The following is a 115343-nucleotide window of genomic DNA, read 5'->3' as shown; positions in this document are numbered from 1 at the left end:
TGGAGTGGTGGCTTCACGGCCTACGTCACCCTGACCAACACCGGAACCACGGCGTGGCCGGACTGGACGCTGAAGTTCGCCTTCCCGGCCGGTCAGAAGGTCACCCAGGGCTGGTCGGCGACGTGGTCGCAGTCCGGCGCCGAAGTCACCGCCAAGGCGATGTCGTGGAACGCCTCGGTCGCGCCGGGCAAGTCCGTCTCGATCGGGTTCAACGGCAGCCACACGGGCAGCAACCCGGCCCCGTCGTCCTTCGCCGTGAACGGGAAGACCTGCAGCTGAGGAGGCCGTCCGGGCGTTCGATCGGCGAACTCCCGGACACTCCGCTAGCGTTTCCCCCGCGGGCAGGTGCGCCTCCTCCCCCTCGGCGCGCCTGCCCGCTTCTCCGTCCCGCCTCGCCCGTCAGCCGGCGAGCCCGCTCATGATGGCGTCGATGATGCCCTGGTGGGTCACGGTGGTCGAGTTCCGGTCGAACAGGCCCAGCCCGTACTGGCCGTTGTAGCCGTTGTCCCAGTAAATGGTGGCCGCGCCGTACTTCTTGGCCGTCGACACGACGGCACGCGCGAAGTCCGCGCGGTAGCGGTTGTTCGAGGAATCGAACGCGGACTTGTCGACGGAACCGTATTCGCCGACGACGGCCGGATAGCCCTTCGAGACGAACACGTCGCGCACTGCTTTCAGCTGGGCGTCGAGGTAGTCTTCCTGACCCCAGGTCGACTTTTTCGACGGGTTGGTGGAGTTGCGGCCCCACTGGGTGATGGTGCCGTTCTCCTCGCCGGCGAAGTCCCACGGGCTGTAGTAGTGCACGGAGATCATGATCCGTTTTTCGCTCGCCGGAACGGACGAGGACCGGAACTGGTCGGTCGGCAGCACGAAACCGTAGTTGCCGGTGGTGTAGTCGATGTTGGTGTTCCAGCCGGCGATGAGCAGCCAGCGTGAACCGTTGTTCCCGCCGGTCTTGCGCACGGTGTCCACGAAGATCTGGTTGTAGGCGTTGATGTTCGAGTAGCACGGCTGCGTCGGGGTGCCGTACTGGCCGTCGAACTCCTCGTTCATCGCCTCCATGACCAGGTGCTGGTCGTAGCCGGCGAACCGGGCCGCGACCTGCTGCCAGACCTTCTGGTACTTGGCCTTGATGGTGGCCTGGTCGCCGGAGTCGCAGATCAGCCAGGCGCCGTTGACGCTCTTGTAGCCGTCGCCGTGCATGTTGATCAGCACGTACAGGCCGCGCTTGTAGGCGTAGTCGACGACCTGCTGGATCCGGTTCAGCCAGGCCGTGTTGACCTGGTAGCCCGGCGCGGCGCCGATGTGGTTCAGGTAGGAAATCGGAATCCGGATGGTTTTGAACCCGGCGGCCTTGACTTTGTCGATGAGCGCTTGGGTGACGGCCGGCTGACCCCACGCCGTTTCACTGGGAACGCCGTTGCTGCTGGCTTCCAGCTGATTTCCCAGATTCCACCCGGCGCCCATGTCGGACACGATCTGCGCGGCATTCGCCTGCGTGGTGGCGGTGGCCGGGTGGACCCCGGAAACCGTCGCGGTGACGGCCAGTGCGGCGGCGAGGAAGACGGACCGGAGCTGCGCTGCTCTCGAAGTCATAATGGAAACCTCTCATGCCCATTGGTGGAGATATTCCAACATGATCGGTATCCGTCGTCAATGCTCCCGCCAATAAGGATCTTTCGCCTGGAGTTCGGTGATCGAAGGCGTCGAATAATCGAAAGAATCGACGATTTTCCGACGCGGGCCGGAGGGAAACCGGTTCGGTGGCCCGGCCCTGCGGGTTCCGGCCGGTGGCGCCTAAGCTGGGTGTGTCCGGTCGAGCAGAGGAGTGCGCGTGCAAGGAGTGGATCCCTCGGTGCCGCCCAGCGGCCCGGGTTGTGCGGACTGCGAGACCGCGGACCCGCAGGGCTGGTGGTTCCACCTCCGCCGCTGCGCGGAATGCGGGCACGTCGGGTGCTGTGATTCGTCGCCCGGGCAGCACGCCAGCGGTCACGCCGCCGCCAGCGGGCACCGGCTGGCGCGCAGCTTCGAGCCCGGCGAAGAGTGGTTCTGGGACTACGGCGAAGAAGTGCTGTACGAATCGGGCCCCGCGCTCGCCGGGCCCGAACACCGGCCGCTCACCCAGCCCGCGCCCGGGCCGGCCGGCCGCGTGCCCGCGGACTGGGCCCAGCACCTGCACCGGTGACCCGGGGGACGGCCCCGGTCGGCGTCACAGCCGGCGGAACCGCGCCTCCAGCAGCGCGAACACGCCGAACACCGCGATGCCCGCGGCCAGCGCCAGCAGCAGCGCCTGGCCGTACGGTTGCATGGCCAGCGTCTTCAGCGCCGGGTCCAAGCCGCCGGCCTTGGCGGGGTCGTAGCGGACCGCGGCCAGCACGAACATCGCCCCCACCGTCGCGTACAGGGCCCCCACCGCGCACCAGCCGATCTGGCCGAGCCGGGTGGTCGACCGCCGCAGCGTCCGGGACGCGCCGCCGAAGTCGAGGTCGCGGAGGAACTTCTTGCGCGCGCCGCGGTAGGCGAGCCACGCGGCGATCGCGATGACCAGAACGCCCGCCGCGATCACCGCGACTGCGCCCCCCGGCCGGCCCAGCACGCTCGCGACCACCGACCCCGCCTTGCCGGACGCGCCCAGCGCCGTCTTGCCCGCGCTGTAGGCGACGAGGCCGTACAGCACCACTTCGACGCCGCTGACCGTCCGCCGCACCCAGCGCCGCCGCGGGCCGGCGTTCCGGTGGCCGGTGATTGCCTCGGCGAGCTGCCACAGTGCCAGCACGCCCGTGCCGGCGGCGACCAGCCAGAGCAGCCCCGCGCCGCCCTCGGACGCGACGATCTGCAACGCGCCCGCCTTGTCGGCCCGTTCGTTGTCGCCGAGCGCCACCTGGACGGCCAGCCAGGCGACGATCAAGTGCACGGCCGCATAGCAGGTCAACCCGATCCGGGCAAGCAGGCTGAAAGCTCTCAGTTCGGGCATGAAGGTGAGTTTTGCTCACCTTGGCCGCTTTGGCCAGACTCATCCGGCCCTCGCTAGGGATCGGGCGGGCACCAGGTGTCCGAGGCGGCCCAGTCGGCGGCGCCGCAGAAGCCGTGCACGGACTTGTCCACCTCGCCGCCCGACACGCCCATCACCGCGACCGGCTTGTTCTGGGGCACGTTCCGGCCGATGTCGCCGCCGTAGTCGATGGTGCCGGTGACGCCTTCGAGGTACTTGTTGACCTGTTCGGCGCCCGGGCGCGACGTGTGGATGGCGGTGATCTCGCGCCAGATCGCCCCCGGCGTCACCGGGATCTCGGCCGCGGTCTCGCGCAGGTACGCCGCCGCGACGATCATCACCTGCGCGGCGTCGTAGGCCAGGGCGGCGTGGCCGTCGTACGAGCGGCCTTCCGGCGTCCGCTCGAACGGGAACAGCGTCTCGTCCAGCGTCGTGTAGAAGTCGAGCGCGGCACCGCTCGGCTGGGTGACCGGCGCGGTGGCGAACGAGAGGTAGTAGTAGGGCAGCGCGCGGTTGCGCCGGCGTTCGCCCTGGTCGGCGACGAACCGCGTGACGTCGTCGTCGCCGATCACCGTGGCCCGGCTGCCGCACTGCGCGGCGCTGCCGAGGAACTGGCCGAAGTCGGGCACGCCCCGGCCGGCGAAGAACGCCAGGCCGTCGTAGGAACAGGTGTCCCGTCCGGCCGCACCGGCGTTGCCCAGCAGCGTCTCGCCGTACCGCACGTGCGACGGCGGCCCGCCGAGGCCCCCGTCCGGGGTGAACGCCCGTGCTTCGGCCTGGAAACCCCTGTCGCGGAAGGACTTGAGCACGTCGTCACGCAGGTTGGTGCTGTACACGTCGGCGTCGTCGTCGGAGTAGTAGACGCGGACCGCGCGCGGGCCCGGCAGCCGGTCGGCGAATCCGGCCGCGACCGCGGCCTCACGCCGGTTCTGCGGCGTCACCTGGAAGTACATCGGGTTCAGGTCGGCCAGCGGGTCCGCGGACAGCGTCGAGGCGACCATCGGCAGCCCGGCGTTGGTCAGCGCGGCGATGGTCCGCTGCGTCGGCGTGCTGCTCATGTCCAGCCCGACCACGCCGACGATGCTGCTGTCCTGCTGGGCCTGCAGCCGCAGCTGGTTCGCCACCCGCACGCCTTCCCGCATGTTGCGGCCCGCGTTGGCGATGAGCAGCCGGACGATCGGGTCGGCCGAGCCGGGCGCGTTCAACTGCCGCAGCTGGGCGACCGCGACCCCTTCCAGCGATTCGCGTTCGGTGGTCAGCCCGTCCGCGAGGTTGTTGGACGACGTCAGCGCCTGCAGCACGACGAGCGTGATGTACGGGCGTTCCGGATGGGCTCCGTGCAGCTGCTCCGCGCGGTGGTTCTGGTCCAGCACGACCGCTTCGACCTGCCGGATCGTCGCGTCCGACGGCTGGAAGACGTCCTCGGAGCCGTCCGTGACCCCGACGCACTCGCTGCCGGTCCAGGTCAGCCAGAGGTTGCCGGAGCCGCAGTGCTCGGCGTAGGTGTCGTGGGCGCGGTAGGCGACGAACCCGGCGACCAGCGCGACGACCAAGACCGGCGCGCCGATCCGCGTCCACCGGCTCGCCCACCACGGCGGCCGCACCTGCCTGCGGAACCGGTAGTCGCTGCCCAGGGTCTGCAGCATCTGCCGGACCCGGGGTTCGTCGTCGTCGCCGGGCGGCCGGACGCCGATCGGCAGGTACCAGGCGGTCGGCCGGCGCTCCCGGCGGTCGCGTTCGAGCTGGTTCTGCCAGGCGACGTACGCGGCGCGCGCCTGCTCCGCCTGGAACTGCGGGCGGTGCGGCGTCGGCTCGGCGTCCGGCGGTGGCGCGGGACTGGCGCTGACGACCAGCAGCGGGTCGAACAGGCCGACCTGGTTGCGCACCGAGTTGACCAGTTCCAGCAGCCGGTAGCCGCCGTTGCCGACGCTCACCTCGTCGAGCAGCAGCACGGGGTAGGTCATCCGGCGCCGCCGCCACACCCGCCACGGCCGCAGCCGGTAGGCGCGCCGCAGGTCTTCGAGGAAGGCGTTCAGCAGCAGGCGGCAGACGTACTCGGGGGCCTCCTCCTGCCACTGTCCTTCGGTGAGCCGCCGGGCGAAGCGGACGAAGCTGCCCGACATCTCGGGGGCGAGGTGGGGCTGGCGCAGGAACCAGCGGTACCGCCCGGAGAGCAGGGGCACCCGCCCGGTGACGGCGATCCGGAAGGTCAGCAGGGTGAGCCCGCGCACGAGCAGCGAGAACACCTTCCAGATGCCCTGGTTTTCGGGCAGCTGCTTGACGGCGTCCTCGGCGGAGGAGCTGAACCGTTCGGCGAGGCTGATCCGCCGGATGGCCCGCCGCAGCACCCCGTCGGGATCCTCGCGGCCGTCGTAGTCCTGCAGCATGAGCCAGTAGACGAGGTCGAACAGCGGGAACGGCAGCCGGCTGGTGTGCGCGGTCGCGCTGTCCCCGAGTTCTTTCCGCGCCTCGCGCAGGATGTCCCGCACGACGGTGACGGAGTCGGCGGTCGCGGGCCCGGCTTCGTCCCGCCCTTCGTGCCCGGTGAGGTCCGGCCGCGCGTACCGGATGCTGCCCTGCGGTTTCGCGGTCTTGAGCCGCTCCGCGACGGCGGGCAGCACATCCCCGCTTTCCGGCGGCCGGACGAGGCACACCATGGGCAGGCCCCGCCGTTCGGACCGTTCGTCCTGGTAGTCACCCCAGTGGCATTGTTCGTCGAGTTTCCGCGGCCGGTCCCCACGCCGCGGCCGCAGGCAAAGCGCCCCGAGCAGTTTGACCAGCACATCGGCCCCGACAAATCCGAGCGGCTCAGTTCCCCCCATCGGAACAGAATGGCACATTGGCGATGGGACCGGTCCCGCAGATTTACCGTCACGGCCGTAACAAGGCGAAGGCGGCCGACGATCTCAGGTGAGCCGTTCGGTCCGCGGTGACCGGATACCGGAGTGAGGGGGGAGCAGGAGTGGCGCTGTTCGGTGGCCGGGAGAATGCGGATCCGGCTTTGCTGCAGCAGCAACTCGGCGCGGCGCACGCGACGATTGCGGAGTTGCGGGGATGGGTCACCCAGTTGCGCGGCGTGGAGACTCCTGCCCTCGAAGCAGACCTGCGGAACCTGCGTTCGGCCGTCGAGCGCACGAAGCAGGACAGCGCGGCACTGGATGCCTCGCTCGATCAACTGAAAGCCGAGGCCGCGGCGTGGCAGTCGAGGCTGGTGGAGACGCGAGAACTCGCACTGCTCCAGGAAGTCGGTGTCTACGAGTACGCCCACCCCCTGGATGACGCCGTCGCCTACAAGGACGAGCTGAAGAGGCTGCGCGAGCAGATCAAGGCCGAGGCGCGGGGCAACGCGGTTTCCTGTCAGGTCGACTGGGCCGTCAACGGTTCGGTGAAGGAGGGGCAGAAGCTCGGCCGCGACATGGCGAAGCTCATGCTGCGCGCCTACAACGCCGAGGCCGACAACGCGGTCCGCGTGGTCAAGCCTCACACTCGCGAGGCGGTGAAGAAGCGCCTGTCGACCACACGGGACACGATCGGCCGGCTGGGCGTGCTGATGCGGATCGCCGTTTCGGACGGCTATCACCGGCTTCGGCTCCGCGAGATCGACTTGACCGCGGATCATCTCGTGAAGGTCGAGGCCGAGCGAGAAGAAGCCCGCGCGGAACGCGAGCGTCTCCGCGAAGAAGCCAAGGTGATGAAGGAGATCGAGCGGGAACGTGCCCGCCTGGCCAAGGAGCGAGCGCACTACGCCACCGCGGTCGCCAAGCTCGAAGCGAAGGGTGACCTGGACGGCGTCGCGCAAGCGCGTGCGCAGCTGACGTCGATCGACGAGGCCATCGCCGGGGTCGAGCTGCGCGCGGCCAACATCCGGGTGGGACACGTGTACGTCATCTCCAACATCGGGGCGTTCGGCCCGAACGTGGTCAAGATCGGGATGACCCGGCGGCAGGAACCGCTCGACCGGGTCCGCGAGCTCGGGGACGCGTCCGTGCCGTTCCGGTTCGACGTCCACGCCCTGGTTTTCTCCGACGACGCGGTCTCTCTGGAAACCGAGCTGCACCGCCGGCTGAGCCACAAGCGCGTCAACCTGGTCAACATGCGGCGGGAATTCTTCTACGCCACGCCAGCCGAGGTGAAGGAGCAGCTGCTCGCCATCCGGAACGCCCACGTGGTCCAGTACACCGACACACCTGAAGCCGTCGAGTGGCGTGCGTCCGACCCGAGCCGGCGCGAGACCGGCGCGCCCGTGCTTTCGGGCGTGGCGGTGCACGCGGACGGCGACCTGTCCGACGACGGTGGTGAGTGAGCGGTGACCCGGTCCCCGATGGCCCCGGTGCGCTCGCCCGGGTGGTTCACCGACCCGCTCGACGAGCGGCTGATCCGCTACTGGGACGGGCGGTACTGGACGTTCCACACCGCCGACCGCCCGAAGGCCGCGGCCCCGAAGCCGGAGCCGGCCGAGGCGCCTCCTCCCGCTCTGCGGCCGGACATCGCCCAGGCGGTGAGCCGGGTGAGCGGACTGCTCGTCGGCTCGAGGAAGGAGGTCAACCTCCTGGCCGCCTTCCTCCGTCCCGAAGAGCGGGTCCTCGCACTGACCGGGGCGCAGGGAGAGGGCTTCGGGGTGCTCGCGTGCACCACGCAGCGGCTCCTGTTCCTGTTCGTCGGCATCGTGCGCAAGCAGGTCCTCGAGGTCGACTGGAACCAGGCCAAGGCCGCCGTCTACAACAGATCGACGAAGTTCCTCGCCGTGTACACGACCCGTCCGTCGAAGCGGGCGATTCCGGCCATGGCCGTCCGGGTGAACAACGTGTCGGACGCGCACGCGATCGTCAATGCGGCAGAAGCCGCGTCGGCGGCACCTCGGCTCGACATCGTCTGATCGCGTTCCCGTCGCCCGGGGCGGTTTCGGCGCGCGCGAAGTCGATCATTCCTTTAGGTTCCCCGCACATTGCATCAACGTGCGCCGAGGGGTGATCGTGGCCAGGGTCGTTCGCGCGGCCGGCACCGAGGATCCCGCCGCGTTCCGGCGCTCGATGTCCGCCCGGCGCGACCGCCGGCTGGCCGCCGATCTGGCCGCGCTCCGGCGGTACCGGCACGAGCTGCTGACGGTCGCCGTGACCGGGGCGAGCGGTCTGGTCGGGACGGTGCTGGCGGCGCTGCTCACCGCCGGGGGACACCAGGTCGTCCGGCTGGTGCGGCGGCCCGCCGATGGCCCCGGCGAGCGGACGTGGCACCCGGAGGCACCCGCCGCGGACCTGCTCGCCGGCGGCGTCCGCGGTCGGCTACTACGGGCCGGGCCGCGATGACGAGATACTGACCGGGAAAAGCGAGCGGGGGCAAGGGTTCTCGCCGAAGCCGTTGCGGAGTGGGAAGCGGCGACCGAACCGGCGTCGGCGGCGGGGCTCCGCGTGGTCCGGGGCCGCGCCGGAGCGGCTGCAGTACCCGCTGTTCGCCGCCGGGCTGGGCGGCCCGCTCGGCACGGGACGGCAGTGGATGCCGTGGATCGGCATCGACGACCTCGCCGACGCCCACCTGCACGCACTGACCAGGTCCGTCCTTAATGGACCGGTCAACGCGGTGAGCCCGGAGCCGGTGCGCAACGCCGAATACACGCGGACGCCGGGTGGCGTGCTCGACCGGCGGACGCTGCCGCCGGGACACCGTCGAGCGGTCCCCGGCGGTCCCCGGTGGTTTAGACCACCATGAAGCTCGCCGAGAGCGTGGCCGCCGAGCTGGTGCCGACGTAGACCTCGATCTTCCCCGGCTCCACGCGGAACCGGGCCGTGTTGTCGTAGAACCCGACGTCGTCCGGGGTGAGGGTGAACGACACCGTCGTCGACGCGCCCGCGGCCAGGGTCACCCTGCGGAAGCCGCGCAGCCGCCGCACCGGCTGGACGATGGTGGCGACCGGGTCGCGCAGGTAGAGCTGGACGACTTCGTCGCCGTCCCGGCCTCCGGTGTTGGTGACGGTGGCGCTCACCTCGATGCGGCCGCCGCGGGCTGGCAGGCTCGTCCCCGACAGCCGCAGGCCGTCGACGCGGAACGTGGTGTAGGACAGGCCGTGGCCGAACTCGTAGAGCGGCCCGCTCGGCAGGTCCAGGTACTTGGACGTGTACTTGCTGGCCGGGTCGGCGGGGCGCCCGGTGTTCTCGTGGTTGTAGTACACCGGGATCTGGCCCACCGCGCGCGGGAAGCTCACCGGCAGCTTGCCGCCCGGGTTCACCACGCCGAACAGGACGTCCGCGATCGCGTGGCCGCCCTGCACGCCCGGCGCCCACGCCTCGAGGATGGCGGGCGCGTTCTCGTGCAGGTACGGGATGGTGAGCGGACGGCCGTTGACGAGCACGACCACGAAGGGTTTCCCGGTCTCCTTGATCGCGGCGACCAGCTGCTGCTGCACGCCGGGGAGGTCGATGGTGCTGCGCGCCGCCGCTTCGCCGCTCATCGCGGCCGTTTCGCCGACCACCACGACCGTCACGTCGGCGGCGCGCGCCGCCTGCTGGGCGGCGGCGAATCCGCCGGTGTCGGTCCCGTCTGCTGTGCAGCCGGGGGTGTAGCTGACGGCGGCGCCCGGTACCGCGGCCTTGATCCCGTCGACCACGGTCACCGGCGGCGTCGTCCCGGCGCCGGTGCCCAGGCCCGCCCAGGTGCCGTTGAGGTCGTAAGTCGCCGCGCCGAGCGGCCCGACGACGGCGACCGAGCCGACCGTCTTCGCCAGCGGCAGCACCGGCCCGTCGTTCTTGAGCAGGACCATGCACCGCGCGGCCACCTGCCGCGACGCGGCCAGCGCGGCCGGCGAAGGCGCTTTCACCTCGGTCGCTTCGTCGACGTACGGGCGCTCGAACAGGCCGAGCCGGAACTTGACGAGCAGGATCCGGCGGACGGCGTCGTCGATCTGGTCCCGGGTGATCCGGCGTTCGGCCAGCAGCCGCTCGGCGAAGCGGGCGTAATTCGTGCTCACCATCTCCATGTCGACACCGGCCGGGAGCGCGGCCGCCGCCGCGTCCGCGCCGTCGCCGGCCAGGCCGTGCAGGATCAGTTCCTCGATGCCGGTGTAGTCGCTGACGACGAACCCGCGGAAGCCGTAGGCGCCCTTGAGGACGTCGTGCAGGACGTAGCCGTTGCCGTGCGCCGGTACACCGCTGATGGTGTTGAAGCTCGCCATGACGGTCGCGACGCCCGCTTCGACGCTGGCCTTGAACGGCGGCAGATAGAGGTTGTGCAACCGCTGCAGCGAGACGTCCACGGTGTTGTAGTCACGCCCGCCTTCGGCACCGCCGTAGGCGACGAAGTGCTTGGCGCAGGCGGCCACCCGGTCCGGCGCGGAGTAGTCGTCCCCCTGGTAGCCGCGCACCTTGGCGACGGCGAACCGCGCCGCGAGGTAGGGGTCCTCGCCGTAGCCTTCGGCGATCCGGCCCCACCGCGGTTCGTGGGTGACGTCCATCATCGGGGCGTAGGTCCAGTGGATGCCGCTGCGGCGGGCTTCCCCGGCCGAGACGGCGGCGTCGGTGCCCGCGACGGCGGGGTCGAAGCTCGCGCCCTGGGCGAGCGGGATCGGGAAGTTGGTGGTGTACCCGTGGATGACGTCGAGGCCGAAGACGAGCGGGATCCCGAGCCGGGTCCGCTCGACGGCGATGCGTTGCAGCGCATTGAGTTTCGCGGCGCCGACCACGGAGAAGACGCCGCCGAGCCGTCCGGCCGCCAGCGCGGCGCGGGCGGTGGTTTCGTCGCCGACGAGCTGGAGCTGCCCGATCTTCTCGGCGAGGGTCATCTTGCCGAGCAGCGCCTCGACCCGCCGATCGCGTTCGGGCCGTCCGGCGGGCGCGGCCGCGGCGGCGGACGGGCCGGTCAACCCGGCGGAGGCGACCCCGCCGGCCAGGCCGGCGAGCACCAGCCGCCGGTTCACCCCGCCGGTGGCCGAAGATCCGGGACGTTCCTGCTGCGACATGGCGGGGACCCTTTCGCGAGGCGAAGAAACCGGCGGCGAACTCCTCTGGTCGGTCAGGCCTGCACAGCCTAGCCCCGCCGCGGGGAGAACACAGGTCTCCGTCGTTCCGGACGACGTTCGCCGCACGGGCCACAATGGACGGCGTGGCGCCGCCGAATCGGCGCGCGAACCATTCCGGAATGGTTCCCGATCGGCCGTCCCGGTCCGGCGGACTGCTATGATCTTCATTCGCAGCTGTCGGCGCCAGGGAGGGGGCGCGGTGCGAAAAATTCTGCATTTTCGTGTGCTGGGCCCGCTCGAGCTGGTCGTCGACGGGGCTGTCGTCCCGGTCAACGCGACGAAGCAGCGCGTCCTGCTGGCCATGCTGCTCCTGTCCGCCAACAGCCTGGTCAGCGCCGACGACCTGGTCGACCAGCTCTGGGACCAGGACCCGCCGCGGGGCGCCCGCGCCACCCTGCAGACCTACGTGCAGCGGCTGCGCCGGGTGATCGGCGAGGCCGACCGGATCAGCACGCTGACCGGGGGGTACCGCATCCGGGTCGAACCGGGCGAATTGGACGTGGACCGATTCCGGGAGCTGGTCGAGCGGGCCCGGCAGACCGGGGAACCCGCGCGGCGGCTGGAAATTCTGCGCGAAGCGCTTTCGCAGTGGCGTGGGGACGCCCTCGCCGACACGCCGTCGGATCTGCTGCGGACAATCCACGCGCCCCGGCTGGAACACGAAAAACTGGCCGCGCAGGAAGCCTTGTTCGACGCCGGGCTGCAGCTCGGGCGGCACCGCGAACTCGTCACCGAGCTCCAGGCCGCCGCCGGCGCCGCGCCGCTGCGGGAGCGGCTGCACGGTCAGCTGATGCTCGCGTTGTACCGGTCCGGCCAGCAGGCCGAAGCCTTCTCGGTGTACAACCGGATCAAGGCGGCGCTCGCCGGCGAACTCGGCGTCGATCCCGGTGCCGAGCTGCAGCGGGTGTACGAGCAGATCCTGATGCGGGAGCCGGCCGCCGAGGCGCCGGCGGTGCCGGGCGGCGGCACAGAAACCGCCACCGAGCTGGTGCCCCACGAACTGCCGGCCGACGTCCCCGACTTCGTCGGGCGCGACGATCTGCTGGAGCGGATCGAAGGCGTGCTGGCGTCGGCGTCGACCGCTCCGGTCGTGGTGATCACCGGCCTGCCGGGCGCGGGCAAGACGGCGCTCGCGGTCAAGGTGGCCCACGACCTGCGTGGCCGGTTCCCCGACGGACAGCTCCACGTCGACCTGCGCGGCCACGCGGCGGCGCCGGCGCTGACCCCGACCGAGGTGCTGGCCCGCTTCGCCATCGCGCTGGGCGCGGCGACCCGGCGGCTGCCGTCCGGCCAGGAAGAACTCGTGGCGCTCTTCCGCACCCTGCTCCGCGGCCGGAAAGTGCTGTTCGTGCTGGACAACGCCGCCGGTCCGGGCCAGGTGCGTCCGTTGCTGCCGAACGCGCCGGGGTGCGGGGTGATCGTGACCAGCCGCAACGACCTGCGCGGGCTGGTGGCCCTGCAGAGCGCGGCGCTGTTCCAGGTCGGCATGCTCGCCGGCGAGCCGTCGCTGACCCTGTTGACCAGCATGATGGGGGCCGACCGGGTCCGCGCGGAGCCGGCCGCCGCGCGCGAGCTGGCCGACCTGTGCGGGTTCCTGCCCCTCGCCCTGCGGATCGCGGCCGCGAACGTGGTCAGCAGGCCCGGCTGCTCGCTGGCCGAGTACGTCGACGAGTTGCGGCGCGGGAACCGCCTGACCTCGCTGGAGATCGAAGGCGACGAGGAAGCCACCGTCCGCACGGCGTTCCGGTTGTCCTACACGACGCTGGACCCGGTCACCGCGCGGGTGTTCCGGCTACTGGGACTCGTGCCCGGGCCCGACTGCCCGCCCGAGGCCGTCGAAGCGCTGACCGGGCTGCCGGACGGCGCCGCCCGGCTCGAGCAGCTGACGGCGGCGAACCTGGTCATGCGCCACCGGGGAGCGCGGTACCGGCTGCACGACCTGCTGCGCGTGTTCGCCGTGGAGCGGTGCGCCGAGGACGACCAGCCGGCGGCGCGGGACGCGGCGATGAGCCGGCTGCTCACGTTCTACCTGCGGCACACCGAATCGGCGGCGGAGCTGCTGTACCCGACCTACCTCTGGCTTCCCCGGCCGGAGGAGCTCGCCAGGGCGGAGCCGGGGGTCTTCGACGGTCCCGGCGAGGCGATCGCGTGGATGGACGCCGAGTGCCTCAACGTGCTGGCCGCCGTGACCCGCGCGGCGGAGGGTGACCACAGCCGGTTCGCCTGGTACCTGTCCGAAGCCGTGCGGCCGTACCTGGTGACGAGCGGCCGCTACCGGGAAGAGGGCATGCGCGCGTTCGCCGCGGCGCTGGCCGCCGCGGTGGCGTGCGGCGACGTCGCCGCGGCCGCGGCCATCCACTCCTGCATGGGCTCGCTCAGCTTCCGCCACGGAGACACCCAGGCCGCGTCACGCCACTTCACCGAGGAGCTCGCGGCCCACCGCGAGGCCGGCCACTTCGAGGGACAGGCTCGCGCCCTCATCGCGCTGGGCAACCTGGACCGCGATGTCGGGAAGGTCGACGACGGCGCGGCCCGGATCCGGGAAGGCCTGGCCCTGGCCACGAACTCGGCGAACCTGCCCCTGCAACGGTTCGGCTGGCTCGGGCTGAGCTACGCCGAGCTGCTGCGCGGAGACCTCGACGAGGCCGAAGCGGCCGCGCGGCGGGTGATCTCCTTCCGCGACCTCCTGGGCGAGCGGGCCACAGAAGGCAACGCCCGGGGCATCCTCGGCGAGATCCTGCTGCTGCGCGGCCGCTGCGGCGAGGCCGTCGAGCAGTTCACCCGGTCGCTGGAACTGCTCCGCCGTGGTTCGGTCGGGCACTTCGAGGCCGACGTGCTCGGCCACCTTTCCCGGGCCAACCGGGAGATCGGGGACCTGGTGGCCGCGCGCCGCAACGCCCGGCGGGCGCTGGAGATCGCCCGCGGCAACGCCGCCAGGGAGGACGAAGCGGAAGCGCTGGCCGCCCTCGGTGCCGTGTGCGCGCTCAGCGGCGACCTGGAGGAAGCCGGTCAGCTGTACCGTTCGGCGCTGGGCCTGTGCCGTCAGATCGGCTACCGCAACGGGGAAATCTCCGCCCTCGCCGGACAGGCGGAGGTCAGCCGCGCGACCGGCGACGTCCGGCTCGCCGTTTCGCTCGCCCGGAGAGCCGTGTCCCTGTGCGAAGAGACCGGCTTGCAGATCCTGGGCATGCGGGCGAAAGCGGTGCTGGCGCAGGCGGAGCTCGACGACGGCGACCTCCCGGCGGCGGAGCGGCTGGCCGGGTCGTCCCTGGCCGATGCCCGGCAGTTCGGCGCTCAGCTCGACCAGGCCCGCGCGCTGCGCGTCCTCGCGTCGGCCCGGCAGGTCGCCGGCGACCCGGCCGGCGCCGCCGAGTACGGCCGGCTCGCCGTCGAATGCCTCAACGGAACCGGTCTGCCGGACACGTCCGCACTGCGCCGGTCACTGGCCGACGTCGGCGGTGGCTGACCGCGGCCCGGTGCCGGCCCGCCTCCAGGCGAACCCGATCACCGCGGAGGTCACCAGGCCGAGCACGCCGGCCGCGGCGATCACCGCCGAAGGCGGGAACACCTCGGCGAGCAGGCCGTAGACCAGGATCGCGATCCCCTGGACCAGGCGCAGCAGCGCGAACACCAGCCCGGTCATCTGGCCGCGCATGGCTTCCGGGGTGGACTGGACCACGCCGGTCGTGACGGGCACCCAGAAGCACGTGGCGGCGCCGTTGACGAACCAGATGATCGCGTCGGCGAGGAAGCCGGGGTGCCAGGCGCAGACGATGAACGGTGCGGCCGACGTCGCCGCGAGCACGCCGAGCAAGCGCATCCGGGTTTCCGGGCGCACCCACCGCGCCAGCGCCCACACCCCGATGACCATGCCCGCCGAGCCGATGCCCATCAGGGCGCCCGCGGCGGCTTCGGTGCTGCCCGACTCGATCGCGTAGGGCGCGACGAGCGCGGTCGCGACCATGCAGATGCCGGGGATGACGGCGAAGGACATCAGCGTGCGCAGCCGCCGGTCGGCGCGGACCAGCCGGGTCCCCGCGGCCAGCGAGCCCCACCAGCGGCCGGCCTGCGGGCTACCCGATCCGGGCGCCGGGCGGGCCCGGACGCCGGTGCGGATCAGCAGCGCGGAACCCACGAAGGTCGCCGCGTTGACGTAGAGCGCGGTGCTCATGCCGAGTTGCTGGACGACCGCACCCGCACCGGTGAAACCGACGCCGACGGCCAGGTTGGCCAGCATCGTGTTGGCCGAGGTGCCGACCACGTACCGGTCGCCGGTGAGCACCAGGGCCAGCGTGGCCGTCTGCGCGCTGCGGAACGGCGAATCCAGCAGGCGCACCGCGAGGAGCAGGAGCCACACCACCGCGAGCGGCAGGCCGGACGTGGCCATCACGGCCACCAGCACGGCCCGCAGCAGGTCGGCGGTGACCATGACGGTCCGGCGGCTGAACCGGTCGGCGAAGCCGGACAGCAGCGCACCCCCGACCAGGTCGGGGAGGAACGTCAGGGCGTAGGTGACCGCCATGAGCCCGGTCGACTGGCTCGACGCGTAGACGCCGATGGTCACCGCGCCCCTGGCCAGGAAGTCGCCGGCGGTCGACAGGCCGAACCCGCAGAAGATGGCCCGGAACTCCGAGTTGGCGAAGACTTCGCGGAATGTGGTCACCGTGGCTCCCGCCCGGGGTGGGGGTCTACTCGCGCTCCGACACCGGCCGAGGTTCGGCGTAGGAGAGGAAGCCCGGCGTCGCGGTGTTGCGCGCCCCCGTGCCGGCGTCGGCGGACGGGGCCGAGAGGTCGGCCGGCGTGGTGAATTCGGCGTACGCCGCGAACAGCTCTTCGGAGTGCATGGACGTTACCTTTCGAAGGTTCGAGGTGCTGGTTGGTGATCTTCACCCTGCACGGGTCCGCGGGTGCGGACAACCGGCCAACGGACGTGATCTGCTTCACAGTTGCGGCGAGTTCGCATTCCGGAAGACGCCGGTCACGTCGATGGTGCCCTCGGCCAGGGAACGCGCCAGCGCGGCTTCGCGGCCGCCCGGGGCGAGCAGGGCGTCGGCGATGACCCGCGACCGGTGTTCCCCGAAACTGAGCCCGCGGTGTCCCGGCCTCGGGTCGGCGGGGTCCCAGGCCACGGCCACGCCGTCCGCGATCCGGTGTGCGTAGGCCGAGACCGCCCCGCCGAGCCCCGGCAGGCCGGACAGTGCCCGCACGATCCCGGGCGCGGCCGGCCACGCGCGCCGGCCGAGGTAGACGACCAGGGCGTCCCGGCGGGGGAGGTGCCGGCTGATCTTCGCGCGGTAGGGGATCCCCCGCTCTTCGAGCAGGACCAGGGCCGAGCGCCACGCGGCGGTCGCCGTTTCCGGCTCGACGAGGTGCAGGTAGAGCCGGAGGACGTGGTCACCGGGCTCGACCCCGTGCCCCGGCGAGCCGTCGACGAGAAAGAACCCCGGGGCGAGGTGCGGGCGGGCGCAGTCGATCCCGACCGTGGTGACCGCGCCGGCCACCGGGGCGCCGGCCGCGGAAGCGGGCACGCGGACCCGGATGCCGTCGAGCTCGACGACGAGCTCGTCCGGGGGCGCGAGCGCGCACACGCGGCCGCGGGCGTGGGTGAGCCGGTGCGGCACCGCGGCGGCCAGCCGGTCACCGAAACCGGGCGGCTCCGGGGTGTCGGCGGCCGCCCCGGCGTGGAACGTGTCGTACAGCGCCGCCGCGAGCTTCGTGCGCAGTTCGGCCGGCCCGGCCGCCTGCACGACCTGCCCGGCGACGACGGCCCGGTTCGCCCGGACGTCGACTTCGACGTCACGCAGGGTGCCGAGCACGGCCGAGATCGATCCGCCGTCCGCGGGGAAAAGCGCGGTCATGCCGTCAGGCCCACGGTGTCGGCGAACCGGCCGGGGTCGAGCACCAGGGCCCGGCCGATGCCGAGGGCGGCACGCTCGACCGGCCGCAGCCGGGACTGCCCCTCGGCCGCCGCGAGCACGCGGTCGAACTGGTGCCAGCCGGCGAAGGCCGCGGCTCGACGGCCGAGCCCGTCGTCCGGCTCCCGGCGGACTTCCCGGTAGGCCCGCCAGAACGACCGGACCAGCGGACGCACCTCGGCGAAGCGGGCGGCGCCTCTGGCCACGACGGCCTCGTGATCGGCGTCCGCACCGGCGATGTCCCATGTGCTGCGGTACAGCCATTCCCCGGCGAAGGCACCGATGTCCCGGGCCGGGTCCGCCAGCCTCAGCTCGTCCCAGTCGACGAGCCGGACGTCGCCGCCGCCGAGCACGAACTGGTCGAGCCGCAGATCGCAGTGCGCCGGTGTGCGCAGGGCGTCCGGGACGGCGCACAGCCGCTTCAGGGCCGCGACCAGTGCTTCGTCGCCCTGCAGCAGCCGCCACAACTCGAGTTCGGCGGCGCACGCGTTGCGGTACACCGCCAACGGCAGCGCGTCCAGTTCACCCAGCGGCGGAAGCCGTGGAGCCGAGACGTCGAGCCAGTGCGGGGAAGGCGCATCGTGCAACTCCGCCACCAGCCGCCCCAGCCGGCCGGCGGTCGCTTCGTCGAAATCGCCGTCGTCGGCGAGCTGACGGCCGTCCCGCGCGGGCGTGACGAGTTCGTAGACCAGCAAACCGGATTCCGCGTCCCAGCCGAGGCAGCGCGGGCGCGGAACGGGCATCCAGTCCGCCGATTCCAGGGCGATCAGCCTGCGGAACCTGCGGTCCGCCTCCGGCGTGCCCGGCTCGATTTGCTTGACGAACACCGCGGTGCCGGAAACGGTGCTTCCGGACCGATTCCGGTGTCGTCCGCCGTGCGTTCGCGGGGCGGCCGTCAGTGCGCCGAGACCCAGTTCCGTGAGCAGCGAATCGACAATCTTCCGCTCCGCGCAGTGTGCTGCGGCTGAATCGATTTCTGCCATCGGGGGCCATGTTAACCTCGGCCCGGGGGCAATGACAGGGGAGTCAAGGTGCGGGAGACGCGCGTCGACGCTCACGGCGTTCCGGTGCTTTCCTATTTTCTGCGGGAGAACGCGGGGCGGCCGTGGGCGGACCGGGTGGAAGTCCTGGGGGCGGGTGCCGCGGACGTGGCCCTGCGCGAAATGTCCGGCTGGGCGGCGACCGGGCCGCGGGCGCTCGCCGACGAACTGGTGGCGCGCGGGGCACGGCTGATCCGCTCGACCCACCGCATGACCTGTGACCTGTCCGCGCTGCGGCAGCGGGGAGACTGGGCGACCCTGGCACCGCTGCCGCCGCTGGTGTTCGAGCCGTTCGCCCGGCACGTCGACGACCTGGTCCCGGCGTGGCGGGCCGCGTACCCGCCGGGGCACCCCGACTACCGGCACGAATACGAAGACGCCGTCGTGCTGCGGGACCGGTTCGCGGCCCTGGTGGACGGCACCGCGTACGGGCCGTTGTCGCCGCTGTCCGCCGTCCTCACCGACGGCGGAGCGGTGGTGGCCGGGCTGCTGCTCAACGACGTCCCGGGTGAGGTGCCCTGGGGTGGTCTCCTGATCACCGACTTGTTCCGGCACCCGGCGTACCCCCGGGCCGGGACGATCCTGCTCCGGCGCACGCTCGCGCGGGCGGCCGCGGCGGGGCTCGGCGTGGTCGGCCTGGTCGTCACCGACGGCAACCCGGCTCGCCGCCTCTACGAGCGGCACGGGTTCGAGGTCTTCGAGAGCCCGGTGACCGTCCGGATCCCCTGAAACCACGGCTGACCTGCGCAGACGTCCCGCGTCTGCGAAACGTCTGCCGCGTGCGCGAGGCTTTCGGCGTCCGAAGGGGGAGGAGGACGGCCGCCGCCCGGAAGCGTCCCGACGCCGACCGGCGGCGGCCGTCCTGGCCTGCTCCCCACCGGGACACAGGGGAGGGGATGGATGGTGGCGGACCTGCTCGCCGGACGAGCCGGGCTTTCCGAGTCGCCGGTGAAGGTGCCGATCGCCCGGCTGGTCGCTGCGGATTCCCCGCGCGTCCACGGCGAACAGGTGGACCACACCAGGATGCTCGCCGCGGTGGAAACGCCGCTGCCGCCGATCGTCGTCCACCGGCCGACGATGACGGTCATCGACGGGATCCACCGCCTGCGGGCGGCGGCGCTGCGCGGCGACGACACCGTCGACGTGCTGTTCTTCACCGGCGCGGACGCCGATGCCTTCGTCCTCGCCGTCGAGCTCAACCACGCCCACGGGCTGCCGCTGTCGACCGCCGACCGCAAGATCGCGGCCGCCCGGATCGTCGACTCGCACCCGACGTGGTCCGACCGGCGGATCGCGGCGGTCACCGGCCTGGCGGCCGGCACGGTCGCGACGATCCGCGCGTGTTCGACTGAGCGGATCGGGCAGTCGAACGTCCGGGTGGGCCGCGACGGCCGGATCCGGCCGGTCGACGGCGCCGAGGCGCGCCGGCGGGCCGCCGACCTGATGGCCGCCAACCCGGAGGCGTCGTTGCGCTCGATCGCCAAGGTGGCGCACATTTCGCCGTCGACGGCGAAGGACGTGCGGGCCAGGCTCGCCCGTGGCGAGTCACCGGTGACGCCACGGCAGCGCAGCCGGGACGTCGCGGCCGCGTCGGCGGTCGCCGGACCGCGCCCGGTCGCCGGCCCCGGCAAGGACAGTGTTCGCGACGCCAACGCCGCCGAATTCGTCGCGCTGCTCGCCAGCGATCCCTCCCTGCGGTTCAGCGAAGCCGGGCGGGTGCTGCTGCGGCTGATCGGGTGTGCCGCGATCGACAACGGCCAATGGGACGAAATGGTCCACCGGGTGCCCCTGCACCAACGGGAAAGGGTCGTCCGGCTGGCGCGTGAATGCGCATCCGCGTGGCGGGGTTTCGCGGAGCGGCTCGAACGACGGGACGACGAAAGCGCCGCGTCGGGCTGACTGGTGGCTGGGGAAACATCGTCGACCGGAACGGAATGCACGTGATCGACAACGGCAAGTCCAGCGTGGGCGAACGGCAGCGAACCGCCGCTCCGCAGCGCTATTCCGAAGAATTGCTGACCTTTTTGCGTTCGGGCTGGGCCGAGCGGTCCGAGCGCACGCCGGTGCCGATCGAGCAGTCAGCTTGCACGGCGAAACGACGGCAGGCGCTGTCCGCGGCCTTCCCCGGCGAGCGGCTGGTCATCCCGGCCGGAACGGCCAAAACCCGGGTGAACGACGTCAAGTTCGGCTTCCGGCCGTCGAGTGAGTACGTCTACCTCACCGGCGACCGGACCGAAGGCGCGGTGCTGGTCCTCGAGCCGACCCCGGCCGGTGGCCACGACGAGCGGCTCTACCTGCAGCCGGGCACGAGCCCGGACAGCCGGGAGTTCTGGGCGCCGGGCCACGGTGAGCTGGAGGGCGGCCGGCGCCGCTCACTGGCGGAAGCCGCGGGCGAACTCGGCGTCGCGACCGGGGACATCGGCCGGCTCGCCGCCGATCTGCGGGAAGCCGTGGCGGCCCGCCCGGAAGTGCCGAGCCGGATGCTGCGCGGGCACGACGTCGTGCCCGACGCACTGCTGGCCGAGCTCGAACCGGACCGGCTCGCAGCCCGCGAGGGCGGCGAACCGACCGCGGCCGAGGCGCGCGACCGCGAGCTGAAGGCGCACCTCGCCGGGGCCCGGCTGGTGAAGGACGCGTGGGAGATCGAGCAGGTGCGCCGGGCGTGCGCGTCGACCATGCGTGGTTTCGACGACGTCGTGGCCGAGCTGGACCAGGCGATCGCGGTCGGCGAGCGGTGGGTGGAGGGCACGTTCTGGCGCCGCGCCCGCGCGGACGGGAACGACGTCGGCTACAGCTCCGTCTGCGCGGCGGGTGCGCACGCGTGTTCCCTGCACTGGGTGCGCAACGACGGGCCGCTGCGACCCGGCGAGCTGCTGCTCCTGGACGCCGGTGTGGAGACCGACACCTTCTACACCGCGGACGTCACGCGGACCTTCCCGATCTCGGGCACGTTCACCGCGATCCAGCGGAAGGTCTACAACGCGGTCCACGACGCGCTGGAGGCCGCGATCGCGGCCGTCGAACCGGGCGCCCGGTTCCGCGCCTACCACGAGGCCGCCGAGCGCACCCTCGCCGAGCGGCTCGTGGCGTGGGGCCTGCTCGACGGACCGGTCGACCGCGTTCTCGAACGGGGCCTGAGCCGCCGGTACACGCTGCACGGCGCCGGGCACATGCTCGGCCTCGACGTCCACGACTGCTCGGGTGCCCCGCGCGCGGATTACGTCGACGGGGTGCTCGAACCGGGAATGGTGCTCACCGTCGAACCCGGGCTGTACTTCCAGCCCGGCGACTTGACCGTCCCGGCGGAATACCGCGGTATCGGTGTCCGGATCGAGGACGACGTCCTGGTCACCGAAGAAGGCAGCGAAAATCTGACGGCCGCGCTTCCGTGCGGTGCCGGAGAAGTCGAAAATTGGGTGCGTTCGCGGCGCCGGGGAAATTGACGGTCCGCTCCGGCCGAAAGTAAGATAATCACGCAATCACCGGTAAATCAGAGGAGGTTTCAGCGTGACCGAAGCACTGGAAATTTCGCGCAGCTCCGTGGGATCCGGAAGGGCGGTCGTGACCATCGACGCGCTCATCGGGCGGCTCAGCTACGACGAGGAGTTCGCGAAAAACCTGGCGACTTCCCCGCGTGAGACGCTGGAAGAGGCCGGTCTCTCCTTCGACAAGGAAGAGATCGACTTCATGATGCAGACGGATCCCCAGCGGTTCGACGCCGCCTGCGAGGCGCTGTTCAACCTCGTGGACGGCAATTTCCTCTACTCGATCACGATGCCGTCCTGCGACACCTGATCGAGGTTTTCCGGCGCCGCGGACAGCATTGATCCGCGGGCCGGGTAGGTCGCCTGGCGTTCCTCGCCGTGTTTTTCTCTTCCCCGCATTCGCCGACACGGCGAGGAATGCCGCGCGAATCCGGCACGACCGGGCCGAAGCCGAAGGAATCCCATGGCCAACGTTCTGCTCGTCAATCTCGGCAGTCTTCCCATGCCCGGGAACGACCCGATCTTCCCGATCGGGCTGCGGTGCATCCAGGATGCGCTGGACCGGGAAGGTCACCGGACCCGGCTGGTCGACTTCGTCGAAGACCCACCGGCACGCGAACACCTCTCGTGGGTCAAAGGGCCGTGGGACGTCATCGGCTTCACGATCCGGAACATCGACCCCATCGACCTGTCCTGCGACGGGCACGTGGCGCACTACGAGGCCTTCCTGGGGGAAGTGCGTGAGGTGCTCGGCTCCGACCGCCCCCTGCTGGTCGGCGGCGGGCCGGGCTACAGCCTGTTCGCGCCCCAGCTCACCAGCCGGCTGGGCTTCGACGTCGGCGTCGTCGGGCCCGGCGAGAGCGTCATGCTGGACATCGTCGCGGATCCGCACCGGTACACCGGCTCCGGGAGCACGATCTCGGGCGGCCGCTACCCGGGGTTCGTCCGCGACACGCTCGAACACCCGGTCCGGTTGATGCGGGCCTACGCCGCCCGCAACGGGTCCATCGGCCTGGAGACCAAGCGGAAGACCTGCTACCAGGGGTGCGTCTACTGCCCGTACGCCTACGTCAGCGGGGAGAACGCGGGAGATCTGAAGCCGATGGAGTCGATCGCGGCGGAGCTTCGGAAGGCCCACGAAAACGGAATCCGGGACGTGTTCTTCACCGACGGCATCTTCAACAGCGAACTCCGGTTCGCCAAGGACGTCGTCCGGACGGTGATCGGCGCGGACCTGCCCGGGCTGACCTGGTCGGCGTACTTCACCCCGAAGCCGTTCGACGACGAGTTCGCCGACCTCGTCTCGGTCAGCAACGCCGGCCCGGTGATCGTGTCGCCGGACAGCCTGGACGACCGCGTGATGCGCCTGCTGGGCAAGAGCTTCGACACCCGGCACGTCACCCGGTTCATCGAGCGGTGCCGGCGGCGCAAGATGAAGTTCAAGGTCAGTGTCGTGCTCGGCGGCCCGGGGGAGAACCGGGAGAGCGTGCGCAACACGGCCCGGTACCTCAACGAGCACCTGGAGTCCGACGAACTGACCTTGAACGTCGGCTACCGGATCCTGCCCGAGACCGCGATGGCCCGGCAGGTCGGCCTGAGCCCCGACGAGATCCTCGACCCCACGTTCTACCCGCTGGACCCGGAGATCTTCTCCTGGATCATCAGCGAGCTGGACAGCCGGTTCCTCGTCACGGCCCGGATGCTGAACCTGATCGGCGGCCGCACGGCCAGCCGGACGATGCACAAGATCCCGCTCGACCAGGCGGCCTTCGACCCGGCCGCCGTCGCGATCACGCGGCGCAGCCTGCCCCTGGTGGAAACCCGCAGCGGCCGGGGATCGCGCTGTGTCTGACGGCGATGGTGTGGTGCGCGTGCTGGGCCCGGCCGACGGCCCGGAGGTCCACCGGCTGGGTGGCGGGATGGGACTGACGCCGGCGCAGCTCGAGCGCGAACTGGGCGCTCCGGACTGCCGGTGGGTCGGTCTCGCCGACGCCGGCGGCGAGCTGTGCGCGGTGCACCGGAGCCTGCGCTGGGGGCCGTTCCTGTTCCTGAAAGGCGTCTACGTCAGCGAAGCGGTGCGGGGTTCGGGTGCTGCGGTACGGCTGGCGTTCGCCCTGCGTGACGCCGCCGGGCAGGCGGGCCTCGCCGGCATCGCGGCGTGGTTCGACTTCGGGATGCCCGAGCACTGGATCGCCGAGCTGGTCCGCATCCGCCCCCGGCCGCCGTCGATCTACCGGGTCGCGCTCGGCCTGGAGCCGGACGGCGACTCCGCACCGGCCCCCGCTCCGGCGCGGTTCCACGGGGAGCTCGAGGCACCCCGGCACCCGGAATCGGGCCGTCCCCTGACACCGGTCGTCGACCTGTTCGGCACGGCGGGCGGGCGGACGTTCCACTGGATGCTGGACGGGAGCCGGCTCATGGTGAGTGCGAGCTTCGGGACCGATCGCCACCAGCTTGCCGCCCTGGTCGAGGCCGTCGGCCCGGTGGCCAGGGCGACCGGAGCCGGTGAAGTGATGTTCCCGGCGGTGGCGTCCGACATCGTCGGTGCGCTGCAGCTGGCCGGGGCCCGCGCCCGCCGGTACAACCGGCTGCCGACCCGGTTCGGGGTGCGGCTCTTCGACGGCTCCGGGCAGCGCCATGCCGGCTGAGCTGCGGCCCCACGAGGCACGGACCCTGTGCGCCGAGGACCCGGCCGAGGCCGCGGCCCGCTTCGGCCGGATGGACGTCACGGCGGTGCGACGCCTCCTCGCCGGCCGCGATCGGTCTCCGCGGCCGGCACCCGGGACCCGCGAAGTCGTCCTGACCGACGCCGACGGCCGGACGACCGAAATGGCCGTGTACACCCCGCCAGGGCTGGACGGCGGCCAGGCGGGCGCCCTGGTCGTCCTGCACGGCGTCGGCGGCAGCGGCCCGGAACTGCTGCCGCGCTTCAAGGCGTTCGCCGGCCGGCTGAACATGGCGATCCTGTGCCCGACCGCCCAGCCGGTGCCGGACCGGTCGAACCGCCTGGATCTCGCCGGGCTGTTCGGCAGCCGGTTCGACGCACCGGCCTGGGACCTCGCCGGGCCGGGCTTTCCGCTCGCCGCGCTGCGGTGGGCCAGGACCACCCTCGACGTGCACCCGGATCGCTGCGTCCTGCTCGGCACCTCGATGGGCGGGCTGGCGGCCTGGAACCTGGGGATGCGGTACTGGGACCGCTTCTGCGCGGTCGTACCGGTCAACGGCGCGCTGTCGCTGTGGGAGGCCTTCGGCACGGACCACCGGAAGCGGGCGTTGCTGCGCAACCTCCTGCCGGTGCCGGCGTTCGTGGTGCACGGCGCCGCCGACACGCGGATCTCCCCGAGGTTCGACCGGGAATCCGTCGGCCACCTCCGGAGCCTGGACCACGAAGCGCTGCAGTACGTCGAGGTCGCCGGCGGCGGGCACGGTCTGGGCACGCTCGGGATCGAGCACGAAGACGCACCGCTCTTCCGGGCCCTGGTGTCCTTTCTGGACGGATGTCGCCGCCGCCTGCCGGTGTCGGCGATCACGCACCGGGCGCTCGAGGCCCGGCACGGCCGGGCCCACTGGGCCGGGGTCGACCGGCTGACGCCGCACGCCGTCGCGGAGGTCCGTGCGGTCCGGCTGTCCGCCAGTGCGATCAGCGTCCGTGTCTCGGGTGCCAGGCAGGTGAACCTGCACCTCCGCAGTGACCTGTTCGAGCCGGGCCGCATCGACGTGGAGGTCAACGGCACCCGGCACGTCGTCGACTTCCGGCCGGACCCGGCCCGGCTGGTCCGGTCCTACCACGACACCGCCGATCCGGCCCTGCTGGACGAGCAGGTCGAGGAACTGCCGGTGCCGGACGTCGCCGACCCGGAGGCCCCGGGCCGGCCGGAACACGCCCGGTACGCGGGGGAGGCCCGATGAGCTCCGGCCGCCGCCGGCTGGCGGAAGACCTCATGACCGGCGAAGCCCGGATCGACGGGCGGACGCTCGGAGACCACGGTGAACTCGTCGAGGCGACCCGGGAAGACCTCCGGAACGCCGGCGTCCGGGCGGGCAGCGTCGTCACCTTGACGGACCCGGAAGCTCCCGAGCTGATCGTCGGCCTCTTGGCGGCCTGGTCCCTCGACGCCGTCCCGTTCGTCACGCCGCGCCGCAGGAACCTGCCGCCCGGCGGCACCGGGCTGGAGCGGACCGCGCTGCTGATGCCGACCTCGGGGAGCACCGGGGAGCCGAAGGTCGCGCGGCGCGGGGTGGCCGGCGTGCGGGTGGAGGCCGAGGGCTACCGGGACTACCTCGGGCTGACGCCCGAGGATCGCGTGGCGGTGCCGGTACCGGTCACCCACTCCTACGGGCTCGGCGTGACGATCAGCGCGCTCCTGGCGGGCTGCGACGTCGTCACGACGCGGCCGACCGGCCTGCCCAGGGTGGCGGCGCTGATGGACTCCGGCGCGGTGTCGGTGGTCGCGTTGACCGCGCCGATCGCCCGGCTGCTGGTGCAGGTGAAACCGGCGGGTGACCGGACCGTGCGAGCCGCGCTGGTCGGTGCCGGAAGCGTGCCGGACGACCTGGACACCGCGTTCCTGGCGCGGTTCCGCCGTCCGCTGGACCGCGGTTACGGCTCGACGGAAACCGGCGGGACGTTCCTCGGCGCCCGGGGCATCGGGCGGCCGATCGCCGGGATCGGCGTGCGGAGCCCGGCCCCGGGTGGCCGCGGCGAGCTCGTGCTGGAGTTCGCGGTGCCGGTCGAAGGCGTGCTCGGCCAGGGCCCGGCGGACGTCTGGCACACCGGCGACGTCGTCGAACGCGACATCGACGGCTGCTGCCACTACGTCGGCCGCATCCGGCCGGCGCTGCGGGTGAACGGCCGGTACGTCGACGAGGACGACGTCGTGCCGGGCCTGCGCGCACTGTCCGGCGTCACCGACGTGCACCTGATCGTGGTGAACCGCGAGAAAACCCCCGAGGTGCAGGACTTCCACGCGGTCGTCGAAGCGGGGGAACGGCTCGACGAGCGTTCGGTGCGGGCCTACCTGGCCGGCCTTCGGCCCGGTGTACCCCGGCCGAGGATCACGCAATGCGGCCGGGTGCCGCGGAACGCGGTCGGCAAGGTCGATCGGGACGCCCTGATCGGCTTGATACGCAAGGAGGAATCATCGACAAGCGCGAGCGAAGCACCCGGGAACGCGAGTACGGCGCGGTGATCGCCGGCCTGCTCGTCAAGGTCACCGCGGACGCCGGTGGCGGACACCCGGCGATCGACGACGCCGCCCGGCACCAGGACCTGGCCGAACTCGGGCTCGGCTCGCTGGACTGGATCAAGCTGGCCGTGCTGGTGGCCAACGAGACCGGGCTCGAGCTGCCGGACGAGGCACTGACCGACGCGCGCCGCCGCACGATCGCCGGCTGGGCGGACGCCCTCGCTTCGGTCTCCGCACACCGCGGAGACCCGCTGGAACACCCCATCCCGAGCCGTGGAAAGGACGAGGCAAATGCTGGTTAGGCAAGGGGGTGACCGGTTCCTGGTCATCGACGACTTCCTGGACGACGAGACGCTCGGTGAAGTCCGCAAGCTCATGGCCCGCTCGACGGTCTCGCAGGTCGACAGCGTCATCTACCCGGACACGGACGGCTTCGCCTACCGGTCGAAGGGGACGGTGTTCGACGGAACGGCCGACGTCGACAGGGGTACCGGGCGGCCCAAGGCCTACGAACTGATCCGCCGGCGCGTCGCCGCGGAGCCGGAGATCTTCGGCGCGGTGGGCGAGGACTGGGACCGGATCGGGTTCACCTTCTGGCAGTACCCGGCCGGCAGCAGGCTCAGCTGGCACAACGACACCGGCGGCGGCCGCACCGGCGAGTTCATCCTCTTCCTGCACGAAACCTGGAAGACGTCGTGGGGCGGCGAGCTGATGATCCTCGACGAGGAACCTCCGCAGGACGGCGACGGCGACGGGGACTTCGTTTCCCGGATGGAGAAGCGGGTCCGGCGGTCGGCGGCCCACCCGACGGCCATCGTGCCCCTGCCGAACCGGCTCGTGCTGGTGAAGGCCGGAACGGTGCACCAGATCAACCGGGTGGACCCGACCGCGGACGGGCGGCGGTGCACGCTCACCGGTTTCGTGTCCAAGAAACCGCGGCAGAGCAGTTCCGAGGTGCGCAACGCGCTCCTGGAACTGGCCGGTGACACCGCCGGTTCGCGGACCTGACCGGCTCGTTCCCCGATCGAAGGTGTTGCGTGAGTTCGTTTCTTCGAGGGTTTTGGGTGCTGACCTGGCGCGAGGAGGTGCGGGGACCGCTCGAGACCCGCCTCGCCTGCGCGCTGGCCAGCCTGTACGTCGCCACCGGGTTGTCGTTCTCGGCCTTGGCCGTCTTCATGATCCGGCAGCAGCACCTGAGCCCGGCGGTGTACGGGCTGGGCGCGAGCGTCGCGGCCGTGCTGGGGCTCGTTGCCGGTCCGGCGATCGGCGCGCTGGCCGATCGGCGCGACGGGTTCGTGATCTACGCCGTCCTTTTGGGGGTGATGGCGATAGTGACCGCGGGGCTCGTCTTCGCGCCCCCGTTGGCGGGGCTGGGATTGTTCGCGGTGCTGGTGATGTGCGCCCGCGGCAGCGCGGCGGTCCTCGGCTCCCTGATCGGCACCGCGGTGGACCGCGACCGCAGGCTGCGGTTCCGCGCGATGACGCGGGCGATGAGCAACACCGCGATGATCCTGGGGCTCGGCATCGGAGCGATCGTGCTCGCCGTCGGTTCCCGCACGGCGTTCACGGTTTCCTTCTCGATCGAGGCGGTGCTCCTGGCGACGACCGGTGCCCTGGTCCTGCGTGCCCGGCGTCATGCCCGGCCAGGGGCTGCCGCGCCCGGGGACAGCGCCCCGGAAGAGGAGGCCGGCGAACCGCAGTCCGCGCGGGATCCGCGGGTGGTCTGGCTGATGGTCCTCAACTGCGTTTTCTCGCTGGCCGAGCCGATGCTGACCATCGCCCTGCCGCTGTGGGTCTCCACCCACATGCAGGTGCCGCTGTGGATCGTCTCGGTCGCGCTCGCCACGAACACGATCGGCGTCGTCGTGCTGCAGGTGCCGGTCGCCCGTTCGGTCACGACGGTCCGGCGCGCGGCTCACGCCGCCCGGGCCGGAGCGGTGCTGTTCGCGGTCGCGGCGGCGCTGTTCCCGCTCGCGGCGCTGGCGTCGCACCGGGCCGGCGTGGTGCCGGCCCTGACCGTCGTCGTCGCGCTGACGATCGCCCTCGTGTGCGGCGATGTCCTCTACTCGGTCGGCTCGACCGGGTTGCTGTACGAGCTCGTTCCGCAGGGTGCGTACGGGCGGGCGCAGGGGATCTTCGGGATGGGCTTCGACGTCGCCTACCTGGCGGCGCCCGCGCTCTTCGGCTGGATCGCGGCCGGCGGGGGCGGGTGGGGCTGGGCCCTGCTCGCCGTCCTCTTCGCGATCGCCGCGGTGCCCGTTCACCGGATCTCCGGGTCGGTGTCCGGGCGGGCCGCTCTCGGTGTCAAAGCAGTCAACGGTGAACGGGGAAAGGTGCCCGAAGATGCTTGATGTGCAGGATGTCTCGGAACTTCTGGCACTGCGCGGGCCGGAGCAGGAGGAGCTCTTCGCCCGGGCCCGGTTGAAGCGCACGGAGGTCTTCGGGGCCGAAGTCGTGGTCCGCGGCGTCACGGAGATCACCAACCAGTGCCGCGTCAACTGCGAGTTCTGCCCGATGCGGCGGGACAACACCCGGGCGAACACCGGGTTCCGGCTCGGCTCGGACGATCTGGTCGACGTCGCCGCGGCCATCAAGGCGAGCGGCATCGACGTCGTGTTCTTCCAGGGCGGCGAGGTCCCGCAGACCACGCGTGTCGTCGGCGAGGCGATTCCGCGCATCCGGGAGATGTACGGCGACGACGTCGAGATCCTGCTGAACCTCGGGAACAAGCGCCGCGACGAGTACGAGTACCTGCGGGAGCAGGGCGCCACCAGCTACATCCTCAAGTACGAGACCAGCGATCCGCGGCTGAACGAGGAAATGCGCCACGAGACGCTGGAATCGCGGTTGACCTGCCTGCAGGACCTGCTCGACCTCGGCTACCGCGTCGGGACCGGGTCGATCATCGGGTTGCCGGGACAGGACCTCCGCAGTGTGGCGCGGGACATCGTCTTCGCCCGCGACCTGGGTGTCCACATGTGCAGCGTGGCGCCGTTCGTCCCGGCACCGGACACCCCGCTCGCCGGCCACCCCGGCGGTGACGTGGAGCTGACGCTGAACGCGATCGCCGCTTCGCGGCTCGTGCAACCGGACTGGCTCATCCCGGCCGTGAGCGCGTTGTCCAAGCGAGCCGGTGAGGGGCAGCACCGGGGACTGATGGCCGGGGCGAACGTCATCACGATCAACTTCACGCCGGAAGAGCAGCGGGACCGCTACCTGATCTACGGCCGGGAGCGCTTCGTGGTGAAGCGCGACTACGCGACTCGGCTGATCACGCAGACGGGTCTCACCCCGCGCGGATCGGTGTTCCTGGGGCAGCCGGTGCCCGAAGCCGGTGATCGGGCTTGAAGGTGCCTCCCGTCTCGCGGTACGTCCGCACGGTGGACGACGTCCTGGACCTGATGGACCGGCTGTTCCCGGTCACGGAGGACCGGTGGACCCCGGCCGGGGGAGCCGGGTTCTGGGACGGGTACTACGCGGATCGCGACCGTCCGGTCCCGTTCTTCGTCAACAAGCCCGACGAGCACCTCGCCGGGTACCTGGACAGCGGCCGGCTCCGCCCGGGCCGCGTCCTGGACCTGGGATGCGGTCCCGGCCGCAACGCGATCTTCCTCGCTTCGCGCGGGTTCCGAGTGGACGCCGTCGACATGTCGCCCGACGCCATCGAGTGGGCGCGTGACCGCGCGGGCGAGGCCAGGGTGGAGATCGGCTTCCACTGCGGTGACGCGTTCGCGCTGACGCGCGCCGAGCTGACCGGTCCGTACGACGTGGTGGTGGACTCCGGGTTCTTCCACCACCTGCCACCGCACCGGCGGATCAGCTACGTCCAGCTGCTCGACCGGGTCCTGGCCGCCGGCGGGCATCTGGTGCTCGCCGCGTTCGCCGCGTGGGCGCCGGGCTCGGGCTCCCCGGTGCCGGACTCGGACCTGTACCGCGACGGCAAGCTCTACGGCGGTCTGGCCTACACACCGCAGGAACTGCGGTGGATCTTCTCCGAACTGACCGAAGTGGAGATCCGGCCGATGCGCGACCAGCCGGCCGACGCGCCTTGCTACGGCCGGCCGTTCCTGCTCACGGCGCTGCTGCGGCGGCCTTCCGGACCGGAGGCGTCCCATGAGGACTGAGCAGGTCCCGGTCAAGTGCCTGGTGTGGGACCTCGACAACACGCTGTGGCAAGGCACTTTGCTCGAAGCCCCCGACGTCGCGCTGACCGACGAGGTCCGGGCCGTGGTCACCGAGCTCGACTCCCGCGGCATCCTGCAGTCGGTGGCGAGCCGGAACGACCACGACCACGCCTGGGCGAGGCTGGAGGAGCTCGGTGTCGCCGAGTACTTCGTGGTGCCGCAGATCGGCTGGGGGCCGAAGTCGGCGTCGGTGCGGGCGATCGCCGACGAGCTCGGGTTCGCGGCCGGGACGATCGCGTTCATCGACGACCAGCCCGCCGAGCGCGCCGAAGTCGCCTACCACCATCCCGACGTGCGCTGCTACGACGCCGGCCTGCTGCCGGAGCTGACGAGCCGGCCGGAGTTCAGCCCGGCCGTGGTCACCGAGGACGCCCGGCAGCGCCGGGCGCGGTACCGGGCCGGCTTCCGGCGCACGGAGGCGCGTGCGTCGTTCGCGGGGTCGGACGAGGCATTCCTGCGTTCGCTCGACCTCGTGCTGGAGATCGAGCGCGGTGCCGAGAGCGACGTGTCGCGGGTCGAGGAGCTGACCCTGCGGACCAGCCGGATGAACGCGACGGGCGTGCACTACACCGGCGATGAGCTCCGGGCGCTGCTGGCGGATCCGGACCGCGAAGTCCTGGTGGTGGCCCTCCGGGACAGGTTCGGCTCGCACGGCGCGATCGGCGTGGTGCTGCTGGCCTACGGCAGCGCGGTGTGGCACCTGGAGCTGCTGGCGATCTCCTGCCGCGTGCTGTCGTGCGGCACGGGGGCGGCGATCCTCAACTGGCTGATCGACGCGGCGGCGAAGGCGGGCGTGCACCTGGCGGCGGATTTCCGCCGCACCGAACGGAACCGCGTGCTGGACATCGCGTACCGCTTCGCCGGCTTCACGGACAGTGGCTGCTCCTGCCTGGACGGCCTGGGTGGCGAACCCCGCCACCTGGTGCCGCAGCGACGTCCGCTCCCGGCCACGATGACGCTGGTGGCGCCCGAACTCAGGGGGTGACGCGCACGTCGACCGCGAGGTGCGCCGAGGACGACGTCCAGCGCAGCAGATCGTCGACGTGCACGGCGCCGAGTGCGCGCACGGCCTCGAGAGGTCGGAAGTGGACGGACGTCCCGGTGGTCCCGTCCCCGGCGATCGGGACGAGTTCGCTGGCGGGCAGCGCGTTTTCGTAGCGCTGCGACCAGGAGCCGTTGTCGCGCCGATTGGTGTGCACCAGCCACTCGCTCAAGGCGGCGACCACCGACATCCCCCGGCGCGGATGCCCGTCGGCCAGTGGTGCCGGGTCGGGTGCGTCGAAGAACCGCAGGTCTTTCGACACCATGACGGGTTTCTTGACCGGGCGGCCTCGAGCGTCGAAAACGGTGGCGGTGCCCCGGCCGTCGTCCGCAACCGAAACCGAACCATCGGCGTGCAGCGTGACCGAGCACCGCCCGCCCCCGTTCTCCTCGGCCTCTTCGTCGGCGTAGGCGAGGACTTCGAGGACCAAGTGCCCGACGCCGCCGGGAGCGAACAGGGCGGGGTGACGCCGGATGTGGTCGAGGTGGCCGGTGTCGACCTGGCTGGCCCAGTCGTGAGTGGTTCCTGGGCCCGGGATCCCGGTCTGGTCCATCGGGCCAGTATCGCAGACCGCCCCGGCGACGCGCCTTGCGAAAACGACTTCCCCGCCGGGCTAGCCTGAGGACATGCCGACGTACCGCGTCCTCGTCCGGGGCAAGTTCGACAAGCCCACGCAAGCCGTCCGCGAAAGGCTGTTGTCCAACGCGGGCTCGGCGGCGCTGTCCGAGATGGTGTTCAGCGAAACGGGATCCCTCACCTACAGCCCGCACTTGGGCGGCTTCAGCTTCCGCGTCGCGGTGGAGGTCCCCGCGGGCGAGGACGCCACCCAGCGGGCCCACGACCACGCCGAGCTGATGGCGATGGAGCTGCTCGACCGCGAGAGCTACCCGTACCGCGACCTCACGGTCAGCTCGACCTGCATGGACGACGTGAAGGTCAATCGCCGCTGAAAGCGCGCCGAATCGCATCGGCTGACGCCGACTTCCTCGGCCAGGTGCGCAAGCTCGCTGCGGTGGTTCCGTCGGCGCGAGCGGCCGGCGGAACCACCGATGATCCTGAGGCGCATCAACGCCCGGTCGCTCCCCGTGGTGCAGCCGGTACGTGCAGAGCGAATACCATCTCCGCTATGGCGGGAAATGCGGTGCAGCCGTGGCTCACAATTACCCTTGCTGTCCTGGCTGTGGTCGGCACGATCGGCGGCGCGTGGGGAGGTCAATGGATTGCTGCTCGTCGCGACGATCGCCGATGGGAGCGTGAGGCGGAACGCGAGGAGCTGCGATGGACGAGGGAAATTGAAGCCAGGCGTGCCGGCGAAGCTCATGATCTTCGCAAGCATTGGATTGATAAACGAGTCGAGGCGTGCTCTGAGCTTTTGACTGTACTAAAGGACTGGGATATGGCTTTCTTGAACTCTCTGCATGTTCAAGAAGGCTCCGGGTTCGGCGATCCGACTCAAGTTCCTTTCGACGAGTACGGATTTCATCGCCAAGCAATGGCTGGCTGGTTGACACTTGAACTGATAGGTTCAAAGGAAGCTATCAGTGCGGTCGGTTTTGCGGTTGCTGCTTTTGGTCGCTGTGGCAATGGTGATCATGATTCGTCGGAACAGGAAAGGGTGCGGACTGAGATGTTGAAAGGGAGGGATTTCACGGAAAAACTGCAACAAGCAATGCGACGGGATCTCGGTCTGACGAAAATCGACTAGTCTCGGGTTTCGCGCCCCGCCCGATCTGGGTATGAGCACGAGGACGGGCCGGCGTCTGCTTGACGCGAACTCCTGGACCCGCCGAGTCGGACCGGTGTTCATCCGACTTCGGCCCACAGCTTCAGTTGATGGGGCGGGCGGCGGCAAAAGTCACTTCGTGGGCCATTAATGAACTTTGTCGGTTTTCGGAATGACGACGCAGCCATTGCTCCGGTGTAGTTGACGTCACTCAAACGGGTGATGGTGGAGATCATCCCCCGGGTTAGGCTGCGTTCAGCGGCCCCGGGACTTCCGGCCGGTTGAGCGGGAACGGCCTCGTCGAGGTCGCTGGGGGAAGGGTTCAGGCCGTGTTCGGTGTGGGCGGACGCCTGTCGATTTTCGGAATTTCCGGTCGATTCGCCGTCTTGTTTCTGACTGTTCTTTCCCTGATCGCCGCCACCGTTTCGGCGGCCGGGGCGGCGCCGAAACCGGCAGTAGCCGCGCCGAAGCCCACCGCGCCGCAACCCGCCGACTTCGGGCCCCAGGCGGCGAAATCCGCCGATCTCGCCATCGACGGCCGGGGTGACGCGCAGGGCTACCACCTCGAGGTGGGCCGCGAGGCGGCCGGGTACGCCTGGCGCGAGATCGCGCTGATCCATCCGGCCGGGTTCGACGACGCCTCCTGGACCGGCTACCAGTGCTTGTCCGGCGACGGGAAGTTCGCCGCGCTGGCGATCCTGCCCGCGTCGGCCGTGAACACCCAGGCCGCACGCGACCACGGCGCCTTCGCCTACTCCGTCGACCTCGCCACCGGAGCCGTGCGCGCCCTGGCCGGTGGCGTCGGCCTGAAGTACTACTCGCCCGGGTGTGGCACCGGCGACGAAGCCGTGTTCACCGTCGCCGGAGAGCAGGGCACCCGGCTGCTGAGCGCGAACCTCGCCACCGGCAAGATCGACAGCTCGGTCACCGCGCCCGGTCAAGTCACCTCGGCTGTGCCGACCGCGGACGGCGTCGTGGGCGTCGCGGGCAACCGGCTGGTTTCGGTGCCCGCGAAGGGAAATCCGGCCACCATCGCCACTGTCCCCGGGGACGCGTACGACCTGCGTCCCGCCGCCGACGGTGGCGTGAGCTTCCTGCACACCAAGGCCGGGACGAAGACGGCCACCGCGGCGCACGTGCGGGCGGGTCAGGTGACCACACTCGGGACCGGTGACCTGAACCGCGTCCAGCTGTTCCAGGGCCGCGCCGGGCACGCCGTCCTCTCGGGCGCGCATCCCGCGGCCGCCGATGTCCTCGCGACGGCGGGCGTCACCAGCGTCAAGGACGACGGCCTCGCGCGGGGCGCCACGGCGTCGTCGCTCGACGGTGATGCCTTGCTGGGCCCCGACGCCGACGGCCGGAAGTCCGCCCCGGCGATGCTGGCGACCAAGACCGGCAAGGTCCTGGCGCCGGAGGTCCCGCCCGCCACGGTGAAGGCCGTCACCACCGTGCCGACGTACTCCGCCGCGCCCAAGGACGCCGCGCCCGCCCCGCGGGTCAGCCGCCTGAGCCCGAAGGCCGACGCGGCGCCGTCCGCCCAAGCCGCCCCGAACACGACCCAGGCGCAGTCGCCGAAGTGCGCGGTGCCGCCGCTGCAGGCGAACCGGCAGGTCATGCAGCCCAGCCCCGCGCAGGTGAACTGGGCCGTGCAGCTGGCGGAGCAGGGTTTGCTCACCGGCAGCGCGTACACCCGCCCGGCGAACTTCGCGAACATGGGACTCGTCGGGTACGCACCCAACAGCGACTTCCCGCTGATCTCGCTGGCACACCCCGCGGGCGGGTCGAGCACGGTGCCGCGGTCGATCTACGAGGGCATCATGGCCCAGGAGTCGAACTGGTCGCAGGCGTCGTGGCACGCCCCGGCCGGCACCGCGGGCGACCCGCTGATCGCCAGCTACTACGGCGCGGGCGGGGACATCGTCTCGATCAACTACGCCGCTTCGGACTGCGGCTACGGCATCGGCCAGGTCACCGACGGCATGCACATCGGCGACCACTCGCTCTCCGAGCACGGGCAGTGGAAGGTCGCGGTCGACTACCAGGAGAACATCGCCGCGGGCCTGCAGATCCTGGAGAGCACCTGGAACCAGCTGTACGCCGCCGGGATCACCGTCAACAACGCCGACCCGCGCTACCTGGAGAACTGGTACTTCGCGGCCTGGGCGTACAACTCGGGCCTCCAGCCGAACGCCGCCAACGGCAACACCACCGGCTGCACGCCCGGTCCGGCGTGCACCGGCCCGCACGGCACCTGGGGCCTGGGCTGGACCAACAACCCGGCCAACCTGGACTACCCGCCCAACCGCGACCCCTACCTGCAGGACACCTACGCCGACGCCGCGCACCCGGCGAGCTGGCCGTACCAGGAACGCGTGCTGGGCTGGACCGCGAGCCCGCTGATCCGCTACGGCAGCCAGGCCTACGCGAAGCCGACGTACAACGGCGGTCAGACCTGGGTGCAGCCCGCGCCGTTCACCACGATGTGCACGGCCGACAACCACTGCGACCCGAACACCACGAACCCGAACAACCCGGGCGCCAGCCACTGCCTGCTCGACGACTTCCAGTGCTGGTGGCACCAGCCGGTGACCTGGATCCCCAGCTGCAGCACGACGTGCGCGACCAGTCCGTACGCCGTCTCGGGCGGCTCGGAACCCGCGAACCCGACCAAGAACCCGCCGACGTGCAGCCAGGACTTCTCGAAGCTGCCCGCGGGCGCGATCATCGTCGACGACGAGCCGTCGCGGCTGAACCTGCAGGGCTGCGGCAGCGCGAACTGGTCGTCCAACGGCACGTTCACCTACACCTACGGCACGAATTCCGCCGGTGACCCGATCGGCGCGATCGACACCCACCAGCTCGGCACCGGTCTCGGCGGCCGCGTCCTGTTCACCCACACCGAAGACGGCTCGAACCGGGCGCTGATCAACACCGGCGTGTGGACGCCGAACCTGCCGTCCCTGCAGTACTACAAGGTCAAGCTGCACCTGCCCGGCCTCGGCGCGCAGGCGACCAACGTCGTCTACAACATCAACCCCGGCGGCGGGGTCTCGCCGTGGCGGATCCGCGTGAACCAGGCGTGGAACTCCGAGCAGTGGGTCACCATCGGCACGTTCGCCATGCAGAACGGCGGCAACGTCACCCTGAACAACAACGGCAGTTCCCAGGACCAGGGCGGCTCCGGCTATTCGGACTTCGACGTCGCCTTCGACGCCGTCGCGTTCGTCCCCATGGGCGGGACCCCCGGCCAGCCGATCGGGGGACCGCCGGGCATCCAGGACGCGCCGAGGGGCTCCAACCCGGCGTTCATCGCGTGCGGCTGCGCCCGCCGCACCGCGGGCGACCCGGTCGACACCTCGACGGGGTACTTCGGGCAGGAGTTCACCGACCTGGCCACCCCCGGCCGCGGCGCGGCGCTGAAGTTCACCCGCAGCTACGCCGAAAGCATCGCCGATCCCGCCGGCCCCAACAAGGCACTGGCCGCGGACGGCCCGCTCGGGTGGGGCTGGACCTTCTCCTACAACCTCGCGGCGGTGACCGACGGCGCCACCGGGAACGTGACGGTCCGGCAGGAGGACGGATCGGCGGTCACGTTCGTGAACAGCTCGGGCGCCTACGCCCCGGCCGCGCCCCGCTTCGACGCGAAGCTGGTCAAGAGCGGCTCGACCTACGTGTACACCCGGCGCGGGCAGCAGCTCTTCACCTTCGACGTCGCAAGTGGACACTTGACGGCGGAGACGGACCTGGCCGGGAGCAAGGCGTCACCGCCCTACCAGACGACGCTGGCCTACGACGCCGCCGGCCACCTGTCGACCGTCACCGACCCCGGCAACCGCACGTACACCCTGACCTGGACCGGTTCGCACATCACGGGCCTGGCCGACACAGCCGGCCGGCAGGTGAGCTACGGCTACGACGCCGACGGCAACCTGACCGATGTGTACGGCGTCGGTACCACCAGGACGCCGTCGCTGAAGGACGACGACCACTACCGGTACGGCTACGCGGCCGGCCACCTGCTCACCTCCATGCGCACGCCGGCGAACTTCGGCGGTCCGGCTTCCGCGGTCACGTCGATGGTGTACGACAGCTCGGAGCGCGTCCGCAGCCAGACCGATCCGGACGGCGCGACCACGGCCTTCACCTACGGACCGGACGGCGGTCTCGCCGCCGGCCAGACCCTGGTGACCGACCCGGCCGGGCACAAGACGCTGGAGACCTACCAGAACGGGTTGCTGGTCTCGGAAACCAAGGGTTACGGCACCGCCGACGCGGGCACGACGTCCTACACCTACGACCCGGTCACGCTCGGGGTGTCCACCAAGACCGACGCCGACGGCAACACCGAGACCTTCACCTACGACGACCACGGCAACCGGACGTCGGCCTCGAACGCGCTGGGCTTCACGACCAGCTACGCCTACGACGACAGCGGCAACCTGCTGGAGACCATCGACGCCACCGGCGTGGCGACGGTCAACCAGTACGACCAGCCGGGGCAGATCCCGGCCGGCGCGGCCGGGGTGCTCGACCTGACCTCGACCACGGTCACCCGGGCCAACAACGTGGTCGAGTCCACCACCGGCAACTTCGGCCCGGCCCCGGTGCGAACGACTTCCTACTCCTACGACGACCCCGCGCACCCGGGCGACCGGAGCAGGACGGTCGACCCCAGGGGCAAGACGACCACCGACGCCTTCGACGCGTTCGGCGACCGGACCAGCAGTACCGACCCGCTCGGGAACAAGACCCGCTACGGGTACGACACCGGTCGCGGGCTGACGACCTCCCTCCAGGATCCGCTGGGGAAGACGACCGCCTACGACCACGACCCGTGGGGCAACGTCGTGAAGACGACCGACCCGCTCGGCCACACCCATTCCGCGGTCTACGACGCCGACGGGCAGAAGACCGCCGAGACCGACGCGAACGGCCGCACGGTCACGACCACCTACGATCCCGCCGGCCGGGTCGTCAAGATCACCCAGGCGGACGGGACCACCCAGCTGACCGAGTACAACCCGGACGGGACGACCGCCGACACGGTCGACGGCAAGGGCGCGAAGACCACCTACGGCTATGACGGCCAGGGCCGGCAGAACTCCCGCACCGACGCCGACCAGCGCGTCACCACCGCCCAGCTGGACCCGGCGGGCCGGATCGTCACCAGCACCGACCCGGCCGGCCGGGTCACGACCTTCGGCCACGACGCCGCGGGCGAGACGACGTCGATCACCTACTCCGACACGTCGACCCCGAAGGCGACCTACGCCTACGACCCCGACGGCAGGCGGATCTCGCTGGCCGACGGGACCGGAACGTCGACCTGGACCTACGACACGTTCGGTGAGGTGGTCGCCCAGAAGCAGGGTTCGGGCGCGGTCGTCGGCTACGGGTACGACGAAAACGGCAACCGGACTTCGGTGACGTACCCCGGCCGGAGCACTCCGCTGACCCGGACCTTCGACGACGCGAGCCGGCTGGCCGCGGTGACCGACTGGAACGGGAACAAGACCGCGTTCGGCTACAACGCCGACAGCCACCTCCTCACCACGTCCTACCCGAACGGCACCACGATCACCAACACCTACGACGATTCGGGCTTCCTGTCCGGTACGTCGGCGGCCACCGGCACGGCCACGGTGCTGGCCGTCAGCTACGGCAGGGACGCGGAGAACCAGCTGTCCTCGCAGACCGCCGGCGGTGTCGCCCAGAGCTACGGGTACACCTCGCGGGAACAGCTCGCCTCCGCGACCGCCGGCGGTTCGGCGACGGCGTTCGGCTACGACGCGGCGAACAACCCCACCACCGTGGCGACCGCGACGCAGGCGTTCGACCCCGCCGGTCAGCTGTGCTGGACGCTGCCCTCGGGCCCGGCACCGAGCGGCCAGGACTGCGCCACGGTGCCGAGTGGTGCGACGACCTACGCGTCGGACGCGCTGGGCCAGCGGATCAAGGCGACTCCGGCCGCCGGAACCGCTTCGACCTACGGCTACGACCAGGCCGGCAGGCTCGTTTCGGCCACCGGCCCCGGAGGTTCCGCGAGCTACGTCTACGACGGCAGCGGGCAACGGGTCGCCAAGACCGTCGGCGGGGTCACGTCGGCCTTCGTGTGGGACGTCAGCACGCCGGCGAACGTGCTCTCCGACAGCGCCAACACCTACGTCTACGGGCCGGACGGCCTGCCGATCGAACAGATCGGCACCGGGGGCACCACCTGGTTCGTGCACGACCAGATCGGCTCGACGCTGGCGCTGCTCGACTCTTCGGGTGCGGTCGCCGGCGGCTACACCTACACGCCGTTCGGCCGGGCCACCCACACGGGCGCGGCGTCGACCCCGCTGCAGTTCACCGGGCAGTACACCGACGCGGAGACCGGGTTCGTGCACCTGCGGTCGCGCTACTACGACCCGGCCACCGCCCTGTTCCTCACGGTCGACCCGCTTTCGGACATCTCGGGAACGCCGTACGCCTACGCCAACGACAACCCGCTCAACTGGGTGGATCCCAACGGCCAGTGGAGCGTCCTCGGCGCGATCGCGGGCGGCTTGCTGGCCGGGGCCGCCGTGATCGTCTCGGCGGTGGTCGAAGTCGGCACCGGCGGCGTGGCCACTCCGGCGGTCGTCGCCGGGGATGTGGCGTTGTGGGGCTTGGTGGGCTACCTCGTCGGCGGCGCGGCGCCCGACGTGTCCCATCAGGTCTCCGCCGCGATGAGCACCGGGCGCAACCCTTCGTGGGGCTACGTGCCCGCGCCCAAGAGCCTGCCGGGCTTCCCCAACGCCGTACCGGCCAAGGGCAAGACGCCGGTCCAGGGTGGTGGCGGGACCCGGAAGCGCTGGATCAACGACGACGGGTGCATCCTTGAGTGGGACTCCCAGCACGGTGCCGTCGAGAAGTACTCGAAGAACGGCCGGAACCACCTCGGCGAGTTCGACCCCGAGACCGGGGAACAGACGAAGGACGGCGACCCGACGAGGCGAGTGGAGAAGTAGATGTGGGCGGTCACCGGTTACGGCCGCGATGAAAGCCTGGTGTTCGAGCAGGACCTCGACGATCTCGGCGAGGAGGAGCTGGCACGTCTGCTGGGCGCCCACCCCGGCGACTACCGGGGCGGCGACGTCGCCATCTCCGCCGAGGGCCGGCAGTTGCTGGCGGACAGCCACGGAATCCGGTTCGAGCCGGACGTCGAGTACTTCCTCAGCTACTTCCGGGACTATCCCGGCCAGGTGGTGGGTCCCCCACTCCAGCCGTAGCCGGGGGAGGTCAGGTCCGGGACGCTCCGAGGAACCGCAGCACGGCCAGGACGCGGCGGTGGTCCGCGTCGGCCACGGGCAGGTCGAGCTTGGCGAAGATGTTGTTGATGTGCTTCGCCACGGCGCTCTCGCTGACCACCAGCGCCTGCGCGATGCCGGCGTTGGAGCGTCCCTCGGCCATCAGGCCGAGCACCTCCCGTTCGCGGGGGGTCAGCCGCGCGAGCGGGTCGCTGTCGCGCCGCAGCAGCAACTGGGCGACGACCTGCGGGTCCAGGGCCGTGCCCCCGTCCGCCACCCGCCGGACCGCCGCCACGAAGTCGGCGACGTCGGCCACCCGCTGCTTGAGCAGGTAGCCGACACCGCTGGTGTTCGCAGACAGCAGGTCGGCCGCGTACCGCTCCTCCACGTACTGCGAAAGCAGCACCACCGGCGTCCCCGGCCAGCGCCGGCGGATCTCCATCGCGGCCCGCACCCCCTCGTCGGTGAAGCCGGGCGGCATCCGGACGTCGATCAGGGCGAGTTCGGGCCGGTGCTCGGCCACCGCGGCCAACAGCCCCTCCGCGTCGCCGGTTTCCGCGGCGACCTGGAACCCGCCCGTCTCCAGCACCTTGATCAGGCCGACGCGCAACAACACCGAATCCTCGGCGATCACCGCGCGCACGGCAGCTCCGCGGTGATGGTGGTGGGTCCGCCGACGGGACTGCTGAAGTGGAAGGCCCCGTCGAGGGAGCCGACCCGCTTGGCCAGCCCGGTCAGCCCCGTGCCGGCGGCGGCGTCGGCACCGCCCAGCCCGTCGTCGGTGACGCGCACTCGCAGCACCTCGCCGACCTGACGGACCATCACCTCGGCGCGCATCGCGTTGGCGTGCTTCGTGGCATTGGCCAGCGCCTCGGAGATCACGAAGTACGCGACTGACTCCACGTGGGGCGCCACCCGCTCCTCCAGATCGACCCGCAGCCGCACCGGCAGGGGCGTGCGCGCAGCCAGTCCGGACAACGCCGCGTCCAGACCTCGGTCTTCCAGCACGACGGGGTGCAGCCCCCGAACCAGGTCGTCGAGTTCGGCGATCGCCTCCTTCGCCTCCAGGTGCGCTCTCGCGATCACCTCGCGAGCATCACCCGGCAGGTCCGGGCGGGTGGCCATGGCCAGACCCAGGTTGACCGCGAGAGACACCAACCGCTGCTGGGTGCCGTCGTGCAGGTCGCGCTCGATCCGGCGGCGCTCCGCGTCGACGGCCTCGATCAAATCGGTCCGGCTCAGGGCCAGCTGATCGACCCGCTCCTGCAGCCGCTCCGCCCGGCTGGGCCCGAGCAGGCCCGACGCCAGCCTCGCCTCGGCCCGGGCCACTGCCCGCGCGGTCGAGGGCAGGGCGCACAGGAGGAGAAGCCCAGCCGCGGTGTAGGCCGGCAGCTGGGTCAGGTAACCGAACCAGTCCAGGCGGATTCCGGTGGGCAGCGCCCACGACCAGGCGTAGGCGGTGACGCCCGCCAGGCTCGCCGCTGCCACGGCGAGCACCAACAGCTCCAGCAGGGCGAGCGGCGGGCCCAGCAGGAGGTGGTAGCCGATCTTGCGCCAAGGCCGCGACGCCGCGAGCCACCGGGCGGCCGAGGTCCACGTCCATCGTTCCGGCGCGGCGAGGGCGAGCCGGGGGACGTCCACACCGATGAGCACCCGGTGGCGAGCCCGCTGAACGGCCGTCAGCAGCGGGGTGCCGAGCAGGACCAGGACGGCTGAGGTGGAAACCGTGAGGAGCCAGTTCCCCGTCCTGGCGGTCGTCGTTGCCGCCCAGGCCCACACGGGCACCAGCGCCAGGTGCGGCAGCACACCAGCGGCGAGGAAGCCGGTGTCCCGCCGCGCCCGCAAGACCGTGCGTCCCAGTCCGGCTGCAATCGTCATGGCACGACGCTAGGGCACCGCAGGAGGACGGGGCCAGGAAACCTGGACCCGGCCTCATGGTGAACCTGGTACCACCCTTTCTGCGTTGCGCAGGGCGAGCCACGTGCACAAGCCGGCCAAGGCCAGTTCCGGAACCGCGCAGAAGACGGCCTGGGTGAAGTCGGTGCCGGCCTGGGCGGTGAGGACGTCGAACCAGGCATCCACCACCATGAGCGCCGCGACGGCCGACGCCGCCAGGCGGGCGCGGTCGTCGCCGCGGTGGAGCAAGCGCGCGCTGGTCGCGCAGCCGATCGCCGTGGCCAGGTCGAGTCCGATCCACGCGGCCGGCCAGTGCCGCACCTGCGTGGTCGCGGGCAGGGACCGGCCCAGCACGAACACCCACGGCACCAGGCCCCCGGCGACCGCGCCGAGTACCCAGGGCGCCCAGCCGGGCCGCGCTCGGGCCCCCCGAGGCCTCGCCGTGCGTGGCGACCGGGCCATCGTCCGAACGGTCATGAGATTCCTCCACCGAAGTCGTGGTGATGCCGCCGGCGTCAGCGGCCCTGCGGCGAAACCTTGCCGCCGCGGTCGGCTGAGATCAGTAGCCCTTGGTTCCGACTTCGTGGTGGTGCCTGCTGCAGCAGATCGGTGACCAGGCCTTCGGCGTTGACAGCTCGGCTTCACGCTGGGCAGCCTGAAGACGGACGAAGAAAAGTTGGGAGTTCAGGTGAACCAAGAGCAGACCGCCCGGCGGTTGCTCAGGTCGTCGGCCGATCGATCCTACGATCCGCAGGTCGACATCGATTGGCGCGCGCCGATCGACGAAGACAAGCTCTACTTCCCGACGCGCCGATTGCCTCTGTACGGCACCGCGTTGTGGGAGTCACTCTCTCCGGAGCAGCGGATCGAGGTGGCGCGCCAGGAAGCGATCACGCTGGCGTCCGTCGTCATCCACGCCGAACTCAGTCTCATGCGGTCATTGCTCCGCGCAGTGCAGGAGGGCGCTCCGGCGTCGGATCCGGCGTTGTACGCCTTGACGGAAGTCGCTGACGAGTGCCGGCATTCGACCATGTTCGCCAAGGCGATCACGTGTCTCGGTGGTTCGGTCGTGCCGCAGTCGAGGCTCGTCACCAAGCTGGTGAACGTCGTTTCGGCGATCATCCCCCAAGGCCCGTTCTTCTGGGCCGGCGCGTTGTTCTTCGAGGAGCCGGTGGATCGCCTGCAGCGCGAGGCGATGAACGACGAGACCATTCAGCCCTTGCTTCGGATGGTCTATCGGATCCACGTCCTGGAGGAGAGCCGGCACGTGACGTACGCGCGCGAGGCCGCGCTGCGCACGATGGCGGAAGCCGGGCCGCTCTCGCGCCGGTTGAACCGGATCGGGGTGGCGTTGCTGGCGTGGTCGCTGGGCCGCACGCTGCTCCGGCCGGCGACCTACCGGCGAGCCGGGCTGGATCCGCGGGCGGCCTATCGCGCCGCGCTCGCCAATCCGCACTACCACGAATCCTTGCGCTGGATGTCCGAACGGCTGGTGGCCTTCTGCGCGGACGCCGGTTTCATCAAGGGCCGGCTCACCTCGGCCATCTGGCGGCGATCCCACCTCCTCCGAGAAGGATGACCACTACTGCTCGGGCACCCGGGCATGGGCGAAGCCGCCGAAGAACCAGATCGGTCCTTGCACTGACCCGTCGGAACGCGTCAGGTATCGACGTTGCGCCGCGGCGCTCTCCAGGTCTTCGGCCAGGTGCAGCCGGTGTGCGGCGAGCAGTTCGTCGACCCGGCCTCGCCGGACGCCCCAACGCCACGGCTCCCCGCGTGCGGCCACCTGCCGGAGGACGGCCTGGGCCTCGGGGATGACGGCCGTGCCGTCCAGGATTTCCTGCCAGCAGTAGTCGAAGACCAAAGAACTGCCGGGTGCCAGTCGGGCGAACCAGCGCAACGTTGTCTCGACGCCCTCCGCCCGCAAATACGGTGTCACGCCCGACCACAGCACCACGGTCCGGGCGGCCGGGTCGAAGCCGCCCTTCTGCAGAACCTCGGCCAGATCGTCTTCCTCGAGATTCGCCGACAGGTACCGGACATCGGCCTTGGGCAAGCCGCGGACGCGCTTCTGCTTGCGCACGGACATGTGCGGCTGATCCACTTCGAAGATCGACGCAGTCCCGATCTCCTCCCGCAGGCGATGGGCACGGCTGTCGAACCCGGCCCCGAGGAGGACGACCTGAGCTGCGCCGGCCGCAATCGAGGCGGACAACACGTCATCCATGTATTTCGTTCGAGCCACTTCGTACCACATCCCGGCGGCCGCGTTCTTTCGGATCGTCCGGCCGATGAGGATGCGTAGCCCGGGAACTTTGACCATGGCAAGCAAAGGCGGCCACCACGGTAGGATCCGGGATGCCAGCAGGTCGGGATTGCGTAGCTCTCGCTCCGGTTGAAGGGCCCCCGCCGCCCGAAGCAGGGTGACAGACTCCGCGGTCGATGCTGTGGGCATCTCAGTTCACCTCAAGTCGCTGTTGCAGGGCATCCAGGCGCTCTCGTACTCGATCACTTCCCAGGACGCCCAGCTGATCGTAGAGTTCCATCGTCTGTTGCCAGTGAACCGTGGCCGCGCGTGCATCACTGCACTTCAGGCGGGCACTGTCGACCCCTTCGTGCGCGCATGCTTCTTCGTAGCGGTTTCCAGTCCCTTGTCGGAAGTGTTCGACGCCTATGCATCGTGAGTTCTCGGCGAGAGCATCAACCTCTATGGCGACTACACTGCTCGCATGGATCAGTTCAATAATCATGGCATCAATTCAGCGGATATCTCTGTGCCAGGATCAGATGAATAATCGATTGGAGGGTATTGCCGTTGAAAAGATGCGGAAGATCGGATGACTGAGCTCGAATGAAAACGTCAACGGCGGCGCCTGGAAGCGGCATGTCGTGCTCCGTGAGGCGGGACATGCAAAACTAGTGGTCGAACTGTCTCTAGCGCCGAACCGATTCAAACATTTGCGGGGCTACTCATTCGATATGATGGCGTCACGAGCATCAGGGTTGATACAAGTGGGCCAAATTCGAATGAGCGCGTTTGGCTGGAGACGCCAAGGTTGGGCGATGTTCAGTTGGATGAGATACTTCCAAGCGCCGGTGGCTGCACGCATGAGATCAAATTCACGGGTGGAAGCATTGCAATTGAGTGCGAAGACCTGCATGCAGAATGGGCAACGTAGCCTGGCGGAAGTCGTGCCGCGCCGGTAGTCGACTACCTTGAGGCTTGCGCCAAACCATGTGCGCATTGCGGCGCGGCGAGGCGACCGGGCTGCGCTGGTGCGATCTCGACCTCGACGCCGGGGTCGTGCAGGTTCCGCATCAGGTCCAGGACCGGGGCGGGCGCACGGTCGTGTGTCCACCGAAGACCGAAACGAGCGTCCGCACTTGGCGCCGGATCACGGCTTGGTGGCGGCGCTTCGGTCACAGCGGCGCGAGCGGAGCGGGGAGCCGGTCGGGTTCCTGTTCACCAACCGGTACGGCGGGGCCGCTGAGCCCGGGGTATGTGACGCACACGTTCACCCGGCTGGTTGCGCAGGCGGGGTTGCCGCCGTTGCTCGGGCACTCCAGCATCGTGCTCACCGCCGACACCTACACCAGCGTCCTGCCCTGCCTCGCCCATCGTGCCGCCGAAGCAACGGCAGCTTTGGTGCTGGCGGCGGCTCGCGATGCGGCGGCCTCGTTGCGCAGCCAGGGCAGCGGGGAACAAGGCAAAGGACGCGGCAGCCGGAACAAGAAGGCCGAGAACACCGGTCGACAAGCGCGGCCCCACGCCGTTCCCGCCCATGACCAAAGCCCACCGGCAAGATCCTCACGATGGAGGAATCCGCAGGTGGGCTTCGATTCAGGGGGTGCGCCATCAGGGACTCGAACCCCGAACCCGCTGGTTAAGAGCCAGCTGCTCTGCCAATTGAGCTAATGGCGCCGGTGTCTGCCGGAGGCTTCCCTCGGCGACGTGGAAAAGATTAGCACCCGCTCCGAGGCCCGTTTCAGGGGGGTCCCCTAACCCGGGTTCCGGCGTTGCCGCCCCGGTGTCCCGGCTGGTCGGGCACACTGTAGTCGGACATCGACGGCGAAACAGGCGGGTGGGCATGCGGGGTGTGACGGTGCGGTTGCTGGTGGCCGCCGGGGTGATCGGGCTCTCGTTGGCCGGGTGCAGTAGTACCTCTTCGGGTGAACCTCCGCGGGAGACCGCGTCCGCAAGCCCCAGCAGCGCTCCCAAGCCCGCGCCGAAGCCGGCCGTGCTCACCCTGACGCCTGCCAAGGACGCCAAGAACGTCGCGCCCGGGGAGCCCGTGAGCGTCTCCGTCGCGGATGGGAAGGTCGGCGAGGTCAGCCTCACCGGCGCCGACGGGAAGGCCGTCGCCGGCAAGCCGCGGGCCGACGGCTCCGGGTGGGACTCCGCCGAGCCGCTCGGCTACAACAAGACCTACAAGCTGACCGCGACCGCCACCGGCTCCGATGGCAAGCCGGTCACGTCGGAGACGACCTTCAGCACCGTCAAGCCGGCCCGGCAGCTCGACGTCTCGGTGAACCTCGTCGAGGGCGAGACCGTCGGCGTCGGCATGCCGCTGATCTTCACCTTCACCGGCAACGTCACCGACAAGCCCGCGGCCGAGAAGGCGCTGAAGGTCACCGCGGAGCCGGCCACCGAGGGCGCCTTCCGCTGGTCCGGCGACAAGCAGGTCACCTGGCGTCCGAAGGACTACTGGAAGAGCGGCACCAAGATCAAGGTCGCCGCCGCCGTTTACGGCAAGCCGCTCGGTGGCGGCAGCTACGGCCGGGAGGACAAGGGCGCCAGCGCCACCGTCGGCGACAAGCTCGTCGCCGTCGCCGACGGCCAGACCCACCAGATGACGGTCACGATCAACGACAAGGAGGTCAAGACCATGCCGACCTCCATGGGCAAGCCCGGTCACAACACGCCGCAGGGCACTTACACCGTGATGAGCGAGCACACCGGCTACACGATGAACTCAGCCACCTACGGCGTCCCCGAGGACGCGCCCGGCGGTTACAGCACCTTCGTGCAGTACGCGGTCCGCCTGTCGTGGAGCGGCATCTTCTACCACTCCGCGCCGTGGTCGGTGCGGCAGCAGGGCCACAGCAACGTCAGCCACGGCTGCCTGAACCTGTCCACCGAGAACACGAAGTGGCTGATGGACACGTCCAAGAAGGGTGACGTCGTCACGGTGCAGAACAGCGGCGGCCCGAAGCTCGAGCCGACCGACGGCTGGAGCGTTTGGCAGCTCTCCTGGGACGAGTGGCGGACGGCGGCCAACTAACCCGAGCCGCGGACCAGCTCCCGCGCCTCGGCCTCGGTCGACACCGCGGGCCCCGACCCCCACAGCGGCTTGTTCGCCGTCTCGCGGCTGAAGTACACCGCGACGGCGCCGATCGCGCCCGCCGCCATCAGGTACCAGGCCGGCCAGAAGTCGTGGCCGGTCGCGGAGATCAGCGACTGCATCACCAGCGGGGTGGTGCCGCCGAAGAGCGACACCGAGATGTTGAACGCGATGGACAGCGCGCCGTACCGGATGGCCGTCGGGAACAGCGCGGGCAGCGCCGCGGGCATCGACACCTCGAAGCAGAGGAGCAGCAGGCCGAGGCCCATCAGCCCGAGGAAGGTGAGGACGAGCCCGCCGTCGTGCACGAGCAGCATCAGCGGCCAGGACAGCACGAGGAAGCCGAGGCAGCCGGCCATCATCACCGGCTTGCGGCCGACGTGGTCGGTGATCCGCCCGCCGACCATGATGATCAGCATCATCACGACCATGACGACGATGATCAGCAGCAGGCCGTGGGTGGCGTCGAGGTGCAGCTGCTCGGACAGGTACGTCGGCATGTACGACAGCAGCATGTAGTCGGTGACGTTGAACACGAGCACCAGGCCGACGCAGATGAGCAGCGCGGGCCAGTACTCGGTGAACATCTTCCAGAACGGCTCCCCGGCACGCCCTCGCTTCTCGGCCTCCTCGGCGTGCTTCTGGAACGCCGGGGTCTCCTCGAGCTTCAGCCGCATGTAGAGCCCGATGATGCCGAGCGGCCCGGCGACCAGGAACGGAACGCGCCAGCCCCAGTCGAGCAGCGTCTCGTGCGGCACCCAGGCCTTCATCCCGGTGACGACGGACGCCCCGAGCACGTACCCGGACAGCGTCCCGAACTCGAGCCACGAGCCCATGAACCCCCGCCGCTTGTCGGGTGAGTACTCGGCGATGAAGGTGGTCGCGCCCCCGTACTCGCCCCCGGTGGAGAACCCCTGCACCATCCGGGCAACGACGAGCAGGATGGGCGACCAGACCCCGATCGAGCTGTACGACGGGATCAACCCGATGCACAGGGTGCCGATGGCCATCATGATCATGGTGACGGCCAGTACTTTCTGCCGTCCGATCCGGTCCCCGAGCGGCCCGAACACGAGCCCGCCGAGGGGCCGCATGAGGAAGGCGGCCGTGAACGCCCCGAAGGTCCCGATCAGCCGAACCCCGGGAGACACACTGGCGGGGAAGAACACCTCGGCAATGGTGTCGGCGATGTAGGCGTACACGCCGAAGTCGAACCACTCCATGGCATTGCCCAGCGCGGCGGCTCCCACCGCGCGCTTGAGCAACGACTGGTCGACGACGGTGATGTCCTCGTATCGCAGCTTCTTCTTACGACCCCGGATCTTCGGTGCTGAACGTGCCACCAGAACACCGTGCACCGGCATTCGGCCGCTCGCACGCTGAGCCATCCGGTCGTGAGCGTCGCCACGAACGGCCCAGCCCAACCACTACCCGGCAACGCAACCCAGCCACACGGATGGGGGTCCGGGGGCTCGCCTCCGGCGGGGGTGTGGGGGTTCGACCCCCACAAAAAGGCGAAACCCCAGGCCGAGGGAAGCTTGCAAAGCAAGCGACCAGCCTGGGGCAATGGGGTGAGCGACGGGTTTCGAACCCGCGACCTCCTGGACCACAACCAGGTGCTCTACCAGCTGAGCTACGCCCACCATCGCCGAGGGGATCTGCTTGCGATCACCTCGCTTGCAGTAATCGTAGCGGGTGCCTTCGACCGCTTTTCAGGGGGTCACCTCTGGTGGTGTTCCTGCACTTCAGCGGCGGCTGCCTTGGCTTCTTCGCTGGTGGGACCGGGCTGGGGGACGAAGGCGACGCGCCGGTAGTAGTCGAGTTCGCCGATGGATTCGCGGATGTCGGCGAGGGCGCGGTGGGCGAGGCCTTTCTCGGGCTTGGCGTAGTAGATGCGCGGGTACCAGCGGCGGACGAGTTCCTTGATGGAGGAGACGTCGACCATGCGGTAGTGGAGGTGGGCGTCGAGGGCGGGCATGTCGCGGGCGATGAAGCCGCGGTCGGTGCCGATGGAGTTGCCGGCGAGGGGGGCGGTGCCCGGTTCGGGGACGTGCTCGCGGATGTAGTCGAGGACGCGGCGTTCGGCTTCTTCGAGGGTCACCGTGGAGCGGCGGACTTCTTCGGTGAGGCCGGAGTGGGCGTGCATCTCGCGGACGACTTCGGGCATCCCGGCGAGTTTTTCCTCGTCGGCGTGGATGACGATGTCGACTCCTTCGCCGAGCACGTTCAGGTCCGCGTCGGTGACGAGGGCGGCGATTTCGATCAACGCTTCCTTGCCGAGGTCGAGCCCCGTCATTTCGCAGTCGATCCAGACTAGGCGGTCGGTCACCTGGTGACCCTAACCCGACACGGGGATGTGAAGGGCGTTACCTGCGCGTACGGCGCGTTACGCTCCCGGTGTGGTCCAGGACACAGATCGGGGTGCGGGCAGTGGCGGAGCAGGAGTCGCCGGCGAGGGAGATCGCCGCTGGTTACGCGAGTGAAGGTGCCGCGCTGGAGCTGGGTGCGGTGGTGATCGACGGGCAGGTGGACGCGGCGGCGGCGGTGCGCCTGCCGTTGGCGACGCTGAACCGGCACGGGCTGGTCGCCGGTGCGACCGGGACGGGCAAGACGAAGACCTTGCAGCTGATCTCGGAGCAGCTGTCGGCGGCGGGGGTGCCGGTGGTGCTCGCCGACGTCAAGGGTGATCTGTCCGGGCTGGCCGCGGCCGGCGAGGCGAACGACAAGGTCGCGAAGCGTTCGCAGGAGCTCGGCGACGACTGGGCGGGCGCGGCGTTCCCGGTGCAGTTCCTGTCGCTGGGCACCGGCGGCAAGGGGTCGCCGATCCGGGCGACGATCACGAGCTTCGGGCCGGTGCTGCTGGCCAAGGTGCTGGGGCTGAACGAGACGCAGGAGTCGACGCTCGGGCTGATCTTCCACTGGGCCGACCAGCGCGGCCTGGCGTTGCTGGACACGAAGGACCTGCGGTCGGTGATCGCGCACCTGACCAGCGATGAGGGCAAGGAAGACCTCAAGGGCATCGGCGGGGTGTCGGCGGCGACGGCCGGGGTGATCCTGCGTGCACTGTCCAATCTGGAGGCGCAGGGTGGCGAGGATTTCTTCGGCGAGCCCGAGCTGGACGTGCACGACCTCATGCGCCAGGACGGCGGCAAGGGCGTCGTCACGCTGCTGGAGCTGGACAACCTGCAGTCGAAGCCCGCGTTGTTCTCGACGTTCCTGATGTGGCTGCTGGCCGAGCTGTTCGAGGAGCTGCCCGAGGAAGGTGACCTCGACAAGCCGAAGCTCGTGTTCTTCTTCGACGAGGCCCACCTGCTGTTCGCCGACGCGTCGAAGGCGTTCCTCGAGCGCATCGAGCAGACCGTGAAGCTGATCCGGTCGAAGGGCGTCGGCGTGTTCTTCTGCACGCAGCTGCCCACGGACGTCCCGAACGCCGTGCTCTCGCAGCTCGGTGCCCGGATCCAGCACGCGCTGCGGGCGTTCACCCCGGACGACCAGGCGGCGCTGGCGAAGACGGTGAAGACCTACCCGAAGACGGAGTTCTACGAGCTCGACACGGCGTTGACCTCGCTGGGCATCGGCGAAGCGATCGTCACGGTGCTGTCGGAGCGGGGTGCGCCGACGCCGGTGGCGTGGACCCGGCTGCGGGCGCCGCGGTCGAAGATGGGCTCGATCGGTGACGAGGCCGTCGCCGCGGCCGTGTCGTCGTCCGGCCTGCACGCGAAGTACGCCGAGACGATCGACCGGGAGTCGGCCTACGAGAAGCTGGCCGCGAAGGTCGCCGCCGCGCCTGCTCCGTCGCCGGAAGCTGCTCCCGAGGCCCCCGCTCCGGAGAAGGACGAGCCGGGGTTCCTCGAGTCCGCCATGAAGAACCCGGCGGTGAAGTCGTTCATGCGGTCGGCGGCGAGCGCGCTGGGCCGGGAGATCACGCGCGGGTTGTTCGGCAATCGAAGGCGCTGACAAAACCTGACGCAACCTGTCAGGTATGGGTGGGACGCTGGTGTCCACATCGAGGAAGGGATCACCATGACCAGCACCGCCACCGCGTCGTTCACCGTCGACAAGTGGGAGCCCCAGGCGACCGACGAGTTCGCCGGCAACGAGCTCGGCCGGGTGGTGATCGCCAAGACGTTCACCGGGACGGTCGAGGGGACCAGCGAGGTCGAGCTCCTGACGGTGAACAACGCGACTTCGCGCGCTTATGTGGGCTTCGAGCGGCTCGAAGTCTCGGTCGACGGCCGCAAGGGCAGCTTCGTCCTGCACCACACGGCCGACGAGGAGTCGGGGATGACCTTGAAGATCGTCACCGGCTCCGGGGCGGGCGAGCTGACCGGGATCGCGGGGACGGCGATCATCGAGATCGACGGAGACGACCACCACTTGACCCTCAACTACCGCCTCTGAGCAGCACGAAGGCCGTTTCGAGAGCCCCCGATTGACTCTCGAAACGGCCTTCGCGTGTTCTCCCGCTCCCCGAAGCGGGGGGACGGGCCGCCCCGACCACGGCCCGTCCGTGTCCTAGTTGTTCACGATCTGGTCGACGATCTTCTTGGCGTCGTTGATCGGGATGGCGAAGCCGATCCCCACGCTGCCCGCCGCGCCGTTGGCCGAGGCCGACGGGCTGTAGAGCGCCGAGTTGATGCCGATCACGTTGCCCTGGGCGTCGACCAGCGCCCCGCCGGAGTTGCCCTGGTTGATCGCGGCGTCGGTCTGGATCGCGGTGTAGCTGGGCGACTCGCTGCTCTGGTTCGACGTGCGGCTGAACGGCGAGCGCTGTTGCTGCTCGCCCTGCCCGATGTCGGACAGGTTCCGGTTCAGCGCGCTGACGATGCCGGTGGTGACGGTGTTCTGCAGGCCGCCCGGCGAGCCGATCGCCACCACTTCCTGGCCGACGACGAGCTTGCTCGAGTCGCCCAGGCTGGCCGCGGTCAGGCCGCCGGCGTTCTTGGCCTGGACCACGGCGATGTCCGCCTTGGTGTCCGCGCCGACCACGCTGGCCTGGTACTTCTTGCCGTCGGAGGTGGTGATGACGACGTTCCGGGCGCCGTCGACGACGTGGGCGTTGGTCAGGATCCGACCGTCCGAGGTGAGGATGACGCCGGAGCCGATGGCCTCGCCCTGATCGGTCGTGACGTTGATCTGGACGACGCTCGGCGTCACCTTCGCCGCGACCGCGCTGACGTCGCCGGACGTCGAGCTCGAGACCGTCTGCCCGTTCGCGGCCGGCGTGGTGACCGACGTCGTCGCGCCGTCCGCCGAGGTCGTCGTGAGCCCGACGATCGCCGCGCCGCCGACCCCGCCGACCAGCGCGGCGCCGAGCGCGGTCGCGCTGACGATCATCGCGACCCGGCCACCCTTGCGCGGCTTGGCCTTCAGCGCCGTGGGCGCCTGGGGTGGCGTGAAGAGCGGATTCGGCGCCGCCTGCTGCTGGTAGGCGTACTGCGCGTACGGCCCGTACTGCTGAGTGCTGTGGTGCGGCTGGTGCCCACCGGTTGAGGCGGGGCCGGGCCGACTCTCGTTCTCGGTCATGGCACCAGATTCGCGCCTGTGCTTGTGAGCAGCCTGTGGAAATACCTCAGGCTTTGCTGAGAAGAATCAGCTGAGAAAACTCAGCCGTTCCTCAGGTGTCAGGCGAAGAACGACGGGACGTCCAGTGCTCCTCCCGCCGCCTCGAACTCGTCGTGCACCGCCTGCCGCAGCTCGGCGTCGCCGAGGTAGTCGGCGGCCGTCAGGGCCAGGCCCAGCGCGCCGTCGCGGACGCCCGCGTCGCCCGTCTCCGATCCGGCCGCGGCCGCGAACTCCTTGGTGTGCAAGGCCACCGTGGGTCCCGATACCGCGAGCATGGGGTGCAGCGCGGGCATCCGGTAGGACAGGTTGCCCAGGTCAGTCGAGCCCGTGAGCGACTCCGGCACGATGCCCGGCGGGAGTGGCTTGCGGCCGGTGAGGACCTGGTTGACCGACCAGCGCCCGGCGAGTGCGGTGTTGAACCGGATCGGCAGGTAAGCCGGCTGGGCGTCCCAGATCAGCTCGACGCCGCACCCGGTCATCGCCGCCGCGCCTTCGGCGATCGACGTCATGCGGGCCGCGAGGTCGCGCAGGGTCTCCGGGGTCTGCGAGCGGAGGTAGAACAGCAGCGCGGCGCGGGCCGGGATGACGTTGGGCCGGGCGCCGCCGTCGGTGAACACGCCGTGGACGCGGTCGCTCTGCGGGAGCTGCTGGCGCAGCGCCGAGACGCCTTGGTACGCGGCGACGGCGGCGTCGAGCGCGTTGCGGCCCATGAACGGCTGGGCGCTCGCATGCGCGCCGACGCCGTGGAAGACCATCTCCAGCTGACGCCGCCCGAGGAACGGGTGCAGCGCGATGTCGTGGCTGAACGGGTGCAGCATGATCACCGCGTCGACGTCGTCGAACACGCCGGCGCGGGCGAGGATCTCCTTGCCGCCTCCGCCTTCTTCGGCCGGTGTGCCGATCAGGCTGACCCGGCCGCCGAGCCGCTCGGCGACGGTGGCGGCGCCGAGGAAGCCGCCCGCGGCGGTGGTGCAGATGACGTTGTGGCCGCACGCGTGGCCGAGCCCGGGCAAAGCGTCGTACTCGGCGAGCACGGCGATGTGCGGGCCCTCGCGTTGGGGCGTGCTGACGCGCAGCGCGGTGTCGAGCCCGCCGACGCCGATCGTGGCTTCGTGGCCGTGGCGCCGCAGGAGATCGGCCAGGGCGCGGACCGACCGGTGTTCGGCGAATCCTTCCTCGGGATGGGCGTGCAGATCTTGGCTCAACGCCACCAGATCGGGTGAGCTGCGCTCGACCGCGGCGGTCACCTCGGCCCGCGTCGCCTCGTCCGCGCCGGTGCGCGGCGAGGACAGCGGTTCGGCGGCCGCGACGGCGTCGGCGGTGGCCTCGACCAGGGAACGCAGGTAGCTGTCGTCGGGCGGGACGGGGTCGGCGTGGGTCATGGGGCGATGCTAACCGGCACCTCCGACAATCCGCGGCGCTCAGCCGAGCCGGCCCGCGACGATCTGCGTGACCCCGGCGTACCGTTCGGTGATTTCGGTGAAGCCGCGGGCGCGCAGGCTCGCCGTGATTTCCCCGCGGTCGAACATCTTTTGGCCACTCACGATCCCGCCGGCCGACGCGATCAGGCGCGCGGGTTGCCGGCCGCTGCGGGCGCTCGTCAGCAGCGCGATCCGGCCGCCCGGTTCAGCACGCGCGCGAAGGAGTCCAATGCGGTCTCCGGCTCGGCGAACATGTGCAGCGCGGCGAAGCAGCAAAGGGCGTCCACTGTGGACGTCTTCAGGGGGAGGTGCACGGCGTCGGCGCGCAGGTAGGCGACGGTGTCCGGGCCGCCTTCGGCGACGGCCTTGGCGAGCATGGTGCGGGCGTCGTCGAGCCCGATCGCGAGCCCGCCCGGGCCGACGGCCGCGCCGAACGCCCGGGTGCACCGGTCGGTTCCGCAGGCGACGTCGAGCACTGTGTGGCCGGGTTCGAGCCGGAGGAGCTGCGCGGCGAGCCCGACCTCGCCCGCCATGCTCGGGCCGGACGGGCCTTTGAGCGCGCGGCCGAGGGCGGGGCGCCAGTACCGCTCGTGGACCTGCGGGAGCAGGGTCGTGCGCATGAGGCGCTGCGTGAGCCCGGTCGGCGGGCCCGCCTGGTCCGCGGCGCCCAGCAGATCGAGGTCCTGGGTCACTCGTTCGAGTGAACAAACCCGGGATCAGGCGTTCGACGCCCGGAATTGTCGGTGCCCCTTCCTAACGTCGCAGGCGAGATCCCGATCAGAGGAGGAGAGATGACGACGATTTCCCGCCCGTGTGGCGAGATCGCGGTGCACGGCGAGTTCGACCTGGCCGCGGCGGCCCGCTTCCTGACCGGCTTCGCGCCCGCCGGGCAGCCGGACTCCGAGCCAGCCGCACTGCGAGTGGCGTTCGCGCTCGACGGCGAATGGACGCCGGTGGGAGCGGTGCTGCGGCAGAGATCGCCCGGCGAGGTCACGGTCGAGGTCCACGGCCCGCCCGAGCACACCGACGCCGTGGTGGGCCAGGTGCGGCGGATGTGCTCGCTGGACGTCGACGGCGCGGCGTTCCCGGAGGCAGGCGCCCGTGATCCGGTGGTTTCGCTGCTGCAGGGACTGCACCCGGGCCTGCGGCCGGTCCTGTTCGCATCGCCGTACGAGGCGGCGTGCTGGGCCGTGCTGAGCCACCGGATCTGGATGACGCAGGCGGTGCGGCTGCGCCGCCGCCTGACCGAGCGCTACGGCACCGAGGTCGAGGCGGGCGGGAGCAGGCTGAGGTGCTTCCCGGCACCGGCCGCGCTGGCGAAGGCGGAGTACCAGCCGGGCCTGCCGGGCCCGAAGCTGCCGCGCCTTCGAGCCATCGCCGAGGCGGCGGCCGAGGGCATGCTGGACGCGGCCAGGCTGCGGGCGATGCCGGCCGAGGAGGCGCTGAAGGAGCTGCAGCTGCTGCCGGGCGTCGGCCGCTTCAGCGCGGAACTGATCCTGATCCGCGGCGCGGGCCACCCGGACGTCTTCCCCCGCAGCGAAACCCGCCTCCACGAGATCATGCGCGACGCGTACCACCTCCCGGACGCGGGAGTCGCGGAGCTGGCGGAGATCGCGGAGGCCTGGGCGCCGTTCCGGAGCTGGGTGGCGTTCCTGTTCCGGGTCGAGGGCGAGGCCCGGATGCGGGAGTCGCGATGACCTGAGCCGGGCCGTGTCGCGCCGTCCAGGCGGCGGTGGCGGCGGTGTGTTGCGCTGTCCGCACGGTGGTCCTGGTGTGCTGCTCACCCGAGCCGGAGCCCGAGCCCGACCCCGAGCCCGGATTCGGGTCGGTGCGGCGGCCAGTGCAGTTGCGTCTTGCACGCCGTTGACCGAAAGGAGACTGCTACGACCCGATACCGGAGACCGCGGAGCGGCGGTCGGTGGGGACTCACCGTAGCCAGATATCGCCTGTGGTGAGGTATCCGGGTGAGTTCGCCCGTTCCCCTCGCGCTCGGCGGCCCCGCCGGTGACGCGCTGTCAGCTTTCCACGCGGCTGCCGCCCCCGACCCCTCGCTCCTCGAGCAGGCCCAGGCCCCCGCGGTGATCACCCTGGTCGCCGGCGGCGTGGCGCTGCTGGTGGTCCTGGTCGGCGGCACGCCGTGGCGGCGGGCGCGCAACGTCGTGACGATGGTGCACGAGGCCGGCCACGCGCTGGCCGCGGTGCTCGTCGGACGGCGCCTGCAGGGCATCAAGCTGCACTCGGACACCTCGGGCGTCACCGTCTCGCGCGGCAAGCCCGAGGGGCCGGGCATGGCGTTCACGGCGATGGCCGGGTACCTGGCGCCATCGGTGCTCGGGCTGCTGTTCGCCGGCCTGCTGGGCGCCGACCTGGTCGGCACGGTGCTGGTCCTGATCGCGCTGCTGCTGCTCGGCGTGCTGGTGATGGTGCGCAACGCGTACGGGGTGTTCACGGTCGTCGCCAGCGCGGCGGTGCTCGCGCTGATCGCGTTCGTCGCCCCGGTCGAGCTGCAGGCCCCGTTCAGCTACCTCGTGACGTGGTTCCTGCTGTTCGGAGGCGTGCGGCCGGTGGCAGAGCTCCAGACCAAGCGACGCCGCGGCCAGGCCCGAGACTCCGACGCGGACCAGCTGGGCCGCCTCACGGCGGTCCCGCCCATCCTGTGGGTCCTGGTCTTCGCGGTGGCCACGATCAGCTGCCTCATCGCCGGCGCGCTCTGGCTCCTGGAGCCCGTGGCCAAGTAGCCCGACGCCCGCGGCCACCGGTCCCGACCGGTCTTGACCGTGGGTCGTGGCCGCGGTTCTTGGCCGCCAGTCCCGACCAGCCGCGGCCGTGGCTCCTGGCTGCCGGGCCGGGCCGGTCGTGACCGTGGGCACTGGCCGGTCATGACCGGCCGCCGCACCGCAGCCGACCACGGCCTCGACCCGCATCACGCGCAGCCAGTCCGGGCGGCCCGAGCTGCTCGCCTCACGCCGCCGCTCGCGCCCACTCGCGGTCCGCGCGGATCGTTGTCGTGGCCGCGCCGGGCGGGAACCCAAGCGGGTCGTCTCCTGTCCAGGCGCTCGCTGGGGTCGCTGGTCGGCGGCGGAATCACCATTGCGGCTGTCGGCTGCGGGCTGCGGGTGCCGCTGCTGGCCCCGCCCGCGGCGCGGTGGTGGGGAGCGCCGTGGTCGCAAGGTTCGTGCGGTGCCCGAGCCAGCCCACCGCGACCCCAGGCAGCGTGCGTGGTCGCCCGCGCACCGGCGCACCCGGGTGAGCCCGGCTGACCGGCGGTGGAGCCCGTGGCCGGTCACCGTCGTGCATGCGGCAAACTGGTGGTCCGCGCGGAGGGAGACGTAACGATGGACGAGGTCGCCAAGGCCGTCGAAGAGTGCGCACGGGCCGCCAAGTCGGCCGCGCCGTCGCTGGCTGCCGCGAGCGCCGAGGCCGTCGATGCCGCGCTGAGCGGGATGGCCGAGCGGCTGCTCGCGCACCGTGACGAGATCCTCGAAGCGAACCAGGCCGACGTCGAGCGCGCCAAGGCCGACGGGATGAGCGCCGGCCTGCTCGACCGGCTCACCATCACCCCGGAACGGCTCACCGGCATGGCCGAGCAGCTGCGGCTGCTCGCCGGCGCGCCGCACCAGGAACGGTCCGTCGACGTCTCGACGCTGGACGGCGGACTGCGGCTGGTCGAACGGCGGCGGCCGGTCGGCGTCATCGGCGCGAACTACGAGGCGCGGCCGAACGTCACCGTCGACGTGGCCTCCCAGCTGGTCAAGTCGCGCAACGCCGGCGTGCTGCGCACCGGCTCGGCCGCGCTCGGCTCGGCCCAGCGGCTGCGTGAGGTCGTCATCGCGCCGGCCCTCGCGGAGGCGGGCATCGACGCCGACTGCGTCCAGCTCGTGCCGCGCGTGGAGCGCGAGGCCGCGTCCGCGCTCGTGCGGCTGCCCGGCCTCGTTCCGCTGGTCATCCTGCGCGGCAGCGGGGACAGCACCCGCGCCCTCGCCACCGAGGCGGCCGTCCACGGCGTGCGCACCCTCGCCCACGCCGATGGCGGCGGCGTCCTGTACGTCGACCGCGGCGCGGATGTCACCAAGGCCCGCGACCTCGTCTACGCCAGCCTCGACCGGCTGGGCGTCTGCAACCGGCTGAACCTGCTGCTCATCCACGAAGACATTCACGACGACGCGTGGCCCGCCATCTCGGACGCGCTCGCCGAGCGCGGGGTCACGCCGTCGCTGGCGCCGCACGAGCACCCCATCGGCTACGAATGGGCGCTGGACTCCGACCGCGAAGCGACCGTCACCGTCGCCAAGGTCGGCTCGCTGTCCGACGCCGTCGAGATCGCGAACGAGCGCACCTCCGGCCTGGCCGCGGGCATCACCACCGAGGACGAGTCGGCCGCCGACGCCTTCTTCGACGGCTACACCGGCACCGGCGTCTTCTGGAACGCCCCGACCCGGCTCCTCGACGGCTTCAAGCTGCTCGCCGTCCCGGAAACCGGCATCAACCTCGACAAGGTCCCCGGCCCGCGTGGTCCGGTCACCTACACCGACCTCTACGTCCGCCAGTACGCGGTCCTGCCGGCCTGAACCGAAGCCGAGGTCAGCGCGCCGGTGAGCCGCCGGCGAACCTGTGCAGCTCCGCCACCGTGTCCGCGGCGTTGGTGACGAGCTGCGTGCGCTCGCCGGCGTCGCCGGAATAGCGGTAGATCGCGGTCGGTCCGTCGCTGATCGCGATCGCCGCGACCAGGCGGCCTTCGGGGTCGCGGGTGAGCCCGGTCGTCACCGACACCTCCCGGCCGACGGTGTCGACCGTGGTGAGCGTCCGTTCCTGGTACCAGCCTCGCGTGGTCATGTTCGAAAGCTCCGGGGGGATGCGCACGACAGGGGGATACGTCGTAGGACGCGGAGACGGCCCCGCGTGTTACGGCATACTGGGCCGGGTGATCTCCCGGCCGCACGTCCTGCTGTCCGCCGCGCAGTCGCTCGACGGCTACCTCGACGACACCTCGCCCGAGCGGCTCGTGCTGTCCACAGAGGACGACTTCGCCGTGGTCGACCGGTTGCGGGCCGAGGCCGACGCGATCTTCGTCGGGGCCGGAACCGTGCGGGCCGACAACCCGCGGCTGCTCGTCCGCTCGCCCGAACTGCGGCAACAACGGCTGAGCCAGGGGAAGCCCGAGCAACCCGTCAAGGTCACCGTGACCACCCGCGGGCTCGACCCGGACGCGCAGTTCTTCACCGTCGGGGACACCGAAAAGATCGTCTACGCGCCACCCGGTGCGGCGGACGCGCTGAAGCACGTCGCCACCGTCGTCGACGCGGGGGAGCCGCCGGACTTCGGGCGCATCCTCGACGACCTCGGCGCGCGCGGCATCGAGAACCTGTTGGTCGAGGGCGGCGGCGGGATCCACACCCGCTTCCTCACCGAAGGTCTCGCCGACGAACTGCGGCTCGCGATCGCGCCGTTCTTCGTCGGGCAGCCGGACGCGCCGCGGTTCGTCGGGCCGGGCCTCTACCCACGGCCGATGACCCTGACGGCCGCGAACGAGCTGCAGGGAATGGCGATCCTCGAGTACCGCGCCGCCGGCGAACCGACCGGCCGGGACGTCCAGCGCCTCAAGGAAGCCATCGCGCTCGCCGCGGAGTGCCCGCCCAGCCACACCTTCCGGGTCGGCGCCGTGATCACCGACGCCGACGGCGAGGTCGTCGCCACCGGGCATTCCGGCGAAGGCGACCCGGGAAACCACGCCGAAGAAGCCGCGCTGGCCAAGTGCGCGGGCGACCCGCGGCTGGCCGGCGCGACCATGTACAGCTCACTGGAACCGTGCAGTCACCGCAGCTCCCACCCGCGCAGCTGCACCCAGCTCATCCTCGACGCCGGGATCCCGCGCGTCGTGTTCGCCTGGCGGGAGCCGCCCGTCTTCGTCGACGCCCGGGGCACCGAGCTGCTGCGGCAGGCCGGACGGCACGTGGTGGAGGTTCCCGCGCTGACCCCGGAGGTCCAGCGCGAGAACACCCACCTCGCCTTCTGAAACCCGAAGAGAATCAGCAGGCGCCGTTGTCCTGCCAGACGCCCCACTCGCCGGTGGTGCCGGGCTCTTCGCCCTGCGTCCACCACTTGGCCGTCCACTTGTGGCTGTTGTGCGAGACGACGTTGTCCTTGACGTAGACCTTCGTCCGGTCCCACTCCGCCGCGGTGCACGAGCCGCCGCCGGGGGTGGTCGGGGTGGTCGTCACGGGCGGGGTCGTCTGCGGCGGCGTCGCGCCGGCGAACCGGACGCTGAACTTCGTGAAGTCCCAGTCGTTCTGCGGGACGTTGCTGCAGACGCCGTTGTCCGTCGTGCCGACGCAGGCGCGGTCGCGGTTGACCGACCAGAACGTGAAGCGGCCGAGGCCGTGGCTGGTCGCGTAGTCGTACACCGTCTGGAAGTCCGCGGTGTAGAACATCTCCGCCGCGTCCGATTTGCCGTTCATGCCGGAGAAGCCTTCGTGCGCGTACGCGGTCGCGCTGTCCCAGCCCAGGTGCGACATCAGCAGGCCGTGGAACGCCTCCAGCGCCGACACCTGCGACGAACCGCCGTTGAAGCCACCGTCGAACGGCATGATCGAGAAGTTGTTCGGCGTGAACCCGATCGACTTCGCCTGGTCGATCAGCTGCGTGCCGAACCAGCCGGTGCCGGCCGCGGTGCCCGGCATGGTCACCGACACGAACAGGCCGGGGTTGTTCGCCTGCAACGTCTTCGCGGCGCCGAGCTCGTTCGCGATCGCGGCGGTGTTTTCGTACTCGGGCTCTTCGAGGTCGAAGTCGATCGCCTTGAGCGAGTACTTGGTGATGACCTGCTGGTACGCGGCGGCCGTCGCGGCCACCGTGCCGCACGTCTGGCCGAGCTTGGTGCCGCCGTACCCGCCGACGGACACCGAAACGTCGCCGCCCGCGCCGCGGATCCGCGAGATGACGCCCGCGACCGCGGTGTCGGAGGAGACGGCGGACGTGCCGTCCCAGGTGGGGCTGCAGCCGCCGCCGTTCGGCGCGAGGATGAACGCGAGCTGGAAGGCCTTGAGCCCGGTCGCGTTCATCACGGTGATCGGGTCGGGCGGGTTGTTGCTCTGGGGCATCAGGTACGGCGCCGCGGCGTACCAGTTGTTGCTCAACGCCGCGGTCGCCGACGAAGCGCCGAGCACGAGGCTGACGGCGGTGGCGGCGAAAGTGGCGGCGGCGAGCCCGACGGCGGCCAGTCTGCTCCTGCGCATGAGCTGTCCTCCCGGTGGGGGATCGAGGTGGACAGATCATTGGACTAGACCATTAACGAAGTCAAGACACCAAGGGCGGGAAAGCCGGATCCGTGGGCGAAAAGCGCCGGAATATCCGATATTTGTCTCGGCGGGCGGCCGGGAACCGGTGAAAGTGCCCGGCCGCCCACGCGACGGCCCGAAAACTGTCGGTGCCCCCGGGTAGAGTGGAAACCGGGGGGCGCCCCCGCGGGCCCCGGCTCAGCTGTTGTCGTTGAGGAAGTCGTAGTCCTTGCACTCGCCGGAGTGGTACCCGTCGGCTTCCTTCCAGTACCGGCAGAACTTGAAGCCGACGCGGGTCTCGGGGAGGTTGTAGACTCCGCCGTCGGCCGCACTCCTGGTCACGCAGTTGCCGTTGCCGCCGACGTGCATCCAGTACAGCTGCACGCCACTGGCCGGGGTGCCCTTGTAGACGTAGATGGCGACACCGCGGCCGTCGGCGTCGGTGTCGCAGATGTGCACGCGGTCGCCTTCCTCGGTGAACACGCCTTCGCCGCTCCAGCCGGTCACGTCGCCGAACGCGTCGCCCGTGTGCATGTGCTTCGTGTGGTCGGCGGCCGACGCCGGCGAAGCGAACGAGAGCGCGGCGACCAGTGCCGCGGCAGCTACGCCGAGAACCTTCTTCAAGTCTTCGTCCTTCCTCGGTGGGGAAGGCAAAGCGTAGCCACCGCGGCCTGCAATCCGCTTGCAGTCACTCCGATTCGAGGTCGCCCTCCAGCGACAGGTACACCTCGCGCATCTTCTCCAGCAGCGCCGGGTCCGGTTCCGCCCACAGCCCGCGGTCCGCCGCCTCGTTCAGCCGCTCCACGATCCCGCGCAACGCCCACGGGTTCGCCTGCCGCAGGAACTCCTGGTTCACCTCGTCGAGCACGTACGACTCGGTCAGCTTCTCGTACATCCAGTCGCCGACCACGCCGGCCGTGGCGTCGAAGCCGAACAGGTAGTCCACTGTGGCCGCGAGCTCGAACGCGCCCTTGTAGCCGTGCCGGCGCATCGCCGCGAGCCACCGGGGGTTGACCACCCGGGCGCGGAAGACCCGGGCCGTCTCCTCGCCCAGCGTCCGCGTGCGGACGGCGTCCGGCGACGTGCTGTCGCCCACGTAGGACGCCGGGGCCGCGCCCGTCAGCGCGCGGACCGTCGCGATCATGCCGCCGTGGTACTGGAAGTAGTCGTCGGAGTCCGCGATGTCGTGCTCGCGCGTGTCGGTGTTCTTCGCCGCCACCACGATCCGCTTGTACGAGCTCTCCATGTCTTCGCGGGCGGGGCGGCCGTCCAGGTCGCGGCCGTACGCGAAGCCGCCCCACACCGCGTACACCTCCGCGAGGTCCTTGTCGTCGCGCCAGTTCCCGCTGTCCATCAGCGGCAGCAGACCGGCGCCGTACGCCCCCGGCTTCGACCCGAAGATCCGGGTCGTCGCACGCCGGGCGTCTCCGTGGGTGGCCAGGTCGGAAGCCACGTGCGCCCGGACGAAGTTCTCCGAGTCCGGTTCGTCGAGTGCCGCCACCAGCCGCACGGCGTCGTCGAGGAGCGTGATCACGTGCGGGAACGCGTCGCGGAAGAACCCGCTGATCCGGACCGTGACGTCGATCCGGGGCCGCCCCAGCTCGGCCAGCGGGATCGCCTCGATGCCCGTGACGCGCCGGGAAGCTTCGTCCCACACTGGCTGGACGCCCAGCAGCGCGAGGACTTCGGCCGCGTCGTCGCCGGACGTCCGCATCGCCGACGTTCCCCACACCGACAGCCCCACGGAACGCGGCCAGTCGCCGGTGTCCTCGCGGTAGCGCTTCAAAAGCGAGTCCGCCAAGGCCTGCCCGGTTTCCCAGGCGAGCCGGCTCGGGATCGCCTTCGGATCGACGGTGTAGAAGTTCCGCCCGGTCGGCAGCACGTTGATCAGCCCGCGCAGCGGCGATCCGCTCGGCCCCGCCGGGATGTACCCGCCGTCCAGCGCGTGCAGCACCGAGTCCAGCTCGGCGGTGGTCCCGGCCAGCCGGGGCACGATCTCCTCGGCCGCGAACGAAAGCACCTTCGCCACCTGCGCGTCCGGGGCGACCGACGCGACCGCGGTCGGGTCCCAGCCCCGCATCTCCATCGTCTGGACGAGCTCGCGGGCCGTCTTCTCCACGGCGTCCACTTCGGACATCGGGGCGTCTTCCTTCAGGCCCAGCGCCGACCGCAGGCCCGGCACCGCGCCCTGCTTGCCGCCCCACATCTGGGACGCGCGCAGCATCGCCAGCACCAGGTTGACGCGGGCCTCGCCGGTCGGCGCCGCGCCCAGGACGTGCAGCCCGTCGCGGATCTGCGCGTCCTTGACCTCGCACAGCCAGCCGTCGATGTGCAGCAGGAAGTCGTCGAACTCCGCGTCGTGCGGGCGTTCCTCGACGCCGAGGTCGTGGTCCAGCTTCGCCGCCTGGATCAGCGTCCAGATCTGCTGGCGGACGGCGGGCAGCTTCGCCGGGTCCATCGCCGCGATGTTGGCGTGCTCGTCGAGCAGCTGCTCCAGCCGCGCCATGTCGCCGTAGGACTCCGCACGCGCCATCGGCGGGATCAGGTGGTCGACGATCGTCGCGTGCGCCCGCCGCTTGGCCTGCGCGCCCTCGCCGGGGTCGTTGATCAGGAACGGGTAGATCAGCGGCAGGTTCCCGAGCACGGCGTCCGGTGCGCAGGAGGCCGAGAGCCCCGCGGTCTTGCCCGGCAGCCACTCCAGGGACCCGTGTTTGCCCAGGTGGACGACGGCGTGCGCGCCGAACTCCTCTTCCAGCCACCGGTACGCGGCCAGGTAGTGGTGGCTCGGCGGCAGGTCCGGGTTGTGGTAGATCGCGACCGGGTTCTCGCCGAACCCGCGCGGCGGCTGGATCATGATGATCACGTTGCCGCTCTGCAGGGACGCCAGCACGATGTCGCCGTTGTCGACGTACAGCTCGCCCGGCGCCGGCCCCCAGTGCTCCTCGACGCCTTCGCGCAGCTCGGCAGGCAGCGCCTCGAACCACGAGCGGTAGCGGTCGGCCGGGACGCGGATCGGGTTGCCGGCGAGCTGCTCCTCGGTCAGCCACTCCGGATCCTGGCCGCCGGCGGCGATCAGCGCGTGGATCAGCGCGTCCCCGTCGGGCTGGTCGGTGCCGGTCGGGTCGACCCCCGGGAACGCGTCCGGCCCCAGGTCGTAGCCGACATCACGCATCCGCCGCAGCAGCTCGATCGCCGACGCGGGCGTGTCCAGCCCGACCGCGTTGCCGACGCGAGAGTGCTTCGTCGGGTACGCGGACAGCATCAGCGCGATGCGCCGCTCCGACGTCGGCGTGTGCCGCAACCGCGCGTGCGCGAGCGCGATGCGGGCGACGCGGGACGCGCGTTCGGCGTCCGGTACGTACCGGGGGAGGCCGTCTTCGTCGAGCTCCTTGAACGAGAACGGCACCGTGATCAGGCGCCCGTCGAACTCCGGCACCGCCATCTGGTTCCCGGCGTCGAGCGGGGAGAGGCCGTCGTCGTTGGCCGCCCACGTCTCGCGGTCGCTGGTCAGGCACAGCGCCTGCAGGATCGGGACGTCGAGGGCGGCCATCTCGGCGACGTCCCACGCCTCGTCGTCCCCGCCCGCGCCCACCTCGGACGGCCGCGTCCCGCCCGCCGCCAGCACCGTGACCAGCAGCGCGTCCACGGACGCCAGCTCGGCCATCATCTCCGGCTCGCGCGTCCGCAGCGAGGCGCAGAAGATCGGTAGCGCGCGCCCGCCCGCGGCTTCGATCTCGTCGGCGAGGGCGTGCACGAACGCCGTGTTGCCGGACAGGTGGTGCGCGCGGTAGTACAGGATGCCGATGACCGGGCCGTCATTGCCGGTGACGGGCCGCTCGAGGATACCCCACGCGGGTTGCTGCGCGGGCGGTTCGAAGCCGTCGCCGGTGAGCAGCAGCGTGTCGGAGAGGAACCGGTGCAGTTGGGTGAGGTTGTCCGGGCCGCCCTGCGCGAGGTAGGCGTGGGCCTCGGCGGCGATGCCGGCCGGGACGGTCGAGAGCTTCATCAGCTCGGCGTCCGGCGTCTGCTCCCCGCCCAGGACGACGACGTGCGCGCCCGACGCCCGCAGCGCGTCCAGGCCGTCGGCCCAGCTCCGCGGCGTGCCCAGGATCCGCGCGACGACGATCTTCACGCCTTCCAGCAGCTCCGGCAGCTCGGCGACGTCGAGCCGGGCGGGGTTGCCGAGCCGGTACTCGCGGTCGGCCGAGCGGGCGCTGAGCAGGTCGGTGTCCGAAGTGGACAGAAGCAGGATCACGAGGTTCCTCCTCGGGGTCCGCGCCCCGGGTAGACGGGCGCGCCGGCCGGAGTTCCTGGCTCTCGAAGATCACTCTCCGATGACAGTGGCGGGACCGCCCCGGACTCTCACCGGGTTCCTCCACCTGCCGACGCGTGGGTATCGCACCCACTCTCCGGTGCCGGTCGAGGCGCGTCAAGGTGACGTTGCCCCGGGTAACCTGACGGCTTGGAATCCCTTCTCCGGAGCTTCACGGCCGCGCAGTCGACCCGCCAGCCGTACCGCCACCCCACGGCGGCCGAACTCGAAACGGCAGCAACCGGCTTCGCCGCCCTCCTCGACGGCCGCCCCCACCACCTGGCCGACCTGGGCTTCTCCGTGACCGACGACGTCGTCGTGCAGGAGCCCGGCACCGAACGGGCGTGGGGCCTCTACGCGATCGACCGGTCCGCGCCGCCGTCCCTGGTCGTCGAGGTGCCGCATGCCTCGTCCGACCTGCGGACCGACCTGATCGGCCTGGCCCTCTTCCGGCAGGTGCCCGGCGCCGTCCTCGCGGTGGCCGGGGCGCACCGGCGCCGGGAGGACCCCGCCCACGACACGCGGACCGTCTTCCACGAACTCACCACGCTGCTCGCCCGCCGCGGCCTGCCCCAGGTCCAGCTGCACGGCTTCAACGACCGCACGATGCCCGCGGCCGACGTCGTCGTCTCGGCCGGGGCCGCGGAAGCCGGCGATGCGGCCCGCCGGGCCGCCGATCGCCTGGAAGCCGCCGGGTTCCGCGTCCGCCGGGCCTGGGCCGAGCCCTGCCGCGGCCTGGCCGGGACGACGAACGTCCAGAGCCGGGCCGCGGCCGGCACGTTCCTGCACGTCGAGCTCAGCCGGACGACCCGCGAGACCCGCCGCGACGACGTCGTCCGCGCGCTCGCCGACGCCGACCTGCGCAAACCCTAGGCGGACCGCTCACCCAGGCGGGGGAAGGGCTTCGTCGAGAACAGCACTTCCACGGACACCTCGAAGAACTCCGCGATCCGCAGCGCCAGGTACAGCGAAGGGCTGTACTCGCCGCGCTCCAGGTAGCCGATCGTCTGGTAGTGCACCCCGAGGGCTTCGGCCAGCTGCCGCCGCGAGATCGACCGTTCCGCGCGCAGCATCGCGATCCGGTTGTAGACGACCTCACTCATCGTTACCCCACACGCTGCATGGCCTTCTGCCGTCGTTCGGCCACCGACGAGCCCGCTTCGCGCCGGGCCATGCGGCGGAGCAGGACCGGGGCCAGCGCGAAGCCGAGCACCGTCCACGCGAGCAACACCGCCACGGTCGCCACCGGACGCCAGGACTGGCCGATCTCGACGACGACCGCGCCGTCCGGCAGCAGGGCCGAGCGCATCCCGAGGCCGAGCCAGTACATCGGGAACACCTGCGCGATGTCCTGCACCCACCCCGGCAGCGCCGTGATCGGGTAGAAGATCCCCGAGATCGCGCCCATGCCCATCACCGGCAGGGTGATCAGCCCGATCGACCGGGCGCTGTTGGTCAGCGACCCCAATGCCGCGCCGATCGGCATCGTCGCGGCCATGCCGAGCAGCAGCACGCCGAGCAGGTGCAGGTACGACCAGCCGCCGTCGGGCGCCAGCGCGGAGAAGGCGAACAGGCACGGGACCAGGACCGCGGCGATGGACGTGAGCTGGGCGAGCGTCAGCGCGGTCGTCTTCCCGATGAGGTAGCCGAGCATCCCGTTCGGGGTCGCCTTCGCCCGCAGGAGCGTGCCGTCCTCGCGGTCGACGGCCAGGTAGCCCGCCGCGCCGGTCAGGCCGTTGAACACGATGCCGGCGCCGAGCACGCCGGGCACGGTCGCCGCGCCGAGCGAGAACGACGTGCCGGGCAGCGTGGCGTTGCGCATGAAGAACAACGTACCGAGGAAGAGGAGGACGAAGACGACCTGCCCGATCACGTCGTCGAGGTTGGTCCACGTCTGCTTGAACTCGATCCAGCCGCGGGCCACCCCGGCCCGCACGGCGACGGCGTTCATCGCGCACCCGCTTCCTGGAGGCCGAGCTCCGTCTCGCCGCCGGTCTCGGCGCGGTGGACCAGCGTCATGTAGGTGTCCTCCAGCGACGCCCGGCGGACCTCGAGGTCCGCGACGGCCTCGCCGTGCTGCTTGAACAGGTCGTACACGTACTTCGTCGCTTCGGTCGTCGAGTGCACGAAGCGCTGGCCGCCGACGCTCCAGCGGACCTCGGCCTCCCCGGAAATCTGGCGGCTGAGCTGGTCGGCCGAGCCGTCGGCGACGATCCGGCCGCCGTTGAGGATGAGGATCCGGTCGGCCAGCTTCTCGGCCTCGTCGAGGTCGTGCGTGGTGAGCAGGATCGTCGTGTCGAGCTCGTCGGACAGCCGGTGCACCAGGTCGTGGAACTCGCGCCGGGCCTCGGGGTCGAAGCCGGCGGTCGGCTCGTCGAGGAACAGCAGCTCGGGGCGCCCGACGATGCCGATGGCGACGTCGAGCCGCCGCCGCTGGCCGCCGGAGAGCTGCTTGAGCTTCTTGCCCGCGTGCTCGGTGAGCCCGACCGTCGCGATCAGCTCGTCGGCGTCCCACGGCCGCGGGTGCGACGCCGTCGAGTACGGCGCGTAGTACCGGCCGAGGTGCGCGAGCAGCTCGCGGACGCGCCACTTCCCGTGGTCACGCCAGGACTGGAGCACGACCCCCAGCCGCGCCCGCCAGTCCTCGCCGCCCTGGGCGGGGTCGACGCCCAGCACGCTCACCTCGCCGGCCGACCGCATGCGGAAGCCCTCGAGGATCTCGATCGTCGTCGTCTTGCCCGCGCCGTTGGGCCCGAGCAGGCCGACGACCTCGCCCCGATACGCCTCGAAGTCGACGCCGTGGAGCACGTCGATCGCGGCGTACCGCATCCGCAGCCCGCGCACGCGGACCACGGGATCGGCTGGGTCTCTCATCGCGATCACCCCCATCTGACTGATGCGATCGAATGTAGCACACCTACTATATTTGATCAGAGTTCTACGGCCCCGGGAACTTGACCGGCGGTCACCCGGTTCGCCGGGCATGGGAACTTGGCTGGGGCTGGCCCTTCCGGGCGGCGTCGTGATCCTGCTGGTCATGGCGGCGATCGAACTGCGCCCGCGCAAGGACGGCTCGCGCTTCAAGGCGCGGCTGTCCGCCACCTACATCGAAGAGACGACCGCGTTCCTCTACGGGACCAAGCGGCGTGAGCTGGAACACCGGGAAACGATGTCGATGCTCGTCGAGCAGGACGCCGAAGGCGCACCACCCTGGCATGACGTGGACCTGGAGGCCGGAACGGCCCGGATCCGGCCGCGTCCGGACCCGCCGGAGCCGGAAAACCGCCAGCTACAGTGAGGCCATGCCGACCCCAGCACGTGTGCGAGCCGACGCGTGCCCCGGTGTTTTCGCACCCCACGACGCCGCCGACGGGCCGTTGGCCCGGGTCCGGCTGCCGGGCGGCACGATTTCCGCAGTGCAGCTGCGCGCGCTGGCCGACGCGGCCGAGGCGTGCGGCGACGGCGACCTCCACCTCACTTCGCGGGGCAACGTCCAGCTTCGCGGCGTCACGCGGCCCGGCCTCGCGGCCCGGCTGACCGACGCGGGCCTGCTGCCCTCGCCGTCGCACGAGCGGGTCCGGAACGTGCTCGCGTCGCCGTTGAGCGGGGTGCGCGGCGGCCTCGCCGACGTCCGCGGTCTGGCGGCTTCGCTGGATCGCGTGCTGTGTGCGACGCCGGAACTGGCGTCGCTGCCCGGCCGGTTCCTCTTCGCCTTCGACGACGGCCGCGGCGACGTCGCCGCCGAAGGTGCTGACGTCTGCTGGCTCGCGGTGAGTCCGTCCGAGGGCACGCTGCTGCTCGCGGGCGGCGACACGGGACGGCGGGTGGCACGCGCCGACGCCGTCTCGGCACTGGTCGAGGTCGCGCTGGAGTTCGGCCGGGTGCGCGGGGCCGCCTGGCGCGTCGCCGAACTCGACGACCCGGCCTGGCGCGGGACGCCGGTGCCACGGACCGGCGTCGAGGTTCCGGCCGGGCTGATTTCCCGGGACGGCGGCTTCGCGGCCGGAGTCGTGCCGCGCTTCGGCCGGCTGTCCGCGGCGCAGGCGCGTGCGCTGGCCGAGTTCGGGACGGCGCTGGTCACGCCGTGGAAATCCGTGGTGCTGCCCGACGTGCCCGCCGACGTCTTCGCGCGGCTGGGGTTCGGCGGCGAGGCACTGGGGACCACCGCGTGCATCGGCCGTCCGGGCTGCGCGAAGGCGCGCGCCGACGTCCGGGCCGACGCGGTGTTCCGGCCCGGCCTGCGCGCGCACTTCTCGGGCTGCGAACGGCGGTGCGGGAAGCCGTCGCAGTCCCATGTGGACGTTGTCGCCGAAGCGGGGGGCTACCGCATCGACGGCCGTTGGGTGCCGCTCGACGAGATGGAAGGGAACCTGTGATCGACTACCTGCGGGACGGTGCCGAGATCTACCGGCACTCGTTCGCCACGATCCGCGAGGAGGCGGACCTGGCGATCCTGCCCGACGACGTGGCCGGGCTGGCGGTCCGGATGATCCACGCCTGCGGCATGGTCGATCTGGTCGACGACCTGCGCTACACGCTCGACGTCGTCGAGTCCGGTCGCGCGGCGCTGGAAGCCGGCGCGCCGATCCTGTGCGACGCGCAGATGATCGCCAGCGGCGTCACCCGCCGTCGCCTGCCCGCGAACAACGAGGTCGTCTGCACGCTGTCCGACCCGTCGGTGCCCGGGCTCGCGGAACGCATGGGCACCACGCGCTCGGCCGCGGCACTGGAGCTGTGGCGCGACAAGCTGCCCGGCTCGGTGGTGGCGATCGGCAACGCGCCGACGGCGTTGTTCCGCCTGCTGGAGATCCTCGACGAAGGCGTCGGCGCGCCGGCGGCGATCGTCGGTGTCCCGGTCGGCTTCGTCGGCGCGGTGGAGTCCAAGGTGGAACTCGCCAAGCGCGCCCCGGCCCCGTACCTGGTGGTGCACGGCCGGCGCGGCGGCAGCGCGATGGCCGTCGCCGCGATCAACGCACTCGCGAGCGCCGAAGAATGACCGGCACGCTGTACGGCGTCGGGCTCGGCCCCGGCGACCCGGAACTGATGACGGTCAAGGCGGCGCGCCTGATTTCGGAAGCGTCGGTGATCGCCTACCACTGCGCGCGGCACGGCCGGAGCATCGCGCGGTCGGTGGCCGAGCCGTACCTGCGTGAGGGGCAGATCGAGGAGAAGCTCGTCTACCCGGTCACGACGGAGACGACCGACCACCCGGGCGGCTACGAGGGCGCGATCGCCGACTTCTACGAGCTGAGCGCGAAGCGGCTGGCCGAGCACTTGGACGCCGGGCGGGACGTGGTCCTGCTCTGCGAAGGCGACCCGTTCTTCTACGGCTCGTACATGTACATGCACGAACGGCTTTCCGGCCGGTTCGAAGCGGTGGTCGTCCCGGGCGTGACGTCGGTGAGCGCGGCGGCGTCGGTGTTCGGCCGCCCGCTGGTGCAGCGCGACGAAGTCCTGACGGTGCTCCCGGGCACGCTCCCGGCCCCGGAACTGGCGCGCAGGCTGGCGGATACGGACGCGGCCGCGGTCCTGAAGCTGGGCCGGACGTTCTCGTCGGTGCGGGAGGCGTTCGCCGAGGCCGGGAAGCTGGACGACGCGGTGTACGTCGAGCGGGCCACGTGGGGGCAGCAGCGGATCGAGCCCCTCGCTTCGGTGGATCCTTCGACGGTCCCGTACTTCTCGCTGGCGCTGCTGCCTTCGCCGGCTTATGCGTCCCGGGTTTCTCCTGCGGCTCCGGTTCCTTCGCCTTCTTCGGGCGGCGAAGTCGTGGTCGTGGGTCTGGGACCGGCCGGTCCGGAGTGGCTGACCCCCGAGGCGGCGGCGGAGCTCTCGGCGGTGGAGCACATCGTCGGGTACGGCCCGTATGTGGCGCGAGTGCCGCAGAAGGCGGGCCAGCAGCGGCACGCGTCGGGCAACCGGGTGGAGGCGGACCGGGCGCGCGAGGCCCTGGACCTGGCCGCTTCCGGTGCCCGGGTCGCGGTGGTGTCCTCGGGCGACCCGGGGGTGTTCGCGATGGCGTCGGCGGTGCTGGAGCAGGTGTCCCTCGGGCACGGCACGGGCGTCCGGGTCCGGATCGTCCCGGGCGTGACGGCGGCCCAGGCGGCGGCGTCCCGGGTGGGAGCACCGCTGGGCCACGACTACTGCGTGCTCTCCCTGTCCGACCGGCTGAAGCCGTGGGAGATCATCGAGAAGCGCCTCGACGCGGCGGGCGCGGCGGACCTGGTGCTGGCGTTGTACAACCCGGCGTCCCGGTCCCGGACGACCCAGCTCGCGGATGCTCGGGCCGTGTTGCTGCGTCACCGCGCTGCTTCTACGCCGGTCGTGGTGGCCCGGGACGTCGGCGGCCCGGAGGAGGACATCCGCGTCACGACCCTGGGCGAGCTGGATCCATCCACAGTGGACATGCGCTGCCTGCTGATCGTGGGCTCGTCCCGCACCCGGTCCGAGAACGGCATCGTCTGGACGCCCCGCAGTTACTAGGTCTGCCGCGGCCCGGTCGTGAGTGAGAAACAGTGTTCTAACACTGTTTCTCACTCACGAGGGGTCAGCGTGTCGGGTCCTTGCCGTTCGGTTGCCGCGGCCCCGGACCCGGCGACCACCAGCCCGGCACCGTCTTCTCGCCGTGGACGATCGTCGGCGCGATGCCCTCGGTGAACGGCTCGATCTGCAGCAGCTGCCCCCACGACTGGCTCGGCTGGCCGATCAGGTAGCTCGGCACCTCGGGCTCCTCGGCCAGCTCCTCCAGCCAGCCGATCGGCCCGCCGTTCGTCGAAGACGCCCACTGGGCCTCGTCGGCCAGGCCGCCCGCCGTGATGCGGTAGTCCGGGACCTGCGAGATCCCGTCGTGTGACGTCACCGGCTGGACGCACGGGTACACGAACGACGCCGGCCAGTCCACGTACACCGGCTTCGAGCCGATGCGGTCCGTCAACGTCGTGAACGTCGGGACGCGCGGGGCCGAGGCCGCGATCCAGCCGTCCTCGGTCAGGTCGTTGTCGACGATGTTGATGCGGACCGCGTTCGTCTCCGGCGGGAGGTCGCGCAGGTTGATGCGCGTGTCGGTCCAGTCACCCGTGCCGGAGCCCGGCGGGAGCATGAACTGGCTGCGCAGGATTTTGACGCCCTCGGGCGTGTCGACGCCGTAGTCGAGGCTCACCGAGGTCGGACGGCGGGGCGCACCCGCCGTGGCCACCACGATCTGGCCGTCCGACGGCTTCTCCGTCAGCGCGTACCAGTCGCTGCGCAGCCGCCCGGCGCGGGTCTCCGGGTCGAGGAAGCTCGACCACATCGGCACCTTGTCCGGCGTGAACCCGTGCGGCGGCTCGGCCAGGGGGTCCTTGTCGTCGACCGGGCGGGTGTGGAAGCCGGTCTGGACGCGGCCGTTGTCCTGGTCCGGGTTGGGCAGCGGGGATTCCGGCTCCTTGGGCTTCTCCGCAACGGTCCGCTGCTCGGCCTGGGGGTGCAGGATGCTCGTCGCCGCGTCGCGCTCGACCATCACGTGGTCGGAGAGGTTGCAGCTCTTGCCGAACAGGTGCCCGACGTTGGCCGCGCCGAGGCTGTAGCTGCCGGACTGGTTGTGGATCGCCCACGCCATCGTGACGAACTCGCCCGCCGCGACCAGGCCGCAGACCACCACCAGCGACAGCGACCCGAGCCGCAGCGCGCGCAGCCGGCCTTCCTGGGGCTGGACCGGCAGGCCCGGCCGGTGCGCGCGGACGTTCTCGACGAACGCGTAGATCCCCGCGACGGCCGCCGCGACCAGCAGGATCGTCGACAGCGGGATGCCGCCGACCGACGGCGCCACGTTCGTCCACTGGACGCCGAGGCGGGAGACGAACCAGTACGTGTTCGGCCCGGTCGCGGCGAGCGCGCCGACCACCAGCAGCGCGGCGAGGAAAGCCGCGCGGTTGCGCTGGGACCGCAGGACCGTCGAGCTGGTCGCGAGCGCGGCCAGCGCCGCCATCGACGCGCCGACCGCGGCGAACGCGCCGAAGTGGTGCGTCCACTTCGTCGGCGTCAGGGCCAGGAGCAGGAAGAACAGCGCGGTGGTGCCGATCAGGCGGCGCGCCGGGCCGAGGGCCGCGCCGGGGATCCGGCTGCGGCGCAGCAGCACCACCAGGCAGGTGGCGGTGCACAGCACGACCAGCAGCACCGGGAACCGGCGCGGCGCCGAGCCGTCCGGCAGGTCGGCGAACAGCAGCTGGTAACGGGCGAGCTCCTGGAACCACGACAGGTTCGGACCGACCTGGGTGCGGATTCGGGTCGCTTCCTGGACGGTCGCGAACGTCTGGTCGGCGAACACGACGACCAGCACGAGCAGACCCGCGGCGGCGACCGGCGCGAGCACCGGCAGCCAGCCGCTTTCGTTCGCGCGCTGGCGGATCAGCTTGAACAGCGGCCGCGCGGCGACCAGGAACGGCGCCACCGCGATCAGCCCGGTCGGCGTCGCGGCCAGGGTGAACCCGGCCGCGGTCAGGCCCAGGCACAGGGGCAGCAGCCGCCGCGTCACCAGCGTGCGCTCGACCGCGCAGATCGCCAGCAGCGAGCCGAGCGCGGCCACCGGCTCCGGGCGGACGCCGTTGTTGTAGGGCATCCACCAGATGAGGAACACCGTCGCCGCGGCCCAGCTGGCCGGGCGGCTGGTGCGGATCTGGCTGCCGAGGCGCGGCATCACCTCGCGGCTGATCAGCAGCCAGCTGAGCACGCCGAGCAGGAACGACGGCAGCCGGATCCACGGCGGCACCGTGCTGACGTGCGTCATCAGCTCGTACACGTGGTAGAACCAGCCGAACGGCGCCTCGGCGACGCCGAACCAGCGGTGGTAGTTCGTCAGGTAGCCGGTCGCCTCGGTGACCCGGGCCATCGTGAGGATATAGCCGTCGTCCGAGGTCACCGGCCCGATGAAGACCCACGCCCCGAGCGCGATGATCACCGTGGCGTCCCGCGCGGTCAGCCGCCACCAGCCGACCGGCGCCCAGCGCGGGGCGCGGCGCGCGAAGCCGGAGTCGCGGCGCCAGACCGCGATCATGCAGCCGATCAGCGACAGCACGGCGAGCACGCCGACGACGATCTTCAGCGCGGTCGGCGACGTCTGGTACCGCGTGTCCGGCACGACCGAAACGTGCAGGCCGGCGATCGGGTCCTTGCTCGAGTTGATCGACGAGTAGATGCCGACCAGGCGCGGGCGGACGTCGCCGTTGGCGTGGAAGATCGGGGTCCCGGCGACGGCGAGCGTCATTTGCGTCGCGTCGACGTCCAGCTCGACGTCGCACTTTTCGGCGGGCAGCGGCTGCTGGGCGATCTGCTGGCCCTGGCTGGAGGCGAACAGCACGCCGTTGTCGATGCGCAGCTGCAGGCCGACGCCCTTGCCCGCGTTCGGGTCGGTGCGGCCGTCCGGCACGGTGGCGAACAGCAGGCCCGGACCGTTCGTCCGGGCGTCGACCGAGCGGATGGCCGCGCACGGCAGCTCGGCACGCAGGTCCTGGGCCCAGTACCCGGTCAAGGGCGCGTTGACGGAGCGGGTGTCGCTGCCGGTCGGCCAGACGACCTCCGCCGTGTCCTGCACCACCGGCAGGAAGGGGAAAGCCAGCGCGCACAAGGCCGAGAGCAGCCCCAGCGCTACGGCAATCAGACGCATCGGCGCAACGCTAACGGGTCAGAGGTCGGCGGCTGACGCAGCCCCCGGGTCACGCGGGGTGAACCGCCCGTGGTGTATCGCCGCGGACAGGGGACGGCGGCTGCGCCAACCGTGGCGCTCCAGGTCCGGCACGGCCTCCAGCCTGCTGACCGGCCCCGCGCAGAGCCACGCCACCGGCCGGACGCCGTCCGGGATGCCGAGCAGCTCGCGCAGGAACGGCTCGCGGTAGAAGCTGACCCAGCCCACACCGAGGCCTTCGGCGGTCGCGGCGAGCCAGAGGTTCTGGATGGCCAGGCACACCGAGTAGAGGCCGGCGTCGGCGATGGCGTGCCTGCCCAGCACGTCGGGCGCGCCACGCGCCGGGTCGTAGGTGACGACGATGCCGAGGCTCGACTCGAGGATGCCCTCGATTTTGATGTTCGCGAAGGTGCTCGCGCGGTCTTCGCCGAGCTGCCCGGCGAAGATTTCACGCTCGTCGTGGACGTGCTTGGCGAACTTCTCGCGCGTCGCGACGTCGTCGACCAGCACGAAGTCCCACGGCTGGGTGAGCCCGACGCTCGGTGCGGCGTGCGCGGCCTCGAGGATCCGCGTCAGCGTGGCTTCGGGGATCGGCTCGCCGGTGAACTCGCCGCGGACGTCCCGCCGCTTGCGCAGGACGTCGTAGAACTCATCGATCATCGGTGCAGGACCCATTCGACGGCTTCGGGGACGGTTTCGGCGGTCTCCGTGGCCGGCCGCGGCGGCCGCCGGACCACCACGACGGGCTTGCCGAGTTCGCGGGCCACCGTCAGCTTCGCGCTGGTCTGCGCGCCGCCGGAGTCCTTGGTGACCAGGACGTCGACCCGGTCGAGCAGCGCCCGCTCGGCGGCCACCTCGTACGGTCCGCGGGCGAGGAGGAGTTCGTGGTGCCGCGGCAGCGGCGGCTCGGGCGGGTCGACGCAGCGGATCAGGAACCACAGGTCGTCGAGGTGCGCGAAAGCCGGGAGGCCCTGGCGGCCGCTGGTGAGGAAGACACGTTTACCCAGGCCGGGGAGCTGCCGGGCGGCATCGGCGAGGTCGTCGGCCCAGTGCCAGACGTCTCGCGGGCCTGCTTGCCAGCCCGGCCGCGCGAGCCGCAGCAGCGGTGTTTGCGTCAGTTCGGCCGCTTTCGCCGCGTTTGCGCCGATGCGCTCGGCGAAGGGGTGCGTGGCGTCGACTACGGCGTCGATGTGGTTCTCGCGCAGGTACCGCGCGAGACCGTCCGGGCCGCCGAAGCCGCCTACGCGTACTTCGCCGACGGGCAGCCTCGGCCGTGCGACTCGCCCCGCCAGCGAAGAGACAACGCGGACTTCGCGCGCTTCCAGGGCTTCGGCGAGCTGCCGGGCTTCGCCGGTCCCGCCGAGGATGAGGATCACGAGGAACGTCCGTAGCCGACGGCCTCGCGCCACCGGTCCAGCGTGCGCAGGTTGGCGAGGGTTTCCGCCCAGGTCAGTTCGGGCGCCTGCCGGTCTTCGACGTGCGCGGCGACATGGTCCGCTTCGCGCGCGAAGACGCTCTGGGTGGCTTCGACCTCGATGACCTCCGGCTCGCCGCCGGCCGGCGTCAGGATGATCTGCGAGACGCCGGGCTTGCGCAGCGGGTGGATCCACGCCGGCTGCGGGATGTGGATCTGCCCGCCCGAGCCGAAGACGCGGATGCCGTCCTCGCGGGTGAGCCGGATCCCGCAGGCGATCGTCGCGAGGATGTCGCCGGGCAGGCGCAGCAGGCCGGTCGCCCACTCGTCGACGCCGGTGGCGGACAGGTGCGCCATCCCGCTGACCTCGGACGGCTCGACGACGTCCTGCCCGGTCGCGGCCTGCGCGACCAGCCGGGCCAGCGACGTGCAGTAGCAGCCGACGTCCAGGATCCCGCCGCCCCCGAGCGCCGGGTCGCTCAGCCGGGCGGTCTCCTCCGGGTTGCTGTCGAAGGAGAAGGTCGTGTCCACCGCACGGACCTCCCCGATGGCGCCGGAGGAGATCAGCTCGGTCAGCCGCCGCGTCTGCGGGTGCAGCCGGTACATGAACGCCTCCATCAGGAAGACGTCGTTCGCCCGGGCAGCGGCGATGACCTCCTCGGCGTCGGCCGCGGTGATCGTCAACGGCTTCTCGCACAGCACGTGCTTCCCGGCCTCGGCGGCGGCGATGGCCCACTGCTTGTGCATTGCGTGCGGTGTCGAGACGTACACGGCGTCGACGTCCGGGTCCGCGAGGAGCTCTTCGTAGCTGCCGTAGGCCTTCGGGATGTCGAAGCGCGTGGCGAATTCCCGCGCCCGCTCGGCGTTCCGCGCCGCGACGGCGCCGAGCACACCGTGTTTGCTCTCGTCGACGCCCGCGGCGAAGTGGGCGGCGATCGTCCCGGCGGCCAGCAGGCCCCAGCGCAGTTCCGTCACAACGACTCCGGTTGGTTCGCCCGGTCACGGGCACTCGAGTAGAGGAAGCTGTCGGGAAAGTTCGTGGCGGCGAGCACCCGCCCGACGAAGATGGTGGCCGCGCGCGTCATCCCGGCGTCGCGCACGAGCGCGGGCAGCTCGCCGAGCACCCCCCGCACGACGGTTTCCCCGGGCTGGCTCGCCAGCGCGACGACGGCGACGGGACACTCCGCGCCGTAGTGCGGTGTCAGCTCGTCGGCCACCCGCTCGACGTGGTTGATGGCGAGGTGCAGCGCGAGCGTGGCCCCGGTCGCGGCGAAGGCGGCGAGGGTCTCCCCGGGCGGCATCTTGGTGGAGCGCGCCTGCACCCGGGTGATCACCAGGCTCTGCCCGATTTCGGGCACGGTGAGCTCCCGCTTCAGCGCGGCGGCCGAAGCGGCGAAGGCCGGCACGCCGGGGACGATCTCATAGGGGACACCCGCCGCGTCGAGCCGCCGCACCTGCTCGGCGACGGCGCTGTAGAGCGACGGATCCCCCGAGCACAGCCGGGCGACCTCCTGCCCGGAGCGGTGCGCCTCGACCAGCTTCGCCACGATCTGCTCGAGGCTGAGGTTCGCCGTGTCGACGAGCTCGGCCCCGGGCGGGCAGTAGGCGAGCAGGTCGGGTGGCGTCATGCTGCCGGGGTAGAGGCAGACGCCGCAGCGGGCGAGCAGGTCCCGGCCCCGAACGGTGATGAGGTCGGCGGCCCCGGGCCCGGCGCCGATGAAGTGCACGGTCATCGGCTGCTCCGCGGAGCCGGACCGCCGCCACACGCCGTCGCCCGCGGCCCGGTCATCGGCTGCTCCACTGCGTCACAACCCGAGCCGGCGTCCAGCCCGTGAAGCCGCCCAGCGGCGCCGCCTTCTCCACACCGATCCGCAGCAGCTCCCCGCCATGCTCCTCGTACGCCCGCGCCAGGACCTGCTCGGCCTCCAGCGTCACCCCGTGCGCCACCACCCGAGCTCCGGTGGCCACGCACGCGTCCAGTACGCCCGGCGCCGTCACGCCGCCTCCGATGAAGACCGCGTCCGGTGCGGGCAGCGCGCTCAGCGCTTCCGGTGCTTCCCCCGCCACCACCTCCAGTTCCGGTACTCCCAGGTCCACTGCGTTCCGGCCGATCCGCTCGGCCCGCTCCGCGGAGCGTTCGATCGCGACCGCACGGTTCAGCCCGTGCAGCCGTGACCACTCGATGCCGACGCTGCCCGCGCCCGCGCCGACGTCCCACAACAGCTCGCCGGGACTCGGCGCGAGGCGGGCCAGCGCCGACACTCGGAGGTCGCGCTTGGTCAGCTGCCCGTCGTGGGCGTACACGTCGTCCGGGATGCCGATCAGCGGCAACGCCGGGCCCGTGCACTCCAGCGCGAACACCGTCAGCGGTCCGGGATCGCCGGCCCAGCCGTCGGAGATGCGCTCGTCCGGCCCGCCCAGGTTCTCCAACGCGATCAGCTCGCTCTCGCCATAACCCCGCACGGTGAGCAGGGAGCGCAAAGCGGGCGCGTCGGCACCCAGGACGAGCACTCGCCGGCGCGGCGCCAGTACCCGGGCGACGCGGGCCGACGACCGGCCGACGATGGTGACCACCTCGGTCTCCTCGGCGGACCAGCCCAGCCGTGCCCGGGCCAGTGTCACCGAGGAGAGCGCGGGCAGCGCCTCGACCTCGTATCCATGGGCCACCAGTGTGGCACCCACCCCCGACAAAAACGGATCTCCGCTGGCCAGGACGCAGATCCGGGCGCCTTCGTGCTCGGCGATCACCGCGTCCAGCCCTGGCAGCAACGGCGTCGGCCACGCCTGCGCCGGGACCTCCTCCGGCAGGTACCCCAGCTGCCGGGGCGCACCCAGCACGACGTCGGCGGCGAGCACCGCGGCCTTCGCCGGTTCCGACAGGCCGGGCCAGCCGTCGGCCCCGATCCCGACCACGGTCAGGCGGTTCGCGGAGCCCGCGGATCGACGTGATTCTTCGCGCACGATTTCCCACCCTAAGCGAGGCATGCGCTGTGCGATGATCGGCCGGTCGCCGAGCTGGAGGAGCGCTGTTGAAGCCGTACCCGTTCACCGCCGTCGTCGGGTTGCCGGACCTGCGCCTGGCGCTGGTCCTGTCCTCGATCTCGCCCGCCGTCGGCGGGGTGCTGGTGCGCGGCGAAAAGGGCACCGCGAAGTCGACCATGGTCCGCGCGCTCGCGGGCCTGCTGCCCGGCGTGGACGTCGTCGACGGCTGCCGGTTCTCCTGCGATCCCGCGGCGCCCGACCCGCTCTGCCCGGACGGCCCGCACGACGGCGCCACGAGCCACCGGCGGCCCGCGAAGCTGGTCGAACTGCCCGTCGGCGCGGCCGAAGACCGCGTCATCGGCAGCCTGCACCTGGAACGCGCGCTCGCCGAAGGCATCACGGACTTCCAGCCCGGCCTCCTGGCCGCCGCGCACCGCGGCCTCCTCTACGTCGACGAGGTCAACCTCCTGCACGATCACCTCGTCGACACGCTCCTGGACGCCGCCGCGATGGGCCGCGCGACCGTGGAACGCGAAGGCGTCTCGGTCTCGCACGCGGCCCGGTTCGTCCTGATCGGCACCATGAACCCCGAAGAAGGCGAACTGCGGCCGCAGCTGCTGGACCGGTTCGGGCTGACCGTCGAGGTCGCCTCCAGCCGCGATCCGGAGCAGCGCGTCGAAGTCGTCCGCCGTCGCCTGGCCTACGAAGCCGATCCCGACGCCTTCGCCGCGCAGTACGCCGGCGAAGACGCCCAGCTCGCCGCGGACATCGAAGCGGCCCAACGGCTTCTTCCCGCGGTCAAGCTGCCCGACGAAGCCCTGCGCCAGATCGCCGAGGTCTGCGCGTCCTTCGAGGTCGACGGTATGCGCGCGGACATCGTCACCGCGCGGACGGCGGTCGCGCACGCGGCCTGGTCCGGCCGCGACGAGGTGACCACCGAGGACGTCCGCGTCGCCGCGCGGCTCGCGCTGCCGCACCGGCGGCGCCGCAACCCGTTCGACGCGCCGGGCATCTCCGAAGAGCAGCTGGAGCAGGCACTCCAGGACGCCCAGCCGGACCCCGGACCCGAGGACGACGGCCCCGGCTCCGGGTCGGAGCCGCCGGAAGCGCCCGAGCCGCCGCAGGGCAGCGAAAACGCACCCCAGGGCGAACCGAAACCCAGCGGTGGCCAGCAGAACACCGTCGGCGCCGGCGAGACGTTCAAGGCCCGCGTCTTCCGCGTCAAGGGCATGGGCGAAGGCGAGCGCGGACGCCGTTCGCGTGCGATCACCGACAGCGGCCGGACCATCGGCGTCCAGCCCGCCAGCGTCCGCGAAGGCCGGCCACACCTCGTCGCGACCGTGAAAGCCGCGGCCCCGCACCAGAAAGCCCGCGGCCGTGACGGCGCCGGCCTGAAGCTGCGGCCGGAAGACGTCCGTTACGCACTGCGCGAAGGCCGCGAAGGCAACCTCGTCCTGTTCTGCGTGGACGCGTCGGGCTCGATGGGCGCGAAGGCGCGGATGCGCGAGGTCAAGTCCGCGGTCCTGTCCCTGCTGCTCGACGCTTACCAACGCCGCGACAAGGTCGGGCTCGTCACCTTCCGCGGCCAGGCCGCCGAGCTCGCGCTGCCGCCGACGATCAGCGTCGACGCGGCCGCGTCCCGCCTCGAAGGCCTGCCGACCGGCGGCCGGACGCCCCTCGCCGAAGGGCTCCTGGAGGCGGCGCGCGTGCTGCGCGTCGAGGAAATCCGCGACCCCCGGCGCCGTCCGCTGCTCGTCGTCGTCACCGACGGCCGCGCCACCAGCGGGCCCGACGCCGTCGCGCGCGCCCAGGCCGCGGCCGGATTGCTCACCGGCGTCACGACGATCGTCATGGACTGCGAGAGCGGCAAGATGCGGCTCGGCCTGGCCGCCGACCTCGCCGCCCACCTCGGCGCGGAACACGTGCCCCTCGCCGACGTCGCCGCCGAATCGCTGGCGGACGCCGTCCGCGCCCGGACCGGAAGGGCCGCCTGATGCCGCAGGGAAAACCGTCGGTGGTACCGGCAGACGGCCTGACCACGCGCCAGCGCCGCAACCGGCCGCTGCTCGCCGTGCACACCGGCGAGATGAAGGGCAAGTCGACGGCCGCCTTCGGGATGGCGCTGAGGGCCTGGAACCAGGGCTGGTCGATCGGTGTGTTCCAGTTCGTCAAGTCGGCGAAGTGGCGCGTCGGCGAAGAAGCCGCGTTCAAGGCGTTGGGGAAGCTGCACGAGGACACCGGCCAGGGCGGACCGGTCGAGTGGCACAAGATGGGCGAGGGCTGGAGCTGGGCGCGCAAGTCCGGCACCGACGAGGACCACGCGGCGAACGCCCGTGAGGGCTGGGCGGAGATCAAGCGCCGGCTCGCCGCCGAGACGCACGACTTCTACGTCCTCGACGAGTTCTCCTACCTGCTCAAGTGGGGCTGGCTCGAAGTGGACGACGTCGTGTCCACTTTGGTCGACCGGCCCGGGCACCAGCACGTCGTCATCACCGGCCGGTACGCGCCGCCGGAACTGGTCGAGGCCGCCGACCTGGTGGCCGAGATGACCAAGGTCAAGCACCCGATGGACACCGGCCAGAAGGGCCAGCGGGGGATCGAGTGGTAGCGCGGGTGGTCGTCGCCGCGCCCGGTTCGGGGCACGGCAAGACCACGATCGCCGCCGGGCTGATGGCGGCGCTGCGCGCGGCCGGCCACCGCGTCTCCGGGCACAAGGTCGGGCCGGACTTCATCGATCCGAGCTACCACGCGCTGGCCACCGGACGTCCCGCGCGCAACCTGGACCCGTTCCTGCAGGGTGAAGAGCGGTTGGTTCCGTTGCTGCGGCACGGCTCCCACGGCGCCGACATCGCCGTGATCGAAGGCGTGATGGGCCTGTTCGACGGGGCGCTGGGCACCGAGGGCTACGCCTCGACCGCCCACGTGGCCCGGGTGTTGGACGCGCCGGTGGTGCTGGTCGTCGACGCGTCGGCAGCCTCCCGAAGCGTCGCCGCGACCGTGCTCGGCTTCGCCCACTACGACAACCGCGTGCGGCTGGCCGGCGTCATCCTCAACAAGCTCGGCTCGCAGCGCCACCGCGACGAGATCGCGTCCGCGCTGGAAGCCACCGGTGTCCCGCTGCTGGGGGCGTTGTACCGCAACGAAGAGGTCCACGCGCCGAGCCGGCACCTCGGGCTCGTCCCGGCGGCGGAACGGGCCGCGGAGGCGCAGCACGTGCTGCCCGCGCTCGCCGCGTGGGTGCGGGACGGCGTCGATCTCGAAGCGATCGTCCGGATCGCTTCCGCGGCACCTCGGCTTTCGGCGCCGCCGTGGGAGCCGTCCGGTGTGGATGGTCCACCGGTGACGATTGCCGCCGCCGGCGGTCCGGCGTTCACCTTCCGGTACACCGAGAACATCGAGCTGCTGGCGGCTTGCGGTGTCGAAGTCGTGGACGTCGATCCATTGCGGGATCAAGCTCTGCCCGATGGCTGTGCCGGGCTGTATTTCGGGGGCGGGTTCCCCGAGGTGCACGCGGCGGAACTGTCGGCGAACACGGCGTTGCGTCATGAAGTGGCTTCGGCCATCCGAGCCGGGATGCCGGTGAGCGCGGAGTGCGCGGGCCTGCTGTACCTGTGCCAGTCGCTGGACGGGGTGCCCATGGTCGGCGCGGTGCCCGCGGACGCCAAGATGACCGCGCGCGGCAAGCTCGGCTACCGCCGCGCGGTCGCCGTCGAGGACAACCTGCTGGCGACGGCCGGTCAGCGCGTCACCGGGCACGAGTTCCACCGCACCGAGGTGACGCCGTCGCACGGCGCCTCGGCGGCCTGGGGCTGGGACAGGCAGCTCGACGGCTTCGCGTCGCCGACCCTGCACGCGTCCTACCTGCACGTTCACTGGGCGGGGTATCCCGAGCTTGCTCAGCGGTTCGCGGCGCGGGTCCGGGCCCATGCCTGAGTACGACCTGCACCACCACGGCGATCGCGAGGTCGGGCCGGGGCTGGTCGATCTGGCGGTGAACGTCCGGTTGCCGCGGCCGCCTGCCTGGCTGCGGGACGAACTCGCGTCCGCGTTGGATTCGCTGGCCGCCTATCCGTCCACTGTGGATGCGGTGGCGGCGGTGGCCGCGCGCCACGGCCGTACTTCGTCGGAAGTGCTGGTCACGGCCGGTGCTGCGGAAGCCTTCACCCTGCTGGCCGCGGCTTTCCGGCCGCTTCGCCCGGTGGTCGTGCACCCGCAGTTCACCGAACCGGAGGCCGCGCTGCGGACAGCGGGCCACCCGGTTTCGCGGGTGATCCTGTCCGAAGCGGACGGGTTCGTGCTGGACCCCGGCCTGGTGCCCGCCGACGCCGACCTGGTGTTCGTCGGCAACCCGACGAATCCGACCTCGGTGCTTCACCCGGCTTCGGTCCTGCGTTCCTTGGCCCGGCCCGGGCGGCTGCTCGTGGTGGACGAGGCGTTCCTGGACGCGGTCCCCGGCGAAGCCGAGAGCCTGGCTGCCGGTCATCCGGGGGTCGTCGTGCTGCGCAGCCTGACGAAGACGTGGGGCCTGGCCGGGCTCCGGGCGGGGTACGTGCTCGCTCCGGCGGACGTCGTCGAGCGGCTGCGGGCGGTGCAGGTGCCGTGGTCGGTGTCCACTTTGGCCGGTGTGGCGACCGTTGCGTGCTGCCGCCCGTCTGCCCTGGAAGAAGCGGAAAAGCTGGCGGTGGCGGCGGAAGCGGACCGCGAATACCTCGTGTCCGGCTTGGCTGCTTCGGGCATCGACGTGCTGGGCGATCCGCGTGGCCCGTTCGTGCTGGTGCGCGTTCCCGAGGGCGCCTCCGTGCGGATGCGTCTGCGAGAGGCGGGCTACGCGGTGCGGCGCGGGGACACGTTCCCCGGCCTCGGCCCGGACCACCTGCGGCTGGCGGTGCGCGACCGGGCGACCACCGACGCGTTCCTGGCCGCATTTCGGGAAGTTCGCTAAACACCGACAGGGGGTTGTCGCTACCGCCGCCGAAACTGGGCAAAGCCGGGAAACGCCCGGCGTGGCAGCGAGAGGAACGACAATGCCCGGGTTCAACGACGTCGCCTGGTTCGAAATCGGTACCGACGATCCGGCGGCCGCCGAACGGTTCTACGGCGACGTCTTCGGCTGGAAGGTCGCGCAGGACGACACGGCGAGCACCGACGCCGCCTACCGCGTCATCGACACCGGCGGCTCACGCGGCGGCCTGTTCACCGGCCGGGAGAACTACGCGGTCTTCACCGTGCTGGTCGAGGACGTCGACGCCACCTGCCGCCAGGTCGAGAAAGCCGGCGGGCGGGTGCGACGGCCACCGAGCGTCAACCCGGTCGGCGTGACGTTCGCGCACCTGCTCGACCCGGCGGGCAACCACTTCTCCGTGTTCACCCCGCCAAAGTGAGCTGGTGGACGTCGCCGTGCGGGATGTCGAGGTCCTCGGGCCGCAACTGGCGACGGGGCGGGATCTCGGCGGTCGCGGTGAAGGAGACGATGCGGTCGGTGCGGAACGCCCGGATCTCCTGCCGCAGCCGGCACCAGGCGATGAGGTACCAGTGCTCGGGCTTGCCGACGTAGCCGAGCGGCTCGATCTCCCGCCGGGTGACGGTGCCTTCGCGGTCGGTGTACCGCAGCCGCAGGACGCGGCGGATGTGGAGCACGTGCGGCATCGGCGGGATGGGACCGTCGCCGAGCAGGAGGACACAGGCGGCGAGGTTCTTCGCCGCAGCCGAGTCCTCCTGCCGCATCGCGGCGACCAGCTTGCGCAATGCCGAGCGGCCTTCGGCGCGGAAGGGAGTGCCCTCCAGGTGTCTCAGCGCGAGCGCCATGGCCACCGCCTCGCCGGGTGTCAGGTTGACCGGTGGCATCGTGTGCGCCTTGTCGAGGCAGTAGCCGCCGGTGCGGCCGGGCTCGGCGTAGATCGGCGTGCCGGACTGCTGCAGGGCGCTGATGTCCCGTTCGACGGTGCGCACGCTGACCTCGAATCGGTTCGCGAGCCAGCGCGCGCTGCGTGGCCGCGGCGCGACGGCGCGAAGTTCTTCGACGATGCCGTAGAGACGATCGGTCCGGTTCACGCGGATCACTGTAAGGAGGAGGTATGACAGTTTCGGTCACTTGGCGAGGTGGTCGTGGAACACCGCGGAGCCCGGTCGTGCCTTCCTGGTACGGGTTGGCGGTGGTACGGGCTCCTCGGGCGAGATGGCCGCAACGATGACGATCACCCCGGCCAGGAGCACGATCGCGGCCGCCGCCGACGCGGGGCGGCCAGCCCGTCTCGGCCGCCGGGCACCGGGCACCGGGCCTAGGCTGACAGCGCGAGCAAAGCGGCCGCGACGGCGGCTTCGACACCGGCACCGAGAACGTCGCCGGTAATGCCGCCGAGCCGTTTGGTGCACCGCCACAGGAGCGCGCCGGCGACGGCGTAGGCCAGGCCGACCGCGACCGGCCCGCGCCACCACGGCAGCCCGGGCAGCAGCACGGCGAGCCCCGCCGCGGCGACGCCGACGGCAATCGCGGCGACTCGGGGCACCGAGCCCGCAACGGTGGCACCGAGCCCCTCCGGGCGCGCCATCGGAACGCCCCGCGCGCACGCCATGGACAGCGTGCACCGGCCGACGAGCACGCCCGCGGCCGCCGTGACGGGATGGGCGGCCGTTAGGGCACCGACCTGAACGAGGAGGACCAGGACGAGAGTGGCCACCCCGGTGGGCCCGGAGTCCCCGCGGCGCATGACGTCGAGGGCCTTGGCGCGGTCGTAGGACGCACCTAGGCCGTCGGCGGTGTCGGCGAGCCCGTCGAGGTGCAGCCCCCGGCTGCCGAGCGCGACGGCACCGAGGGCGAGCGCGGCGGTGGCCGGCGACGGCAACCCGACGGCCGAACCGGCCCAGACGATCACCCCGGCGGCAGCGGCCAGCGGAAGCGCGGCGAGAGGAGCGAGCAGCATGGCCCGCCCGGCCACACCCCGGTCGATGACCCGCGGAGCGGGCACCGGCACGGTGGTCAGCGTCCCGACGGCCATCCGCACGGCATCGCCCCACCGGCTCATGCCAGGTCGGCCAGCAGTCCCATGTCGGCCAGGATCGCGCGGGCCGCTCGCAGCGTCGGGACCGCCTGGACCGCTCCGCTGCCTTCGCCGAGCCGCAGGCCGAAGTCCAGGATCGGCTCCAGTCCCAGTGCTTTCAACGCGAACGCCTGCGAAGGTTCCGTCGAGCGGTGCCCGGCCAGCCACCACTGCTCCGCGCCCGGCGCGATGTCCCGGGCCACCAGCGCCGCCGCGCCGGAGAACACCCCGTCCAGCAGCACCGGGATGCCCAGCACCGCCGCCTGGACCAGGAAGCCCGCCGTCGCCGCGAGGCAGGCGCTGCCCAGTGCGGTCAGCCTCTCGAACGGGTCGTCCGTCCGGCCCGCCGCCCGGGTCAACGCCGCCGCGATCGCCGCCGTCTTGCGCTCCAGTCCGGCCGCGTCGACCCCGGTGCCCGTGCCGACCACCTCCGCGGCCGGCAGCCCGAGGGAAGCCGCCACCACCGCCGCGCACATCGCCGTGTTGCCGATGCCCATGTCGCCCGGGATCAGCACGTCCGCCTCGCGCTCCTCCAGGGCGATCGCCCGGCCCGCTTCGAACGCCGCCTGCGCCTCGCCCGGCAGCAACGCGTCCTCGACGTCGATCGAGCCGGAACCGCGGCGGATCTTGTGCGCCGTCACCGAGGCGGGCACGTCTTCGCCGTCCCAGTCGACGGCGATGTCGGCCACCCGCACCTTGGCCCCGACCTGGGCGGCCAGCACGTTCACGCCGCTTTTGCCGGCCAGGAACACCCGCACCATCGCCCCGGTCACCTCGCGCGGGTACGCCGAGAGCGCCGACACGCCGTGGTCGCCCGCGAAGACCACCACGCGGACGTCGTCCAGCGGGCGCGGCGGCACGGTGCCGTGCGCCGCGGACAGCCAGGCCGCGATCTCCTCCAGCCTGCCCAGCGCGCCGAGCGGCTTGACCAGGCCGTCGAGCCGCTCCAGCGCGGCGGTGCGGGCGGCGGGGTCGGGCACGGGTACGTCGAACACGGGCGCCTCCTGCTACAGGTCGAGCGCCCGGCCCGCGACGACCAGCACGACCCGGTCGGCGTCGGCGGACACCCGGTTGTTGAGTGCGCCCAGCACATCACGGAACAGCCGTCCGGACGACGTTGCGGGCACCACACCGCTGCCGACCTCGTTGCTCACCGCGACCACCGGGACCCGCGCCGCGGCCCAGGCGGCGAGGAAGTCCTCGAGCCGGTCGTCGAGGCGGTGCTCCCAGCCCGGCTTCTGCCGCCACGCGCCGACGTCGTCCAGTACGCGGGACAGCCAGGTGCCGAGGCAGTCGATCAGCAGCGGCTCGGTGGCCGTGCGCAGGATGCCGGCCAGGTCGGTGGTCTCGACGGTCTTCCAGTTCGCCGGCCGCCGCGCCTGGTGCGCGGCCACCCGCGCGGCCCACTCGGGGTCGTCCTCGCCCGCGGGCAGGCCGGGCGCGACGTAGACGAGGTGCGGGTGGTGGGCCACGAGCCGTTCGGCGTGCCGTGACTTCCCCGAGCGGACGCCGCCGAGGACCAGCACCTTGCTTTCGTCGCGCCCGTACCGGCGGAGGGCACGAGCCAGGGATTCGAGATACCCGGCGAGCCGGTGGGTCAGCCCCGCCGACGTACGTTTCTTCGCGGAGGCGGCGTTGGGCACAGTCATACCCGGCATTCTGGTGCACGCGCTACCGTGCGCCACGTGCCACTCCGTCTAGGGACAACTGCGGCCGGACTCGTGACCGGATACGCAACCGACGCTCTGTTCGGTGACCCCCGAACGGGCCATCCGGTCGCCTTGTTCGGTACCGCCGCGGCTCGTCTGGAACACCGTCTGTGGGTTGATTCGAAGCCGCGCGGAGCCGCGCACGCAGCGCTGTGCACATCCGCGGCCGTCGGCCTCGGTGTCGCGCTTCAGACGGCGACGCGGCGACGTCCCTTCGCGCGCTTCTTGCTCACTGCCGCGTCCACGTGGGTTGTGCTCGGCGGACGCGGCCTCGCCGCCGAAGGGACCGAAATGGCCCGCCTGCTCGAAGCGGGCGAAGTGCCCGAAGCGCGTAAAAGGCTCTCGCACCTCTGCGCGCGCGACGCGACAACCCTCGACTCCGCCGAACTGACCCGCGCGGCCACCGAGTCGATCGCCGAGAACACTTCGGACGCCGTGGTCGCGCCCCTGTTCTGGGGCGCGGTCGCCGGGATGCCGGGCCTCCTCGGCTACCGCGCGCTCAACACGCTCGACGCCATGGTCGGCTACCGCTCACCGCGTTACCGCAACTTCGGCTGGGCCGCGGCGCGCGCCGACGACGTGGTCAACCTGGTGCCCTCGCGAATCGGGGCGGCGCTCACGGCGCTGTGCGCGGGCGGCCGGGCGCGGGAGTCCTGGCGGGTGTGGCGCCGCGACGGCGGCCGGCACCCGAGCCCCAACGCGGGCCAGGTGGAAGCGGCCTTCGCGGGAGCGCTGGACATCCGCCTCGGCGGCACGAACAGCTACGGCGGCGAGCTGGAGAGCCGGGCTCGCCTCGGCGAAGGCCGGGAACCGGAGCCGGCGGACCTGAGGCGCGCGGTGCGCCTCTCCCGGCTGGTGGGCGCGGCCGCGGTCGCCCTCGCCGCCGCCATCGCCCTCTGGGACAGTGGTCGTCAAAGTCGTGTCGTTGCCGGCAGGCAGGGCTTCCGGTGGTGATCATGTGGTTGTCGAAGCCCATGAACTGTGAGGGAGCCGTGCCTGCTGACCTGCGTGGCTACCTCACTGTGGTGCCTGATCCGCGGAAGCGCGGAGTCCGGCACTCGTTCGATGGCGACGACCTCGACGCTGCGATCAGCGCCTGGAGCACCAGCAGCAGCGCCGCAGATTCCGCACCAGCGATCGCCGTGGACGGCAAGTCCCTGCGCCGTACCTACACCCCCACCACTCCCCGGGGGGCGGCCCCTGTCCAGTCTATCGGCCCCCGGCGGGGCGGAACCGCCGTTCGGCGATCTGTGGACAACTCCGCCGGTACCGGCCTGGCTGTGGACAACCGGCGATGAGCGGGTTGCTCGTCGCCGGGACGACGTCCGATGCCGGGAAGAGCCTGGTCACCGCCGGGATCTGCCGGTGGCTTGCGCGCCGGGGGGTGCGGGTGGCGCCGTTCAAGGCGCAGAACATGTCGAACAACTCCATGGTCTGCGCCGACGGGGCCGAGATCGGCCGCGCCCAGTGGGTGCAGGCGCGCGCCGCCGGGGTGGAACCCGAAGCCGCGATGAATCCGGTGCTGCTCAAGCCGGGCAGTGATCGGCGCAGCCACGTCGTCGCGCTCGGGAAGCCGTTCGGCACGCTCGAAGCGGGGGAGTACGCCACCGGCCGGGCCGGGCTGGCCGAGATCGCCTTCGGGGCCTTCGAGGACCTCAGCGCGCGCTACGACGTCGTCGTCTGCGAAGGCGCCGGGAGCCCGGCGGAGATCAACCTGCGCGGCGGCGACTACGTCAACATGGGGCTCGCGCGGCGGTTCGGGCTGCCGGTGCTGGTCGTCGGCGACATCGACCGCGGCGGCGTGCTCGCAGCGATGTTCGGCACCCTCGCGCTGCTCTCCGCCGAGGACCAGGCCCTGGTCGCCGGCTGGGTGGTCAACAAGTTCCGCGGCGACGTCGGATTGCTGCGGCCGGGCCTCGACAGCCTCGAGAAGGTCACCGGCCGGCCGGTGCTGGGCGTGCTGCCGTGGCTGGACCGGGTGTGGATCGACTCGGAGGACGCCCTCGCCGTGGCGGGCTGGCGCCGCGAAACGCGCGGCGGTGGCCTCGGTGTGGCGGTCGTCCGGTTCCCGCGCGCGTCCAACGCCACCGATGTCGACGCGCTGGCCGCGGAACCCGGGGTCACGGTGACGCTCACCGCCGACCCCGACGTCGTGGCGGCGGCGGATGTCGTGGTGCTGCCCGGGTCGCGCGCCACCGTTTCCGACCTGGCCTGGCTGCGGGACCGCGGTCTCGACACGGCGGTGACGGCCCGCGCCGCCGCAGGGCGCCCGGTCCTCGGCATCTGCGGCGGCTACCAGGTGCTCACCGAGTCCATTGTGGACGAGGTCGAGTCCGGGGCGGGCGAGGTTGCGGGCCTCGGCCTGCTGCCCGGCCGGGTGACGTTCGCCGCGGAGAAGGTGCTCGCCAGGCCGACGGGAACCTGGCGAGGGCATCCGGTGCACGCCTACGAGATCCACCACGGCTCGGTGACCACCACGAGCCCAGGCGAGTCCTTTCTGGACGGTCAGCGCGCCGGAGCGGTCTGGGGCACGATGTGGCACGGCGCGTTCGAGAACGACGCCTTCCGCCGCGCGTGGCTCACCGAAGCGGCGGCGCAGGCGGGGGCCGGGTGGGCGCCGGCGCCGGACGCACCGGGCTTCGGCGAGCTGCGCGAGGAAATGCTGGACAAGCTGGCGGACGCGGTCGACGAGCACCTGGACACGGCAGCGCTGCGGACGCTCCTGGAGCACGGCGCCCCACCGGACCTGCCGTTCGTCCCGCCCGGCGCGCCTTAGCGGGCCGGGCGGGGCGCCCGGCCCGCCTCGGCGAGGCGGGAGGAAGGGCTGTTGCTTCGCTTCTCGACGGGGTCAGGAGCGCCGCTGTCACTCGGATCACACCGCGACCGCGGCGATGTCGCCGATGGCCCGCCGCGGCCGCGTCCGCCGGTCCGGTGGAGCTGGACCAGCGCGGTGATGCCGAAGCCCACCCCCAGCATCGCCGTGACCCCGAAGAACTCAGGCGGCGACCGTGGCCCGCCGGTTCAGCGCCTTCTCCGCGAACGCGCCGAACGCCAGGCCCAGCGCCAGCCACAACGTCACCTGGGTGCCGACCGACGCCGTGCGGAAGCTCCACAGCGTCGAGGCCGGGAACGTCGCCGGGACCTCGTCGACCGCCGGCATCAGCCACGCCACGACGCCGATCACCACCAGGTAGCCCGCCGCCGCGAGGAGGAAGCCGTTCCACGCTCCGACGCGGTCCGCGAGCTTGCGGCCGAACACCGTGGCGAAGATGCCCACCAGCAGGGAGACCGCGACGAAGCCGAAGTACAGCTCGGTCCGGGAGCCGATCGTGCCCGGCTGGCCCACCGCGGGCGGGTTGGCCGGGTACTTCAGGAACGGCACCAGGAACACCACGGCGAACGCGCCCGCCGTGAGCAGCAGCGCCGTCACGCGCGGGCGCAGCGCGCCGAGCCGTCCCTGGGCGAACGCGAAGGCCAGCGACAGCAGCCCGCCGATCGCGACGCCGTACACCAGCACGCCGGTCAGCAGGCCGAGGGTGCTCTGGATGTCCCGAGGGACCAGCTCTTCCTCTTCCGCAGCAGGAGCAGGGGCCGATGCGTCGTGGGAGTGGGAGTGCGCGTGGCCGTCGCCGGACTCGAGCCCGATGGCGGCGTTCACCGACGGCTCACCGAAGGCGTAGGCGAACCCGAACGCGAGCACACCGGCGATCAGGCCCGCGAGCATGCCGCGGACCAGCAAGGTCTTCATCATGGGAGCGCGTGCCGCCGATCAGTGGCAGGGGAAGGCCAGCAGGTGCCGGCCGTCGTGCACGAACTCGTGGACGTAGTTGTTCGCGAAGACCGCGAACGCGCCTTGTTCGGCGCTGACGAAGTAGAGCGCGATCAGCGCGAGGAGCGCCACGAACACCGCCCACGGCACGATCTCACGGATCGGGATGCGGATCGGGAGCGGAACGGCGGGAGCTGCCGTCTGGGTCATGGTGGCCTCCTCGGGCTTTCGCGGCCTCATCGGGGTCGGTCACGAGGATCCGGGTCTGGCTTCCCCCTGGCGGGGGTCACAGTGGCGCGACCGCGCGGACTTGCACCGCGTTCCGGAATCTCCTCGTCTGGCCGGTTGAGCGTAGGTCCCCCTTTCGGGGCCCGTCAATGTGACAATGCCGCGGTGACTCGAATGGTGGCCGCCCTCGATGTGGGCGGGACGACGATCAAGGCCGCGTTGCTCGACGAGCAGCTGCAGCCCAAGGCGGCACTGCGCGCGGAGACGGCCCGCAGCGCGGACGGGACGGCGCTCGCCGCGCAGACCGTGGAGATCGTGGCCGCGCTGGCCGAGCAGGCGGGCACCGGGCAGCCGGCGGCGGTCGGGGTGGTGGTGCCGGGGATCGTCGACGAGGAAACCCGCGTCTGCCACTTCTCGGCCAACCTCGACTGGCGCGAAGTCCACTTCGGCGAACTCCTGGAAGAGCGGCTCGGGCTGCCGGTGGCCTTCGGGCACGACGTCACCGCCGGCGGCATCGCCGAGTTCCGGGTGGGGGCCGGGCGGGGCGCGACGAACGCGGCGTTCATCCCCGTCGGCACCGGGATCGCCGCCGCGCTGCTGCTCGACGGCCGGATCCACCGCGCGCACGGGCAGGCCGGCGAGGTCGGGCACATCGACGTCGGCCACGCCGGCAAGTGCGGCTGCGGCGCGACCGGCTGCCTGGAGGCCATCTCGTCGGCGGCCGCGATCGCTCGCCGCTACACCGAGCGCACCGGGCGCCCGGCCGACGGCGCGCGCGAAGTCGTCGAGCTGGCCCGCCGCGGTGACGAAGTCGCGGTCGCCGTCGTCCAGGACGCGCTCGACGGGCTCGGCCACGGGATCCGGACGCTGCTGACGCTGCTCGGCCCGGAGGTGATCGTGCTGGGTGGCGGCCTGTTCACCGCGGCCGACTACGTGCTGGAGCCGGTGCGCGAGTGGCTGGCCGCGCACCTGACCTTCCAGAAGATGCCGGAGCTGCGGATCGCCGAGCTGGGCGACGAGGCCGGGCGGCTCGGCGCCGGGTTGCTGGCCCTCGACCTGCTCCGAGCCTGAAACCGGCGAAGGCCACCACCCCCTGGTGGCCTTCGCCGGTGGTCAGAGGGCGCGCAGGAAGGCCAGCGACGGCATGAAGAAGTACTCGCCGCCGCGCAGCGTCACCGCCTGTGGCGCCGGGCCGGCCGTCCGCTGCGCCGAGCCGCCCCAGTCCACGGTGTACTCCGACGCGCCGCGCTCGCCCTGGCCGATCACCGGGTCCAGCCCCGGTGTGACGCCGTCGACGATCGGGAAGCCCGGGTTGTCCGCCCAGATCGCCTGCGTGAACTCGAACTGGTTGCCCAGTACCGAGTTGAAGGCCATGAACAGCAGCCCGACCCCGCCGCTCGGCCGCGCCGCGGGCGGCACGTCGGCGTTCGGGTCGTCCGGGCGCTCCCCGTAGGTGACGCCCCGGCGGGCCATCAGGTGGAGCCGCTCGGCGGCCGGGTCTTCGGCGCCGCCGGAACCGCGCGGGTTCGTCTTGCGGATGTGCGCCTGGAACGGGCACTTCAGCGCGGCGCGGTCGCTGTCGTAGGTGAAGTTGTTCGACACCGGGCTTTCCGCGCCGTCTTCCCGCTGGGTGGTCAGCGGCGTGCCGTCTTCGAACCGGCCGATGATCATCGCCCCGGCGCGTTCGCGGTCCTCGCCGGTGAGGCCGAGCGTGTCGGCCAGATCCGCTTCGGCCTGCTTGAACCGCCGGACGTTCTGCTCCAGTTTGCGGAAAACGAAATAGCTGCCGAAATGCACGCCCGGATCCGGGGCCGCGGTGTCGGGAACCAGCACCTGCGCCAGCGGTGCCGCCGGATTCCACACGTTGATGCCGTCGGTGTTGTTCTTCTCCGCATCGACGTCTTCGGTGAGGAACAGCGGCTGGCTGCGGCCGTCGACGTACCCGAAGTGCTCGATGCCCTCGCCGCGCGCGTTGACCCGGCCGAGGCCGGTTTCCTCCGCGAGCACGGTGGCCGAATCCGGCAGCAGGTCGAGGATTTCGTTGCGGCGGGCCGTCATCGCTTTGTCCGTGGCGTCCCCGACCAGTACGACGGCGTGGATTTCCGCGCGGTAGCCCGGATCGAACGTCGACCGCGGCGGGTCGTTCAGCCGGCGCCGCGTGTCCGGCGCGGCCATTCCACGCAGGAACGCCTCGTCCTGCGGGAAGTTCTCGACGCCGAGAACGCGGTAGCCGGCCGCGGTGAGCCCGACGCCGACGTACGGCGTGCTGCTCCCGGTGCCGGCCTTGAACGCACTCACTTCGTCGAGGTGTGCCTTGGCGGACTTCATCTTCCCGGTGACCGAGACGAGAAAGGCGCGCGCCTCCGCCGCGTCGCCGAAGGCGAGGAACAAAGCGGACAAATGGTCGCGGACGTGGGCTTTGAGGATGTTCGGCTGCAGTTCGCCGAGCATCGTCGCGGCATCGCCGGACGCCGTGGTCCAGGACAGCGTGGTGGACAGATCGACACTCATTCGGGTCCCCTCCCGTGTGAAAAAAAGCCCGCCTCTCGGCGGGCACCCGGCCGGCCGGACTCCCCCCTCGGCCGACCGGGTCCCCTGAATACAGGGTGCAGTGCCGGAGGCGGCCGATGCCACCCGATTTCCGCTTTCACACGAAAGATTAAGTTGAGCGCGAAACAGTTTCTGTTCGGAAATAATCCGCGTCAGGCACCGGTGTCCGCGGAGAATGGGCGCGGGAACGCGCGCCGGTAGTCGCCCGGTGACACACCGATCTGCTTGAGGAAGTGGTGACGCAGGTTGTTCGCGGTACCGAGGCCGCTCAGCGCCGCGACCTTCTCCATCGAAAGCGCGGTCGACTCCAGGAGCGTCTGGGCCCGGGCCAGGCGCTGGTTGAGCAGCCACTGCAGCGGGGTCGTCCCGGTGGCGCGCCGCAGCAACCGGTAGAAGGTGCGCGGGCTGACCGCGGCCCGGCGGGCCAGCTCGTCGATGGTCAGCGGGCGGTCGAGGTGCGCGCGGGCCCAGTCCAGCACCGGGGCCAGGCCCTGTTCGTCGGTGGCGGGGACGGAGAGGTCGACGAACTGCGCCTGGCCGCCGGGCCGGTGCGCGGGCACGACCAGCCGGCGCGCCAGCTGGTTGGCGACGTGCGCGCCGAGGTCCCGGCGGACGAGGTGCAGGCACAGGTCGAGCCCGGCGGTCATCCCCGCGCTGGTCAGCACGTCGCCGTCGTCGACGTAGAGGACCGAGTCGTCGACCAGCACCTCGGGGTGGCGCTCGGCGAGCTGGGCGGTGTGCATCCAGTGGGCGGTGGCGCGGCGGCCGTCGAGCAGCCCGGCCGCGGCGAGCGCGAAGGCGCCGGTGCACAGCGACACCACCCGTGCGCCGTTGTCGTAGGCGTTGCGCAGGGCCGAGACCAGGTCCTCGGGCACCGGCACGCCATCCTCCACGCAGGCGTCGGGGACCGAGGGCACGATGACCGTCTCGGCGCCTTCGAGGCCTTCGAGCCCGTACGGCGTCCGCAGGGACAGGCCGGGTGCGTCCGCCGCCGGGGAGCCGACACCGCAGATCCGCAGGTCGTACCAGGGATCGGCCAGGTCGGGCTGGGGCACCCCGAACACGGTGGCCGCAATGCTCACCTCGTACAGGTCCCAGGACCGCAGGCCCATCTCCGCGGGCACGACCAGGGCGACGACTCCCACGCTCATGCTTCCGATCGTATGGCAGGAATTTGGTGGTCGTGGTCAGTGGTGCCACTGGTTGCTGTGCGCCCGCGCTGCGAATCTGGCGTCGGATGATCACCGAACTTCTTGGGGAGCAGTGAAATGACGCAATCTGTGACCGTGCTCGGCCTCGGGTCGATGGGCTCGGCGCTGGCCGGGGCCCTGCTGGATCGCGGTCACGCGGTGACGGTGTGGAACCGCACGGCGGAGAAGGCGGCACCGTTGGTCGAGCGGGGCGCCCGGCTCGCGGCGACGCCCGCGGAGGCGATCGCGGCGAGCCCGCTCGTCGTCGCCTGCGTGCTCGACTACGCCGTACTGCGGGCGGTGACCGGATCGGATCCGTTGTCCGGCAAGGACTTCGTCAACCTGACGTCCGGATCGCCGGAGCAGGCGGAGGAAGCCGCGGGGTGGTTCGGCGCGCGGGGCGCCGGCTACCTCGACGGCGCGATCATGACCACGCCGGAGGGTGTGGGCTCGGCGGAGGTGATGGTCCTGTACAGCGGGCCGCGGCCGGTGTTCGACGCGCACGAACCGGTGCTGGCGGCCCTGGGCGACCCGGTGTACCTCGGGGCGGACCCGGGCCGGGCGTCCCTGTACGACGCGGCCCTGCTGGGCCTGATGTGGTCGGCGATGGCCGGCTGGCTCCACGGCACGGCGCTGGTGGGAGCGGAGAAGACGACCGCGGCCGAGTTCACGCCGGTGGCGATCCGGTGGCTGGGCACGGTGAACCGGTTCCTGACGCGGTATGCGAGCCAGGTGGACGAGGGCCGCTATCCCGGTGACGACGCCACGGTCGACGTGCAGGTCGCGGCCATCGGCCACCTGATTCACGCGGCCGGGGCGCGCGGGGTGGACAACGCGTTGCCGGAGTTGCTGAAGTCCATGATGGAGCGGGCGAGCGAGGCCGGGCACGGGGCGGACAGCTTCGCGAGCCTGGTCGAGCTGTTCGCGGGCCGGGTGGCGGCGAGGTAGGGGAGGGCGCGGCGCGCGGGTGGGGCTTGCGGCCGGGTTTGGGGTGGCGGGTCAGTCGGGGCGATGCCGGGGGCGGTCGATTCAGCGCGCGGCCGCGGGTTGCGGCCGAGTGTGAGGAGTGGCGGTTGGTCCGGCGCCCGCGGCTGGGGTTGGCCGGGCTGGGTCGCGGCGAGGTGGCTGAGCTGGGCGGCGCGAGGTCCGGCGACCGCCGGGTGCGGTTGGCGAGTCAGCCGAGGGCGGTGGTGGCTGCCATCAGCTCGTCCAGAGCCTCGCCGGCCAGCTCGCCGAACTCTCGCTCGTTGCCCGGCGCGACCCAGCGCGCGAAGCCCGTCGTGAATGCCAGACCGCCGATCTCGGCGGCCAGGGTGGCCGTCGGGGCCGGAACTCCGCGGGCACTGAGGGCGTCGGCCATGGCGGCCCGCAACGTCGCGAGCTTCAGCAGCTCGCGCTCGCGCAGGTCGCTGTGGCCGGCGACCACCGCCTGGACCTGGCGCGCCCGGTCCCGCCGTTGCGGCCCGAACGGCGTCGCCGCCGCCTGCAACGCCGCCGCGACCGCCTCGATCGGGGTTGCCGAGGCCGGGGCGTCCGCGATTGCCTCGGCGAAGAGGCGGCTCAGCACTTCCTGCCCCGCGAAGAGCACTTCGCGCTTGTCGCTGAAGTGACGGAAGAACGTCCGCTTGGTCAGCCCCGCCCGCTCCGCGATCTCGGCGACCGTCACGCTGTCGTACCCCCGCTCGCCGAACAGGTCGAGCGCGGCGTCCAGCAGTCGCACGCGCGTGTTCGGCTCCCAGCGGCTCATGGCCCCAGCCTAGGCGATGACACCAGGTGTCATCATGGTGCTAGGGTGATGGCACCAGGTGTCATCACTAAGGGAGAAGCTCATGCGTGTGTTCGTCACCGGCGCGTCCGGCTGGATCGGCCGGGCCCTCGTGCCCGAACTCCTCGACGCGGGCCACGACGTCGTCGGGCTCGCCAGGTCGGACGAGGCCGCCGGCACCGTCGCCGCCATGGGGGCCGAGGTCCTCCGCGGCGACCTCACCGACCTCGACGTCCTGCGCAAGGGGGCCGAGGACGCCGAAGGCGTCGTCCACCTCGCCTTCGGCCACGACTTCAGCCGGATGGATGCCGCCATCCGGACCGACGCGGCCGCCGTCGGTGCCCTGACCGAAGTCCTGGCGGGCAAGGCTTTCGTCGCCGCCTCGGGGACGCCGATGGTGCCCGGGCGCCCGGCGACCGAGCGGGACGAGTCCGTCTTCGCGGGCCCCGTGGCCGGCCGGGGAGACATCGCCCAGGCCGTCCTGCACTCCACCGGCCGCGGCGTCCGCGCGGCCCTCGTCCGGCTGCCGCGATCGGTTCACGGCGAAGGCGACGCCCACGGGCTCATCGCCCGCCTCGTCGCCCTCGGGCGCGAGAAGGGTGTCGCCGCGTACGTCGGCGACGGGGCGCAGCGCTGGCCCGCGGTGCACGTCCTGGACGCCGCCCACCTGTTCCGGCTCGCGCTCGAGCAGGCCCCGGCGGGAGCCGTGCTGCACGCGGTCGGCGACGAAGGCGTGCGGATCCGCGACGTCGCCGAGGTGACCGGCCGCCGCCTCGGCCTGCCGGTCCGGTCCGTGGCCGCCGAAGAACTCGGCTTCCTCGGCGGCCTGCTCGCCCTCGACCAGCCGGCGTCCAGCGCGGAAACGCAGGAGTCGCTCGGCTGGCGGCCCACGCGGCCGGGGCTGCTGGACGACCTCGAGAAGGGGTACTACGACCGCTGAGGAAACTCATGCTTGACGTAGCTAGTTGTTTCAGTCGAGACTGAAACAACTAGCTACTTCTCGAGTAAAGGCAGTCGGCGATGACTCCTCACCAGGTGATGTTCAACAGCCTCGGCACCGCGTGCGCCGGTGACCTGTACCTGCCGGAGGCGGACGCCCCGGTGCCCGGTCTGGTCCTCGGCCACAGCGGGGTGATGGTCAAAGAGGCGCTGGGCGTGTTCGCGCCGTACTTCGTGCGCGCCGGGTTCGCCGTGCTGGCGATCGACTACCGCACGGTCGGGGCCAGCGAGGGCGAACCGCGGGGCCAGGACGTCCCGCAGCGGCAGGTGGAGGACTTCCGCAGCGCGATCTCCTACCTGCAGAGCCGGCCGGAGGTGGACCCGGCGCGGATCGGGCTGTGGGGCGTCAGCATCGGGGGCTCGGTCGCGGTGCAGGCCGCGGTGCTCGACCGGCGCGCGAAGTGCGTCGTGGTGCAGAGCCCCAGCGTGTGGAACGGGTGGCGGTACCTGGAGCGGCTGCTCGGCCGCGCCGGGGTGCACGCGCTGCGGGACCGGCTGGACGAAGACTGGCAGCGCCGCTACGAAGGCGGGGCCAGCGCCCGGGTGCCGCACCTGAGCCTGGAGGGGGAGACCGTGCAGGACACGCCGGACCTGGCCGCCGAGATGTTCCCCCGCTACCGCAACGAGAAGACCCTCGACTCCACCGAGCACCTGCTCACCTTCGCGCCGGAAGACCTCATCCACCGGTTGTCGCCCACCCCGCTGCTGATGGTCGCCAACGGCGGGTGGGACCCGTACCACATGCTCGAGGAGGCCCAGAGCGCGTTCGCCAAGGCCGGCCAGCCGAAACGGCTGCAGGTGCTGCCCTACGACGTCCTCGGCCTCTACACCGGCCCGGGCCTCGACGAGGCGATGGCGCTGGCCGTGGACTGGTTCGACCGCTACCTGCGCAAGACCCGGCTCGCCACCGTCACCCCGACGCCCACCCGCGAGTCGATCGCCGCCATGACACAGTGACGGCAAGCGTCGAGCCGGCCGAGGAGGAGCGCTGTGTCCAGTGAGGACGACCGGGACGAGGTGCTGCGGTGGATCGAGCGGGTGGCCACCTTCTGCGTGGAGGAATGGGCGCTGCCCCCGATCACCGGGCGCATCCTCGGCCTGCTGATGATCTGCGACCCGCCCGAGCGCTCCGCCGGCCAGATCGCCGAAACGATCCAGGCCAGCCGCGCTTCGCTGACCTCGAACATGCGGTTCCTCGCGGCCATCGGGCTGGTCCGCAAGGTGCGCGTGCCGGGTGACCGCACCACCTACTACCGCATCGAGGACGACGCCTGGCACAAGGTGATCCAGCGCAAGCTCGACAGCCTCGGTGCCTTCGGCGACATCGCCGACGAAGGCACGAAACTCGCCGGCGGCAGCGGACCGCGGACCGAACGCATCCGTGCCGCCCAGCAATCCCTGACCTGGCTGCGGGACATCGCCGCCCGCCACCCCCCGAAAACCTGAGGACTTCCCGTGTCACGTCTGCGACCGGAGCTGGACCCGCTCCGGGAAACCCTGCTGCTCACCCTCTACGCGAGGGCTCTGGACGCGAAACAGCCCCACCCGATCCTCGGCGACACGCACTCCGCCGGCCTCGCCGACCGGATCGACTACGACTTCGCCAAGCTCAAGCTGAAGCCCAGCCTCGTCTGCGGCACCGCGCTGCGCGCCAAGAAGCTCGACGAAGCGGTCCGGGCGTTCGTCGCCGTCCACCCGGACGCCGTCGTGCTCGACCTCGGGTGCGGGCTCGACACCCGCGTCCTCCGCTGCGACCCGCCCGGAAGCGTCGACTGGTACGACGTCGACTTCCCCGACGTCGTCGCCCTGCGGCCCCGGTTCCTCCCGGACCGCTCCCGGTGCCTCGGCGCGGACCTGACCACCCCGGGCTGGCTCGATTCGCTGCCCCGCGACCGGCCGGCCATGATCGTCGCCGAAGGCCTGCTGCCGTTCCTGCCCGGCGACAGCTTCCAGCGGATGACCCGCGAGCTGACCGCGCACTTCGTCACCGGTGAACTCGCCATCAACGGCTACACCCGTTTCGCGGCCTGGTCGATGAAGTACCACCCGACGATCAAGGCCATCGGCATCACCGCCGCCCAGGGCTTCGACGATCCGCACGACCCCGCGACCTGGGACGCGGGCCTGACCTTGGCCGAGGAGCAACTGCTCGCCCGCGCCCCGGAGGTCGACGCCTTCCCGCAGCCGCTGCGCGCGGCCACCCGGCTGATGAGCCACAGCACCGCGCTGTCCCGGCAGGGCACGCGCATCCTCCGCTACCGGTTCTGAGCAGTGGTGCAGCGCCGGCGGAGGTGGCGACGATGACACCTCCGCCGGCGCCGGGTCTCAGGCGATCGGCCGGTCCGTCGGCGCGATCGGGCGGGGCAGGACGTCCCGGCCGGTCAGGTAGGCGTCGACGCCGGCCGCGGCGCTGCGGCCTTCCGCGATCGCCCAGACGATCAGGGACTGGCCGCGGCCCATGTCACCGGCCACGAACACGTTGTCCAGGCTCGTCTTGAACGCCTTGTCGCGGGCGACGTTGCCGCGTGCGTCCAGCTCGACGCCCAGGTCCTCGAGCAGGCCCTGCTTCTGCGGCCCGAGGAAACCCATGGCCAGCAGGACGAGCTGCGCGGGCAGCTCGCGCTCGGTGCCCTCGACCGGAACGAACTTGCCGCCTTCGTTGCGCACCTCGACCAGCTTCAACGCCCGCACCCGGCCGGCGTCGTCACCCAGGAACTCCTGCGTGTTGACCGCGTAGAGCCGCTCGCCGCCCTCTTCGTGCGCCGAGGACACCCGGTAGATCATCGGGTACGTCGGCCACGGGTGGGCGTCCGAACGCGCCTCCGGCGGCTTCGGCATGATCTCCAGCTGCGTCACCGAACGCGCGCCCTGGCGGTGCGACGTCCCGACGCAGTCCGCGCCCGTGTCGCCGCCGCCGATGACCACGACGTCGAGGCCCTTCGCGTCGAAGGGGGAGACGTCGAGCTCGCCGGAAGCCACCCGGTTGGCCGGCGGCAGGAACTCCATCGCCTGGTGGATGCCGTCCAGGTCCCGGCCGGGGATCGGCAGGTCGCGCCAGTCGGTGGCGCCACCGGCCAGCACCACGGCGTCGTAGGCCAAAAGCTCGGACACCGGCAGGTCCACGCCGACGTTCACCGACGTCCGGAACTCCGTGCCCTCGGCGCGCATCTGGTCGAGCCGCCGGTCCAGGCGGGACTTCTCCATCTTGAACTCGGGGATGCCGTAGCGCAGCAGCCCGCCGATCTTGTCGGCCCGCTCGAGGACCACGACGCTGTGGCCCGCGCGCGTCAGCTGCTGCGCCGCGGCAAGACCCGACGGGCCGGACCCGACGACCGCGACCTTCTGGCCGGTCTTCGCGACCGGAAGCTGCGGCGTCACCCAGCCCTCGTCGAAGGCCCGGTCGATGATGGAGATCTCGACGCGCTTGATCGTCACCGGGTCGTCGTTGATCCCGAGCACGCACGCGGTTTCGCAGGGCGCCGGGCACAGTGTGCCGGTGAACTCCGGGAAGTTGTTCGTCGCGTGCAGCCGTTCGATCGCCTGCTGCCAGTCCTCCCGCCAGGTCAGCGTGTTCCACTCGGGGATGAGGTTCCCGAGCGGGCAGCCCTGGTGGCAGAACGGGATGCCGCAGTCCATGCACCGGCCGGCCTGCTTCTGCAGCTTCGTCGTGGCGAAGTCTTCGTAGACCTCTCGCCAGTCCATCAGCCGCAGGTCGACCGGACGCCGCTTCGGCTCTTCGCGGGTGGTGGTCAGAAAGCCCTTGGGGTCAGCCATGTGCGGCCTCCATGATCGCCTCGTTCACGTCGCGCCCGTCGCGCTCGGCCTGCACCTGGGCGGCGAGCACGCGCTTGTAGTCCTTCGGCATGACCTTCCCGAAGCGGTCGACGCCCGCGTCCCAGTCGGCCAGCAGTTCCCGCGCGACCGCGGATTCCGTTTCGTTGTAGTGCTTTTCGAGGGTTTCCCGCAGGAAGTCCGCGTCCTCGGAGTCGAGCGGGTCGAGGTCGACCATCTCCGGGTTGACGCGGTGCGCGGGCAGGTCCAGCACATAGGCGATGCCGCCGGACATGCCGGCCGCGAAGTTGCGCCCGATCGGGCCGAGCACGACCATCCGGCCGCCGGTCATGTACTCGCCGCCGTGGTCGCCGACGCCCTCGACGACGGCCAGCGCGCCCGAGTTGCGCACGCAGAACCGCTCGCCGACCTTGCCGCGGATGAAGATCTCGCCGCTGGTGGCGCCGTAGGCGATGACGTTGCCGGCGATGATCTGCTCCTCGGCCACGTACTGCGCTTCGCGCGGCGGCCGCACGATCAGCCGTCCGCCGGACAGACCCTTGCCGACGTAGTCGTTGCCGTCGCCGTAGAGCCGCAGCGTGATGCCCTTCGGCACGAACGCGCCGAACGACTGGCCCGCGGTGCCGGTGAAGGTGACGTCGATGGTGTCGTCCGGCAGGCCTTCGCCGCCCCACCGCTTGGTCAGCTCGGACCCGAGCATGGTCCCCACGGTCCGGTTGACGTTGCGCACCGGCAGTTCCAGCCGCACCTTGTCGCCGGAGTTCAGCGCACCCTCGGCCAGCTGGATCAGCGTGTTGTCGAGGGCCTTCTCCAGCCCGTGGTCCTGCAGCGTCTGCTGCAGCCGGAGACCCGCGGGGGCCATGTCGGGCACGTGGAAGATCGGCGACAGGTCGAGCCCGGCCGCCTTCCAGTGCTCGATCGCCTTGCGCTTGTCCAGGAACTCGGCGTGCCCGACGGCCTCGGCGATCGACCGGAAGCCGAGCGCCGCCAGGTACTCGCGCACTTCCTGGGCGATGAACTCGAAGAAGTTGACGACGTACTCGGCCTTGCCGCTGAACTTCTCGCGCAGCTTCGGGTTCTGCGTCGCGACGCCGACGGGACACGTGTCGAGGTGGCAGACGCGCATCATGATGCAGCCGGACACCACCAGCGGCGCGGTCGCGAAGCCGAACTCCTCGGCGCCGAGCAGCGCCGCGACGATGACGTCGCGGCCGGTCTTGAGCTGGCCGTCGGTCTGCACCACGATCCGGTCGCGCAGCCGGTTGGCCAGCAGCGTCTGCTGCGTCTCGGCCAGGCCGAGCTCCCACGGGCCGCCCGCGTGCTTGATGGACGACAGCGGCGATGCGCCGGTGCCGCCGTCGTGGCCCGAAATGAGCACGACGTCGGCGTGCGCCTTCGAGACACCGGCCGCGACCGTGCCGACGCCGACCTCGGACACGAGCTTCACGTGGATGCGCGCGTTCGGGTTGGCGTTCTTGAGGTCGTGGATCAGCTGCGCCAGGTCCTCGATCGAGTAGATGTCGTGGTGCGGCGGCGGGGAAATCAGCCCGACGCCCGGCGTCGAGAACCGCGTCTTCGCGATCCACGGGTACACCTTCGCGCCGGGCAGCTGCCCGCCCTCGCCGGGCTTCGCGCCCTGCGCCATCTTGATCTGGATGTCGTCGGCGTTGACGAGGTACTCGCTCGTGACGCCGAAGCGACCGGACGCGACCTGCTTCACGGCACTACGCCGCTCCGGGTCGTACAGCCGCTCCGGGTCTTCGCCGCCCTCACCGGTGTTCGACTTGCCGCCGAGGCGGTTCATCGCGATGGCGAGGGTCTGGTGCATCTCCATGGAGATCGAGCCGTAGGAGATCGCGCCGGTGGCGAACCGCTTGACGATCGACGAGACCGGCTCGACCTCGTCGATCGGCACCGGCGGCCGCTGGCCGTACTTGAAGTCGAACAGCCCGCGCAGCGTCAGCAGCTTCTCGGCCTGGTCGTCGACGGCCTTCGTGTACTCCTTGAAGATCTCGTACTTGCCGGACCGCGTGGAGTGCTGGAGCTTGAACACCGTCTGCGGGTTGAACAGGTGCGGCTCGCCCTCCCGCCGCCACTGGTAGTCCGCGCCGGTCTCCAGTTCGCGGTGGGCCGCCCGGACGCCGTCGGCCGGGAACGCGTACTTGTGCCGCTTCGCGACCTCGTCGGCGAGCGTCTCGAAGCCGACGCCGCCGAGGCTGGACGTCGTGCCGGTGAAGCAGGTCTCGATGACCTCTTCGCCGAGCCCGATCGCCTCGAAGATCTGCGCGCCGGTGTAGGACGCGACCGTCGAAACGCCCATCTTCGACATCGTCTTGCGGACGCCCTTGCCGAGCGCCTTGATCAGGTTCTGCGTCGCCTGCTTCGGCGTCACGCCGGGGATCAGGCCGCGGTGGGCCATCTCCTCGACGGTCGCCATCGCCAGGTACGGGTTCACCGCGGCGACGCCGTAGCCGATCAGCAGCGCGATGTGGTGCACCTCGCGGGCGTCGCCGGCCTCGACGATGAGGCCGACCTGCGTGCGCGTCTTCTCGCGGACGAGGTGGTGGTGCACCGCGCCGGTCAGCAGCAGCGAGGGGATCGGCGCGTGGTGCTCGTCGACCCCGCGGTCGGACAGCACGATCAGCCGTGCGCCGTCCTCGATCGCCTCCGACACCTCGGCGCGGATCTCGTCGAGGCGCTTGAGCAGCGCGTCGCCGCCGCCGTGCACGTTGTACCGGCCGAGCACGGTGACCGCCTGGAACTCCGGCAGGTCGCCGTCGTCGTTGACGTGCACCAGCTTGGCGAACTGGTCGTTGTCGAGCACCGGGAACGGCAGCACGATCCGGCGGCAGCTGGCCGCGTTGCCCTCGAGGAGGTTCGGCTCGGCGCCGATCTGGGTGCCGAGCGCGGTGACGAGCTCCTCGCGGATGGCGTCCAGCGGCGGGTTGGTCACCTGGGCGAAGAGCTGGATGAAGTAGTCGAAGATCAGCCGCGGCCGGCTGGACAGGGTGGCGATCGGCGAGTCGTTGCCCATCGAGCCGATCGGCTCCGCGCCGGTGCGGGCCATCGGCTCGAGGATGGCTTCGAGTTCCTCCTCGGTGTAGCCGAACGCCTGCTGGCGGCGGACGAGCGCGGCGTGCAGCGGGACTTCGCGGTCGCGCTCGGGCAGGTCATCGAGGTGCACGAGACCGGCGTCGACCCACTCGTCGTACGGGTGCGCGGTGGCCAGCTCGGTCTTGACCTCTTCGTCTTCGATGATCCGGCCTTCGACGGTGTCCACGAGGAACATGCGGCCGGGCTCGAGGCGTCCCTTCCGGACGATCGTCGCCGGGTCGATGTCGAGCACGCCGACCTCGGAGGCGAGCACGACGAGGCCGTCGTCGGTCACCCAGTAGCGGCCGGGGCGCAGGCCGTTGCGGTCGAGCACCGCGCCGATCTGGCTGCCGTCGGTGAAGGCGACCAACGCCGGGCCGTCCCACGGTTCCATCAGCGTCGAGTGGAACTCGTAGAACGCGCGCCGCGCCGGGTCCATCTCCTGGTGGTTCTCCCAGGCCTCCGGGATCATCATCAGGACAGCGTGCGGCAGCGAGCGGCCGCCGAGGTGTAGCAGCTCCAGGACCTCGTCGAAGCTGGCGGAGTCGCTGGCGCCGCGGGTGATCACCGGGTAGACGCGCTTGAGGTCGCCCGGGATCAGGTCGGTCTCGAGCAGCGCCTCGCGGGCGTCCATCCAGTTGCGGTTGCCGCGCAACGTGTTGATCTCGCCGTTGTGCGCCACGTACCGGTACGGGTGGGCCAGCGGCCACGACGGGAACGTGTTGGTGGAGAAGCGGGAGTGCACCAGGCCGATGGCGCTGGTGACGCGCTCGTCGGTGAGGTCGGCGAAGAAGCGCTCGACCTGCGGCTCGGTGAGCATTCCTTTGTAGACGATCGTGCGCGAGGACAGCGACGGGAAGTAGACGTCGTCCTCGACGAGCTCGTGCTCGGCGCGCTTGCGGACGCAGAACGCGCTGCGCTCGATGTGCAGCGGGTCCGAGTGCTCCGGCTTCGGGCGGCGCGCGGCGAGGAACAGCTGCGTGAAGTGCGGCATGGTCTCGGCCGCGGTCGGCCCGCAGTGCTCGGTGCGCACCGGCAGCTCGCGCCAGCCGAGGACGCGCATGTCCTCCTCGGCGGCGATGCGCTCGATGGTCGTCATGGCCCGGCCGCGGCGCTTTTCGTCCTGCGGCAGGAAAGCCGTGCCGACGGCGTAGGCACCCGGCTCGGGCAGCTCGAAGTCCACGACCGCGCGGTAGAACTCGTCCGGGATCTGGATCAGCAGGCCGGCGCCGTCGCCGGTGTCCGGTTCGGCGCCACGAGCCCCGCGGTGTTCCAGGTTGCGCAACGCGACCAGGGCCTTGGCGACGATCGCATGATCTCGGCGCCCGGTCAGGTCGGCGACGAAGGCGACACCGCAGGCGTCGTGTTCGTAGTCGCTCCGGTAGAGGCCCTTGGCCTCGGCGTTGCTGAGCTGCTCCCCGGACGGGGGCAGGGAACTGGCACGGTGGGTCACGGCTGGCCGCCTCCCAAGGCGTCGGCGCGACCGGCACTCACTCCATTGGGTGGTTCGAGCTGAACCGGTTAACGAAGTGGTCCGGGACCGCGATGGTCAGTCGAGAACAGTTGTCCTGCTCGAAGTGCAAGATGACGCGAGGTACCGGCCGGGCGTCGATGCTCGGAAACCGGACGTGGGTCATCTGGGAGGCCGCACAACGCTGGGCAGCCGAACATGTCGGGTGCTGCGAGCGCGCACAGGCCGGCCACTGTGGTGGGGGCCGTCCGGAGCGCGCGGTGTTACTCCCGGGTTCGCCGGGTCTTATGACGATAGTGTGAATTCGCTGTTATCGACATACGTCGTTGCGTCCGGGTGGGAAATGCCACGCTGGCGTTGACGTGCCCGGGGGTGGTCCCATATGTCGGGCTGGACCTCCCGCAGAGCGGGCTGCGATGCGGCTGACCTGCGGAAACGTCCGTCCGAAGGGGTCTGGGGCGGCTGTCGGGCCCCGGTGCCGGGGTGGGAAGCTGGGTGCATGGCGGACTGGCCCGATGACTGATCGTTATCTCTCCGTGGCTCGGGAAGGCGTCCACGAGATCGAGATCAAGCGCTCCCGGTTCCTCTGCGCGCTCGCTCCGGTGACCTCGGAAGAGGCCGCGCGCGAGTTCATCGCGGCCCGCCGTCGCGCGGATCCGGGTGCTCGTCATCACTGCCACGCCTTCGTTTTGGGGCCGGATGGGCGAATCCAGCGGTCCAGTGACGACGGTGAGCCCGCGGGCACGGCGGGCACGCCGATGCTGGAAGTGCTGCGCCGCCGCGAGCTGACCGACACGGTCGCGGTGGTGACGCGGTACTTCGGGGGAGTGCTGCTGGGGGCGGGCGGGTTGATCCGCGCGTACGGTCAGTCCGTTTCGGACGCTGTCGAAGTGGTTGGTGTACTAGAACACCGGCGTCTCAGTCTGGTCGAGGTGGCGGTGAGCTACGACCGCGCGGGCCGGCTGGAGAACGACCTGCGCGCCTCTTCGTACGTGCTCCACGCGACCCGCTTCGACGAGCTGGCCCGCTTCGAGGTCGGTCTGGCCCCGGGCGAGGCCGGCGCTTTCCACGGCTGGCTCGCCGACCTCACCAACGGTGAGGCGGCGACGACCGCCCTCGGCGACCACTGGGTGGCCCACCGGGGCTGAGTGGTCCGGTCGCGGAACCGCTTGGCGCGCAACGAACTTTCGGCGCTTCCTTCGGCAGGTTCTTTCGTGGCACCATGTCCTGCCACCGAGTTCCGGTACCACCTCGATCCCCTGAACGTTGTCAGTCCGGCAATCGCCGCGCTGACAACGTTGTCACCACGCCCGACAACGATGTCGCCCGGCGGTAAGCGTGCGACAAGGAGAGGATGGGTCATGTCCAGACCATTGGTCGGCCGGGTGGGGGCCGCCGTGCTCGCCGCGGTTCTCCTCGGCGCGGGGTTCGCCGCGGCGCCGGCCGGCGCCGCGACGCTCGCCCTCACGCAGTACGTGAATCCCTTCATCGGCACCGACAACAGCAACTCGCCGAACCCCGTGCCCGGCGGCGCCGGCGGCAGCACGTACCCCGGCGCCGTCGTGCCGTTCGGCATGGTGCAGTTCAGCCCGGACACCCCGACCGCGTCGCCGTCCGGGTACCGCTACGGCGACACCAGCATCGAGGAGTTCAGCCTCACCCACTTCAACGGCGCCGGCTGCGCCAACAACGAAGACCTCGGCCTGCTGCCGATCACCGGCGCGATCGGGACGTCGCCGGGCACCGGCTGGACCGGGTACGCCGGCCGCTACACCAAAGCGAACGAGTCGGCCGCCCCCGGCTACTACAAGAACAAGCTCGACACCTACGACACCACCGTCGAGCTGTCGGCCACCCAGCGGTCCGGCTTCATGAAGCTGACCTACCCGAACACGACGTCCGCGCGGCTGCTCGTCAACACCAGCCGCAGCGCCACCGGCAGCCGCACCGGAAGCATCGGCATCAGCGGCAGCCAGCTCACCGGTTCGGTGACCGGCGGTGGCTTCTGCGGCTCGTCGAAGACGTACCAGATCTTCTACGTCATCCAGTTCGACCGCGCGCCCAGCGGCTTCGGCACCTGGCTCGGCGGCACGGTCAGCGCCGGGAGCGCGAGCACCAGCGGCACGAACTCCGGCGGGTACGTCACCTTCGACACCTCGAGCAACACGACCGTCCAGGCGAAGATCGGCATTTCCTTCGTGAGCCTGGCCAACGCGCAGGCGAACCTCGCCGCCGAGAGCCCCGGCTTCGACTTCGCCGGGATCCGGACCGCGGCCGACACGAAGTGGAACGACGTGCTGAACCGGGTGCAGGTGACCGGCGGGGCGACTGCGGACCTGCAGAAGTTCTACACGGCGCTGTACCACGTCTTCCAGAACCCGAACATCGCCAGCGACACGAACGGCCAGTACCGCGGGTTCGACCAGGCGGTGCACACCGCGTCCCACACCGTCTACCAGAACTACTCCGGCTGGGACATCTACCGGTCGTGGGCCGCGCTGATCGCGCTGGTCGCCCCGAACGAAGCGAGCGACATCGCGAAGTCGATGGTCCTGGACGGCCAGCAGGGCGGGTTGCTGCCCAAGTGGTCGCACAACAGCAACGAGCACTTCGTGATGACCGGCGACCCCGGCCCGATCATCGTCGGCAGCATGTACGCCTTCGGCGTCCGCGGCTTCGACACCGCGGCCGCCTTGACGCTGATGGACAAGAGCGCGAGTGGCGGCACCACGCAGGGGCAGGCGATCCGCGGCCGGGAGAGCGGTTACCTCAGCCGGCACTACGTCTACGAAGACCCGTCCGACTCGCTCGAGTACTCGGCGTCGGACTTCGCGGTGGCCCAGTTCGCGAAGGCCGTGGGTGACACCACGAAGTACACCACCTACATGCAGCGGGCCCAGTGGTGGCAGAACGTGTTCGGCCCCGACTCCGGCTACATCCAGCCGCGCGGCAGCACCGGCACCTGGGCGTGGCCGGTCGTGCCGTCGAGCAACAGCGGGTACACCGAGGGCAACCCGTCGCAGTACACCTGGATGGTGCCCTACAACTACCAGGGCCTGATCAACCTGATGGGTGGCCGTCAGACCGCCGTCCAGCGGCTGGACCACCACTTCACCCAGCTCAACGGCGGCCTCACCCAGCCGTACTTCTACATCGGCAACGAGCCGGAGCACGGCGTGCCGTGGGCCTACAACTACGCCGCCCACCCGCAGGGCACCAGCTCGGCGGTGCGGCGCGTGATGAACGAGTCGTTCACCACCGGCCCGGGCGGCCTGCCCGGCAACGACGACCTCGGCGCCACCTCGGCGTGGTACGTCTTCGCCGCGCTGGGGATGTACCCGGCGACGCCGGGTGCGGACGTCCTCGCCCTGCACGGCCCGCTGTTCCCGTCGGCCTCGATCATCCGGCCGTCCGGGACGATCCGGATCACCGGCACCGGCGCCGGCCAGGGCGCCCAGTACGTGCAGAGCGTGAGCGTCAACGGCGTGGCGACGACCAAGTCGTGGATCCGCTACGGCGACATCGCGGGCGCCTCCACGCTGAGTTACTCGATGGGCTCGTCGCCGAGCAGCTGGGGCACGAGCGTGTCGGACGTCCCGCCGTCGTACAACGACGGGTTCACGCCGCCACCCGCCGCGCCGGAGCTGGGCACGAACCTGGCCCAGGGCAAGGCGGTCACGGGCTCGGCGTCGTGCAACTCGGCCGAGTCCCCGGACAAGGCCGTCGACGGCAGCCTGGCGGGCAACAGCAAGTTCTGCAGCACGGCGGCGACGAAGTCCCTGCAGGTCGACCTCGGGTCGGCGCAGAACGTGTCGGCGTTCGTGGTCAAGCACGCCGGACTGGGCGGCGAGACCACGGGCTGGAACACCGGCGCGTTCACGATCCAGACGTCGACCGACGGCTCGTCGTGGACGACGGTCGCGTCCGTGTCCGGATCACGGGCGAGCCGCACCTACCACCCGATCGCGACCCGCTCGGCCCGGTACCTGAAGCTGAACGTCACCACCCCGGCCAACGACGGCAACGGCGCGGCCCGCATCTACGAGTTCGAGGCCTACCGCTGACCCCTCGTGAGTGTTCAGGCGGGTTCCAACCCGCCTGAACACTCACGACCGGGTTGCGGCAGACCACTCCTCGCGGGTGATGGCGTACTCGACTTCGCCGTGTTCGCTGCCCGGGGCGCGCTCGTGCTCCGGGAATTCCTCGAAGTAGGTACGGATGAACTTCATCCCCAGCTTTTCCATCACGCGGCGCGACGCCGTGTTCACCGTCATGGTGGACGCGCTCACGCGGCGGACCCCCAGTTCGGTGAAGCCCTTCGCGAGCAGTGCCGCGGAGCCTTCGGTGCCGTAGCCCTTGCCCCACGCCTTCCGGTGCAGCCGGTAGCCGAGTTCGGGCTCGTCCGGCGGGTCGTCCGGGCGCGGGCGGAAATGGAACCACCCCAGGAAGTCGCCGGTGCTCTTTTCGATCGCCGCCCAGAACCCGTAACCGGGGAAACGCTCGTAGTAACCGAGGAACGCGGGGAGATCCAGCGTGACGATCTCGGCGCGGTCGGCCGGCTGTCCCCCATTGAGGTACTTCATGACGGCCGGGTCGTCGTAGAGCTCGAAGAGCGCGTCGGCGTCGTTCTCGGTGAACCGGCGGAGGATCAACCGCTCGGTTTCGAGGAATACGTGCATCGGGTGATGCTGGCAGTGACCCCAGAGTGTGGCAACGTGTTTACGCCGCGGCGGCGAAGACCTCGCCCAGCGCCCGCGAACCGGCTTCGGTGAGCAGGGCGGGCACGCGCTCGCCGCACTTGCCGGGATGCGCGGGTGCGATCAGGCCGAGCCGCGCGAGCCGGTGCACGGTGGACTGGTCGCAGCAGCTCAGGCCGTCGATGAAGAGGTCGGGCTCGCAGCTGCAGCTGATCTCGGCGTGGCCCCCGGCCACGGCTCTCAACGTGGCCCGCTCACGATGGTTCAATGTGGTGATCATGGCGGCGCCTCCTTCCCGTCGTGCTCATTAGACGCCCCACCACCGACAGTTTCCGCCTCCGAGCGTGCGAACCCGGGTATTTCAGGGGTTCACCTAGGGTTTGGCGTGTCGCGCCGTTCCGGGGTGTAAGAGGAGTACCCCTACGGGAGCGGTTCAAGCGTCGTCTTCCGCAGGTGCCGGAAAACGATCGAGGTCCGGAACCCGACGATCTCCCGGCGCAACGCGAGCCGGTCGGTCAGGAATGCGTGCAACGCGTCGATGTCGGGGGTGGTCACTTCGATCAGGAAATCGTCGTTTCCCGCCGTGACGTATACCGAGAGCACTTCCGGGAGTTCGGCGATCGACCGTTGGAAGGAATCGATCACCGCCCGGCTCAACGGCCGCACCTGCGCCGTGACGAGCGCCCGGACGCCGCGGTTGAGGCTCGCCAGATCGACGTCGGCGTGGTAGCCGCGGATGACGCCGCGCTCGCGCAGCAGCCGGATGCGTTCGAGGCACGTCGAGGGCGCGATGCCGACCTTCCGGGCGATGTCCCGGTTGGTCTGCCGCGCGTCCTCCTGCAGGTGCCGCACGATCGCCGAATCAAGTTCGTCCAGCATCCACTCTCCCGGTCCGTTCCGAATTTCGTTCGGCAGGCCCACGCTGGCGCCGATCTTCACTCTAGCTTCGGGCTTCATGACCGCACATGAGCAGCTCGTCACCCGAAAAGGCCGTCGATCCGGCATCACCACGATGGTCGCGATCCACTCGACCGCCCTCGGCCCCGCCGTGGGCGGCTGCCGCTTCAAGCCCTACGCCACGCTCGAAGAAGCCATCGGGGACGTCCTCCGCCTGTCGGCCGCCATGACGGCGAAGTGCGCCGTCGCCGGACTGGCGTTCGGGGGCGGCAAGAGCGTCATCGCGCCCGAGCCGGGCCGCGTGCTCTCACCGGAGGAGCGCCGGGCCGTCCTGCTCGACCACGCCGACCTGATCGCCGAGTTCGGCGGTCGCTACCAGGCCGGTCCGGACGTGGGCACCGGTCCGGCCGACATGCTGGTGCTCCGCGAAGCCTCGCCGTACGCGTTCTGCACGCCCGAGTCGGCGGGCGGAACCGGTTCCTCCAGCGGCCCGACCGCGGTCGGGGTGCTCGCCGCGCTCCGCGCCGCGGTCGGCTCGACGGCCATGACCGGACGCCGGGTGGTGATCAGCGGCTACGGCTCGGTGGGTGCCCACCTCGCGGCGAGCCTGCACGCCGCCGGCGCCGACGTCGTCGTCTCCGACATCGACCCCGGCAAGCGGGCCGGCGCGGAGAAGCAGGGCCTGAGCTGGGTCGAGCCGGAGAAGGCACTCACCCTCACCGCGGACGTGGTGATCCCGGCGGCGGTCGGCGGGGTGCTGAGCCCGGAGACGGTGGCCCGGCTCGACACGCCGCTCGTCGTCGGCCCGGCCAACAACCAGCTCACCGGCGACGCCGTCGCCGACACCCTCGCGGCCCGCGGGATCCTGTGGATCCCGGACTACGTGGCGAGCGCCGGCGGGATCCTGTACACACTTTCGCGCGAGGCCGAGGGCTTGGACCACGAGCGCGCGCTGGCCCGCGTCGAGACGATCGAGGACACCGTGCGCACGATCCTGGCCGCGGCCGAGGCCAACGCGACCACTCCGCTGCAGGAGGCGGCCGCGCTCGCCGAACGCCGGCTCAGCCCGTCGTGAGTGGTAAGGCGGGTTAGAACCCGCTGTGCTGTCTCAGGACCTCACGGACAGGTGTGTTTCAGGACTTCGCGGACAGTGTGTGGTTGGTGAGGGGTTGGTAGCGTACCGATCGGTTTAGCGTGAGCTGGCGGGTGACGGTGTCGCCGATCATGATGGTGACCCGGTCGCCTTGCCAGTAGACGCTGGCGGTGTGGCCGACCCAGGCGCGTCCGATGATGATGGAGCAGCCGGAGAACGCGATCACGCCGGTGGCCGAGACCGGTCGGGTGGTGAGCCCGCTGGGCCGGTGTGGGCCGGTGGGAGGGATGGCTTTGGGTCGGGCGTCGTAGCGCTGCTGGGGTGTGTGGCCGTTGAGGCTTTGGTGGCG

At 71.2% G+C, this 115343-nt stretch carries 100 protein-coding genes, 2 tRNA genes, 1 pseudogene and 1 riboswitch (1 of these 104 running past the window's edge); of the genes and pseudogenes, 55 read left to right on the top strand and 48 right to left on the bottom strand.

Annotation, left to right across the window (positions count from 1 at the left end):
- Positions 1-279 carry the end of a glycoside hydrolase family 9 protein gene (locus tag IE317_RS15935; protein WP_191310725.1) on the top strand. The gene continues 2598 nt to the left of window position 1, outside the view, so only the last 279 of its 2877 coding nucleotides appear in the window; its start codon lies beyond the left edge, outside the window; the stop codon is at positions 277-279.
- A gap of 120 nt (positions 280-399) precedes the next feature.
- Here the strand turns inward: IE317_RS15935 and IE317_RS15930 are convergent, their stop codons facing one another.
- Complete coding sequence (locus tag IE317_RS15930; protein WP_191310723.1) at positions 400-1596, bottom strand: glycoside hydrolase family 5 protein; 1197 nt, start codon at positions 1594-1596, stop codon at positions 400-402.
- A gap of 238 nt (positions 1597-1834) precedes the next feature.
- Between IE317_RS15930 and IE317_RS15925 the strand changes: the two genes are divergently transcribed.
- Positions 1835-2185, top strand: coding sequence for a UBP-type zinc finger domain-containing protein (locus IE317_RS15925; RefSeq protein WP_191310721.1), 351 nt, complete (start codon positions 1835-1837; stop codon positions 2183-2185).
- A 24-nt stretch (positions 2186-2209) separates the two neighbouring features.
- Here the strand turns inward: IE317_RS15925 and IE317_RS15920 are convergent, their stop codons facing one another.
- Both IE317_RS15920 and IE317_RS15915 read right to left on the bottom strand, forming a co-directional pair.
- Complete coding sequence (locus IE317_RS15920) at positions 2210-2974, bottom strand: DUF1206 domain-containing protein (RefSeq protein ID WP_191310719.1); 765 nt, start codon at positions 2972-2974, stop codon at positions 2210-2212.
- Positions 2975-3027: 53 nt separating this feature from the next.
- A complete protein-coding gene (locus IE317_RS15915; RefSeq protein WP_191310716.1) occupies positions 3028-5814 on the bottom strand; it encodes a hypothetical protein in 2787 nt (928 codons plus the stop codon).
- Between the two features lie 140 nt (positions 5815-5954).
- Here IE317_RS15915 and IE317_RS15910 point away from each other — a divergent pair, with 140 nt between their 5' ends.
- The 4 genes from IE317_RS15910 to IE317_RS15895 all read left to right on the top strand — a co-directional run bounded on the left by IE317_RS15910 (position 5955) and on the right by IE317_RS15895 (position 8695).
- Entirely contained in the window at positions 5955-7295 is a 1341-nt protein-coding gene (locus IE317_RS15910; RefSeq protein WP_191310714.1) for a DUF4041 domain-containing protein, read from the top strand.
- A gap of 3 nt (positions 7296-7298) precedes the next feature.
- Positions 7299-7868, top strand: a complete 570-nt coding sequence (locus IE317_RS15905; protein ID WP_229902725.1) for a DUF2510 domain-containing protein — start codon at positions 7299-7301, stop codon at positions 7866-7868.
- Between the two features lie 97 nt (positions 7869-7965).
- Positions 7966-8295: an NAD-dependent epimerase/dehydratase family protein gene (locus IE317_RS15900; RefSeq protein ID WP_191310713.1), complete on the top strand. Its 330-nt coding sequence runs from the start codon at positions 7966-7968 to the stop codon at positions 8293-8295.
- A gap of 52 nt (positions 8296-8347) precedes the next feature.
- Positions 8348-8695 carry a hypothetical protein gene (locus IE317_RS15895; protein WP_191310711.1) on the top strand — a complete coding sequence of 116 codons (348 nt, stop codon included), beginning with the start codon at positions 8348-8350 and terminating at the stop codon, positions 8693-8695.
- On the opposite strand, the gene IE317_RS15890 is transcribed toward IE317_RS15895, so the two are convergent.
- Positions 8682-10937 (bottom strand): glycoside hydrolase family 3 N-terminal domain-containing protein, encoded by a 2256-nt coding sequence (locus IE317_RS15890; RefSeq protein WP_229902724.1) that lies wholly within the window; start codon positions 10935-10937, stop codon positions 8682-8684. The genes IE317_RS15895 and IE317_RS15890 overlap by 14 nt on opposite strands.
- A 259-nt stretch (positions 10938-11196) precedes the next feature.
- On the opposite strand from IE317_RS15890, the gene IE317_RS15885 reads away from it, so the two are divergent.
- Positions 11197-14463 carry an AfsR/SARP family transcriptional regulator gene (locus tag IE317_RS15885; protein ID WP_191310709.1) on the top strand — a complete coding sequence of 1089 codons (3267 nt, stop codon included), beginning with the start codon at positions 11197-11199 and terminating at the stop codon, positions 14461-14463.
- On the opposite strand, the gene IE317_RS15880 is transcribed toward IE317_RS15885, so the two are convergent.
- The 4 genes from IE317_RS15880 to lxmK all read right to left on the bottom strand — a co-directional run bounded on the left by IE317_RS15880 (position 14437) and on the right by lxmK (position 17895).
- A complete protein-coding gene (locus tag IE317_RS15880; RefSeq protein ID WP_191310707.1) occupies positions 14437-15660 on the bottom strand; it encodes an MFS transporter in 1224 nt (407 codons plus the stop codon). The genes IE317_RS15885 and IE317_RS15880 overlap by 27 nt on opposite strands.
- 25 nt (positions 15661-15685) lie before the next feature.
- Positions 15686-15841 carry a hypothetical protein gene (locus tag IE317_RS15875; RefSeq protein ID WP_191310705.1) on the bottom strand — a complete coding sequence of 52 codons (156 nt, stop codon included), beginning with the start codon at positions 15839-15841 and terminating at the stop codon, positions 15686-15688.
- A gap of 96 nt (positions 15842-15937) precedes the next feature.
- Positions 15938-16855, bottom strand: coding sequence for a T3SS effector HopA1 family protein (locus IE317_RS15870; protein WP_191310703.1), 918 nt, complete (start codon positions 16853-16855; stop codon positions 15938-15940).
- Positions 16852-17895 carry a class V lanthionine synthetase subunit LxmK gene (gene lxmK, locus IE317_RS15865; protein ID WP_191310701.1) on the bottom strand — a complete coding sequence of 348 codons (1044 nt, stop codon included), beginning with the start codon at positions 17893-17895 and terminating at the stop codon, positions 16852-16854. Before lxmK ends, IE317_RS15870 begins: the two co-directional genes overlap by 4 nt.
- A gap of 84 nt (positions 17896-17979) precedes the next feature.
- Here lxmK and IE317_RS15860 point away from each other — a divergent pair, with 84 nt between their 5' ends.
- The 14 genes from IE317_RS15860 to IE317_RS15795 all read left to right on the top strand — a co-directional run bounded on the left by IE317_RS15860 (position 17980) and on the right by IE317_RS15795 (position 31792).
- Complete coding sequence (locus IE317_RS15860; protein WP_191310699.1) at positions 17980-18681, top strand: GNAT family N-acetyltransferase; 702 nt, start codon at positions 17980-17982, stop codon at positions 18679-18681.
- Positions 18682-18852: 171 nt separating this feature from the next.
- The gene (locus IE317_RS15855; protein WP_191310697.1) at positions 18853-19851 is read left to right on the top strand and encodes a ParB/RepB/Spo0J family partition protein; all 999 of its coding nucleotides are present in this window, start codon (positions 18853-18855) and stop codon (positions 19849-19851) included.
- 35 nt (positions 19852-19886) lie between these two features.
- Positions 19887-21395 carry an aminopeptidase P family protein gene (locus IE317_RS15850; protein WP_191310695.1) on the top strand — a complete coding sequence of 503 codons (1509 nt, stop codon included), beginning with the start codon at positions 19887-19889 and terminating at the stop codon, positions 21393-21395.
- Between the two features lie 64 nt (positions 21396-21459).
- A complete protein-coding gene (locus tag IE317_RS15845; RefSeq protein ID WP_191310693.1) occupies positions 21460-21747 on the top strand; it encodes an Os1348 family NHLP clan protein in 288 nt (95 codons plus the stop codon).
- Positions 21748-21900: 153 nt separating this feature from the next.
- Positions 21901-23289, top strand: a complete 1389-nt coding sequence (locus IE317_RS15840) for a B12-binding domain-containing radical SAM protein (RefSeq protein WP_191310691.1) — start codon at positions 21901-21903, stop codon at positions 23287-23289.
- A complete protein-coding gene (locus tag IE317_RS15835; RefSeq protein ID WP_191310689.1) occupies positions 23282-24085 on the top strand; it encodes a hypothetical protein in 804 nt (267 codons plus the stop codon). Before IE317_RS15840 ends, IE317_RS15835 begins: the two co-directional genes overlap by 8 nt.
- The gene (locus IE317_RS15830; RefSeq protein ID WP_191310687.1) at positions 24075-25346 is read left to right on the top strand and encodes a hypothetical protein; all 1272 of its coding nucleotides are present in this window, start codon (positions 24075-24077) and stop codon (positions 25344-25346) included. Before IE317_RS15835 ends, IE317_RS15830 begins: the two co-directional genes overlap by 11 nt.
- Entirely contained in the window at positions 25343-26626 is a 1284-nt protein-coding gene (locus IE317_RS15825; protein ID WP_191310685.1) for a class I adenylate-forming enzyme family protein, read from the top strand. Before IE317_RS15830 ends, IE317_RS15825 begins: the two co-directional genes overlap by 4 nt.
- Entirely contained in the window at positions 26623-26925 is a 303-nt protein-coding gene (locus IE317_RS15820; RefSeq protein WP_191310683.1) for an acyl carrier protein, read from the top strand. The genes IE317_RS15825 and IE317_RS15820 overlap by 4 nt, the downstream gene beginning before the upstream one ends.
- Complete coding sequence (locus IE317_RS15815) at positions 26915-27631, top strand: 2OG-Fe(II) oxygenase (protein WP_191310681.1); 717 nt, start codon at positions 26915-26917, stop codon at positions 27629-27631. The genes IE317_RS15820 and IE317_RS15815 overlap by 11 nt, the downstream gene beginning before the upstream one ends.
- Before the next feature lie 56 nt (positions 27632-27687).
- Positions 27688-28974, top strand: coding sequence for an MFS transporter (locus tag IE317_RS15810; protein WP_191310679.1), 1287 nt, complete (start codon positions 27688-27690; stop codon positions 28972-28974).
- Positions 28967-29971 carry a biotin synthase BioB gene (locus IE317_RS15805; RefSeq protein ID WP_191310677.1) on the top strand — a complete coding sequence of 335 codons (1005 nt, stop codon included), beginning with the start codon at positions 28967-28969 and terminating at the stop codon, positions 29969-29971. Before IE317_RS15810 ends, IE317_RS15805 begins: the two co-directional genes overlap by 8 nt.
- Before the next feature lie 2 nt (positions 29972-29973).
- Complete coding sequence (locus IE317_RS15800) at positions 29974-30747, top strand: class I SAM-dependent methyltransferase (protein WP_229902730.1); 774 nt, start codon at positions 29974-29976, stop codon at positions 30745-30747.
- Positions 30737-31792 carry an HAD-IIIC family phosphatase gene (locus IE317_RS15795; RefSeq protein WP_191310675.1) on the top strand — a complete coding sequence of 352 codons (1056 nt, stop codon included), beginning with the start codon at positions 30737-30739 and terminating at the stop codon, positions 31790-31792. Before IE317_RS15800 ends, IE317_RS15795 begins: the two co-directional genes overlap by 11 nt.
- Here IE317_RS15795 and IE317_RS15790 read toward each other — a convergent pair.
- Positions 31782-32402: an ATP-binding protein gene (locus IE317_RS15790; protein WP_229902723.1), complete on the bottom strand. Its 621-nt coding sequence runs from the start codon at positions 32400-32402 to the stop codon at positions 31782-31784. The two genes, IE317_RS15795 and IE317_RS15790, sit on opposite strands and share 11 nt — an antisense overlap.
- 73 nt (positions 32403-32475) lie before the next feature.
- Here IE317_RS15790 and IE317_RS15785 point away from each other — a divergent pair, with 73 nt between their 5' ends.
- From IE317_RS15785 to IE317_RS15770, 4 genes are all read left to right on the top strand, one after another.
- Complete coding sequence (locus tag IE317_RS15785) at positions 32476-32799, top strand: DUF6204 family protein (RefSeq protein WP_191310673.1); 324 nt, start codon at positions 32476-32478, stop codon at positions 32797-32799.
- 44 nt (positions 32800-32843) lie between these two features.
- Positions 32844-33554 (top strand): hypothetical protein, encoded by a 711-nt coding sequence (locus tag IE317_RS15780; RefSeq protein WP_191310671.1) that lies wholly within the window; start codon positions 32844-32846, stop codon positions 33552-33554.
- 404 nt (positions 33555-33958) lie between these two features.
- A complete protein-coding gene (locus tag IE317_RS15775; protein ID WP_191310670.1) occupies positions 33959-40564 on the top strand; it encodes a colicin E3/pyocin S6 family cytotoxin in 6606 nt (2201 codons plus the stop codon).
- Positions 40565-40825 carry a hypothetical protein gene (locus IE317_RS15770; protein WP_191310668.1) on the top strand — a complete coding sequence of 87 codons (261 nt, stop codon included), beginning with the start codon at positions 40565-40567 and terminating at the stop codon, positions 40823-40825.
- Between the two features lie 10 nt (positions 40826-40835).
- Here IE317_RS15770 and IE317_RS15765 read toward each other — a convergent pair whose 3' ends face one another.
- Genes IE317_RS15765 through IE317_RS15755 form a run of 3 tightly spaced genes read right to left on the bottom strand, consistent with a single transcriptional unit; the run spans position 40836 to position 43216 of the window.
- Positions 40836-41486: a response regulator gene (locus tag IE317_RS15765; RefSeq protein WP_191310667.1), complete on the bottom strand. Its 651-nt coding sequence runs from the start codon at positions 41484-41486 to the stop codon at positions 40836-40838.
- Positions 41474-42721 (bottom strand): sensor histidine kinase, encoded by a 1248-nt coding sequence (locus IE317_RS15760; protein ID WP_191310665.1) that lies wholly within the window; start codon positions 42719-42721, stop codon positions 41474-41476. The genes IE317_RS15765 and IE317_RS15760 overlap by 13 nt, the downstream gene beginning before the upstream one ends.
- A 54-nt stretch (positions 42722-42775) precedes the next feature.
- Positions 42776-43216 (bottom strand): hypothetical protein, encoded by a 441-nt coding sequence (locus IE317_RS15755; protein WP_191310663.1) that lies wholly within the window; start codon positions 43214-43216, stop codon positions 42776-42778.
- Between the two features lie 211 nt (positions 43217-43427).
- On the opposite strand from IE317_RS15755, the gene IE317_RS15750 reads away from it, so the two are divergent.
- Positions 43428-44318 (top strand): AurF N-oxygenase family protein, encoded by an 891-nt coding sequence (locus tag IE317_RS15750; RefSeq protein ID WP_191310661.1) that lies wholly within the window; start codon positions 43428-43430, stop codon positions 44316-44318.
- 3 nt (positions 44319-44321) lie between these two features.
- Here the strand turns inward: IE317_RS15750 and IE317_RS15745 are convergent, their stop codons facing one another.
- The gene (locus IE317_RS15745; RefSeq protein ID WP_191310659.1) at positions 44322-45194 is read right to left on the bottom strand and encodes a class I SAM-dependent methyltransferase; all 873 of its coding nucleotides are present in this window, start codon (positions 45192-45194) and stop codon (positions 44322-44324) included.
- Between IE317_RS15745 and IE317_RS15740 the strand changes: the two genes are divergently transcribed.
- Positions 45187-45423: a hypothetical protein gene (locus IE317_RS15740; protein WP_191310654.1), complete on the top strand. Its 237-nt coding sequence runs from the start codon at positions 45187-45189 to the stop codon at positions 45421-45423. The genes IE317_RS15745 and IE317_RS15740 overlap by 8 nt on opposite strands.
- Positions 45424-46588: 1165 nt before the next feature.
- Here IE317_RS15740 and IE317_RS15735 read toward each other — a convergent pair.
- Positions 46589-46661, bottom strand: a tRNA-Lys gene (locus IE317_RS15735).
- A gap of 166 nt (positions 46662-46827) precedes the next feature.
- On the opposite strand from IE317_RS15735, the gene IE317_RS15730 reads away from it, so the two are divergent.
- Positions 46828-48021 carry an Ig-like domain-containing protein gene (locus IE317_RS15730; protein WP_191310652.1) on the top strand — a complete coding sequence of 398 codons (1194 nt, stop codon included), beginning with the start codon at positions 46828-46830 and terminating at the stop codon, positions 48019-48021.
- On the opposite strand, the gene proP is transcribed toward IE317_RS15730, so the two are convergent.
- The 3 genes from proP to orn form a co-directional block, all read right to left on the bottom strand.
- Positions 48018-49445, bottom strand: a complete 1428-nt coding sequence (gene proP / locus IE317_RS15725; protein ID WP_191310650.1) for a glycine betaine/L-proline transporter ProP — start codon at positions 49443-49445, stop codon at positions 48018-48020. The two genes, IE317_RS15730 and proP, sit on opposite strands and share 4 nt — an antisense overlap.
- A 203-nt stretch (positions 49446-49648) precedes the next feature.
- Positions 49649-49724 (bottom strand) — tRNA-His (locus tag IE317_RS15720).
- Positions 49725-49801: 77 nt separating this feature from the next.
- Positions 49802-50410, bottom strand: coding sequence for an oligoribonuclease (gene orn, locus IE317_RS15715; protein WP_191310649.1), 609 nt, complete (start codon positions 50408-50410; stop codon positions 49802-49804).
- A 101-nt stretch (positions 50411-50511) separates the two neighbouring features.
- On the opposite strand from orn, the gene IE317_RS15710 reads away from it, so the two are divergent.
- Positions 50512-52038 (top strand): helicase HerA-like domain-containing protein, encoded by a 1527-nt coding sequence (locus IE317_RS15710; RefSeq protein ID WP_191310648.1) that lies wholly within the window; start codon positions 50512-50514, stop codon positions 52036-52038.
- A gap of 66 nt (positions 52039-52104) precedes the next feature.
- Positions 52105-52482, top strand: coding sequence for a DUF3224 domain-containing protein (locus IE317_RS15705; protein WP_191310647.1), 378 nt, complete (start codon positions 52105-52107; stop codon positions 52480-52482).
- A 114-nt stretch (positions 52483-52596) separates the two neighbouring features.
- Here IE317_RS15705 and IE317_RS15700 read toward each other — a convergent pair whose 3' ends face one another.
- The 3 genes from IE317_RS15700 to IE317_RS15690 all read right to left on the bottom strand — a co-directional run bounded on the left by IE317_RS15700 (position 52597) and on the right by IE317_RS15690 (position 55759).
- Positions 52597-53607 (bottom strand): S1C family serine protease, encoded by a 1011-nt coding sequence (locus IE317_RS15700; protein ID WP_191310646.1) that lies wholly within the window; start codon positions 53605-53607, stop codon positions 52597-52599.
- A 98-nt stretch (positions 53608-53705) separates the two neighbouring features.
- Positions 53706-55028 carry a M20 family metallopeptidase gene (locus tag IE317_RS15695; protein ID WP_191310644.1) on the bottom strand — a complete coding sequence of 441 codons (1323 nt, stop codon included), beginning with the start codon at positions 55026-55028 and terminating at the stop codon, positions 53706-53708.
- A 218-nt stretch (positions 55029-55246) separates the two neighbouring features.
- The gene (locus tag IE317_RS15690) at positions 55247-55759 is read right to left on the bottom strand and encodes a methyltransferase domain-containing protein (protein WP_229902722.1); all 513 of its coding nucleotides are present in this window, start codon (positions 55757-55759) and stop codon (positions 55247-55249) included.
- A gap of 99 nt (positions 55760-55858) precedes the next feature.
- Between IE317_RS15690 and IE317_RS15685 the strand changes: the two genes are divergently transcribed.
- The 3 genes from IE317_RS15685 to IE317_RS15675 all read left to right on the top strand — a co-directional run bounded on the left by IE317_RS15685 (position 55859) and on the right by IE317_RS15675 (position 59635).
- Positions 55859-56764 (top strand): DNA-3-methyladenine glycosylase family protein, encoded by a 906-nt coding sequence (locus IE317_RS15685; protein ID WP_191310643.1) that lies wholly within the window; start codon positions 55859-55861, stop codon positions 56762-56764.
- A 267-nt stretch (positions 56765-57031) separates the two neighbouring features.
- Positions 57032-57805, top strand: coding sequence for a M50 family metallopeptidase (locus tag IE317_RS15680; RefSeq protein ID WP_191310641.1), 774 nt, complete (start codon positions 57032-57034; stop codon positions 57803-57805).
- A 597-nt stretch (positions 57806-58402) separates the two neighbouring features.
- Positions 58403-59635: an aldehyde dehydrogenase family protein gene (locus IE317_RS15675; protein ID WP_191310638.1), complete on the top strand. Its 1233-nt coding sequence runs from the start codon at positions 58403-58405 to the stop codon at positions 59633-59635.
- A 13-nt stretch (positions 59636-59648) separates the two neighbouring features.
- On the opposite strand, the gene IE317_RS15670 is transcribed toward IE317_RS15675, so the two are convergent.
- Positions 59649-59900, bottom strand: coding sequence for a hypothetical protein (locus tag IE317_RS15670; RefSeq protein WP_191310637.1), 252 nt, complete (start codon positions 59898-59900; stop codon positions 59649-59651).
- An 88-nt stretch (positions 59901-59988) separates the two neighbouring features.
- Between IE317_RS15670 and IE317_RS15665 the strand changes: the two genes are divergently transcribed.
- Positions 59989-61080, top strand: a complete 1092-nt coding sequence (locus tag IE317_RS15665; RefSeq protein WP_191310635.1) for a dihydrofolate reductase family protein — start codon at positions 59989-59991, stop codon at positions 61078-61080.
- 13 nt (positions 61081-61093) lie between these two features.
- Here IE317_RS15665 and IE317_RS15660 read toward each other — a convergent pair whose 3' ends face one another.
- From IE317_RS15660 to cobN, 3 genes are all read right to left on the bottom strand, one after another.
- A complete protein-coding gene (locus tag IE317_RS15660; RefSeq protein WP_191310633.1) occupies positions 61094-62299 on the bottom strand; it encodes a chitinase in 1206 nt (401 codons plus the stop codon).
- A gap of 240 nt (positions 62300-62539) precedes the next feature.
- Positions 62540-62965 (bottom strand): hypothetical protein, encoded by a 426-nt coding sequence (locus tag IE317_RS15655; RefSeq protein ID WP_191310632.1) that lies wholly within the window; start codon positions 62963-62965, stop codon positions 62540-62542.
- Between the two features lie 64 nt (positions 62966-63029).
- Positions 63030-66596, bottom strand: coding sequence for a cobaltochelatase subunit CobN (cobN, locus tag IE317_RS15650; protein ID WP_191310629.1), 3567 nt, complete (start codon positions 66594-66596; stop codon positions 63030-63032).
- Positions 66597-66623: 27 nt separating this feature from the next.
- A riboswitch (cobalamin riboswitch) is annotated at positions 66624-66762 on the bottom strand.
- A gap of 41 nt (positions 66763-66803) precedes the next feature.
- On the opposite strand from cobN, the gene IE317_RS15645 reads away from it, so the two are divergent.
- On the top strand, positions 66804-67526 hold the full coding sequence (locus IE317_RS15645; protein WP_191310625.1) for a hypothetical protein: 723 nt from the start codon (positions 66804-66806) through the stop codon (positions 67524-67526).
- Here IE317_RS15645 and IE317_RS15640 read toward each other — a convergent pair.
- Genes IE317_RS15640 through IE317_RS15630 form a run of 3 tightly spaced genes read right to left on the bottom strand, consistent with a single transcriptional unit; the run spans position 67523 to position 69527 of the window.
- Entirely contained in the window at positions 67523-67756 is a 234-nt protein-coding gene (locus IE317_RS15640; protein WP_043784651.1) for a helix-turn-helix transcriptional regulator, read from the bottom strand. The two genes, IE317_RS15645 and IE317_RS15640, sit on opposite strands and share 4 nt — an antisense overlap.
- Positions 67757-67758: 2 nt before the next feature.
- Positions 67759-68604, bottom strand: coding sequence for an ABC transporter permease (locus IE317_RS15635; RefSeq protein ID WP_191310624.1), 846 nt, complete (start codon positions 68602-68604; stop codon positions 67759-67761).
- Positions 68601-69527 (bottom strand): ABC transporter ATP-binding protein, encoded by a 927-nt coding sequence (locus IE317_RS15630; RefSeq protein WP_191310621.1) that lies wholly within the window; start codon positions 69525-69527, stop codon positions 68601-68603. Before IE317_RS15630 ends, IE317_RS15635 begins: the two co-directional genes overlap by 4 nt.
- A gap of 109 nt (positions 69528-69636) precedes the next feature.
- Between IE317_RS15630 and IE317_RS15625 the strand changes: the two genes are divergently transcribed.
- The 4 genes from IE317_RS15625 to IE317_RS15610 are packed head-to-tail and all read left to right on the top strand — an operon-like array spanning position 69637 to position 73133.
- Positions 69637-69951, top strand: a complete 315-nt coding sequence (locus tag IE317_RS15625; protein WP_191310619.1) for a DUF6191 domain-containing protein — start codon at positions 69637-69639, stop codon at positions 69949-69951.
- Positions 69952-69955: 4 nt separating this feature from the next.
- On the top strand, positions 69956-71029 hold the full coding sequence (locus tag IE317_RS15620) for a nitrite/sulfite reductase (protein ID WP_191310617.1): 1074 nt from the start codon (positions 69956-69958) through the stop codon (positions 71027-71029).
- Complete coding sequence (locus tag IE317_RS15615) at positions 71026-71649, top strand: precorrin-8X methylmutase (RefSeq protein WP_191310615.1); 624 nt, start codon at positions 71026-71028, stop codon at positions 71647-71649. Before IE317_RS15620 ends, IE317_RS15615 begins: the two co-directional genes overlap by 4 nt.
- Entirely contained in the window at positions 71646-73133 is a 1488-nt protein-coding gene (locus IE317_RS15610) for a precorrin-2 C(20)-methyltransferase (protein ID WP_191310613.1), read from the top strand. The genes IE317_RS15615 and IE317_RS15610 overlap by 4 nt, the downstream gene beginning before the upstream one ends.
- Before the next feature lie 64 nt (positions 73134-73197).
- Here the strand turns inward: IE317_RS15610 and IE317_RS15605 are convergent, their stop codons facing one another.
- The 6 genes from IE317_RS15605 to cbiE are packed head-to-tail and all read right to left on the bottom strand — an operon-like array spanning position 73198 to position 80683.
- On the bottom strand, positions 73198-76290 hold the full coding sequence (locus IE317_RS15605; RefSeq protein WP_191310611.1) for an arabinosyltransferase domain-containing protein: 3093 nt from the start codon (positions 76288-76290) through the stop codon (positions 73198-73200).
- An 18-nt stretch (positions 76291-76308) separates the two neighbouring features.
- Positions 76309-76968: a 5,6-dimethylbenzimidazole synthase gene (gene bluB / locus IE317_RS15600; protein ID WP_191310609.1), complete on the bottom strand. Its 660-nt coding sequence runs from the start codon at positions 76966-76968 to the stop codon at positions 76309-76311.
- Positions 76965-77684: a cobalt-precorrin-6A reductase gene (locus tag IE317_RS15595; RefSeq protein ID WP_191310608.1), complete on the bottom strand. Its 720-nt coding sequence runs from the start codon at positions 77682-77684 to the stop codon at positions 76965-76967. Before IE317_RS15595 ends, bluB begins: the two co-directional genes overlap by 4 nt.
- The gene (locus IE317_RS15590) at positions 77681-78697 is read right to left on the bottom strand and encodes a Gfo/Idh/MocA family protein (protein WP_191310607.1); all 1017 of its coding nucleotides are present in this window, start codon (positions 78695-78697) and stop codon (positions 77681-77683) included. The genes IE317_RS15595 and IE317_RS15590 overlap by 4 nt, the downstream gene beginning before the upstream one ends.
- Entirely contained in the window at positions 78694-79455 is a 762-nt protein-coding gene (gene cobM, locus IE317_RS15585) for a precorrin-4 C(11)-methyltransferase (RefSeq protein WP_191310605.1), read from the bottom strand. Before cobM ends, IE317_RS15590 begins: the two co-directional genes overlap by 4 nt.
- Before the next feature lie 52 nt (positions 79456-79507).
- Complete coding sequence (gene cbiE / locus IE317_RS15580) at positions 79508-80683, bottom strand: precorrin-6y C5,15-methyltransferase (decarboxylating) subunit CbiE (protein WP_191310603.1); 1176 nt, start codon at positions 80681-80683, stop codon at positions 79508-79510.
- Positions 80684-80751: 68 nt separating this feature from the next.
- On the opposite strand from cbiE, the gene IE317_RS15575 reads away from it, so the two are divergent.
- The 5 genes from IE317_RS15575 to IE317_RS15555 all read left to right on the top strand — a co-directional run bounded on the left by IE317_RS15575 (position 80752) and on the right by IE317_RS15555 (position 86085).
- Entirely contained in the window at positions 80752-82698 is a 1947-nt protein-coding gene (locus IE317_RS15575) for a putative cobaltochelatase (RefSeq protein WP_191310601.1), read from the top strand.
- Positions 82698-83312, top strand: coding sequence for a cob(I)yrinic acid a,c-diamide adenosyltransferase (gene cobO, locus IE317_RS15570; RefSeq protein WP_191310599.1), 615 nt, complete (start codon positions 82698-82700; stop codon positions 83310-83312). Before IE317_RS15575 ends, cobO begins: the two co-directional genes overlap by 1 nt.
- Positions 83306-84637, top strand: coding sequence for a cobyrinate a,c-diamide synthase (locus tag IE317_RS15565; RefSeq protein WP_191310597.1), 1332 nt, complete (start codon positions 83306-83308; stop codon positions 84635-84637). The genes cobO and IE317_RS15565 overlap by 7 nt, the downstream gene beginning before the upstream one ends.
- Positions 84630-85646: an Rv2231c family pyridoxal phosphate-dependent protein CobC gene (gene cobC / locus IE317_RS15560; RefSeq protein ID WP_191310595.1), complete on the top strand. Its 1017-nt coding sequence runs from the start codon at positions 84630-84632 to the stop codon at positions 85644-85646. Before IE317_RS15565 ends, cobC begins: the two co-directional genes overlap by 8 nt.
- 82 nt (positions 85647-85728) lie before the next feature.
- Positions 85729-86085 (top strand): VOC family protein, encoded by a 357-nt coding sequence (locus IE317_RS15555; protein ID WP_191310593.1) that lies wholly within the window; start codon positions 85729-85731, stop codon positions 86083-86085.
- Here the strand turns inward: IE317_RS15555 and IE317_RS15550 are convergent.
- The 4 genes from IE317_RS15550 to IE317_RS15535 form a co-directional block, all read right to left on the bottom strand.
- Entirely contained in the window at positions 86069-86755 is a 687-nt protein-coding gene (locus IE317_RS15550) for a helix-turn-helix transcriptional regulator (protein WP_229902721.1), read from the bottom strand. The genes IE317_RS15555 and IE317_RS15550 overlap by 17 nt on opposite strands.
- A 227-nt stretch (positions 86756-86982) precedes the next feature.
- A complete protein-coding gene (locus tag IE317_RS15545; RefSeq protein ID WP_229902720.1) occupies positions 86983-87726 on the bottom strand; it encodes an adenosylcobinamide-GDP ribazoletransferase in 744 nt (247 codons plus the stop codon).
- Positions 87723-88736 (bottom strand): nicotinate-nucleotide--dimethylbenzimidazole phosphoribosyltransferase, encoded by a 1014-nt coding sequence (gene cobT, locus IE317_RS15540; protein WP_191310589.1) that lies wholly within the window; start codon positions 88734-88736, stop codon positions 87723-87725. The genes IE317_RS15545 and cobT overlap by 4 nt, the downstream gene beginning before the upstream one ends.
- 12 nt (positions 88737-88748) lie before the next feature.
- Positions 88749-89390, bottom strand: coding sequence for a bifunctional adenosylcobinamide kinase/adenosylcobinamide-phosphate guanylyltransferase (locus tag IE317_RS15535; RefSeq protein WP_191310587.1), 642 nt, complete (start codon positions 89388-89390; stop codon positions 88749-88751).
- Between the two features lie 36 nt (positions 89391-89426).
- On the opposite strand from IE317_RS15535, the gene IE317_RS15530 reads away from it, so the two are divergent.
- Positions 89427-90404 carry a cobalamin biosynthesis protein gene (locus tag IE317_RS15530; RefSeq protein ID WP_191310585.1) on the top strand — a complete coding sequence of 326 codons (978 nt, stop codon included), beginning with the start codon at positions 89427-89429 and terminating at the stop codon, positions 90402-90404.
- Positions 90405-90744: 340 nt separating this feature from the next.
- Positions 90745-92226 carry a cobyric acid synthase gene (locus IE317_RS15525; RefSeq protein ID WP_191310583.1) on the top strand — a complete coding sequence of 494 codons (1482 nt, stop codon included), beginning with the start codon at positions 90745-90747 and terminating at the stop codon, positions 92224-92226.
- 219 nt (positions 92227-92445) lie between these two features.
- On the opposite strand, the gene IE317_RS15520 is transcribed toward IE317_RS15525, so the two are convergent.
- Both IE317_RS15520 and IE317_RS15515 read right to left on the bottom strand, forming a co-directional pair.
- Positions 92446-93201, bottom strand: coding sequence for a CbtA family protein (locus IE317_RS15520; RefSeq protein ID WP_191310580.1), 756 nt, complete (start codon positions 93199-93201; stop codon positions 92446-92448).
- Between the two features lie 18 nt (positions 93202-93219).
- A complete protein-coding gene (locus tag IE317_RS15515; protein WP_191310578.1) occupies positions 93220-93429 on the bottom strand; it encodes a CbtB domain-containing protein in 210 nt (69 codons plus the stop codon).
- Between the two features lie 192 nt (positions 93430-93621).
- Here IE317_RS15515 and IE317_RS15510 point away from each other — a divergent pair, with 192 nt between their 5' ends.
- Positions 93622-94518, top strand: a complete 897-nt coding sequence (locus IE317_RS15510; protein WP_191310835.1) for an ROK family protein — start codon at positions 93622-93624, stop codon at positions 94516-94518.
- 42 nt (positions 94519-94560) lie between these two features.
- Here IE317_RS15510 and IE317_RS15505 read toward each other — a convergent pair whose 3' ends face one another.
- Positions 94561-95958: a Dyp-type peroxidase gene (locus tag IE317_RS15505; protein ID WP_191310576.1), complete on the bottom strand. Its 1398-nt coding sequence runs from the start codon at positions 95956-95958 to the stop codon at positions 94561-94563.
- Between the two features lie 191 nt (positions 95959-96149).
- Positions 96150-97109, bottom strand: a complete 960-nt coding sequence (locus IE317_RS15500; protein WP_415306470.1) for a helix-turn-helix domain-containing protein — start codon at positions 97107-97109, stop codon at positions 96150-96152.
- Positions 97110-97265: 156 nt separating this feature from the next.
- Between IE317_RS15500 and IE317_RS15495 the strand changes: the two genes are divergently transcribed.
- The gene (locus IE317_RS15495) at positions 97266-98135 is read left to right on the top strand and encodes an NAD(P)-dependent oxidoreductase (protein ID WP_191310572.1); all 870 of its coding nucleotides are present in this window, start codon (positions 97266-97268) and stop codon (positions 98133-98135) included.
- Between the two features lie 226 nt (positions 98136-98361).
- On the opposite strand, the gene IE317_RS15490 is transcribed toward IE317_RS15495, so the two are convergent.
- Positions 98362-98934, bottom strand: a complete 573-nt coding sequence (locus IE317_RS15490; RefSeq protein ID WP_191310570.1) for a TetR/AcrR family transcriptional regulator — start codon at positions 98932-98934, stop codon at positions 98362-98364.
- A gap of 82 nt (positions 98935-99016) precedes the next feature.
- Here IE317_RS15490 and IE317_RS15485 point away from each other — a divergent pair, with 82 nt between their 5' ends.
- The 4 genes from IE317_RS15485 to IE317_RS15470 all read left to right on the top strand — a co-directional run bounded on the left by IE317_RS15485 (position 99017) and on the right by IE317_RS15470 (position 102219).
- The gene (locus IE317_RS15485) at positions 99017-99892 is read left to right on the top strand and encodes an SDR family oxidoreductase (protein ID WP_191310568.1); all 876 of its coding nucleotides are present in this window, start codon (positions 99017-99019) and stop codon (positions 99890-99892) included.
- Between the two features lie 80 nt (positions 99893-99972).
- Entirely contained in the window at positions 99973-100908 is a 936-nt protein-coding gene (locus IE317_RS15480) for an alpha/beta hydrolase (RefSeq protein ID WP_191310566.1), read from the top strand.
- Between the two features lie 33 nt (positions 100909-100941).
- Positions 100942-101397, top strand: a complete 456-nt coding sequence (locus IE317_RS15475; protein ID WP_191310564.1) for a GbsR/MarR family transcriptional regulator — start codon at positions 100942-100944, stop codon at positions 101395-101397.
- 9 nt (positions 101398-101406) lie between these two features.
- A complete protein-coding gene (locus tag IE317_RS15470) occupies positions 101407-102219 on the top strand; it encodes a class I SAM-dependent methyltransferase (RefSeq protein WP_191310562.1) in 813 nt (270 codons plus the stop codon).
- 57 nt (positions 102220-102276) lie between these two features.
- Here IE317_RS15470 and IE317_RS15465 read toward each other — a convergent pair whose 3' ends face one another.
- A complete protein-coding gene (locus tag IE317_RS15465) occupies positions 102277-103725 on the bottom strand; it encodes a glutamate synthase subunit beta (RefSeq protein WP_191310560.1) in 1449 nt (482 codons plus the stop codon).
- A complete protein-coding gene (gltB, locus tag IE317_RS15460; RefSeq protein ID WP_191310558.1) occupies positions 103718-108289 on the bottom strand; it encodes a glutamate synthase large subunit in 4572 nt (1523 codons plus the stop codon). The genes IE317_RS15465 and gltB overlap by 8 nt, the downstream gene beginning before the upstream one ends.
- 533 nt (positions 108290-108822) lie before the next feature.
- Here gltB and IE317_RS15455 point away from each other — a divergent pair.
- The gene (locus tag IE317_RS15455) at positions 108823-109455 is read left to right on the top strand and encodes a YigZ family protein (RefSeq protein ID WP_191310555.1); all 633 of its coding nucleotides are present in this window, start codon (positions 108823-108825) and stop codon (positions 109453-109455) included.
- A 213-nt stretch (positions 109456-109668) separates the two neighbouring features.
- Positions 109669-112371 carry a GH92 family glycosyl hydrolase gene (locus IE317_RS15450; RefSeq protein ID WP_191310553.1) on the top strand — a complete coding sequence of 901 codons (2703 nt, stop codon included), beginning with the start codon at positions 109669-109671 and terminating at the stop codon, positions 112369-112371.
- Between the two features lie 42 nt (positions 112372-112413).
- Here IE317_RS15450 and IE317_RS15445 read toward each other — a convergent pair whose 3' ends face one another.
- The 3 genes from IE317_RS15445 to IE317_RS15435 all read right to left on the bottom strand — a co-directional run bounded on the left by IE317_RS15445 (position 112414) and on the right by IE317_RS15435 (position 113880).
- A complete protein-coding gene (locus IE317_RS15445) occupies positions 112414-112986 on the bottom strand; it encodes a GNAT family N-acetyltransferase (RefSeq protein WP_191310551.1) in 573 nt (190 codons plus the stop codon).
- Positions 112987-113026: 40 nt separating this feature from the next.
- Positions 113027-113284: a hypothetical protein gene (locus IE317_RS15440; protein WP_191310549.1), complete on the bottom strand. Its 258-nt coding sequence runs from the start codon at positions 113282-113284 to the stop codon at positions 113027-113029.
- A 140-nt stretch (positions 113285-113424) separates the two neighbouring features.
- On the bottom strand, positions 113425-113880 hold the full coding sequence (locus IE317_RS15435) for an Lrp/AsnC family transcriptional regulator (protein WP_191310833.1): 456 nt from the start codon (positions 113878-113880) through the stop codon (positions 113425-113427).
- 79 nt (positions 113881-113959) lie between these two features.
- Here IE317_RS15435 and IE317_RS15430 point away from each other — a divergent pair, with 79 nt between their 5' ends.
- Positions 113960-114976 (top strand): Glu/Leu/Phe/Val dehydrogenase, encoded by a 1017-nt coding sequence (locus IE317_RS15430; protein WP_191310546.1) that lies wholly within the window; start codon positions 113960-113962, stop codon positions 114974-114976.
- 58 nt (positions 114977-115034) lie between these two features.
- On the opposite strand, the pseudogene IE317_RS15425 reads toward IE317_RS15430, so the two are convergent.
- Positions 115035-115343: pseudogene (locus IE317_RS15425) on the bottom strand (IS481 family transposase); the annotation flags it as partial.

The sequence above is a fragment of the Amycolatopsis bullii genome (genome assembly GCF_014654205.1).
Lineage (GTDB): Bacteria > Actinomycetota > Actinomycetes > Mycobacteriales > Pseudonocardiaceae > Amycolatopsis > Amycolatopsis plumensis.
This window is presented reverse-complemented; position numbering and strand designations above follow the sequence as displayed.

What these genes read in the sequence shown, in the direction of transcription:
- IE317_RS15505 (WP_191310576.1), bottom strand. Translation starts at nt 95,958, where the DNA reads ATGAGTGTCGATCTGTCCACCACGCTGTCCTGGACCACGGCGTCCGGC.
- IE317_RS15525 (WP_191310583.1), top strand. Translation starts at nt 90,745, where the DNA reads ATGAGCGGGTTGCTCGTCGCCGGGACGACGTCCGATGCCGGGAAGAGC.
- IE317_RS15450 (WP_191310553.1), top strand. Translation starts at nt 109,669, where the DNA reads ATGTCCAGACCATTGGTCGGCCGGGTGGGGGCCGCCGTGCTCGCCGCG.
- IE317_RS15890 (WP_229902724.1), bottom strand. Translation starts at nt 10,937, where the DNA reads ATGTCGCAGCAGGAACGTCCCGGATCTTCGGCCACCGGCGGGGTGAAC.
- IE317_RS15480 (WP_191310566.1), top strand. Translation starts at nt 99,973, where the DNA reads ATGACTCCTCACCAGGTGATGTTCAACAGCCTCGGCACCGCGTGCGCC.
- IE317_RS15490 (WP_191310570.1), bottom strand. Translation starts at nt 98,934, where the DNA reads ATGAGCCGCTGGGAGCCGAACACGCGCGTGCGACTGCTGGACGCCGCG.
- cobM (WP_191310605.1), bottom strand. Translation starts at nt 79,455, where the DNA reads ATGACCGTGCACTTCATCGGCGCCGGGCCCGGGGCCGCCGACCTCATC.
- IE317_RS15455 (WP_191310555.1), top strand. Translation starts at nt 108,823, where the DNA reads ATGACTGATCGTTATCTCTCCGTGGCTCGGGAAGGCGTCCACGAGATC.
- IE317_RS15805 (WP_191310677.1), top strand. Translation starts at nt 28,967, where the DNA reads ATGCTTGATGTGCAGGATGTCTCGGAACTTCTGGCACTGCGCGGGCCG.
- IE317_RS15670 (WP_191310637.1), bottom strand. Translation starts at nt 59,900, where the DNA reads ATGACCACGCGAGGCTGGTACCAGGAACGGACGCTCACCACGGTCGAC.
- IE317_RS15825 (WP_191310685.1), top strand. Translation starts at nt 25,343, where the DNA reads ATGAGCTCCGGCCGCCGCCGGCTGGCGGAAGACCTCATGACCGGCGAA.
- IE317_RS15630 (WP_191310621.1), bottom strand. Translation starts at nt 69,527, where the DNA reads ATGAGAGACCCAGCCGATCCCGTGGTCCGCGTGCGCGGGCTGCGGATG.
- IE317_RS15555 (WP_191310593.1), top strand. Translation starts at nt 85,729, where the DNA reads ATGCCCGGGTTCAACGACGTCGCCTGGTTCGAAATCGGTACCGACGAT.
- IE317_RS15730 (WP_191310652.1), top strand. Translation starts at nt 46,828, where the DNA reads ATGCGGGGTGTGACGGTGCGGTTGCTGGTGGCCGCCGGGGTGATCGGG.
- IE317_RS15445 (WP_191310551.1), bottom strand. Translation starts at nt 112,986, where the DNA reads ATGCACGTATTCCTCGAAACCGAGCGGTTGATCCTCCGCCGGTTCACC.
- IE317_RS15535 (WP_191310587.1), bottom strand. Translation starts at nt 89,390, where the DNA reads ATGACTGTGCCCAACGCCGCCTCCGCGAAGAAACGTACGTCGGCGGGG.
- IE317_RS15760 (WP_191310665.1), bottom strand. Translation starts at nt 42,721, where the DNA reads ATGACGATTGCAGCCGGACTGGGACGCACGGTCTTGCGGGCGCGGCGG.
- cobC (WP_191310595.1), top strand. Translation starts at nt 84,630, where the DNA reads ATGCCTGAGTACGACCTGCACCACCACGGCGATCGCGAGGTCGGGCCG.
- IE317_RS15840 (WP_191310691.1), top strand. Translation starts at nt 21,901, where the DNA reads ATGGCCAACGTTCTGCTCGTCAATCTCGGCAGTCTTCCCATGCCCGGG.
- IE317_RS15795 (WP_191310675.1), top strand. Translation starts at nt 30,737, where the DNA reads ATGAGGACTGAGCAGGTCCCGGTCAAGTGCCTGGTGTGGGACCTCGAC.
- IE317_RS15465 (WP_191310560.1), bottom strand. Translation starts at nt 103,725, where the DNA reads ATGGCTGACCCCAAGGGCTTTCTGACCACCACCCGCGAAGAGCCGAAG.
- bluB (WP_191310609.1), bottom strand. Translation starts at nt 76,968, where the DNA reads ATGATCGATGAGTTCTACGACGTCCTGCGCAAGCGGCGGGACGTCCGC.
- IE317_RS15620 (WP_191310617.1), top strand. Translation starts at nt 69,956, where the DNA reads ATGCCGACCCCAGCACGTGTGCGAGCCGACGCGTGCCCCGGTGTTTTC.
- IE317_RS15930 (WP_191310723.1), bottom strand. Translation starts at nt 1,596, where the DNA reads ATGACTTCGAGAGCAGCGCAGCTCCGGTCCGTCTTCCTCGCCGCCGCA.
- IE317_RS15495 (WP_191310572.1), top strand. Translation starts at nt 97,266, where the DNA reads ATGACGCAATCTGTGACCGTGCTCGGCCTCGGGTCGATGGGCTCGGCG.
- IE317_RS15705 (WP_191310647.1), top strand. Translation starts at nt 52,105, where the DNA reads ATGACCAGCACCGCCACCGCGTCGTTCACCGTCGACAAGTGGGAGCCC.
- IE317_RS15755 (WP_191310663.1), bottom strand. Translation starts at nt 43,216, where the DNA reads ATGACCGTTCGGACGATGGCCCGGTCGCCACGCACGGCGAGGCCTCGG.
- IE317_RS15610 (WP_191310613.1), top strand. Translation starts at nt 71,646, where the DNA reads ATGACCGGCACGCTGTACGGCGTCGGGCTCGGCCCCGGCGACCCGGAA.
- IE317_RS15830 (WP_191310687.1), top strand. Translation starts at nt 24,075, where the DNA reads ATGCCGGCTGAGCTGCGGCCCCACGAGGCACGGACCCTGTGCGCCGAG.
- IE317_RS15510 (WP_191310835.1), top strand. Translation starts at nt 93,622, where the DNA reads ATGGTGGCCGCCCTCGATGTGGGCGGGACGACGATCAAGGCCGCGTTG.
- IE317_RS15770 (WP_191310668.1), top strand. Translation starts at nt 40,565, where the DNA reads ATGTGGGCGGTCACCGGTTACGGCCGCGATGAAAGCCTGGTGTTCGAG.
- IE317_RS15660 (WP_191310633.1), bottom strand. Translation starts at nt 62,299, where the DNA reads ATGCGCAGGAGCAGACTGGCCGCCGTCGGGCTCGCCGCCGCCACTTTC.
- IE317_RS15625 (WP_191310619.1), top strand. Translation starts at nt 69,637, where the DNA reads ATGGGAACTTGGCTGGGGCTGGCCCTTCCGGGCGGCGTCGTGATCCTG.
- IE317_RS15870 (WP_191310703.1), bottom strand. Translation starts at nt 16,855, where the DNA reads ATGACCGCGCTTTTCCCCGCGGACGGCGGATCGATCTCGGCCGTGCTC.
- IE317_RS15915 (WP_191310716.1), bottom strand. Translation starts at nt 5,814, where the DNA reads ATGGGGGGAACTGAGCCGCTCGGATTTGTCGGGGCCGATGTGCTGGTC.
- IE317_RS15635 (WP_191310624.1), bottom strand. Translation starts at nt 68,604, where the DNA reads ATGAACGCCGTCGCCGTGCGGGCCGGGGTGGCCCGCGGCTGGATCGAG.
- IE317_RS15790 (WP_229902723.1), bottom strand. Translation starts at nt 32,402, where the DNA reads ATGGACCAGACCGGGATCCCGGGCCCAGGAACCACTCACGACTGGGCC.
- IE317_RS15700 (WP_191310646.1), bottom strand. Translation starts at nt 53,607, where the DNA reads ATGACCGAGAACGAGAGTCGGCCCGGCCCCGCCTCAACCGGTGGGCAC.
- IE317_RS15855 (WP_191310697.1), top strand. Translation starts at nt 18,853, where the DNA reads ATGGTGGCGGACCTGCTCGCCGGACGAGCCGGGCTTTCCGAGTCGCCG.
- IE317_RS15545 (WP_229902720.1), bottom strand. Translation starts at nt 87,726, where the DNA reads ATGAGCCGGTGGGGCGATGCCGTGCGGATGGCCGTCGGGACGCTGACC.
- IE317_RS15785 (WP_191310673.1), top strand. Translation starts at nt 32,476, where the DNA reads ATGCCGACGTACCGCGTCCTCGTCCGGGGCAAGTTCGACAAGCCCACG.
- cobO (WP_191310599.1), top strand. Translation starts at nt 82,698, where the DNA reads ATGCCGCAGGGAAAACCGTCGGTGGTACCGGCAGACGGCCTGACCACG.
- IE317_RS15485 (WP_191310568.1), top strand. Translation starts at nt 99,017, where the DNA reads ATGCGTGTGTTCGTCACCGGCGCGTCCGGCTGGATCGGCCGGGCCCTC.
- IE317_RS15745 (WP_191310659.1), bottom strand. Translation starts at nt 45,194, where the DNA reads ATGCCCACAGCATCGACCGCGGAGTCTGTCACCCTGCTTCGGGCGGCG.
- proP (WP_191310650.1), bottom strand. Translation starts at nt 49,445, where the DNA reads ATGCCGGTGCACGGTGTTCTGGTGGCACGTTCAGCACCGAAGATCCGG.
- IE317_RS15850 (WP_191310695.1), top strand. Translation starts at nt 19,887, where the DNA reads ATGCACGTGATCGACAACGGCAAGTCCAGCGTGGGCGAACGGCAGCGA.
- IE317_RS15920 (WP_191310719.1), bottom strand. Translation starts at nt 2,974, where the DNA reads ATGCCCGAACTGAGAGCTTTCAGCCTGCTTGCCCGGATCGGGTTGACC.
- lxmK (WP_191310701.1), bottom strand. Translation starts at nt 17,895, where the DNA reads ATGGCAGAAATCGATTCAGCCGCAGCACACTGCGCGGAGCGGAAGATT.
- IE317_RS15605 (WP_191310611.1), bottom strand. Translation starts at nt 76,290, where the DNA reads ATGCGTCTGATTGCCGTAGCGCTGGGGCTGCTCTCGGCCTTGTGCGCG.
- IE317_RS15675 (WP_191310638.1), top strand. Translation starts at nt 58,403, where the DNA reads ATGGACGAGGTCGCCAAGGCCGTCGAAGAGTGCGCACGGGCCGCCAAG.
- IE317_RS15440 (WP_191310549.1), bottom strand. Translation starts at nt 113,284, where the DNA reads ATGATCACCACATTGAACCATCGTGAGCGGGCCACGTTGAGAGCCGTG.
- IE317_RS15520 (WP_191310580.1), bottom strand. Translation starts at nt 93,201, where the DNA reads ATGATGAAGACCTTGCTGGTCCGCGGCATGCTCGCGGGCCTGATCGCC.
- IE317_RS15430 (WP_191310546.1), top strand. Translation starts at nt 113,960, where the DNA reads ATGACCGCACATGAGCAGCTCGTCACCCGAAAAGGCCGTCGATCCGGC.
- IE317_RS15685 (WP_191310643.1), top strand. Translation starts at nt 55,859, where the DNA reads ATGACGACGATTTCCCGCCCGTGTGGCGAGATCGCGGTGCACGGCGAG.
- IE317_RS15515 (WP_191310578.1), bottom strand. Translation starts at nt 93,429, where the DNA reads ATGACCCAGACGGCAGCTCCCGCCGTTCCGCTCCCGATCCGCATCCCG.
- IE317_RS15500 (WP_415306470.1), bottom strand. Translation starts at nt 97,109, where the DNA reads ATGGGCCTGCGGTCCTGGGACCTGTACGAGGTGAGCATTGCGGCCACC.
- IE317_RS15815 (WP_191310681.1), top strand. Translation starts at nt 26,915, where the DNA reads ATGCTGGTTAGGCAAGGGGGTGACCGGTTCCTGGTCATCGACGACTTC.
- IE317_RS15695 (WP_191310644.1), bottom strand. Translation starts at nt 55,028, where the DNA reads ATGACCCACGCCGACCCCGTCCCGCCCGACGACAGCTACCTGCGTTCC.
- IE317_RS15875 (WP_191310705.1), bottom strand. Translation starts at nt 15,841, where the DNA reads ATGCACTCCGAAGAGCTGTTCGCGGCGTACGCCGAATTCACCACGCCG.
- IE317_RS15640 (WP_043784651.1), bottom strand. Translation starts at nt 67,756, where the DNA reads ATGAGTGAGGTCGTCTACAACCGGATCGCGATGCTGCGCGCGGAACGG.